Consider the following 115343-nt stretch of genomic DNA (forward strand, 5'->3'; position numbering starts at 1 on the left):
GCGTAACAGGCTCGCCTTGTATTAAAAGGCCTTGCTCTATAATGGTGAGTAGCACAATGATTGTGCAAAGGGTGAGCGGTTTAGAAATTGACTCTATAAATAAACTGTCAAAAATAAACTTAGTATGAGAGGTCCACTTTTTGAGCCAGTACATTATAAAAAAGCGGATACAAAACAAGGCTATAGTTAACGTAACTAAGCAAATAGCAATAACAACCCAAGGCTGCTCTGTTAGGTTGTAAAACGTATTAACAGACATTACAGATCCCTTTTTTAAAAACTTAAAGGGTAAAGCAGCAAGTTATGTACCTAAACTAATAGTTAGGTTAAGCAAGTAAAGAGGGGTTAATTAAATGGGTTTAAACTGGCAAGTTTATACCTGCCAGTTTTAATGAAGGATAAAGAGTTAAATTTATACTTTTTTAGCTATCCACATACCGCCAAGTACGGCTGCAAAAAATAACCAAAACTCCATTTTAAGAGAGGTAAGCTGTACAAGGCCCGGGCCCGGGCATATGCCGCTTAATCCCCAACCTAAACCAAACAATACCGAGCCAATTATTAGCCGAGGAGTAATGTTTTTAACATCGCTTAAAGTAAATGTTTCACCAAGTAGCGGTTTCTCTTTTTTGGCAACCCAAAACCACGTAAGCATCATTATTCCCATAGCTACAGCCATTACAATAATTAAACTGCCATCCCATTGGTTTTGAAAATTTAAAAAGTTAAGTACTTTGTCAGGGTTTGTCATACCACTAATGATAAGCCCTAAGCCAAATATAAATCCTAAAATAACATGAATTACTGCTGTCATTTTTTTACCCTACTAGGTTTGCTGTAATTATAGCCACGCCCATAAATGTACATGTTGAAACCCACGAACGGGTAGAAAAGCGCGACATCCCACATACGCCATGGCCGCTTGTGCAGCCGTTAGCTAAAGAGGTACCCATACCAACAAGTAGCCCAGCTATAACAATAAGCACAGGGGATAAGCTCAGCTCACCTTCTAATAACGACGGCGCAAATATACGCACTGAAATACCGGCCAATAATAGCCCTACAATAAAGTATAATTTCCAACGCGACTCAGACGTTTGCTTATTAAAAACAGATTTAACAATGCCAGATATACCGGCAATTTTACCGTATAAAACAAGTAATAGTGCGCACGCTATACCTATTAAAGCACCACCTACAGCTGCAGCTATTGGCGTAAACTCTGTAACCATTTTAAATTCTCCAAACAACAGACATACCTAAGCCTGACTGCTCCATTTCAATTGATATTTGTTGATTTGGCGCTAAGTAGTTAGCACCCGATACTTTTTTAGCTGGCGAATAAAAAGCCATTGCATTTAATTGTACCGCTTTACTAAAAGAATGGCTAAAACCTGCAGTGAAATGCCATTCTTGCACACCAGGGGCTAAAATATTTAGTAAAACGTTTGATGAAGGAATAGGTTGCTCTGTATATGAAACCCCAAAACGAATTTTTTGCTTTGCTGTACGCTGCCATTGATAACCCAGTTTATAAATGGTCATATCGTCCCAGCCAAAGCCTGCACCCGCATCGGCACCCAGTGGAGCTGACATTAAATTATCAATTGGGTTAGCAATGCTTTTTACTTCACTGTAATTTATTTTTTGCCAATCAAATACAAGCTGGTTATTTGGTGTAATTTTATAAGCCGCGCCAATTTGAAGTGAACTCGGTAAATCAAACCCTCCTTGCTCTGCAAACAACCCTTTATAGCTATCAAACTCTTGCATAGACACTGATGAGCGGTAACTTACTCCCCAGCTTAATGACGAGTTTATATTTTGGCTAATACCTAGTTGAATACCCAAACCTGTGCTGGTATCGGTACCATTATTAGTAAGCGCTTGTGGCGATTGCGAAAAAGGCGCAAAGTTTCCAAGTCCTGTAGCTTTAAATTGCTGCACTGCATAAATAGGTGATACACCAAGGCGTATTTGTTCGTTAAGTTTGTAGCTTATTGTTGGGCTAATAAATAATTGCTTTAAATCTACGCCAGTCGTGCCAGCATAAAATGTGCCTTCAGGCTCTGAGTTGGCGCTGTAGTCGGTGTTCATACCGCCATTACCGTAGACTAATAAACCAATATTTACTTTGTCGTTGAGCTGGTGGCCAATAGCAAATTCAGGAATAGCAAAAAAAGTGTTATCACTTTTTTGGGTTTTAGCTTGCAGGTAAAATGCGTCAGGGTAAAAGGTATCTACATCGGATGCTGAGTATTTTCGATCAGGCGAAAAAAGCTCTAAGCCCACAGATAATTGTGTGCCATTCGCTAAAAAGGTAGCAGGGTTATTAGCGCCAGACATTAACTCTTCAGATAGCGCAACACCCGCACCCGCCATGCCTTTGTGGGTCATGCCATAACCATGAGTAAAATACCCATTGGTAGCAAATGCGTTAAACGAACCTAGAGCAAAGGTAAGGGCCAAACCAGATACTAACTTATTTTTCATTTTGATAGACAAACGTAGTGGGAAAAGGCGGACAATAGCTAATTTTCTACACTCAAAAAAGGAATTTAAATCGATTACTTATAGTCAAAAGGAATATTAAGGGTGAGTAGTGAATCCAATATTTAGCGCAGTAACTTCTTAAGCCTTTTATACAACTGTTGAATCAATCATTTAGCTAAAAAACACAAAGCGGTGAGAGGGTTCACCGCTTTTTATTAGGCTAATTACATAGACTCAAGTGTTTTACCACGGGTTTCTGTAATGTATTTAGCCACAAAAAATATGCTAATAAGTGCCGATAAAGCATAAAAGCCGTACGCACCCGCAAGGCCAATGTTAGCCAACATAATAGGGAAGGTCATAGTAATGGCAAAGTTAGCAATCCACTGTGCGCTTGCAGCAACAGCAAGCGCTGCACCGCGAATTCGGTTATTAAACATTTCGCCTAATAACACCCACACAACAGGGCCCCAACTTAAACCAAAAAACACTACAAATAAGTTAGCCATTATAAGCGCAAACGTACCCATGTTATCGCTAAGTGCAAGCTTGCCTGCTTCATCTAGGCCTGCGCTGCCAAATATATAAGTAAGCGCACTTAAGCTAATAAACATACCCACACTGCCCACAAGCAATAATGGTTTACGGCCAATTTTGTCAACAAGGGCAATAGCAATAAAGGTCGATACAATATTAGTAGTACCCGCTAATACATTTATAAATAGCGATTGCGACTCGTCAAACCCAGCTGCTTGCCAAAGCTCAGAGCCGTAATAAAACACCACATTAATACCTACAAATTGTTGAAACACACTCAGCGCAACACCCGCCCATACAATCGGGTGTACTTTTTTACTGCCATCAATAAATAAATCACGAATACTCGGCTTTTTATCGCTATGCAAAGAGCTTTTAACATCGCTTATTTGCGCATCAACGTTGTCGTTCGAAATTTTACTAAATACCGTTTTTGCATCGGCTACTTTACCTTGCGCCACTAAATAACGAGGCGACTCAGGAATAAACAAAACACCCACTAAAAACAGTATTGCAGGCACCAGCTCAGCCCAAAACATCCAGCGCCAAGCGGCTATATCAAGCATTAAAATATTTTGCGCGCTACCAGCAGCATCAGCAATTAAATAGTTACTTAAAAAAGCAGCAAATAAACCTAATACAATAGCAAGCTGTTGTAATGTAGCTAAACGACCACGAAGGGCAGGTGGCGCAACCTCTGCAATATAAGCTGGCGCCAATACCGATGCTGCACCAATGCCTAAACCACCAAATAAGCGGTAAAAAATAAATTCAGCTGAGCTTTCGCTAATGCCTGAGCCAAACGCGCTAATAGCAAAAATAATCGCGGTGATGATCATAATTGCACGGCGGCCAAACTGATCAGCCAGCGGCCCCGCTGCAAGTGCCCCCACGGCGCAGCCTAATAATACCGAGGCTACATTAAACCCCGTAGCTACACTGCTTGAATTAAAAGCATTACCGAGTGCCGACACCGTGCCGTTAATAACGCCCGAGTCAAAACCAAATAAAAAGCCACCAATAGCAGCCACGGCAGAGATAAAAATTACGTAAAAAAGAGAGCATGTGCCCAATGTGTGCGCCGAGCTATTACTGCTCGGCGAAAGAGGTGATGTCATAATTGTGTGTCCTGATTTTTATTATTGTGTACTTTACTATATTGAGGCGTGTGGTGCTGCGTATTTTAAACGAATTTTATCGGGGCTAACTCTTTCATAATCAATATTAAAGTTGTTATTTAAAACTTCTAACAATCCTTTAATGTCACCTGTTTTAAACATGCCCGCCACTTGCACTTTTTTTAGGCGCTCATCTTCTGAAAGTTCAAAGTCTATATCTGTATAACGGCTAATTTCAGCCATAGCTTCAGCTAGTGACTCACCTCTAAAAATTAAACTACCTTTGCGCCACGATAAACTTGCAGCTACCTCTACTGGGTCTACTTTTACAGCGGCTTTAGCAATTTTACCTTTAAAGCTTAAATCAAGTTTTTCTCCCTTTGATACTGAAGTTGAGCTATTTGATAAATAGTGACCTTGTTTATTGGTTCCACTTTGGGAGAGGTTTGGTAACTGCTTAGTACGTTGCTCTGCAACAAGTACTTTGCCGTCGGTTACAATGAGCTCTATTTGTTTTTTCCCAACTTCTACATTAAATGCAGTACCAACAGCTTGAATAACTTTATCACCGGCGATCACACTTAAAGGGCGCGTTTTATCGTGAGCTACATCTATATGAATTTCGCCGCGAAGTAAATTTATTACCCGTGAGTGCTGCGTATACCTTACTTGAACAAAGCTATTAGTATTAAGGGTGATTTTACTTTGATCAGGAAGCAGTATGTCTTTACTTTCACCTATGTCGGTTTGAAAGTTAAGCTGTTTAGCAACCACTGCAGATTGATTAACAGGGTAAAAAAATGAAAAGTTAAATGCTTCTTGAAAAAAGCTAAGTGCAACAGCTAATAAAATAGAAGCAGCTGTTGCACCTAACCACACAGGGAGACGCTTTTGTTTTACCGGTGTTTGTGGAAACAGATCTGACAAGCGACTAAGGTCGTCCATTTTGTCCCACAGCTGTGCTACTTCTAGTAACACCTCTACATTTTTATAAGATTGCGCCAACCATTGCTGCAGCGCATGCTCCTCGGGCTTAGTCAATCCACGGTCAAGTTTAGCTAGCCACTCGCTTGCCTTATCAAGGCGCGCATCGTCGCTCGTGTTTCGCTCGTTTATATGATGAACATTACTCATGTCTACCTCCTGCATTTAACTGCGAAGAAGTACTTGTTTGCCCATAAACACTATTTGTAGATTGACGCATAAATTGCGTACAACGTTTCATGCCTGTTGCTATATGTTTTTCCACGGTACTTTCACTAAGGTTTAATTGAGCAGCAATCTCTCGCTGCGAATAACCATACACTTTTTTTAATACAAACACTTTACGGCACTGCACAGGTAAAAGCCGTATGGCTTCACAAAAATTTGAAAACTCACTATCGGTTAGTGCTTTTTCATACATTTCGTCTTGCTGGTGTTCCGCTAAGAGTTGCTCTAACGCTTCCATGTTGTCGATGCCATCGACTAGGCGTATATTGGCTTGCTTTTGGTAATCGAGCGCTAAATTTCGCGCCGTCTTATAAATAAAAGATTTTGGTGAAGTTATATTTTCAGTGTTTTTAATCTGACAAATTCGCACATAGGTTTCTTGCACTATATCTTCAATTTCATGTGGCGGCACTATACGTGCAACTACATTTGAGAGACTTTTGCGCGAGGCCAAATAGACCTTATAAAAAAGTGTGTTTTTCGTCATTTAGTGTGTGTCTCGTGTGTGTGTGTTTACGGCAATTATTGTTATTGTTTTGCCAATACAAACTAAGACGAATGGTAAGAAAAAATCCGCTATTAAATTTAAAAAATAAATCAGCTTTTTATTTTTTAAATTTAATGTTCACTAACCGCACAGGGTATAAAGCTTGTAATGTAAAGGCGAAGTGTACTACAGTTTTTGCCATTATAAATACCCTGCTTGATACTTAGTATTTACGTTTGAAACTTTAACCTTTTAATTAATAAGTAAAAAAATACAATGTGGGCTGTATATTTTTTGTAATAAAAATACAGTTAAAAGCGCAGAAAATAAAAACAATAAAGGCATAAAAAAATTTAGCATGGCTAGTCAAAAAAGTAATTTATTTAAAAAAAATAAAAAATATTTATGGAGGAAAATAAAAAGTCACTCGTCTTTGTTCTGTGTATGGCCAAAAACTATACGCAAGGAATATTTACATTTGCCTTTTTGTTTACCGCTTTATGTGCTGGTTTTTAGCTTGTTCACCACCGAGGTAAAAGCGAGCGCTGTAAACGATAAAGCAGTGTTTAATATTCCGAGACAAAGGGCCGATTTATCGCTAATAAATTTTGCCGAGCAAGCCGATATTACTTTGCTTTTTCCGCTGGATAAAATTCAGCAGTTACAAACAAATACTATTGCTGGCGAGTATTCAATAATAAACGCGTTACAGATTTTACTCGATGGCACAGGGTTGCAACCGCATGTTAGCGAAGATGGGCAAATATCTATTTTAATAGACCCAAGTTTCGAGAGAACTGACAACATGGCTAACTATAAAAAAAATGGCGTGTCGAGTGCTGTACTAGCTGTACTAAGCACAGTGGCAACGCTTCCTGCAGTAGCAGAGACAGCAGCACAAGAACCAGAAATAATTGAAGTACGCGGAATTAGAGGCTCGCTTGGCCGAGCTATGGATGCCAAAAGAGAAGCGGGTGGCGTGGTCGACTCCATTTCAGCAGAAGACATTGGTAAATTTCCTGACACAAATTTAGCTGAGTCTTTACAGCGTATTACCGGGGTTTCAATAGACCGTTCAGGCGGTGAAGGGCAGCTCATTACGGTACGTGGTTTTGGCCCGCAGTTTAATACAGTCTTGGTAAACGGACGCCAAATGGCATCTGAAAATCAAAGCCGTGCGTTTAGCTTTGATACCATCGCATCCGAGCTGGTTAAAAGCTTAGATGTATTTAAAACCTCAACGGCCACTATGCAATCTGGTGGTATTGGTTCAACAGTAAATGTAAATACAGCGCGACCATTTGCAATTAGCGGTTTTAAAGTTGCGGGCAGTGTTAAAGGTATTTACGATGAAAATAGTGAAGAAACGACCCCCGAGATTTCTGGCTTAATTAGCAATACGTTTAATGATGACACACTGGGTGTGTTGTTTGCTGTTTCTCGCCAGGAGCGCGAAACACGCTTAAACCAGGCTCAGGTAGACGGTTGGTTAGAAAACGTGGGCGTCCCAAACCCGCAAACTCAAAGCGGGCAAACATATACCGGTAATATTTTTTCTCCGCGTAACTACGATCATAAAGTCACGACAGAAACACGTACACGCACTAATGCAAATTTAGTTATACAGTACGCACCTTCAGATGATTTAGTAATAACAGCTGATGGGCTTTATTCTGATTTTGATGTTGAAGCAGACACCACGTCTTATGGGCATTGGTTTACGGCGCCAAACTTAGAAGGCTTTGGTGGCGCTGCAGGTCCAACTGTAGACGAAAATGGCACAGTGGTTGATTTATATCAAGAGGTAGGTCTTGCTACCGATATGCACGCTAAAAAGTTTGATCGCTTAACAAGCTCTAGCGCACTAGGCTTAAACTTTGATTGGCATGTAAATGATAACTTAAATATGAAGTTTGATTTGAGCCACTCAAAAGCCGAGCGTGAGGCTAATAACGGCGGTGGCGATCAGTTATCGTTGATAGGCTATGCTAACCGAGTTCGATTTGAAGTGGATGGCGGTATACTGCCTTACGCAAGTGAATTTGCCTCTGCTAATCCTAATATTTATAGCGGTCAGCAAGAACTTGACGGTGTTGCTTATAATCCTTCGGTTGCACCTGATGGCGTATCAAATCATTTAGATACCGCCAATAGTCGAGCACACGTAATGCTACGTCGTGGTTGGGCTGTAGAAGATACTGTGGATCAGTTTCGTTGGGATAGCATTTGGCATAATGATGGCAGCTCAGGCCTAGTTTCGGTCAAGTTTGGTGCTATGTATTCAACTGAAACTAAAAACCTTGATCGTTGGGATAACGAAGGTGTTGGTATTCACTGTACTTTTTGTGGTTACCCAGATGACCCAAGCATGGATGGCTTAGCACAATTTGTATTTGATGCAGGGGATGACTTTTTAGGCGATGTAAGCGGCAGCGGTCGTATGCCAACGTCATGGCTTGCACATGATGGCGAGGCAAACTTTGCGTATCTTGAGCAAATAGCTGCGGCGAACGGCCAGCCTATTAGTTTTGATGCAGTTAAACGTAATAAGTCGTTTGAGATAACTGAAGATACTTTCTCGTTTTATACTGAGTTTGATTTTGAAGCTGAGCTTGCAGGCATGCCTTTATACGCAACAGCGGGCTTTAGATACGAAAGCACTGATGTAAAAGTAAAGGGCACAGATGAGCCGGTGAGCGCGTTAACCATTTTAGATAAAACAGAAATGCTTGCTAACTTTGGCGCTGTAGAAAATATTTCAGCAAGTTCAGATTATGAAGCGATTTTACCTAACTTTAGTGTAAAGCTTGAAATAAGTGATGAGCTAATAGCACGTGCCGCTGTATCGCAAACAATTACACGGCCAACACTCGATAGTATGTCGCCTGTAACAGTAATTGAAACAACTCGCCAAGGCGGTAATTTAACATCAAGCTCTGGTAACCCTGCGCTTGAGCCATTTACCTCTGATAACTTAGATTTATCATTAGAGTGGTATTACGCTGATGCTAGTTATTTATCTGCGGGTTACTTTAGAAAAAATGTTGCTAACTTCATTATTAATACGACCGAAGACTTAACCTTTGAGTTGTCTGGCGGCGGATTGTTAACTGACCCTTCTACAGGTAACGATGTAGATAACCCTGACGCTGCCGACTCAACGGCTGTATTTACTAATACATTACCAAATAATAGCGAATCAGCGATTGTTGATGGCTGGGAAATAGCCTTACAACACAGTTTTGATAGTGGTTTTGGTTTTATGGTTAATGCAACATTTGTAGACAGCGATGCAGAGCTAGACCCAGCAGATATAACTCAAGTATTTGCATTAACAGGCTTAAGCGACTCTTATAACGTGGTTGGCTTTTATGAAAATGGCCCATTTCAAGCGCGTTTAGCCTATAACTGGCGCGATAGTTTTGTACAGTCACTAACGCAGCTAAATGGCGATGGCGTGACAATTGTGGAAGATTACGCACAACTTGATGCTAGTGGCAGCTATGACATTACCGAAAATGTATCGGTATTTTTTGAAGGTGTTAACTTAACCGAAGAATACGTACACAAGCGTGGTCGTTTTTCTAACCAATTACTATTGGTTGAAGATAGCGGGCGACGTTTTGCGTTAGGTGTTCGCGGTAGTTTTTAACTTTAATTAATAAAGTGGCTTTTACATTTAGTAATGGCCACTTTTTAATTATGCCTTTTAGGTAACAAGTATGAACCAGCAAGATAAAAAAATAAAAACAGTGGTTGTCGTTGGTGGAGGTATAGCGGGCTGGCTAACAGCCGGCCGATTAGCGGCGCACCATAAAAGTAATACCCCGGATGGTCTTAATGTTGTACTCGTTGAATCTCCTAATGTACCAATTATAGGTGTTGGCGAAGGCACTTGGCCTACCATGCGCAGTACTTTAATAGCGCTTGGCATTAGCGAAACCGACTTTATACGTGAGTGCGAAGCAAGCTTTAAGCAGGGGGCAAAATTCGCCAAGTGGGTGGATGGCAGCAATGATGATTTTTATTATCACCCATTAGTTTTGCCACAGGGCTTTTCAAAAACAGATATGGCAGGCCATTGGTTAAATAACACCGCTGAGTCAGCATCTTTTTCAAATGCAGTGTGTTACCAAGAAGCTATTTGTGAGCAAGGGCTTGCTCCTAAAACAATTCGCACCCCAGAATACGCAGCTATAGCCAATTATGCCTACCATTTAGACTCTGCAAAATTTGCCGTTTTTTTACAAAAGCATTGTACGCAACAGCTTGGCGTTAAACATATTTTAGCCGATGTGACGCAAGTTAATAGTGCTAAAAGTGGCGATATTTCAAGCGTTACCACAAAACAACAAGGTGAAATTAGCGGTGATTTATTTGTTGATTGCACCGGCTTTTCTTCATTGTTATTAGGCGAGCATTATAAGGTTCCTTTTAAACCGTGTGATGACGTGCTATTTATTGATACCGCCTTAGCAGTGCAAGTCCCTTATGATAATGAAGATGAGAGTATTGCATCTCACACAATTTCAACAGCGCAAGAAGCCGGTTGGATATGGGATATAGGGTTACAGCACCGCCGTGGTGTAGGTTACGTGTATTCGAGTAAATATAGTAGCGAGGCTCAAGCAAGAGAAAAGCTTAAAGCGTATGTAGGCGATAAAATAGAGTCGTTAACAGTTAGAAAAATCCCTATTAAAAGTGGCCATCGCTCACATTTTTGGCAAAATAACTGCGTTGCAGTTGGGCTTTCGGCTGGTTTTTTAGAGCCACTTGAAGCTTCTGCATTGGTATTAGTAGAAATGTCAGCACAGATGATCAGCGAACAGCTCCCCCATACCCGAGATATTATGGATATTACCGCCAAACGCTTTAACGAGACGTTTACCTATAGGTGGGAAAAAATAATCGACTTTTTAAAACTGCATTATATTTTATCAAACCGTGACGATAACGCATTTTGGCGCGACAACAGAGACCCAAAAACGATTCCTCAAAGCTTACAAGATCTAATGAAGTTATGGCAATACCGCGCTCCTGCTGATCACGACTTTACAAGTAATAATGAGGTGTTTCCAGCGGCGAGTTATCAATATGTTTTATACGGTATGGGCTTTAAAAGTGATTACAGCACAACTGCTTATATGCTTAAAGACACTGTTTTCGCTAAAAGTCAGTTTGATAAAAATAAGAGCATGATAAACCAAGCAGTCACAAACTTACCCAGTAACCGAGAGCTGCTTAATAAAATTAAGCACCATGGTTTTAGTGCTATTTAGCTTAAAAATTTACACATAAAAACAATAAAGAGACACGCATGGAAAATTTAGTCGCATTAGAGCAAAGTGCTCATCAGCATATAAAAATAGACACACAAAAAGCACAATCACACGCTAAAAATCTTAATATGATCCCCGTTGTTATGGCGGAGCTTAGCCAAATTGCCGTTCAGCAGCCTATAGTTTTTGCAAAAAACTCAGAAACAGGCGAGTTTACACTCAATGCTTTATTAGGCTTTGAGCAACATGAAAACTTGTTTTATCAGCAATCGCAGTGGCAGGGCGTATATTTGCCGCTTCAGTTACAGCGTCAGCCATTTTTTGTGGGTGATACTCATGCGCAGCAAACGCAATACCCTGTGTGTATTAATTTGAATAGCCCTGCAGTAGTTGATAACTCTGCGCAAAGCGAAAATAATTTAGAACCAATTTATACCCAAAGCGCTGAAGAAAGTGGCTACTTTAAACAAATAAAGCAGTGTTTAGGGCATTTATTACAAGGCGAAATAGACAATAAAAAGCTAATTGATACCTTGTTAAAGTATGAACTACTACAGCCATTATCGCTTGAAGTAACGTTTGAAAATAACCAAAAAACAAAGTTAAACGGCCTATACACTATTAATCCGGACAAACTCGCACAACTTAATAGTGAGCAAATTACGCTTTTACATCAAAGTGCTTTATTACCTGCCATTTATACAGTAATAACCTCACTCGCCCAGATATACCCATTAATAGAGCGTAAAAATACGATGCTTAATTTAGCTGATGATTGATTTTACACTTAACAAAAATAAGGCATTACAGGTACACACTGTAGGGGAGGAAAAAACCCCAATTATTGTTATTGATGATTTTGTAAATAATGTAGATGCACTTATTAATTTTGCTGTGTTTTCTCAAAATGCGAGGGAAACATTTTGCACACAAGAAAGTGACTTTTACCCAGGAGTAAGAAAAGCAGCACCGCTTAGTTATATAGAGCAGTTAAAAGCACTGGCTCCAATTATTAATTCACACTTTGATATGGCAGATAAAAACGAGTTTGATGTAATACTTTCTGCCTTTTCAATTGCATGTACTGAGCCTGATGAACTCAGGCCAATACAGATGCTTCCCCATTTTGACACACCCAATATGAACCAACTCGCTATGGTGCATTTTTTATGTGATGAAACACATGGGGGTACTTCATTTTATAAACATAAAACCCTAGGGTATGAACGCATAACAAAAGAGCGACTCATGCCTTATAGGCAAGCTATAAAGCAACAAGCCATGGCGCAAAAGCTTCATAAAAACCCACATTACATAAATGGCAGCACAGTTTTGTTTGAGCAAGTTTACAGTGTAGAGGCAAAGCTAAATCGGGTTGTTATATATCCAAGCAACTTATTGCATTCAGGTAATATAAATGCGGCTAACGGTTATGCCTGCGATCCAATTAATGGGCGTTTAACTATAAGTAGTTTTGCTGTTTTACGTTAGTTTTTTTACCCGCTAAAGTTATTAGCACGCGCAATTTATAGCGCAGTTTAGCTTATTTAATTAAAGTGGTTACTTAGATTTTTGAGTATTAATTCTTTTTGGAGGCTAGGTGAATGCTAGAGATTGTTGCTACTGAAGACTTAAAGGCTGCCGCACAATTTACGTTTAACAATATGAAGCCCTATTACGAAATATATGCGGTAGATTGGGATGTAGAAGACATACATCAAGCAACCAAAGACCTCAAAAACTTTGATATTTTGTGTAAGGGTGAACACATAGGGGTAGTGCGTTTATCTTTCGAAGAAGGGCGTTGCCAACTTCGCGACATTCAGATTGCAGCTGCTTATCAAAATAAAGGTTATGGTGCTCACGTTATTGCTAAAGTAGTTGATATAGCTCGTCAACAAAGTATCAAATTCATAGACCTCAAAGTATTTCAGCGTAGCCCTGCATTTAAGTTATATAGCCGTATTGGATTTGCAGTCGATAGAAAAGATGTTCGCTTTTACTACATGAGCTTGCAAGTCTAATAGCTGTAGTATTAAAAGGCGCAAAGCATTTGGCTTTTGCGGTTCTTTAGTTAACTTTAGTAAGTACGACTGTATTGGCTTATGCGGGCATTAGTTTTTAGGAGAGTTAAGTGTACTTAATTAATAGTAAGTATTGGGTACTTACTGATTGCGGTGGGTTTAGGGTTTGCAATAATAGGGTCAGTAAAGCATCGACAGTTTGCTGTTTGGTCTGCTCAAAAATTTAAAAGTACATTTAGGCCTGCAGGTTTTGGCTCATTCTTATTTGGTGGCTTTTTGATTTACATAATAACGATTAGTTACCGTTAATAAGTAGGTAAGCTTTTCAAAGGTAACTAATAATTAGTGTTAACATATTCCCCAGTTTCCCTCACACTTCAAAGTTATTAAAGTATTCTTTTTGCAATTCTATAGTTAGCACTTTAGGGCGAATGCCTTGTACTAGGCTGTATACCTCTTCTTTTGTGTAACCTGCCGAATTTAAAATAAGCGCAGCCACCAACCCTGTGCGGCCAGTGCCGCCTTTGCAATGTATGGCAATGGTTTGTTTGTGTTGTATGGCTTGTAATATGTCGGTTTTGTGGGTGTTCCAGCTTGATGTAAAAGGCTGTTTGGGTGCTTCGTCGTCATTTATTGGTAAATGAAACCAAGTTATATCGTGCTTATTGCACTCATTATTAATTGTTTGTACGTTGTTTTTTTCAAGCTCCTTTTGCGGCATAAGCGATAACAGCATGTGAGTGCCAGCGGCTTTTAATGTAGCGATTGAATCCGCTAGGTTTTGCGTTTTTGTACCAGGGCAAGGCGTAAAAATAATATTTGCGCCGTTATTAAGTGATAAAACATCGTATGGGTGCGCGCTCATGGTAAGTCCTTTATTTTTAATCAATTTGCTTTTATACACTCACTATAGCGTGTTTTAGTTACAAGTTTAAGATTGAATAATAAGCATAAATACTAGATACTGTTTTTATATACAGTTGTGGCGATGTTATGAAAAAAGAATTACCAGCAAAATACTATTTAGCGCATTTTAGAGAACTTATTGAGTTTGTAACAAGTAAATGTATGCATTTACTTGAGCCCAAGCACAGCCAATTTATTAGTAAAATTAACCAGCTAGATGAGCAAAGCCAATGCATGTTGGCACGCGTGTATTCGCGCAAGCCTTATTTAGTACAGGCGCAATCGCTCAATTATGAAGAAATAACCTCGCCGCATCAGGCTATTTATACCCTAAAAACAGCGGGTATTTTATATGAGCCAAACGCGCAGCATTACAAGCTACTTATAGCGCATTTAACCAAGCCCATGCTGGTGGAGCTACTAAGTAATTATAGCGAGCAACTAAGCTTTAAAAAAAGCGCAGCTAAAGGGGCGTTGGTCACTATTGCGTGCCAATTTTTTAGTGAGCGCGCAGATGATCTTGCCCCTTTATATAGCCAGTATGTTATTAATAACCGTGAAGATTATTACGAGTATTTTGAGTTTTTATTTGCAGGGCGCTTAAGTAATGGCGATGTAAATCATCAAAACCGATTTGTTATGCGCGATTTAGGGTTAACCGCTACCCGCGAAGGGCACAGCGAGAGCTTGTCGCGCTTTAATACATTGGCTGAGGCGCAATCTAATTATGTTTTAAACCGTTACCGTTTAGCGTTTAAAAACATTGGCAAAACAGCCGGTACTGCAAAAGCTGAAACCGTGGATGATAAAACACCTTACACCGAGCTTGCGCATTTAGTTTTAGCGCAACCGGCGCACGGTGCACAAGCGCACGATATTAAAAACAAACTGCTGGTTAGGCTGTATAAACAACTTAAAAATACCGATAGCGAACTTGCCTTTAGCTTACTTGAAGGGTGCACCGATTACGCCGAAGCCCAAGAAATTCAAATAAGAGAGCAATACCGCTTAGGTAATAAAGAATGGGTAAAAGCGCAGCTAGAACAAATAATAGAAAACCCGCTCACCGATGACTTACTTTACTTTGCTGATGACTTTTTAATGCGTAAGTTTAATAAACAAACGCGTTCGCGCTTAAGCACTATGCTAGCCGACACCCAATGTGTACTTGAAATTGACGAAATTTACCGAGGCGATGTAGAGCAAGGCGTAAATGAGCATTACACCGCAAAAGGGTTAATGGTTTTTAATACCGAAAACACCTTATGGCAAAGCTTATTTGGTTTAGTATTTTGGCACGAGTTGTTTATAGAGTCGCCGTACCCGCCGTGTAATGAATTTGATATTTACCCGCAAGTTTTACAGCTTGGTAATTTTTATGAAGCACAAAGCACGCAAATTGACGCACGTTTAAAAAGCTGTAGTACTAATCAGGCGTTGCTTAATTTGGTATGTAAACATGCCGCGCAGTATTTTGAGCAGCCTAATGGGTTATTTAGATGGCGCAGCAATTTATTAGAGCCACTAGAGGCGCTTATTTTAAACAGCCCGCTTGAAGCGTTAATTGCGCATTTAACGGCCATGAGTAAACACTATTTACAGCTAAAAGACGGCTACCCCGATTTAATGGTTATCAATAATGGGCAAGTACATTTTGAAGAGGTAAAAGCCCCGGGCGATAAGCTTAGGCGCAACCAACTTACCACTATTGATAATTTAAAAAATGTAGGCTTTACGGTACATATTGCCGCAGTTAAATGGTTTGTAGACCCTAACCGTGTTTACAGCATCGTTGATATAGAAACCACGGGCGGCTTAAAGGGTGGTAACCGCATTACCGAAGTTGGCATAGTTAAACTGCAGCACGGTAAAGTAATAGATACTTGGACGACTCTTATTAATCCGCAGCGCCATATACCCGGCTTTATTACTAAGCTAACCGGCATAAGCGATAGCATGGTTTACAACGCGCCTGTATTTGCCGAGATAGCACAGCCACTATTAGATAAACTCGCAGGCAGTATTTTTGTAGCCCATAACGTAAACTTTGATTACGGTTTTATAAAAAAAGAGTGCGAGGTTGCAGGGCACTTTTTTAAAATGCCAAAAATGTGCACCGTGGTTGAATCGCGCAGAGCGTTTAAAGGCTTAAAGTCGTATTCGCTTGGTAACCTTAGTGCGCATTTTAATTTAAATTTAACCAGTCATCACCGCGCATTGGCCGATGCAACTGCCACTGCTGAGCTATTATTGCTGATACAAAATAGTGAAACGCTAACGCAGTAACGTATTATCTTGTTTTTAAGTGTATGAAAATTAAATAATAAATAGTTTAATTATAAGTTTTTAATTTATTTTGGAATAAAGTGTTTTTGTAAATCGTCTTCTTTATGTCAATCCGACAAACTAGAGGACAAAACAATGACTAAATTAAATAAAATTGTAAGCGTAATGATGTTAAGCGGTGTGTGTACTTTTACAGGTGCTGTGCACGCCGCTGATATTGAAATATCTCAGTCAACGTCGGCGCAGCAACAAACATCTACATCTATTGCGCTTTCACAAAACGGTTTAACAGCCAGTGGTAGCAATAACACAAACGTATCTAACGATACACAAGTAACGGCTGATGACTCGCAAGCTACAGATTCAACGGCGAATAATACGCAAACTCCAACGCAAGAAAGCAGCGAGGCCGCAGAGCCTGCAAATTCATTAGTTGCATCTGCCAGCTCATCTTTAAATAACTCATTGAGCGCATCGGTCTCGTCTTTAAATGCTGCAAGTAATACCACAGTCAATACAGCGCTTGATGCAACAACGCAGTTAACCTCATCGGCAGGTAATTTAACGACTGCTGTGAGTCAGTCGTCATTACTTTCTCTTACCTCTGAACAAGCAGACACTACCGATACACCATCAGATGCCTCTTTACTTTCAAATGTGAGTAGCGCTAGCGATTCAGTAACACAAGCTGATGCAACAAATGCGGGTGAGCTTACAAACCAATTAGCAATTACTAATACGGCTACAAACTCAGTGAGTTCTGCACTGCAAGTGGGTGATGCAATTAATACCAGTAATGAAGTAGTAAGCAGTGTTCAGCAATCTTTAATTGCCAGTGTGCAAGATAGTACGGTTAGTAGTTTACAAAGCACGGTACAGCAAAGTGTTAGTGGGCAGGTGAGTGCAGCGGTCACAGATCAAATTAGTAACGATGTAGCACTTAGCACCGCAAGTGAAGTAGTAACCAACATTACTAACGATTTAGACCTAGGCCTTTAATACGGCCTAAGTGTGTTTGCACAAATGCCGAATGGGGAAACCTATTCGGCCTGTTGGAGAATAAATATGAAAGCAGTTATAACCGCCACATTGTGTGTTTTTAGTGCCCAAGCGGTGCTTGCACAAACTAACCACGTTAAAACACCTGAGCAAACTAAACCCTTTAAAAGTAGCTTTGAGCTAAATGCAGGTGCAGAAGTTGGGGTATTAAGTAACTCGGCGCTCTCTGTTCAGGAGCTTGACGATATTTCGTCGCAAAGCGACAGCGGCATAAAAACCGCAGCAGGTGTTAATGCAAAATGGCAATTAACCAAAAGCGCCAAATTAACCTCAAGCTATAAGTTTGAACAACAAGACTACGATGAGTTTGATCAATACGATTTAGACCTTCATCAATATGGTTTAGATGGCAGCTATAGCTTTAATAGTCATGAGGTAGGGGTTCGTTACGATGGTGCAAAAGCAAATGTAGATGGCGATACATTTTTACATTTTAATCAAGTCAGTGCTTATTATGGCCATTTTTTAAACCCGCATACGTATTTGCGTATGAGCATAAAAACCAAAGCTAAACGTTTTGCTACTGCAAAAGCACGTAATGCCGACGGCGTAGGTGCCGATGTAGCGCTTTATCATTTTATAAATAGTGGCCAAACCATGCTAATGGCATCGCTAAGTGCCGATAAAGAAAACGCCGACGACAACCAATACGACTTTAACGGCTATGGTTTTACTACTAAAGTTACGCACAAATTTACGGCCTTTAATGTAGCGAATAAAGTGGGCGCAGGCTGGCGTTATCAAAATAAAGATTACGATGAGCAAACAACGGATGATTTTTTTGAGCAAATACCGTCGCGAGATGAGCACAGAAATGTAGTTAATGCGTTTTATAACGTAGCTGTATTTGAGCACGTAACACTAATAGCCGAGGCTGAATATGGCGATTACCAATCAAAGCTTAGTAGCAATACCTATACGCAATCGGTTTTATCGGCGTCAGTTAAAGTGCACTTTTAGGTGGGTAAATGGCACCATAACCAAAGGTGGTGTCTTTGCCTTGCTCACCTAAATCTTTGGCAAGCGATGTAAGCTCGTTAAGTGCTTTGGTTCTATTATTACCATGCTTTAACAATAAACAACTTAATGCCGCGCTTACATGCGGCGCCGCCATTGACGTACCCGACTCCCTTCCAAATTTTCCATTGCCTTGGCTTGTAACAACATTTACACCAAAGGCTGTAAAGTCTATGTAATCACCTTTATTTGACCATCTATAAATTTGGCTTTTTGAATCAATAGCACTTACCGCTATCACGCTTTTATACGCACCTGGGTATAACGGCTGCGACGCTGGCCCTTGGTTACCCGCAGCAGCTACAATTAATACGTTTTGTTTTATTGCAGCAGTAATACTTGCTTCTAAAACTGTGTTATTTGGCCCTGTTAGGCTCATATTTATTACGGGTATTTTATTACTAACTAACCAGTTAAGCGCCTCTACTATGGCAAATAAAGTAGCCCCTTGGGCATATTCAGATTGCCTATAAAACACCTCTGCACTGTAAAGCTTGGCACTGCTTAAAAGTGGGCTGAGTTTTGCTCCTTTACCCGTAATTAATCCCGCTATGGCGGTGCCGTGTAAATTTGGCGAGCTTAACCCTTGTGGTAAAAAGCTTTGTGTGATGATACTTGCGCCTTTAAAAGCACTGTGTTTGGTATTAATGGCGCTGTCGATCATGCCGATTTTTACGCTTTGTGTGCAGTAGGGCGCAATAGGCTTATTTTGCGCTACTTTAATGGTAGGCTCGCCTGTTTGCGCTTGGTAAATGTGGTTTCGGTCAAGTATTGCAGACTCATCTAAGTTAAGCGCTTTTAATAACTCACTTTTAGAATTAACACCTTGCGGGGCGTTAAAGCGCACTAAGCTCATATTAAGTGCGTTGTAATTTTTTACCGATACAATCGTTATATTTTGCTGTTTTAGGGTATTAATTTGTTGGCTATTTGCCATTAATAACCATTGGCGCTCTATTGCTCTAAAGCCGTTTTCTAGCTCTACTTCAACAAATGCGGTGTTTTGGCTATTTATATTAATGTTAAGCACATTAGGTAAGTTGCTAATTGGCTCACTTATTTGCGCTTTTAGTTCGTCAATCGATATTTGTGGAACAGGCACCGGAAGCGGCAGGCGCTGTGCACGCTCTATAGTTTGTTCAATACGTTGCTCTATTGGGTTTAGCTGCCCAAGCACCTGATCGACTCTTATTATATTGGCTGAGCTCGTTGCGCTAAATATGCAAAGCGAGGCGGCTATTATGTGTTTAACGCGGACTTTTTTCATGTTCATAGTGGGTTACTTCTATTAAATTTACCATGCTGGTTAGTTAACGTTTAACACATAGAAATATTTCATTATTCAAATTATTTTGATTATTTGGGAATAAATGTTTTTTTGAATCGTCTTCTTTATAAAAGGGGTAAAAATCAATGAACGAAACATTAAAAACCTTATTGCCCATGCTTAGGCGTTTTGCCTATTCGCTAACGGGTAGTAAAGCAGATGCAGACGATGTAGTGCAAATAACAATTGAAAAACTATTAGTAAAAGGCATTCCAGATGACGTTGAACCTGCTAAATGGGCATTTAAAATTTGCCGCAATGTGTGGATAGACGAATACCGCTCACGCAAGGTAAGGCAAAATACGGCTCAGGCCGATATATTACCAGAGCCAATTACAAGTAATGAGCACCAAACACTCGAAAATAAACAAATGCTTAAAAATGTAAATACAGCACTTGGGCAATTACCCGAAGAGCAACGCGCCATAGTATCGCTGGTGGCAGTGCAGGGCATGGCCTATAAAGAAGTCGCACATACGCTAGATATACCTATAGGCAGTGTAATGAGTAAATTATCGCGAGCACGCAGTACACTTTATAACTTAATAAAACCCGACTTTAAAAAGGAGCAGGTATGAACATTAACGACGAAACACTTAGCGCCTTTTTAGACTCAGAACTCAGCGAGCACGAAATGGAGCAAGTGCGTAAAGCCCTTGAGACCAATGATGAACTAGTAATGCGACTTGCAGAGCTAAGCGAAGTAGACATGCTAGTAAAAGAGCACGCTACAAGTATTGATGACGCACCCCTTAGTGACTCATTAGCTAAAACGGTTGCAAAGCTTGACACAGCAACGACTAAAAACACGTTAAATAGCAATGTAGTGACGTTAACGCCTTGGCAAAAGGCTAAGCAATCGGCTAATAAAAGCTTAGCAATAGCTGCAAGCGTTGCCGTGGTATTTGGTATAGCAATGACTAGCTATTTACAGCCAAATAATGCGCAAAGTTTAGTGGCTAGTAATACAGCTTCAGCGCTTAACACACAACTAAGCAGTGGTGTGTTTGAGCAAAGTGATGGTTCACTATTTAGCGCGCAGCTTAGTTTTAAAAATCAGCAAGGTGAGCTTTGTAGGCAGTATGCACTAAGCTCAAACAATACAACGCAAACAAGCATTGCTTGTAAAACACAAAGCGGTTGGCAAATTAAAGCGCAAACAGCCGCGCAGCAAAGTAATAATGGCGCGCAATATCAAACGGCGTCTAATAACAGTGAGTTAGATGCTGTTATAGATAGCATGATCAGCGGCGCACCACTAGATAGAGCGCAAGAGCAGCAAGCAATTAGCGCAAAGTGGCAGTTAAACAAATAATAATGTGTATAAAACGAGGTGAATTATGAAAACATCTATTTTAATTATCAGTATTTTACTTATGGCGGGTTGTGCATCTAAACCTGATTACCGAGCCGCGAATAATGGCTCACAAGGTTACAGCGAGCAAAAAATTAGCGATGATCAATACCGAGTAGAGTTTAAAAGTGTGTCAAACAATGTAGCCGATGCCGGTGATTATGCATTATTACGCGCAGCTGAGCTTACCCAAGCGCAAGGCTACGACTGGTTTGTTGTAACTAACAAAGAAACCTTTGTTGAGTCTAAATCGCAAGCCCCCACGTCATCTATTAGTGCATCACAAAGCCAGCAATATGAGCGAAGCTGCGGTTTATTAACTTGCGAAACACGCACACGCCCAACAAGCAGCGTAGGCGTACAGGTAAGCAATAATGATAAACGCAAAGAAGTGCACACCCTGATTGATATTAAAATGGGCAAAGGTATAAAACCAAGCGAGAACAGCTTTAGCGCCCAAGACTTAATTGAAAACTTAAGCAAAAAAGCACAAAAGTAAGCGCTTTGTAAAAGCACTTAGCTTGTTTTAGCTAAGTGCTTTTTCGTGGTAAAAATCCAGTAACCAGCATAGTGCCCACAATAACAAATAATGCGCCTAATAACGTATTTGGCCCAATTTGCTCATCTAAAATTAAATGTCCCCAAAAAATGCCAAATAGTGGAATTAAAAACGTGACCGTTAAAGCAGAGGTTGGGCCTATATCTTCAATAAGCTTAAAAAATAAAATATAAGCAAGCGCTGTACACACTACGCCAAGGGCTAAAACGCCGAGCATAACGTTGGTGGTTGGCATTTCACGCATTGGCATAAATAAAATAAGGGGCAATACCATAAAACTCGCTGCCCACATTGAGCCGTGTGCGTTATCGAACGGTGCAAGCTTTGGCGCATTTTTTGTGTAATGGGATGCAATGGCATAGCAAAGCGAAGCGCTCAATGCCGCTACTATGGCTATTATTGATTGACTATTTAATACAAAATGATTTTGCCCAACTAAAATTGCCACGCCTATTAAACCCAACAGCAAGCCTAAAACCATACTCTTAGTAGGCTTGGTTTTACTCCAAATAATACCCACAACAGCGCCCCAAATAGGGGTTGTTGAATTTAAAATAGATAACGTAGATGCGCTAATAGTTTGTGCGGCATAAGCAAAAAGTAAAAAAGGTAGGGCAGAGTTAAGTGCGCCAATGATAAAAAAGTGCTTTTTGTGTTGGGTAAACGCTAATCGGCGCTTTAAATACAGCGCAACTATAAATAGTGTGAGTGCCGCAAAGCCGACTCTAAATTCTATTAACACCGCAGGCCCTAAACTATTAGCGGCCATTCGCATAAATAAAAATGAGGCGCCCCAAATTGCAGCCAGAAAAAATAACCTAAGTAAACTTGCTAAGCTCATGATAGTATTTTAATTATACAAATAGGGTTACAGAATAACAGGCTTTGTAAAGAGTGTAAGCCAGATTCGGTACTCGCATATAAAAATAATAAAAGGACTAGGGCGTGTTGACCTTTGCGGATTGAAATTTGTTCAATCTAGGGGCGATTAAATCGCGGCGCGAGGTTTGTAACCTAGTGGGCTAAGTAAAAACCGAGTAACAAAGAGTTTATCGCCCCTAGGAAGAACCCGAAGGGCAGCGCATGTTTGGCATTTATGCTGCGTTATCGCCTATTTATGGGGAATAACCACACTTCATAGGCTCCGCCTTGCCTAAAAACCAAACACACTGCTGCAAATTCAACCATCAAAGAGCAACACGCCCTATTTATGTCTAGGTGTTTAATGGTTACAGCAATTTTGGTTGTGGGTTTATTAAGTGGGTGTGGGTCAACCCCAGTTAACCTATACAGTGACAATACAATGAAGAAAAAAGAATACAATGGCATTAAAGCGTATAAAAAAGGGGCTGTACGAGCAAGCTTTTGATGATTTAAAAGAGCCTGCAGCACTTGGGTATAAAAGTGCTCAATATACGTTGGCGTTTATGTTTTTAAAAGGCCAATACTTGGAGCAGTCTATTAAGCTTGGAATGGGCTGGTTAGGCGTTGCAAAAGAAGCGGGGGTTGAAAATTGGTCTGCGCAATACGATGCATTTTACAGTGCAGCGACTGCGCAGCAAAAACAACAAATAGACGAAACAGTGTCATTGTACATAACCCAATTTGGCGTTAAAGCACAAAATATGACTTGTCGTCGTTCAACTACACCTAGGCGTACATTTGGCGAAGTTAAAATTGATTGCACTAAGCACGACGGTAGCGTTACCCAGCACGACATACAAACAATAGAATAACGTTATGGCTTTTCTAGCTTGTTTTCAAAGTCGCTTTTTACAATATCGAGTGCTTTTAAAACATCTTCTGGGGCAAGGTCGTGTTGCTCCAAAAGCATAATTAAATCTACAGCAAGTTTTACGTGTATTGGGGCTTGATCAAGTGGGTTGGTCATTTAGATCTTTCTTTTTTGAAATTTGAGTAATGGCTACATCTATTGCTGTTTGTACACGTTCTTCCATATGGATTCGCTCGCTTTGCGGCAAATAAAAGGCCATATCTACATCGTAGCGAATATAACGGGGAGGAAGCTGATTGAGCACAGTACAACAAAAATCGGCCATAACATCTTCGTTGTAAATTTTATCTAGCTTACGCTTAATAATTTCTTCAACCACTATTTTTTCGTAAAAGTTGTGTATGTCATCGTGTAATCGCATCTTGCTAGCGCCTTTTAAGTAGTCCGTTTATTTGAGTGTATACTAAGCACTAAAATAAATCGATAGCCGCTTTAAATAGTTGTTTATGCACATTTATTAACGACTCTACGTTGCGTTGATAACCGCCACCAAGCGCGCACATAATTGGTAAATTATTAGTTTTACAAAAATTGAGTATGAAATGGTCGCGCTTATAAACTCCCTCAAGGGATACATTAAATAGGCCAAGCTCGTCTTTTTGGTAAATGTCTGCCCCTGCGTTGTATAAAATAATATCGGGGCTGTGAATGCGTACACAAAATTCGAGCGCTTGTTTAAGGGTCGTTAAGTAGTTGGCATCTGTTGTGTTGGCAGGTAGTGCAAAGTCGTAATCGGATTGCTGCTTTAAGCGCGGAAAGTTTTGCTCACAATGTATAGAGCAAGTGATTACATTACTTTGGGTTTGCGTTATTTGTGCGGTGCCGTCGCCTTGATGTACATCGCAATCAAAAATTAAAACCGTGTCGGTTTGCTCTTTATTTATTAAATGCGCTGCTGCAATAGCAAGGTCGTTAAAAATACAAAAGCCGCTGCCGTAATCACTGTAGGCATGATGATAGCCTCCACTTAAATTAGCGCTAAAACCATGCTTTAGCGCGTGTTCGCTGCCTTGAATACTCGCACCAACCGACAGTAACGTGCGCTCTACCAATTGATTTGAATACGGAAAGCCCATTTTTTTAATGGCTTTATTACTAAGTGACCCGTTTAAAAAGTCATTAATATAAGCTTGAGTATGGCAAAGCGAAAGCTGAGCAGGCGTTGCTTTTATAGGCGAAGTAAAATGATTAGCCGTTAAGCCTAGGCCTTCAATTTCTGCTTTGAGCAGTTGGTATTTTTGTATTGGAAAGCGATGGCGCTCAGGAAGCGTTAAAGCAGAATAAAGCGGGTGATAAAAAAGCTGCATTAGCGTAATTGTTGTTTTTCGACTTGTTGAATTTTATCTTCGGTGGCCGAAATTGCTTTACGACACCGACCTAATCGAGCATGTGTTGTTAATATTTCCATATTAAGCTTTTGCGCTTGCGCTGGTGTGGCTTTTTCCATTTGTAGCTTCCGCTCTTCAATCATTAATACTAGGCGGCGCTCAAACTCGTGGTTTTGCTTAAGCTCATCGTATAGCTCGTGCGACGATTGCATTATTTTTTGCACGGCTTGTTTATAAACTTTATTTTTTGGACGTGGCTTATAGTGGCTCTTGTTTTCTTTTGTCCAAATAGGCGTTGATTTAATAACACTAAACACGGCTTGCACTTGATTACCTATGCGCTCAAGAGCGTAAGTATATGCATGGCGATGCTCACTTGGTGGTAGGCTTGCTATTTCATCTTCTATTTCTGTTACGTAGTCGGCTAGGTTCATGCTTTTAGTGCTAAATACGCCGCGATCAAACAAGCTTGGCTGCGCTTGCATGTAACGGTTTTTAGAGAACAATTTAGCTTTATCAAATTGCTCGGCTTGTTGCTTAAGAGTAGCAACTTGTTGGCGTAATTTATCTAACGCGTTTGCTAGCATTTTATAGGTAAGCCTCGTAAATAAGTTTTAATGCTAAAAGTATAACCATAGTATTAAATACCGGGCGAATAAACTTACCACCAAAGCGAATAGCTGAATGCGCGCCTATCCATGCTCCCAGCATAATAAATAAACCCATGGTGAGGCCCAGTAAAAAGTTTACGTGCCCAAGCGCTACAAACGTAATAAGCGATATAAAATTTGAGACAAAGTTCATTGAGCGCGCTAAGCCACAATTAAGTAACAGGCTCATTTTATATAGTAAGCTATTTGAGGCAGTCCAAAACGTGCCAGCCCCAGGGCCTGCTACGCCATCAAAAAAACCTAAAGCTAACCCTTGAAGCCACTGCTTAACTTTTAAAGCGGGGTTTTTTGAAGGTAATTCGTCGCCTTGCGTGGTACTTAAGCTGCCAAATAAGCTATAGCACGCCACCATAATTATTATGATAGGTAAAAGCTTGTTTAAAAAGTCGATGCTTAAATGGTCAACAATTAGTGTACCAATAACAGCGCCTATTGCAGTGGCAAGGATGGAGCTTGCCCAAAACTTAGGGCTAAATAGGTTTTTTTTATAATAAGTATAGCTGGCCGTTAATGAGCCAAAGCTTGCGGCTAGTTTATTGGTACCAAGCGTTACATGCGGTGGTAAGCCTGCGGTTAATAGTGCAGGTACGGTAAGTAGCCCACCGCCACCGGCTATTGCATCAATAAAGCCTGCAGCCAAAGCGGCAGCACATAAAATGGCCAGTGTGGTTGGATCTAAAGCAAGTTCAAACATTAATAATCTATTTGTCTTTTAAAAGGTGGTAAGGTGTCGAGCATGGCTTTGCCGTAGCGCTTAGTAATTAAACGCCTATCGAGAATGGTTATACAACCTTCGTCGCTCTCTTTTCGCAGCAGTCTACCACAGCTTTGTACCAATTTCTTTGCGGCATCGGGCACCGTAATCGACAAAAACGGATTCCCACCTTTGCTTTGTACAAATTCTGCTTGGGCTTCTTCGATGGGAGATGTTGGCACGGCAAACGGAATTTTTGTAATAATTAAATTTTCTAAATATTTTCCAGGTAAATCAAGCCCTTCTGAAAGGCTTTGTGTACCAAATAAAATACTGCCTTTGCCTGCATCAATATTTTGAGTGTGCTTTTTAAGTAAGGCCTCTCGCGACATCTCACCTTGTACTAATAAGTTAAAACCTTTTGTTCTAAGAAACTTAGCCACATGGTCCATTTGCCAGTACGAGGCAAACAACACTAGGTTAGCTTTATTGGTGTTTAAATACTCTGGTAATGTTTGCGCTATATGATCGCTAAAAGCTTTATCGGTTGGCTCAATCATACTTACGGGTATGCGCAGTGTTGCTTGCTTGGGGTAATCAAAAGGTGAGGGGACCTTAATAAATTTAACGCCTTCTTCTTTTGCTAATCCACTTTCATAGGCAAAGTGGTCAAACGAACCGAGGGCACTTAAAGTAGCAGAGCATAAAACTGCACCGGCACATTCATTCCACAATTTATCTTTAAGGTAGTAGCCTACTTCAATTGGGCAGTCGCTTAATAAATGATCGTGATGGCTTTTATACTCTAAGCGCTTTATCCACCTAGCGTGTGGTGTGCCTTCTCCTTTATTTGCATAGCTATACCAAAGTTTATTTAACTGCTCTAAGCGGTTTATGTATTGTCCGCTTTCGGCTAAAACAGGGTCAGCAACGTAGGGCTTTATATCACCATCGCTTACATCTTGGGTTAGCGTGTCGTGCATTTTATTTAAGCAACGTAATGCATCTAGTGTGGCATCGCTTATATCTTTAGCTTTGCTATGCAATGATTTAGGGATTTCGCCGTGCTCAAACCTGTATGTATCGTCTTTTGAGTATTCAAAGTCGGCGTTATCGAGAATATCACGCACTACTTTTAAATCTTTATTGGCGTCGTTAATGCTGTCGCACAGTTTGAAGTTTTGACCAATGGCTTTTTGACCAACTAATACCTTAGACATTTTGCCGCTAAATTTGGTGAGCTTATCTAGCCAGTCTATGGTGCCTTTAATAGTGGCTGCCGCTGATGAAAAGTCGCGGGTAATATGCGCAAGGTGATGCGCTTCGTCTATTACATAAATAGTATTGTCGGGCTCGGGTAATATTTTACCGCCACCTAAATCTAAATCAGCTAGTAATAACGAATGATTAATTACCAATACATCCATTTGCATAAGCTGATTACGAGCAAGCTGAAACGGACAAGTTTGGTGGGCTTTCATTTGGCGCTGACAGGCATGTTTATCGCATGCAATTAAATTCCAAACTCTGTCGGGGATGGTGTCGGCCCAGCTGTCTCTATCGCCTTGCCATTTTTTGTTAACGTATGCATCGTATAAACCTTTGAGGCACTTTGTTTCCATGTCGCTTAATGGCGAGGTAAGTGTAGGCATAAACTCCATTTGCGTTTGTCTATCGCCATTAACAGCGTTATGTAGTTTATGGGCACATATATAGCGCTGCCTGCCTTTTACTAGGTCAAACTTAAAGTCGAGCCCAGAATGCTTTTTAAAAAAAGGCAGCTCTTTAGCAATTAATTGCTCTTGCAATGCCACGGTAGCCGTAGAAATTACCAGCTTCTTTTTTTGTGCAAGGGCAAGCGGTAAAGCACCTAAACAATAAGCAAGTGATTTACCTGTACCTGTGCCTGCTTCAATTACACATATGCGCTGCTTTTTATGGTATTCACCAGCTAGCGTTTTTGCTATTTCGGCGACGAGGTAGTTTTGGCTACTACGCGGACGATAATCAGTTAGGTTATTAGCCACATGCTGGTGTACTTGCCTAATTGTTTTTTTTAGTTGGTCAGAAAGCATGGGGAGATAAACCTAAAATATGTATATAATTACAGTGTATGGATTTTAGAGTTATAACAGTGTAACTACAAGCAAGGATCAAGCTAATTTAGCAATAAATTGCCATGCTTTTATAAATTTTATTATTTATGCGCGGTAAGAGTTACAAAGCAAAAATATAAATAAGGTTCATTAATAGTGTTTTTAAAATCAGGTTTTGTACTTTCTGCACAAGCACACGATACATCGCACGGCCTCCAGTACGAAATTTGGTTTGCTTCTGATAGTGGGCCAATCAAAACAATTTCTGATAACGAAACTGCGCTGTTTTTTATAAAAAGTGCTGATGCAAAAAAAGCGCATGATATTTTAACTGCCGAGTCACATAGTTTTTTAATTAAACCCCTTACGCTTAAAAATTTTCAACAGCACACAATGTGTGGGTGCTATTTTAAGTCGCTTAAACATTTTTATTCCGCCAGCAAAGTTTTAAAAAGCCATGGCATCATTTTATTTGAAGATGATATTAGGCCCATTGAGCGTTATTTAATGGAGCGATTTATAAAAGGTGGCGCTTGGTTGACGGGTAAACTTGTTGAACATGAAAACTATAATGTACTTTTAAACGCCAAATTAAAAGCTAATGCAGACTATACACCTACACTTTCTAAGTTATCAGTTGATATAGAGTGTAATGAAAGTGGGGTGTTATTTTCTGTTGGCTTAGTAGGCTGTGGTTTAGACTGCGTGATTATGATTGGCGAGCCTCAGCACCATGAGCCAGCGCTTGATTATACTATTATATGGTGCGAAGACGAAGTCGCGCTTTTAAAGCAACTTGTTGCACTTATAAATCAATGTGACCCTGACATAATAATTGGCTGGAATGTTATAGAGTTTGATTTTTCCGTCATTTACGAGCGCTCCGAAGCGCTTGGGGTAAAGTTATTACTAGGACGGGGAAACCTACCGTTATATGTACGCAAAGGCCATTTTACTCGGGTTTCTATTCCTGGGCGCTGTGTAATAGATGGTATTGATACTTTAAAAAATGCCACTTATAGCTTTGAGAGCTTTTCGCTTGCTAATGTGTCTCAGGAAGTTTTAGGTGAATCTAAATTAATAGAATCTGGCAATAGTTTACAAGAAATAATCCGCCAATTTAATGAAGATAAACGCTCGCTTGCTAACTACAATCGCCAAGACTGCATACTTGTTAATAAAATCTTTGAAAAACTAAAGCTACTTGATTTTGCCGTCATTCGGACTCAATTAACAGGCCTTGAGCTTGAAAAGCGAGGCGGTTCTGTTGCGGCCTTTGTAAATATGTACCTGCCTTTATTACATCGAAGCGGTTATGTAGCACCTAATATGGGCGATCACGGGCTTACTTTTGAAAGCCCAGGTGGATATGTGATGGAATCTGTTCCAGGCCTTTATAAAAATGTAATCGTGCTAGATTTTAAAAGCCTGTATCCCAGTATTATGCAAACCTTCTATATTGACCCGCTAGGTTTGATAGAAGGAATTGAACATCCTGAAAATAGTATTGAAGGCTTTAATAACGCTCAGTTCTCTCGAGAGCAGCATCATTTACCTAAGCTTATAAAAAACTTGGCACTACAGCGTCAGCGAGCAAAAGATAATCATGATTTAATGCTATCCCAAGCGATTAAAATAATAATGAATAGCTTATATGGCGTATTAGGTTCTAAAGGGTGCCGTTTTTACGATCCTCGGCTCTCAAGCTCTATTACTTTGCGTGGGCACGAAATTATGTTGCAAACAAAAAAGTGGATTGAACAAGAGGGTTATAGTGTTATTTACGGAGATACAGACTCTACGTTTGTAAAGTTAGCCGATGAATTAGCGCCGGATGATTGTAACTCAATTGGTAAACGTTTAGCTCAGCATATTAATGATTTATGGACACAAGAAATAAAAACTAAGCACAACTTAGCTAGCCATTTAGAAATAGAATATGAATCTCTCTATAGCCCGTTTTTTTTACCAACGATAAGAGGTAAAACTGTGGGCTCTAAAAAGCGCTATGTAGGCCAGTTAATAAAGCCAGACCAATCAAAGTTAGTTTTTAAAGGGCTAGAAACTGTAAGAAGCGACTGGACAAAGTTAGCTCAGCAATTTCAATTTGATTTATTTACCCTCCTTTTTGAGCAACCTGAAAAAATTAATGCTCTCGCAAATGACTATATAAGTAAACTTTTAAATGGAGAGTTTGATCATTTACTGGTCTTTAAAAAGCGTTTAGGTCAAAACTTAATCGACTATCAGAAGAATATTCCCCCTCATGTACAGGCTATAAAGAAGTTTCAGAAAAAAAATAGTGAATTTTCTATGAATAGAGGCGACTTTGTTACATTTGTTTACACAACTAACGGAGTCGAGTTATATCAAGGGCTACACAGCTATGACTACCCAATTTACATAGAAAAGCAAATTGTACCTTTATTGGAAATGGTTTCGCAAATTATTAACGTAAACGTAAACAATGATGAGCGAAAACAGATTGAATTATTCTAGATTGTTTCTTTATTGGTAACAATTGATTGCGCGACCCATATTTTTGCTTTTTTTTTGTACAAGTGCTCGGTTTTCAATGTAAAAACCAATAAAAAACCTCCTTTTAATTAATATTTGATTAACAATGGTTGGCTTTTAGATGTTTTTTTGTTTAGTATTTGCTCTAGTCGCTGTTAACAAGCTGTGACAATGAAAAATAATTAAATAATAGTCGCTTCTAACAAGTGGTGACACCAGGGAGAATCAAATGTTAAATAATCAAGTAGCAAAAGCGGTGCGTGTTGCACTAGCTTTTGGAGCAGCCTCAACAGCTGCATTTTCTGTTAATACAATAGCAGCCGAACTAAATAGTGATGAGCAGGTAGAGAGAATAGAAGTAACTGGATCTGCAATAAAAAGAACAGATATGGAGGGAGCTCTTCCAGTACAAGTTATAAGTCGTGCTGATATAGAAAAAACTGGCGTAACTAATGTCCCTGATCTAATCCAACAAATACCAGCAATGCAAGGTTTCACTACAGCATCAGATTCAGTAGGCGGTGGTGGTGGTGGTATTTCATCTGCTTCAATTCACGATATTGGCGCACAATACACCCTTGTTTTACTTAACGGTAGAAGGTTAGCCCCCGCAGACTCGGCGGGTACCATTGATTTAAATTCAATTCCTTTTTCTGCTATTGAGCGCATCGAAATTTTGACTGATGGTGCATCAGCTCTATATGGTTCAGATGCGATTGCTGGGGTATTAAACTTTATTCTAAAAAGCAGTGTAGATGAAACTCACATTTCTGCTCGTTACGACAAGCCACAAGAAGATGGAGGTAATAATTGGAGTGTAAGCCTTACTACTGGCTTTGGTGATTTAGATAGAGATGGCTTTAGCTTTGTATTTTCTGCTAGTCACGAAGAGCAAGAGCAATTAGCGGCTTTAGATCGTGATTTCGCTAAAACAGGTATTTTATCTTTTGAGAACCAAGGCCGTGATTTGTATTTCTTCAATGGTTCTGGAAATGCGATTCCTGGTAATGCTCGCATTCGTTATACTGATGATGATAGTGGAGAACAGGTTCGCGCTTCTTTTAACCCATATACTAATAAAACGGGAAGCTGTGCTGAATTCACTTCAGCGATAAATGATGAGTGTTGGTTTGACTATACATCTACAATTGAAATAGTTCCTGAAAATGAACGAACTAATTTTATGGTTAATGGTGAAGTTTCACTTTCTGATGATATAACTGGATTCGTAACTGCTGCATATACTAATAATAAGATGACCGCACGTATTGCACCTTATCCTACTGGATACTTTAACTTACCTTCTGATTCATCACTCGTTTCTGATGAAATTCTACCTTATTTACCAGACGATTTATCCGCAACCGAAATAGCATCGATTGATCAATACCAGGCTCGTTGGCGTGCATTGCCAGCTGGTAACAGAACCACTGAGTACGATACTGATTCTACACATTTAGTCGTTGGTGCTCGTGGCTTTAATGCAAATATTGATTGGGAAGGAGCGCTAACTTATTCTAAAAATGAACGAAATGAAAACTATCCTACAGGCTGGTTAATTGCAGAACCTTTTATAAATGCTGTATCAAATGGTGATATTAATGTATTTGTTCCATCATCAGAACTGGATGATGCAAGCAAGCAAGCCCTATCTGAAGCCGTATATAGCGGTAACTGGGCTAAAACTGAAGTAACAATGACCGGTGCAGATCTTAAAGGCTCAATGCCTGTATTTGAACTCCCAGATGGCTCTGCTTACCTTGCAGTTGGTGCAGACTACAGAATATATGAGTATAACAACGCGATAGCAGAAGCAAATGCTAATGAGGAAATCTTATTTTTATCACCTGGGACGGAATACGATTTAGAGCGAAGCCAATATGGTATGTTTGCTGAGTTAGTAATGCCTGTTTTGGAGAACGTTGAGCTTAATGCATCAATTCGTTACGATGATATAGATGCTGTTGAAGATAAAATTGCGGGAGCCGATGTTGATACTGGTGACAGTGACACAACATATAAGCTTAGTGCGCGATGGCAAGCTACGGAAGATTTATTACTACGCGGATCTGTAGGTACTGGCTTTAAAGCACCATCTTTATTAACAATAGCTCGCCCTAGAGTACCATTTGGTGTAACTGGGGGGAATTATGAATGTCCATTCCCGGATGGGGATGAGTTAGCTGCGTTCTGTTTAGATGGTCGCTCTCAATATGGTGTGTTTGTTCAAGGTAACCCGAATGTTAACTTTGAAACATCAGATCAGTATACAATTGGATTTGTATATGCTCCTACAAATGAATTTAGTATCCAAATGGACTATTGGAAAGTTGAATTGGAAGATTTGATTACAAGCCTCACCGAAGCGCAAATATTCGAAGGAGCTTCTCAGTACAGAGACTTGTTTACGACTCGTACTAATCTAGCTACAGGTGATGAAGAGCTAGCAATTATACAATCATCTGTAAATGTGGGTAAGTCTGTAACATCAGGTATTGATTGGCATGTAGGCCTTACTAATGATTTTTCATTTGGTACTCTTCGTACAAACTGGACAGGGACTTATCTCATTGAAAGTGAGTACACTAGACCAGGTACAAATGATGATTGGATAACGAGCTTGAGCCAGTTTGGTGACAATGATGCTGTGTCATTCCGTATAAAATCACAGATTAGCTCAACATTATCTCACGGTGACTTTGCGCACACACTCCGAGCAAGCTATCAGTCAGGTTATCAGGACCAATTACAAACTGCAGCAACTTGTTCTGTGACTGAGGTTGATGCATTTGGTGATTGTGTTCAAATTCAATTACGTGTGCCATCACATACATTGATAGATTACCAAACAAAGTATGACTTTATGGAAGGAGCGAGTGTTACTTTTGGTATTAATAACTTGTTTGATAAAGCTCCACCACTGTCTTTACGTACAGGCGGTGCAGGGCATCAAGTAGGTTTTGATCCGCGTTATTTCGATGCGTATGGCCGTACTTTCTACTTACAAGCTGATTATAGTTTTTAATATTAGTATTCAGGTTCCTGCTCTCACATAAATAGTGAGATAGAATTAAGGCCAGCAGCTCACGCTTCTGGCCTTTTTATTGAGTTATTCATAACGCTTCTCTGGGAATTTATAGTGGGTTTAATTAACCAGCACCTACAGTCAAGTATCTCTTAAAGCCCTGTTTTCTACTCATTATCATCCACTAACACCTACTTTTTCAATACAGAAGTATGTCATAACAATAACATAAGACCTGAATAAACTTCTGTATCAGAGAGCTATTGTAAAAGGTATTATCAGATAAAAACTGCAGTTTATTGCATATTTTGCAATAGATGATTAATTTGTAATTTGCAATTATCTAGACGGTCGCAATGCAACATTTTGTAAATCAAAGTATTTATTTGGTTATCAAAGTGTTGACCTTTTGGTTGCATTAAGATTAATATCTACGTTGAAAAAGGTACTGTAGATAATTACAGAGCGTTTTTAAAAACAAAATAACTAAAATAGTATTCCAGGGAGAATCACATGCTAAACAATAAAGTTTCAAAAGCAGTGCGCTTAGCGATTGCTTTTAGTGCAGCTTCTACAGCTGTATATTCGACAAGCTCATTTTCAGCGGAAGCTGGTGCTGAGCAAGTGGAGCGCATTCAAGTAACAGGCTCTAGGATTAAACGTGTTGATATGGAAGGTCCTAGCCCCGTTCAAGTTTTTAACAAAGTTACCATAGAGGCATCAGGCACTGAGACAATCGCAGACTTTTTAATAAAGTCAAACATTGCAGGTCCTGGTATTGATACAGCGGACGACACATTAGCTCAAGGCGGTGGTGAGGCTAGTTTCGCTACTAAAGGGTTAGGTGCTGATTACACTATTTTCTTGGTTAATGGTAATCGCTTACCAGGAACACCTACCGGTGGAAGCGCTAGTCCGGATATAAACCAAATTCCTATCGCCGCAGTTGAGCGTATAGAATATTTATCAGATGGAGCTTCGGCAATATATGGTGCTGATGCTGTAGCCGGTGTTATCAATATAATAACGAAGAAAGATTTTGAAGGTCTTAACATTTCTGCTCAGTATGGCCAATCTGCAGAAGGTGATGCAGGAACAACATCTTTGCAGATGGTAACTGGTATCTCTTCTGAACGTGGTAATGTTATGTTTTCGGCTGATTTTTACAAGCGTGAGTCTGTAAAAGCTACTGATAGACCGTTAATTGGAAGCGCGATTTCACCTACTGGTACTGACGGTAGAAGTCCAACTGGCTTTCCTGGTACATGGATAGAAACAGATTTCTCAGAATCATTCCCAGTATCTGGTTGTCCTGAAGAAAGTGTACGCCCAACTACTATTGTTGATAGTGGAACAGAGTGTTCTTATGATTTTGCGACACTTTATCAAGCATTCCCATACATAGAAAAGTTTAATATCTTTACTCGTGGTGAGTATAATGTTTCGGATGATCTAAGTATTTGGGCTGAAGGGCGTACAAGTAGAACTCAAACAGAAGTTAGAAACGGTGCGGCACCAGCGCCATTTACATTAGTTGGTGCTGATAACGAGGAAAACCCTTACGGTAGAGACATGTACATGATTCGCCGTACTGTTGAAGCAGGACCTAGAGCCCGTGATCAGGTAAATTCGACAACTGGGTTTGCTACCGGACTAGATTACTCACTAACGGATGATATATACCTTGATGCCAAGTACCAAAAAAGTTGGGCACGCCAATCAAGCGTAGGTGTTGGTGGACAAATATCTAAACAAGCGTTAACTGATGCAATTGCATCTGGTGACATTAAACTAACCAGTGCTAACACATTTGAAGATTTTGAAGCTGTTTCAGTTGCTACACACCGTCAGGGTGAGTTTGAAGAGCAGATAATGAACATTGGCCTTTCTGGCATGTTGCCTATAGAGCTTGGCGATGAAGCAATAGGCTTTGCTCTTGGTGCTGAAATTCGTGAAGAACAATACTTCGACGTAACAGACATTGCACAGCAATCACAAGATATAGCTGGTGGTGCGGCATCTAATGGTCGAGGAAGTAAAGATACTGATTCATTTTATTTAGAGCTTAACGCTCGTCCTATTGAAATGGTTGAAATTTCTGCAGCTGTTCGTAATGACTCTATTGAAACTACTCTTTCCGATTTAGGTTCTGAAACAACTTACAAACTAGCTATTGCTGTAAGACCAACAGACACGCTTTTAATCCGTACTTCATACGGTACTGGTTTTAAAGCGCCTACATTAGGTGATTTATACTTAGATGAAAGTTTTGGTGTTGTTAAGGCAATAGATACCCAAGCTTGTGATGCTGATCCTACTCAGTGTTCAACTCGCGAAATTCGCTCATTGAGTGGAGGCAACCCTGAACTCAAACCTGAAACTTCTAAAAGCTATGGCTTAGGTTTTGCTTGGGATGTAGATTTTGTAGAAGGTTTGTCTGTAACAGCAGATTATTGGAATTTTGAAGTTTCAGATAAAATCGGATCTTTAGGCGTTCAAGAAATCCTAAATAACGAAAGTGATTACCCTGATCTAGTAAATAGAATTGGTGGTCGAGTTGCTCACCCTGATGCTTATGTAAAGTCAAATTTACAAAATCTGGCAGAGCAGAGTGGGTCAGGCATTGATTACAATGTTAATTACACTTTTGATACATCGTTAGGTGTGGTTGTTTCAGGTGTAAGAGCTTCACAACTTTTAAGTTCTGAAGAGCAAACATCAGCAATTCAACCTTTATGTGAAGAAAAAGGCACTACCTCTGAAGCTGAATGGTCTTCTAGTTTCTACGCTAGCGTCACTAACGATAACTGGGGTGCTAATTTAAACGTTCGCTATGTAGGTGAAACAGTCGATCATGAAGGTGGTTTAACGTCAGGGACTTGTGATTTTGCGAAACCAGAAACCCGTCTTGAGGTAGATAGCTATACTCAGGTGGATTTATCTGGCCATTACTACGTAACTGAATCAGTAAAATTCTCTGCAGGTGTCAGGAATTTATTTGATGAAGAGCCTCCATTCTCAACAGTTGCATCAGGTGGTTGGCCTTGGTACGACCAATCATTATATGACAACATGGGGCGTTTCTACTATACAAAAATTGAGCTAACTTTTTAAATTTAATTAGTGCAATCTCAATTAAGATATGTTAATAATAGGCCAGTTTTCTGGCCTATTCATATTTATCATTAACACTTCTAATTACTACTTCTCTACTTTGCATACCAAGCTTTATATAGTCTTTCTACGGATGCAGCACCAAAATAAATTTAAAAAAAATACTCTTGTTTAATAGCGTAGATTCAAATGTAAGTGGGTAACTAGTTATGTCTAGATTAAGTGGTCAATTGTTCTTAAGCTAACAGCTTTTTCTCCGACAAGAAATTTTACATTGAGGCATTACAAACAACTGCAGATGCTCAAAGACACCAGAAGGCTATTCTAAAGAAAAGCGGTTTTACGCAATAAAGTATTACTGTGCTAGCTAAAATATCGCAACCTTCGACTTCAATAGAACTTTCTAGAAATACAGTTAAGCGAGTTTATAGACACAAATATGTTCATGCTCGGGCTTTTTTTCGTCGAAGAAGTGCAAGAAAGCCTCGTAAAATAACAGTATGATTTCGCAAAAAAGTGAACGGCCTGTCAGCCATGAATACACTTATCTGTATATTTGAAGATAAATAGTAGATGGTAAACTATACCTATATCTGCGCCGACACGATAATAAATATAGCAAGCGCAGTCACGGCAAAGCTAACCGAGGGCAGATAAAAAGTAGAGTTAGCATTGAAGGGGGCCCACAAATAGTTGATGAGAAAGGCCGTATCGGAGATTGGGAAATAGATACCGTCATAGGTAAAGGTCATCAGGCGGCCTTGTCACCATTATAGGGCGAGTCACTCAATTCACTATGTATCAAGTTAGGTGGCAGGAAAAACAGCACATGCTTTCACTACGGCGACAATAGAAAAAATTCGCTTATCACGAGCAAATCACAAAGGCATTAAGTGATCTTGTCTATTTTTCTTACTATTATAACTTATGGGAGCGCAGATTGAATGAAAACACGAATGGACTACTAGAGCAGTATTGGCCGAAGTGCACGGATTTAAAGGTGATAACACCAGCACTGGTTATACCAGTACTTGAGCAACTTAATAAGCGTTCGAGAAAGTACTTGGATTTGAAACGCCTGTAAAATTGAGGCAGGATCACTTGGCAGCTAAAGCAGCCTAAACGTTATGTACTTCAAATTTTAATCCACGTAGTTATAATTGTAGAGTTTAAAATAAGGTCCATAAAATAGTATATAGTACTTATACTTTTAATTTTCTTTATAAAAGTATTCTGCTGACCTATAGTTATCTATTTAAAAGCCCTTTATACTAAAAAGGAATTTAAATCTAACCTTATAATTTAGCGAGATATAAATGAAAGAAGTTCGATCTTTTATTAAAACAGCATCTTTACCAGAGCTAGAAAAAGCACAACAATTAATTGGTGATGCAATTGCAAAATATACTGAGCAGCTACAAGCTAAACAGGAAGTTTTGGATCTTTTAAAAGAAAAAGGACTTACGTTAGAAGATTTACAAGACGGCACATCAGATAAACGTACTAAAGTAAAAGCTAAGTATCGAATTGAAATTGATGGCGAGGTTATTGAATGGACTGGCCGCGGTCGTCGCCCTAAAGCGTTTGAAGGTGTTGATTTACAAAAGCACTTAGCCTAATAAATAAAAGAGAAGCCTTTGCTTCTCTTTTTTAATGCCTGCAATAAATTACCCGTATTAAGCTGGTATTTGTTAAACTTCCCATCTGGTTATTCTATTTAGTCAATTCATGAGTTATAAATTAAGGCCTTATCAGCAAGAGGCTGTAGAGCGTACTGTTTTACATTTTAGAAAAACAAATGATCCTGCGGTAATTGTATTACCCACTGGTGCAGGTAAAAGCCTTGTTATTGCAGAGCTTGCGCGAATAGCTAAACAAAAAATACTGGTACTTGCTCACGTTAAAGAGCTTGTAGAGCAAAACTCACAAAAATATAAAAGCTTTGGTTTAGAAGCGAGTATATTTTCAGCAGGCCTAAAAGAAAAATCACTCACCCATCAAGTAACCTTTGCCAGTGTGCAGTCTTTATCGCGTAATTTAAATAAATTAAACGAGCATTATTCTTTACTCATAATTGATGAATGCCACAGAGTAAATGGTGATAAAAAAAGCCAATACGGTAAGGTTATAAATGCTTTAAAAGAGTATAACCCCCAGTTAAAAGTATTGGGTTTAACGGCTACACCTTATAGATTAGGAATGGGGTGGATATACCATCACCATTATCATGGCTTTGTTAAAGGCAATAAAGAAAGCCCATTTAAAAACTGTATATTTGAATTACCGCTCAGATATATGATCAAACATAATTACTTAACGCCGCCAAACGAAGTTGATGCAGCAATAAGCCATTATGATTTTTCGTCGCTTGCGAGTAATGCGTTTGGGCAATACAGCAACGACGATATGAACGCGCTGTTGAAAAACTCAAAACGTGCAACACAAGCAATATTACAACAAGTGATTCAATACAGTGAAACTCGCCAAGGTGTTATGGTATTTGCCGCAACGGTAATGCATGCGCAAGAAATTTTAACTTATTTACCCGCAGAGCAAAGCGCGCTAATAACCGGCGATACCCCAAATGCAGAGCGCGATAAGTTAATAAATCAATTTAAAGCAAAAAAAATAAAGTATTTAGTTAATATTTCAGTTTTAACTACCGGATTTGACGCGCCGCATGTGGATTTTATTGCCATTTTGCGCCCTACAGAATCGGTTAGTTTATATCAACAAATTGTTGGCCGTGGCCTTCGCTTAAGTGAAGGAAAAAAAGATTGTTTGGTCATTGACTACGCTGGCAACGGATTTGATTTATTTCATCCAGAAGTGGGCGATAAAAAAGGCGATAGCGATAACGAGCCAGTACAAGTACTTTGCCCTGGCTGTGGCTTTGCTAATATATTTTGGGGCAAAACAGATTCAGCCGGTAAAGTCACTGAGCACTTTGGAAGACGTTGCCAAGGCCTACTAGAAGATGATGAAGGCCATAAAGAGCAATGCGATTATCGCTTTAGGTTTAAAGAGTGTGATCAGTGCGGTGCACAAAACGATATTGCAGCTCGTAAATGCCATGACTGCGGCGCCGTTATGGCTGACCCTGACGACAAGCTTCGTAATGCACTTAATTTAAAAGATGCGTTAGTGCTACGATGCAGTGGCTTGACTGTTACAGCGCTTAAAAACCAACTAATTAAAGTGACCTACTTTGATGAGGAAGGTGCAAGTTGCGATGAAATTTATAACTTAGAAAGTGCTGGTGGGCGGTTTGTTTTTAATAAACAATTTGCAAAGCGGGTAGGTAATGGGCAAACACCTACAGAGTTTAAAAATGCTGAGCAAGTGATTGCTGCGCAGTATGAGTTAACAGCGCCTGATTTTGTTATAGCACGTAAAAGCAAAAAGTATGGTTGGAAGGTATCTGATAAATTATTTGATTATAATGGCAGCTTTAGAAAAGCGAATCAGTTAAGCCGTTAAGCTTAACTGATTTAAATGGTGATTAAGCGGCGTCTTCGTCCATTAATCCCCATCCATCACCATAGCCGTTAAAACTATTCGCAATGCTTTCTAAGTATTGCTCAGCTTGGCCAAGTAATGTGTGTTCTGGCACCATTTGTACATGAGTAATGACTTCCCACACGCCAGTGTCTTTGCATTTTTCCACGTCGGCCGTTTGCACTAACGCATCAGAGACTATTTCTTTTGCAAATTTTTCAGCGTCAGCTTGTTGCTCAAATAAAATGAAAAAATCGATTTGGTGCATTTTACTTAAATCAACGCCAGCAGCGGCTATTTCGGCTAAAAGTTGGCCGTTATCATCATCAGGGAATTGCATTAAAAACTCATTTAAAATTAATTTTGTATTCGTAGGCACTATTGTAACCAAAATATTGTCTTAAAGCGTATTAATTTTAACTTTATACGCACATATGCAGCGTGCAATTTAGCCCCTAAATCACTATTAAGTTAATGTGTTGCTCATTATGGCTATGGTAGTATGCGCTTAATTGGTCGTTTATTTTTAAAGAATAAAAAAGTAAGGATATTTACTTGTTCAAACAGTTATTACGTTTTGTATTTTTTTTAGCTTTTTTTATAAGTACTCAAGCAAGCGCTGAGCAAAGAGTAATCGAAGATTATGAAATAAAGGGCATTAGCGGCGAGCTAGAAAGCAACGTTGAACTTTATTTAAAGCAATTAGTAGGCGATAAACCAACGCGTACTTTACAACGCTACGCTAAAAAACAAGTGCAAAGCAGTATAAAAGCACTTGGCTATTATAACCCCACCGTTGATATAGAATTTGATAAAGACGACAAAGAACTCATTGTTAAAGTAGAGCGGGGGCCTGCAACCCGTATTGAGGCTATTAATATTAGCTTAAGCGGTGAAGGTAAAGCCGATGCACTACTGCAAAATGTAATTAAAAACTTAAATTTAACGCAAGGCGAAGTGCTCAATCATGGCAAGTACGACTCTGCCCATAAAAAAATAGAGTCGGTATTACTTGAGCTAGGTTACTTTGACGCTAAATGGCCTGTACGAAAGTTAGCTGTGTCTGTGCAAAAAAACAGTGCAGTTATTACCTTTAATATAGAGACCGGTGTGCGCTATCAGTACGGCGATATCATTATTGCAAGCGAAACCCCCGCTGAGAAATACATACGTTCACTTGCGCCTTTTACTCAAGGGCAGCCTTATAAAGCGACACAAATAGCTGACTACAACCTTGAACTGTCGAGCACGCCATACTTTGCCAGCGTTCGTATTTACGCCGATATTGCAGCGAGGAAAAACGGCCAAGTACCCATTAATATTGATGTGCTTCCCAAACCGGCTAATAGCTACGAAATAGGCGGTGGGTTTAATACAGAGCTAGGCCCTAAGGTGCGTTTTAAGTGGAGCAAGCCGTGGATCACCGAAGACGGGCACTACCTAGAAAGTAACCTAAACGTTGCCGAAAAACAGCAAGATATTTCTATGGCATACACCATACCGGTTGACGACCCTAATGACGATTTATGGCGTTTCTCTGTCGGTTATAAATTAGAAGATGAACTGGCTGATGACATTTACAGTGAAATACTCACGGGGCAATTACAGCGCCAATGGTTAACTGAGAACAACTGGGTGCGTACAGCATTTTTACGCCGTGACCAAGAAACCTACCGCATAGGTGACGAACCAGAAGAAAGCACAGAAATGCTGATGCCCGGCATTAGTTATGCCCGTAAAAAATCCAAAGGGGGCACAACGCCTTACTGGGGCGAGCAATGGCTAGTTTCTGCTGAGTTTGGCTTAGATGACGTGCTCTCTACCACTAATTTAGTAAGAGTACAGCTGCAACACGCGTGGCTAAGAACCTACCTTGATAAACATTTAGTATTTTTAAAAGCCAATGCAGGGGCTATGTTGGTTGATGATATTAACAACGTGCCATATTCACTGCGTTTTTATGCAGGTGGCGATCAAAGTGTACGTGGTTTTGCTTATCAATCTATCTCTCCTGAAGACGAAGACGGCGACTTAATTGGTGGTAAATACTTACTAACAAGCACAATAGAGTATAACTATCAGTTTGCGCAAAATTGGCGTGCAGCCTTATTTGTAGATGGTGGTACTGCCACAAACGATTTTTCAGAGGAGTTTGAAATAGGCGCGGGTTTTGGTTTTCGTTACTTAACGCCAATAGGGCCAGTTAAAGTTGATCACGCATGGGGACTTACTAAAGAAAGTAAAAGTACACGTTTAAGCATTACTATAGGGCCAGAAATTTAATGTCAGTATTTAAAAAAATAACCGCTGCAATTATCGGCGTTTTAATCACGCTTGCCGTTATTATATTTTGCTTATTATTTACAGCACCCGGTAATCAATTTATTGCCTACAGTGCAAACAAAATGGTCGACGGTTTAAACATCGAAATTAAGCAAGGGCGATTTTTATATAACAACCCGTTTAATGTAAGCTTCAAAAACCAAACTACAGACTTTAAAGCACAGCAGCTTAAAATAGATTTGTTTTGGTGGCAGTGCGATGGAGTATGTATTGATAATTTAAGTGCGCGCTCAATAAAGCTAGTACTTGCAAATACAACTAACAATGAAGAAGAAACACCTTCTGAGCCACTAGCTAAAATTACCTTACCATTTAATGTAGCCATTAAAAATGTAGCTGTTAACGAATTTGTATTAAATCATGCAAGTGCTGACGTAACCGTAAATAACTTTACGTTAGCCGCAAAAGCACAAGACTCAACACTTGCAGTTAAAAGCTTAAACATAAGTAATGTGTTGGTAAAACTTAAAGAGCAAGCTGCTAAAAGTTCAGTAAAACAACCTGCAAGCAGCACATTAACCGCACTACCTGCGTTACCTAAGATAGAGTTTTCTTCGCCACTAAACCTGAGCGTTGAGCAGTTTGATGTAAAGAAAGTAGATATTGAACAAGGTGAGCAAACTCACACTATTGAAAATATAGCGCTTGTATTAAACGTAGAAAATGAAAAAGTTAATTTACAAACTTTGTCAGCTCACTACGACCAATGGCAGCTAAAGACACAACTAACCGGTGAGCTTGCGGGCAACTTACCGCTCAATGGAGAAATTGCCTTAAATAGCGATTTGCACCAAGCTAACTTAAAGCTAAGTGGTGATTTATCAGATTTAAACATAAACCTGCAAACAACGGGTCAGTATCCATTAAATTTAACCGCAACAGCTAATTTAAAGCAAAAAAATTACCCGTTTGAACTCACCGGTAAAATTAACCAATGGCTAATTGATGCACAAACGAATGAGCTGAAAATCAGCAATGTAGACTTATCAGCCAAAGGCAATGCTGATGATTACACCTTAAATCTTGATGCGCATAGCCAGTTAGGGGCATACCCAGCCGTTACGCTCACTACAAAATTAAGTGGCTCACTTACTCAAGCACAGTTAAATACGTTAAGTCTTAACGCTAACGACAGCAGCGCCTTAATAAAAGGCAATGTAAATTGGCAGCAGGGCATTAAAGCTGATTTTTCAGGGTCGTTAAATAGTTTAAAAGCACAATACTTAACAGATACGGTTACCAGTGATATTTCGGGGCAGTTTGAAGGGCGCTTTAATAGCGAAGGTGAAAACTGGCAGCTACAAATGGATAACACCCAACTGGCAGGTACGCTTAATAAAACCCCCCTTGAATTTGCCTCAAATTTTACGCTTAACAAGTCACTTAAAGCGAACATCGATAGCCTTTATTTGAGTAGTGGCAGTAATAAACTGACCTTAAGTGGCGAGGTAGACGATACCTGGCAAGTAGATGGGAAAATTACACTTAGCAGTAATGAGCAAGCCAATATGCCATTTATTGCCAATGGTAATGCCGATTTAAAAGTAAGGGGTAAACGCTTAACCCCTGCGGTTGATTTATCGTTACTACTAGATAACTTTATTTATAACGATATAAGTATTAATAACGTTGCGATGAAAGCGCAGTTAGACACCGCCGCAGACTGGCAAACAGACCTAAGCGTAAAAGTTGGCACATCTACAGTGGCTGAGCAGGTTATTAATAACGTAGAAATAACCGCCAGCGGTGATAAAACCGATCATCAAATTATTGCATCTGTCGATGCTGAGCAAGGTTTGGCTGAACTTGAAGTAAACGGTAAGCTTAAAAACGAAGTTTGGAACGCAGTGCTGAGTAATATTACGCTAAGCGATAAAAAGCTGAGCTTTAATAACAGTAAAAAAATTGCGGTAATGTTTAATACCAAAACTGCAGATTTTGATGTGAGTGCGCACTGTTGGCGTTCAAACAAAAGCGAACTGTGTATAAATACGCTCGCGCAAAATAAAAATTTAGGGCAATTTAATGCAACGCTCTCTAACTTAGCGCTTGAGGAGTTAAAACACTTTTTGCCTAATAACATTCGAACGCGGGGTGATATAAATGGCGACTTTGCAGCAAACTGGAATGATGGCGCATTAAAAACATTACGTGCTAATTTAAACTCAAATGATTTAGTTGCTGTACTTACCTCAGAAGAAGACCGCTTTAGATTGCCAATAGAAACCTTTAAAGTAAGTGCCTATTCTGATTCGCAAACTGGCCAGCTTGAGGCTAATTTAGACTCCAGCGTACTGGGTAAAATTGCCACTAAAATTAATATAGACGACATACAAAACCAGCAAACCTTAACGGGTAATATTGGTATTGATAAAATACTACTTTCCGATCTGCAGCCATTTTTAGAAACCCTAGAGCAATTAAAGGGCGATATAAGCGGCAATGTAGCACTTGCTGGTACATTGCAAAACCCACTATTAAATGGTGAGCTTAATGTAACCGATATAAACCTAGAGGGTGAGCAATTACCTGTCGTGCTACAAAAATCGAATATAAACATTTTGTTCGATAAAACCACAGCCACTATTAAAGGTAATTTAAACGACACTCAAGGCGGAAAAATAAACCTAACCGGTGATGTTGATTGGCAAGGCGCACAACCTGCGGTTAATGTGGATATTAACGGTGAGCAATTTTTTGTGCGTGCACAGCAAGGGGTTACTTTTAAAGTATCACCTGATTTAAAAATTGGCTTAGCAAATAATGCATTAAAACTCTCTGGTGAAGTAGTTGTACCGTATGGCCGAGTGATGATTGAAGAGCTGCCAGAGGGCGCAGTGCAAGTTAGCGATGATGAGGTCATTGTTGATCAGCAAACAGAGGCCTCAGAAGACGTACCTTTTGATTACGATGTAAATTTAAAAGTTATTGTTAAAAACGACGTAAAAATTGAATCCTTTGGGTTGGAGTCAAAAATAGCGGGGGATTTGGCCATAAAAATGAGCCAAGGCGCGCCTATTATAGCCACCGGTGAGCTTAACTTAATAGACGGTACCTACCTTGCTTTTGGCCAAGATCTAATTATTAGTACTGGGCAAATAGGCTTTAGTGGCTCTATTGAACAACCTTTTTTAAATATTAAAGCTATTCGTAATCCCGATACCACAGCAAACGATGTAGTTGCAGGGGTTACACTTACTGGCAATGTAGAGCAACCAACGCTTAAAGTGTTTTCTGAGCCTGCAATGGATCAAGCCCAAGCACTTGCTTATTTGCTTAACGGGCAGCCGCTTGGCGAGGGCGATAGCTCTAGCGATGCAATGCTGACTCAGTTGTTACTCTCACAAGGGGTGAGTCGCAGTGAAGGGGTTGTTTCAAAAGTGGGTGAAACCATTGGCTTATCTGATGTAAGTTTAAGTTCAACTGGCTCTGGCGATAGCACCAAGCTCGAAATATCGGGTTATGTAGCCCCAAGCTTGCAAGTAAAATACAGTGTAGGTGTATTCGACTCGCTCAGTGAAGTGGCAATACGCTATCAGTTGTTGTCTCAGTTTTATGTAGAGATCACCAGTGGCTTAAATCAAAATGTTGACTTACTTTACAAGTTTGATTGGGATTAAACGTAAAAGTATAAGGAATATATGAAAACGTTATACATCGCTGCCGCAATGGCTGCACTTACAGGCTGTGCTCAACAAAGTGAGCACAGTACACGCACCAAAAAGCAGTTGCCAGTACTTAGCGCTAGCGAAGTCATTAAACAGGCTCCAAATGATCACTGGCAGCGGGTTAATGCAGACAATATTTTAAAAATCACACTCCCCACAGGCGCTGCGTATATAGCGCTTAATCCGCAACTTGCACCTAAACATACCGCACATATAAAGCAGCTTGCTCGTGAGGGGTTTTATAAAGGCACTAATGTTTATCGTTTTGTTGAAGGTTTTGTTGCGCAAGGTGGTGATAGCTCGGGAACAAAACAAATAAAAACGGCTAATAAAACGGTGCCTGCAGAGTTCTACCATACCACTATACAGCCACTCAATATTACAGCGCTTGAAGGTGATGGATACGCGCCAATAACAGGGTTTTTAAATGGCTTTGCTGTTGCGCAAAATAGCGCACGTACACACACGTGGCAAGTTCATTGTACTGGCGTGTTTGCCATGGCGCGCGGCAACGATATTAACAGCGCAAGCACAGAGTTTTTTGTCACTATTGGGCAAGGGCCGCGTTATTTAGATAAAAATATAACGGTGTTTGGCAGAGTGCTTGAAGGTATGGAACATTTTAACCGGTTACAGCGCACTCCAATAGCTAACCAAGCTTTTAACCCTATAAGCAATATTCAGGTATTAGCCGATATTAAAAGCGATAAAAGTGCATTTAAAGTAATGCAAACAAATTCAGTATCGTTTAAACAGCTTATTGAGGCGCGCAAAAATCGCACTGAGCCATGGTTTGTGCACTCGTACAATTACGTTGATGTGTGTGCTATGCCTATTCCTACAAAGCGGGTTAACTAATACCAATTTGTGATAATACTTAATCATTTTGCTAGGCGTATGTATCGCTATCAGCGGAAAAACTCCCATTAAGAACAACTAAATAGTAAATTTTTTGCCTAGCTATAAACACATTTTCCATTCTCAAAATAGATTGCTCAATTAAGCAAACTGGTATAAAAGCTGTTAAAAAAGGAGCATATGCTCCTTTTTTAATACTCATTAGTTTTATTGGCGATTAATTTTAACCGCAAAGGGCGTATCGTTATAGTGCGTTGAGCGGTATGGGTTTATATCAAGCCCACCACGGCGTGTATATCGGGCATACACTTCAAGCTCTTTTATATTAAGTTGTGTGGTTAAATCACTATAAATGCGCTCTACACATTGCTCATGAAATTCGTTATGGGTTCTAAACGAAATTAAATAACGCAGCAGCGACTCACGGCATATTTTTTCACCGGTGTAACGAATAATAATACTTGCCCAGTCAGGCTGTGAGGTAATTAAACAGTTTGATTTAAGTAAGTGGCTGTAAAGCGTTTCGCTAACCACGCTCTCACTTTGTGATTTAAGCGAGTAGGCATCAATATCGTAGTTATCTATCTCAATATCTAAATCATCAATACATTCACCAGGAAGCGCAGTGCAAGGCAAGCAGTTATAGTCATCTGGCGCATATAAAGTGACGTTTACATCGCCATTAACAGCCTTAGATAAATCTTCAATTAAATGCTGTTTTACTACCTCGACGCTTTCAAAGCGGGTTTGATTAAAGCTATTTAAATACAATTTAAACGATTTTGACTCAATAATATGGCTACTTTGGCATGCAAACGTAAAGAGTGCCACGGCAACTTGTGGCTTACCCTTAGCGTTAAGCCACGATAACTCATAACCGGTCCAAATATCTTGGCCTTTAAATGGCAGCTCGGCTTCATCTATATTTAAAGCATCACGATTTAGCTTGCGGGCAATAGGAAAAAGCAAGCTAGGTGAATAAACATCTACATACTCAGTAGATTGACCTAACACACTACCTTTAAGGTCTGGAGAATTGCTGTAATCTGTCATGTTTGCTCTTAAATAGTTACAATAGGGGGATTATATCTAATTTAAATGAGTTTCGCAGTATGTCTGTTGCAATGCAAATAGCCCAACTTCACACGCAATTTTGTGAAAAAACCGTTAAAAACACCGCTAAATATCCGCTTATGGCACAAGACGATCAGTGGCCAAGCCCGTGTGAATTTGGTGATGTAGACACACAAGGTAATATTCAGTGGAAGGGTGTGCAGCAAAGTCCGGCAGGCTCGTTTGCCGATTTAGCTAATGCCCTTGAGCTTAGCTTTCCTGACGGGTTTAATGAGTTTTACGGCTATATGTACGGTGGCAGTATTTTGGCAAGTATTGATGGTCACCACGTTGAGCTATTGCAAGCATGGAATAAAGACGATTTTGAAATGCTACAACAAAATATGACAGGCCATGTGCTTATGAAGCGCAAACTAAAACAGCCAGAAACACTTTTTATAGGGTTAACAGCGCAAGATGATTTACTCGTAACAGTGCAGGTTAACACCGGTGAGGTATGTTTAGAGTACGTTGGTAAAAAACCGCATCATGTACTTGCGCCAAACATAGCGTCTTTTTTAAAAGCGCTTGAGGTTTAAAATTTGACGTTATTTGGGTTAAATTTTCATTTAAAATAAATAAAAATCAGCTGAGTGCTATGTACTAAGCTGATTTTTTTGTGCTGGTTAGTTTTACATTTTTAATGCGTTGGCTATTTCGTCACTGAAAATCCCACGACACATTAGAGACCAGCCCACACGGCTCGCATCTAAAATCAAACAGCCCAAACCAAGGCTCATCCAATTTCCACTCGCTGTTACAGCTTGGACATTTTCGCTCAAGTTCAGAGGCTTTATCTACACCGCCAACACGATATAAATAATAGTACACAGGCTTTTTAGTTAAAAAGCTAATGCGCTTTGTAATGTCTTTGCCGCGGCGGTATAAATCGCTTTTGGTGCTTGATATTTCTTCAAGCGCCGGAAATTCACACCGTGTTGCCCCATTAATTTGTATTTGATCGCAAGCTTGCCAATCTTCTTGCCATTTTATCAGGGTTTTGTAATCCCCATTGGCAATAGCCGGAATATTAAATAATGGTACGGGTAAAAAGTCATCGCCACAATACAACGGGCTACATGTATGCACATAGGTGGTGTATAAAATATAGCTTGAAGGCTCTTTACAAGAATCAGCGCCATTAGAGTGAATATCTTGACCAATAATTTTTACTTTAGGGGCAAGTAAACCCGCACTGTGCAGTTGCTCAATACTGTGTTTTACAAATGGGCTGTTATTTAACGGGTGCATGGCCTCTTCTGTTGGGCACATTACACGGGTAATAAAGTAGCCGTCTTTTAATACGGTGGGAAATTCTTCGCCCATAATTTGGCCATTAAAACGCAATGCATTAACTAATCGGTTAATAGCTTGCTCGGCTTGCTCTAGGGTGGTGTCTTGGTAGCAATCAAATGTTAAATCAACAACAAACATTTACAGTCTCAAATTATTTTTGCTCTAACAGGGCTAGTAGCCTATCGAGTTTTTTCTCAATGCGATCAAGCTGAGACGTTTTAGGCTCAACAGTGCTCTGTTCAGGGTTTTTCATTAAGTTATGAATTGAATCAGGGTTATTTTTGTATTGGCTTACGGCTGCAATAATAACTGGCATAGGCACAGGTTGCGCTAGGCGGCTTTTAGTTAGGGCAACAGTAGGGGTTTTGCCTTCATCAAGAAGGACTTTAATTGCATCAAATACAACTGCATTCATTAGATTTGTAACTCTTTAATAAATAAGCGCAGCAAGTGTTTGCTGCGCGGGTGCTATAGTAGCAATAATACGAAGGCGCTTAAAGCCTTGGTATGAGGAGAGGGGGGATTACTTACCTTCTTGGCGAAGCCTTACATCTAGCTCGTCAATTACTTCGCTCCATGCGCCATCCTCGGCTAGCGATTCGGCTAAAAAGTGTTGTTGTGCTTCGTCCCAAAATGGAGCCTCTTGTAAAAGCGTCGTATCTTCTAGCGAATGAGATGCAATAAACTCATTTATTTGTTGCTCAGAGTTAGGTAAACCAAGCTGTGCAAACAACGTTTTAATGTCGTGTTTTGTTGTATCCATAGTGTTACTCCATGTAGGTAAATTAAACCAAGCTTAGGCTGTGACTATAAGCTTTGCTAGTTAAACTCTCGCTGAATTGACGATTTTTTTGCTTTGGGTATATAGTTAACAAGCGCAGTTGATAAAAATAGTTTACTAACTACGTAATGAGATTTTATCTTCGATAAGGCCATTGCTTGTGAGTTTTTAAACATAATAATAAGGAATCACAATGACAGTCACCTCAGACGAACACACACTCAGCGTTCAATACTTAGCGCCAGAAGATATAAGTACAGCTGCAAGCTTAATTTATCAGGCGTACCACGATGACCCATTACTGCAAGACTTATTAGGTTATGAGCAAGCTAATAAAACTGCATACGAAAAAAAACTACGCTCATTAATTCGCGAAGAGCTTAGTGCTTTTTGGCAAGAAAAACTGCCTTTAATTGGCTTGTACCGCGATGAAAAACTAAAAGCGGTGGCGTGCGTGTTTGAATCCTCTAGTCAATTGCAGCCTGAGCGTTACTGGCATTGGCGCTTAAAACTGATGTTAAGTGCAGGTTACCTGCAAACGAATCAGCTAATAGAAAAAGAACAAACCATACGTAACTCATTAAACGAGTTGGGTGATTACTATTATTTAGCGTTTATAGCTGTTGACCCTCATGTACAAGGTGAAGGACTAGGCCGTTACCTATTGCGAGGGTTAAACGATTTAGCAACGGGTACTAGCAACGCCAAGGGGTTGGCTGTTTTTGTGACTCGTGAGCAACACAGCCGCTTTTTTAAATCGGAAGGTTTTGATGCATTTAAGCAATTAACCTTTAATAAAGTATCTGGCGAGCTGCTTTTTAAACCTTACTCTTAAAAGGCATGTAGGAGATAAGCGCTTTTACGGACATTTGCCCGTGCGATATATCCTACATTGGCGTGCGCATTGTCAGTTAAGACTGACTATTAATGCACCTTACTTTACTTAACTTAATGTATTTAATGAATATTTTAGTTTTTTCATATTTGTTACGATAAATTAATTTTATTTACCTAGTAGGAAGAAACTCAAACTCGCGTAATATTTAACTTGTCAAGACGACATAGCTTAATGACTAAGCTACTGCCAAGGATACGGAATAGGCAACATAGCAGACGCTAGCAGGAAGCACAAAGGACAGGTTAAAACGGACACAAGGATGACCTAGGAAGTGCAAGAAGCACTTAGTAGTTGGAACTACTTAAGGATATTCACGGATGAGGCTACAGGAAGTAGCAGGAGCGTTAGTTTACGCAGGACAGCCAAGACGGCAAATGGATGATGCAGGATGCATTAAAGGTGGCAGGAGCTACTTTAAAGGATTACTAAGGATGATGCTGCAGTGTGTAGCCAAGCGTTAGAATACGTGGGTTAGCTAGGATGGTAATGGACTTTGCAGGATGCAATGTTGAGGGTAAATAGGGTTGTTTACTCGTTCAGGGGATGATAATACGGATTTTGGGTCAAGGACAACAAGCAGGATGCTGTAAGAATGGGGCGTAACTTTTGTTACGCCTTAGTTTTTTGTAGCGCTGTTTATACCGGTTTCACTTCTAAAAATACTTTAAAAGCCATTTCTAAACTCTCACAAAAAGCCATTCACTAAATTCTCAGCTGTATGTTTAAAAGCCTGCAATGTAGTAATACCAATCCGCAATAATACTTAATCATTTTTAGGGGCTATATTAGGGACTATACGTGTCGCTATCTGCGTTAAAAAATTCTCATTTACGACTGCATGGATACAGAAGGTAGGGTAATGCAGGAGCAATTGCCGAGAACAACTAAATAGCGAATTTTTTGCCTTGTTATCAACACGTTTTTCATCCTCAAAATAGATCACTTAATTATACGGATTGGAATAACTAAATTTTGTGTGGCGGAACAACGACACTTTTAAGTAATTCGTTTTCCATAATTAAAATACCTTGGTAGGCATTTTCGCCGTCACTTGAAAACTCAAACATAAACTCGCTTTTGATCCCAGGCTTACCATTTTTTAAAATGCCAAATCGGCGTTTTGTGCACGCTACACTCATTAACTGCACTTGTAATTGAGCAGTTTGGCGTTTGGCATGTTCATTGGCAGCTTCTGCCACTTTTCTATTAAGCCAAAATAAGTATATAACTGCGCCAATTGCTATAAACGTCCACAAACTAGCCATTAAGAGAATAACCTTCCAATTGCACGCGCGAGGGTTTCGCTGCGATTTTCTTTACGTAATAAACCTAATAAATGCGGGCGAATTGTAGGTATTGCAACTAAGTCTGCAAAAATACTCGGAAAAAGCTCTGTAATTTGCTGATGGTGCGCACAATTATCCATAAAAATGTGTAAGCGCTCTGGCTCTTCTAATTGTACAAAACAGCGCCCGGCAATGGTTAACAGTACGTCTGAGTCTTGGCCAAGCGATGAGCTTAATGCGGCATCAACAAGCTGCGTGCATAGCCCTTGAGCTTGCCCTTTAGACATTGAGCGCAGAGCTGCAGTGAGTGCTATGGTATCGTTATTTTCAATGGCTGATTGGCCATAGGCTAGTAAAAGCTCGCTGAGTGATGGCGGTATTTCAACATGCTCAAGCATTGCGCTAAGTGGCTGTAATACCTCAAGCGGTAAATGTGCCCACGCTTTTTGCAGGTTTGCTAAATTAGTATCGCTATCTAGGCGCAGTGCAAAATCGGCAATACCCTGTAGTGCAACACTTTGCCAATCGTCAAAGCCTAACGTACCCGTAAAATACAATTGAGTGTGCTCATAATATTTAGAAGCAGGTTGCTTTAACAGCACTTTAAGCTGTGCATTAAAGGCTGCTAATTTATTTGCATTCGGTGTAAATACATAGGGGTTATTATCTAGCTTGCCATCGGCTTGCTCGCCTGTAATTTCAGTGCCAAGGGCTTCAATAACCATATTGGCAAAATGATCGCGACTGGCACTTACTAATTTACTTTGCTCATCAAGCGGGAACTTTAAAAACCATACGTACGGTTCTTTGCTTGCTTTACTATCCCAAAATTGAATAGCAAGCCAAGCATGCCCAGCAAGTGGATAAGGATAAGGAACTTGCGCTTGCTCAATAGCTAAAAATTGCTTTTTATCAAGCTTAGTTATGTGCCTGCCAATATCAAAAGCACGCCATTGTGTCCCTGCGCCATCTAAAAGTTGACCAAGTGTCGCTATGTGTTCGCTCATCGTTATCTCAATTGTTTTTACTGCAAAATTGCGCTAATTATACGCCATAGCAGGCATTGAGGGAACAGGGTATAATTGCCATATAACTTAAAAAGAAGAGTGGTTATGTATCAGCAAACTCAAGCGTATTTAAATCAATTAAGCGCACTTTTAAAAAAACATGAAATGTGGCAAAGCACGCCAATAGAGGCGCATAAATTACAGTCTCAAGTTCCTTTTTGTCACGATACCATGGCGTTTGATCAGTGGTTACAATTTGTATTTATTGAAACAATACAGCAGTTAATTACTCTTGAGCAACCATTACCGCGTAACTTTGCCATTGCGCCTATGGCCGAAATGTTTCTGGTAGGTAAAGCGGGCGCTGAACATGTTATAGCGCTACTGAGTGAGCTTGATGCATTTTTAGGTGAAGCAAATGACTGAGCCCTCTGAGACTGTAGAGTACGCTCAGCTGAACATTATTTATCAAGATGATGACTTTGTGGCGATAGATAAACCTTCTGGCTTATTAGTGCATCGCTCATTTTTAGATAAGCACGAAACTCAGTTTGCAATGCAAATGCTGCGCGACCAATTAGGTCAGCATGTATTTCCGGTTCATCGCCTCGATAGGCCAACATCTGGTGTGCTGTTGTTTGCACTAAGCTCAGAAGCGGCCCGCGATATGAATCAGCTTTTTATTAATGGCACCATCACTAAGCGTTATTTAGCGTTAGTACGTGGTTTTGCGCCTGAGTCGGTATTTTTAGACAAACCTTTAAAAGAAGAGCTTGATAAAATTGCCGATAAATTTGCAGATCAAAATAAAGCACCGCAAGAGGCGCAAACGCAATTTAATTGTTTGCACCAAACTGCATTGCCTATCCCTATCGGTAAATACCCAACAGTGCGTTACTCGTTAGTAGAATGTTTTCCTAAAACGGGTCGAAAGCATCAAATTAGGCGTCATCTTAATCATTTATCTTTGCCAATTATTGGCGATGTAAATCATGGCGATAACCAGCATAATCAATTTTTTAGGGAGCACTTTGAGCTTAGACGTTTAATGTTATTTGCAACGCAGCTTAGTTTTGTGCACCCTTATACGCATACACCCATCATAATTAAAGCGCCACTAGGTGAAGACATGCTTAAAATATGTAAGCAGCTAGGTTGGCCAGATCAAGAAAAGGATTATTAATGGCACATATTAGTATTTTTGTAGGCAGTGTTAATGGTGGCGCTGAGCGCTTAAGCCATGACGTAGCGAAAACAATTGAGCAAGCGGGACACACCGCATCTACAATTACAGACGCATCCCTTGATGATATTAAAAATGCATCACATATTTTAGTGGTTACCTCAACCACAGGCCAAGGCGATATACCTAGCAACTTGGCAGGGTTGTATTTTGCCATGAATAGCACATTTCCTATGCTTACCGATAAACCGTTTGGGATTATTGCTATGGGCGATAGATGCTACGGCGATACCTTTTGTGGCGCAGGGCGCAGCTTTGATGAGCTACTTCGTGAATTACAAGCAAAGCCTGTGGGTAACCGCTTAGAAATAGATGCCTGTGAAGATTTTGAACCATGGCCAGTTGCAGAGCCGTGGTTAAAAGCATGGCTTGAAAAATTACCAGCTTAGTAATACCAATCCGCAATAATACCTAATTATTTTGCGGGGCTAAACGTGTCGCTACCTGCGTTAAAAAATTCTCATTTACGACTGCATGGATGCAGAAGGTAGGGTAATGCAGGAGCAATTGCCGAGAATAACTGAATAGCGAATTTATTGCCTAACTATCAACACGTTTTTCCAGCCTCAAAACATATCAATTAATTAAGCGAATTGGTATAAACTGCTTTATATGTACAAAAAAAGGAGCGCATGCGCTCCTTTTTTAATTATTAAACTTTGGGTTAACTGCTTCTTACATCAACTTTGAGCTTTAACTTTTGACCTGGCTGCAAATACTTTTGACCAGCTAAGTTATTCCACTTAATAATTTCGTTAACCGTTAAATTAAACTTAGAAGCAATACGTGCAAGTGAGTCACCGCGTCGTACTTTGTAAGTAATAGTGCGATTTGTACTTGCAGTTGCCTGTGGTTTACTCGCTGATTTATACACAGTGAGCTTTTGATTTAAGCGCAGTACTGCGTTTTTCTTCAGTTTATTCCACGAGGCTAACTCATCCATTGTTACATCGTATTCGCGGCTTATATCCCATAAAGTATCGCCACTTTTTACCGTATGCGACAGCTTAGTGCGCGTTGCTTTATTTGCCGCTAAGCGCATTTGCTTAGGTAAGTGTTCGCTGTTAATGGCACCGTCGGTAAGCGGCACTAACAATTGTTGGCCAACACGTATGGTGTTTGACTTTAACTTGTTCAATGAACGAATTGCACTCGTGCTAGTGGTAAACTTTTTAGCTATAACTGAGAGGCTATCGCCGCGCGCTACCGTGTATTGTTGCCAGCGTAAGCGGTCTTTAACATCGGTTTGAGCTAATTTTTGACTAAACTGCTCGGCTTTATCGGTGGGTAATAATAAAAAGTGCGGCCCGTTAGGGTCCGTCGCCCAGCGATTAAATCCAGGGTTTAATCTGTAAAGCTCAGTGAGTGTCATATCAGCCATATCGGCTGCCAGTGCTAAATCAATTTGTGTGCCTACATCAACCACTTCAACTACTTGCGCATTGATCACTGGCTTCCACTTTACGTTAAACTCATCAGCACGTTTAAGTAAATCAGCAAGTGCTAATAGCTTTGGTACATACGCTGTGGTTTCGCTAGGTAAATCTAAAGACCAAAAATCGGTAGGTAAATGCTTTTTGCGATTCTTTTTAATCGCGCGCATTAAGCGTCCTTCGCCCGAATTATAAGCCGCAATGGCGTTTAGCCAATCACCCTCAAGGGTTTTGTGTAAATACGATAAGTAGTCAAGTGCAGCACGGGTCGATTGAACAATGTCGCGGCGCCCGTCGTACCACCAGTTTTGTTTTAAATCAAAACGCTCACCGGTTGCTGGCATAAACTGCCAAATACCAGAGGCACTTCTATTTGAATAACCAAATGGGTCAAAAGCGCTTTCTACAATAGGCAGTAAGGCTATTTCTATTGGCATTTCGCGCTTTTCTACTTCTTCAACAATAAAGTGTAAGTACGGCTCTGCACGTTTTGAAATACGATCTAAATAAGCTTGATGACGCGCGTAATAGTTTCGCTCAGTAACAACAGGGCGGTTTTGCGGTACATCTATAGAAAGTTGGTATCGTATACGCTCCCATACATCGTCAAAAACCGGCGCTTCTTCGCTTTCGGTAATTGTTTGATATTGTGCGTTTACCATCAATGCATTGTTAATATCGTTAGGGCTTGCGCCTTCTAAGCGCTTATTTGCTTGGGTAGCTGCTTGAGCGTCTGAGTCTACGGTTGTTAATGTTTGACAACCACTTAGCGCAAGCGCCAAGGCAATTAAAAGAGGAGATTTATTCATAAATACCAATACATCAGGTAAAAAACTCGGCAAATACTACCCGTTATGAGCCAGTATTGCCACTTTACTACCAACTTTAACTTTATGATAAAACCATCAGCCAATTTTAAGCTGATGATTTTAAATTAATAATTATTACTTATGTGTTAAAAGTTGTCTTTGAACTGTCTCAGACTAGCAAAGTTTTCCCATGGTTCATTGTTTTTTGTAACCACAAGGCATTCTTTTGGCACTAACTCTGTAATAGTGGGTAGGTCACTGCGCATAAAAGGATTAATTTTTAGCTCTTGGCCAATAGTACTTGGTAGGGTAATTTTGTTGTTGCTGCGAAGTTCATCTACCTTTTTGCTGTATTCGAGTAGCTCAGGATTACGAGGCTCTACAGCTTTAGCAAAGGCCAAATTGGCTTGCGTGTATTCATGGGCGCAATACACTTTACAGCCTGTTGGTAGTTCACGAAGCTTATTAAACGAGTGCCACATTTGCTCACTTGTGCCTTCAAATAAACGCCCGCAACCGCCACTAAATAGCGTATCGCCAGGGAAAATTAACATATCATGGGTATAGCAAATATGATCAAGGGTATGCCCTGGAGTGGTAATTACGTTAAACGTGGTATTGAGTACTTTGATGTTATCGCCATCAACAAGTTTATGGGTAATACCACCAAACGGGCTGTTACTAGGCCCGTAAACTGTAATCTCTGGAAATTGCTTTAAAAGCTCTGCTACGCCACCTGTGTGATCGCTGTGATGATGGGTAATTAAAATGCCACCCAGTTGTAAATTATGCTCAGCTAAATGCGCCTTCACGGGCTGAGCGTCGCCTGGGTCTACTACCCATGCTTGGTTGCTATTATGGGTAGTTAAACACCAAATGTAATTATCAGAAAATGCTTTAATTGCTTTAACTTGCACCATAGTAATTTGCTCTATAAAGTGACGGATACCACATAGTATAACGAGCTCATAAAATGAAACCAGCCCTTAGTTTTCAAGAAGGACCCAAACCGCTTTCGTGGCAGCAGTTCCCTCATGGGGATTATTTACGTGCTGACATAGAGCAAAAAATGGATCAATGGCTGCCACGTATGTTTGGCTACCATATGCTGAAGTTAGGTAATTTAAGTGGCGAACTTAACACCAGTGTGAGCACCATCAAGCATCAGGTATGCGTAGCAGAAGAGGGCCCTTGCACGGGCGTAATAGCAGATATAGACGAGTTACCTTTTTATGAGCACAGTGTTGATGCGTGTATTTTAAGCCATTGTTTAGAGTATCACTCAGACCCCCATCATATTTTGCGAGAGGCACACCGTACGCTAATACCCGGCGGCTATATTGTTATTACGGGGTTTAACCCCTTTAGCTTATGTGGACTTGCGCAAATGCTGCCGTTTAGCGGCCAAAAGCTCCCGTGGACAGGGCGCTTTTTTACTCCTGCTCGGGTAAAAGATTGGCTTAACTTACTTGGCTTTGAAATTATAAGTGATGAGCGATTTATTTATTCGTCTTTAGCACGTGGTAATAGGTTATCGCGTTTTGAATTTTGGCGCAGTTTTGCCAAACAATATTTAAAACCTATGGGGAGTGTGTATATGCTGGTGGCGCGAAAACGAGTAGCCCCGCTGACACCTATCAAACCAAAGTGGCATGCAAGGCCACAGTTTTCACCTGTAAAAGGGGCAGGGCTTAGGCAAACCTCAAAGCAGCACTTTAAGCGCTGCGATGAAAAAAATAATAATTAAGGTTGGTAACCTACATCATCTAATAAATCTTTACTGCCTGCAGCATCGCGGGCCAAATCATCCACTATTTCATTATATTTATGGCCGCTGTGGCCTTTAACCCATTTCCAGGTCACAGTGTGTTCGCTGCAAGCACTATCAAGTCGCTTCCACAAATCAACATTTTTAACTGGTTTTTTGGCCGAAGTTTGCCAACCGCGTTTTTTCCAATTTGCAATCCACGATTCAATACCTTGTTTAACATATTGGCTATCGGTGGTGAGGTTAACGGTGCATGGACGAGTTAACGATTCAAGGGCAACAATAGCAGCAAGCATTTCCATACGGTTGTTAGTTGTAAGCTTGTAGCCTTGGCTTAATTTTTTTTCGTGACCGTTATAAATCATAAAAATACCATAACCACCGGGGCCCGGATTACCTAAACATGAGCCATCGGTGTAAATCTCTACGGTTTTTTGCACTGTTTTACCTTGATATTATGTACAATAAAGTGATTATAGAAAGATACCAGAGTCAGGCTAAATTCGATATGGCACGCAGACAAATAGTTTTAGATACAGAAACCACCGGCATCGACCCTAAACAAGGGCACCGCATTATAGAAATAGGGTGTGTAGAATTAGTAAACCGGCGTTTAACCGGCAATAACTTTCATGTTTACATAAACCCACAACGCAGCATTGAAGAAGAAGCGATAGACGTTCACGGTATTACCAACGAATTTTTACGCGACAAACCGCTTTACCGCGATATAGCCCAAGAGTTTTTTGACTATATAAAAGGGGCTGAGCTGGTTATTCATAACGCACCGTTCGATGTGGGCCATATGGATAATGAATTTGCGCTACTTAATCAGGGCTATCCTAATACCCACGATTACTGCCAAGTTCTCGACACCCTTAAAATGGCGCGTGACTTGCATCCAGGTCAAAAGAATAACCTAGATGCTTTGTGTCGGCGCTACGATATAGACAACGCAAAACGTACCCTACATGGCGCATTACTGGATTCTGAAATTTTAGCCGATGTTTACCTTGCCATGACTGGTGGGCAAACCAAGCTAAACTTAAATCAAAATAAAGATGATGGTAGCGATCAACAAAAGGGCGGTATAAGACGTTTAAGCGCAGAACGTGCCCCATTAGTTGTTTTACGTGCAAACGACGCTGAGCAAAGCGCACACGAAGCACGATTAGATCTTGTAAATAAAGAAGGCGGCCAATGTTTATGGCGCGCTGAATAAGGCCCAGTATGAAAACGATGTATTTTGTAAGTGCACTTTGTGCTGCTACGCTTTTGAGCACCAGCGCTAATGCGGTTAAGCAGGTAGAAATGCTTAAGCGTGATGGCCATCAAAATGAAATTCCACTACTTGATAACCGTTTTCGTATAGACAGCCAATTAGATGAAATAACGCTATTATTTTTTAGAAAGCCTGGCACCCCTGCCGTTATTTTAGTAAGGCCCGATGGCAGCAAGTACTTTGCTACAGAAGCGGTAAAAAACCCTAATTTAGATTGGTTTGACGAAATAAGTTACGACCTTATCACCATTAAAAACCCAATGGCGGGGCCTTGGCAAGTTATTGGCAGCATTTTACCTAAAAGCAGAATAGTTGTGCTTGGCGAGGTGTCTTTAAAGGCTCAGACATTACCGCCTATGCTTTTTAGGGGCGAGACTATCAAAATAACCGGTGAAATTTTAAATGATGGCGAGCCCATTAACGCCGACCTATTTAGAGATGTAGTAAGCCTTAATGTAGACTTTGTAAGTACTAACGACGAAAGTTATGCAAACTTTGGAGCAGGTACGCAAGAAGTTGCCGAATTTAAAGATGATGGCCGCGGTTTTGATGAAAGGCCAAAAGATGGTGTATTTACTGGCGAATTTAAATTAGATTTTCCGGCCGGGCAGTGGACACCCGAGCTTTACGTAGCCACACCGCTTTTACAACGTCGTATAGTACAAGATAGCATCATCGTTCACGAGCCACCCTTTAAGAGCGATATAACCCTAGCAGAGCTTGATACCGATGAGCACCAACTAACTATTAGTATAGATAGCAGCATTGTTAAACCAGAAACGGTTATTGTGCAGGGTAAAATTTACTACCCTAATAATGAAGAGCAGATGTTTACCATTGATGCACAAGCCAGTGACACACGCCAGCTTGCAATCAAAAACTATGATTGGGGAAGATACAGCGTTGAACTGTCTGTTTTTGGTACTAATATAAATGGCCGTGAGTTCATGGCAACAATCCCCACCTACAAATTTGAAATAGAAAGACCAATTGAAGCAGTGCCTGAAATTGATCCCGCAACGCTTATTGATCAAAACCAAGCGATTGAAAGCGAACCTGTTGAAGAAAAAATGGCCACTTCTACATTAGTTAGCTTAATAGTGGGCTGTAATTTATTTATTTTATTGGTAGGGTGGTTAGCAATTCGCATTTTTGTACAGAAAAAGCCGATCAAATTTAAAGTTCCGCTGCCTTTTTTAAAGAAAAAGAAAGCAGCTGATGACGAAGTTGCCAACACAGATAAAAATCAAGTCGGCCAAAATGGCTCAAAAAGTGATAAATCAGGTGAAATTTTAAACCTTTCGATGTCAGATGACTAAAAAACCTGTAAAAAAACAAAAAAGCCCTTGACGAAGTAGGGGCTGATTCGTATTATTCACGCCGCTGCAAAGGGAGACCTAAGCAGAAACGAAAATGCGGAGTGGTAGTTCAGTTGGTTAGAATACCGGCCTGTCACGCCGGGGGTCGCGGGTTCGAGTCCCGTCCACTCCGCCAATTTTCGAAAATTTGTAAGTATAAGCTGGAGTGGTAGTTCAGTTGGTTAGAATACCGGCCTGTCACGCCGGGGGTCGCGGGTTCGAGTCCCGTCCACTCCGCCAACGCTTACACAACATATGGTTGTAAAACATATTCTTATTATGGAGTGGTAGTTCAGTTGGTTAGAATACCGGCCTGTCACGCCGGGGGTCGCGGGTTCGAGTCCCGTCCACTCCGCCAATAAGAAAAATAACAGTTTAAATATGCGCTGGAGTGGTAGTTCAGTTGGTTAGAATACCGGCCTGTCACGCCGGGGGTCGCGGGTTCGAGTCCCGTCCACTCCGCCACTATTTAAACACTGTTATGTTACAAAATTTGTATGCTGGAGTGGTAGTTCAGTTGGTTAGAATACCGGCCTGTCACGCCGGGGGTCGCGGGTTCGAGTCCCGTCCACTCCGCCAACAAATTTAGTAATGACAAGTAATATGATATCTCTGCGGAGTGGTAGTTCAGTTGGTTAGAATACCGGCCTGTCACGCCGGGGGTCGCGGGTTCGAGTCCCGTCCACTCCGCCATTTGATATCGTAACAAAATTAGTAAGTGCATTACCCCATGCACATACCACTGCGGAGTGGTAGTTCAGTTGGTTAGAATACCGGCCTGTCACGCCGGGGGTCGCGGGTTCGAGTCCCGTCCACTCCGCCACTTGTTATTTCCTCAATAACAAGCTTATAAAATCCTTGTATAAAATTTTGAATAAAACATGCTTTGGCTATCAGCTATCAGCTATCAGCTATCAGCTATCAGCTATCAGCTATCAGCTATCAAAAAAAAGCCTGCACTCTTAAATTTAAGCACAGGCCATTTATTCATAAACTAATTTAATTTAGTTAAACAGGTAACTACTTTAAGTAAGTGTCTAAAAAGTTTAAATAGGCATTGGATGCACTAATGCGATTTTCTTTTTTAGTAAAACCGTGGCCTTCATCTTCAAATAAAACATACTCTACTGGAACGCCATTGGCTTTGACTGCGGCTACGAGTTCATCGCTTTCAACTTGTAAAACGCGCGGATCATTAGCGCCTTGTATTACCATTAAAGGCTTTGTAATGTTTTTAGCGTGAAATAGTGGCGATATAGCACGATGACGTTCGCCATCTGTTGCAGGGTCGCCCATTTCATCGTATAAGGCCTTTTTAAAAGTCTCCCACCATGGTGGAATTGAGTTAAGCGTTCTTACCCAGTTAGTAACCCCAAAAATATTAATACCGACTTTGAATTCTTCCGGCTCAAAAGCAAGGGCTGCAGCGGTCATAAATCCGCCGTAGCTGCCGCCTATGATGCCGATTTTATCTACATCAACCCAATCTAAACTCTGCAGGTGCTTTTTTCCGTAAACAATATCTTGTAAGTCGTCAGTGCCGTGCTTTTTATCATCCAAATGAAAAAATGTTTTGCCATACCCTGAGCTACCCCGGTTATTAACGGCAAAAACAGCATAACCATGATTAACTAAATGTTGTAGCATTGCCCTGTAACCAGTACGGCTTTGTCCACCAGGGCCACCATGCACCCACACCAGCGCAGGTACTTTATTGGTGCTGCTAGCTTGTTTAGGTTTATACAACACGCCTGGAACTTCTAAGCCATCAAAGCTTTTAAAGCGAACGATAGTGCTCTCTACTAAGTCGCTTTGCTCTATATCTTTACTTAGTGTGTTGGTTAGCTGCTTAGCGTTATTAGTACCCACTTGCCAAACAAATAAATTGCTTGGTGAAGTATCAGAGTTTAAATAAAACGCCATCGTTTTTTCATCACTAGAGAAGTTTACACTGCGCAAATTACCTGCAGGTAGCTTTGGCATGGTAATGTTTTTACCTGTTTTAGTGTCTTGCACAGTGACTTTTGTACTCGCGTCTGCATTGACACCACTTACTTGGTAGCGGCCAGATTTAGAAAAATAGATAAAGGTTACGTCCCACTCATCTTCTAAAGCCGGTGTATGTTTGTCTGTGGCTAATTCATAGCGCCACACTTGAGAAAACTGACCTTTTGCGTCTGTAGAGTAGTATAAATATTTACCATCAGCAGAGAAGGTGTCAGGCGTATATTGTGCAGGGGTGTCGTGCTTAGATATTAGTTGCGGTTTAAGTGTTTTTTTATAAGTATCGAGAATGTATGTATCACTGTCTTTGTTTGTATTATTTTTAGATAAGGCAATAAAGCGTCCATCAGGGCTTATAGCACCTACATCCAATCCCTGTTCATTTTTATAAACAGGCGAAACTTCATAGGTTTTACTATCTACGCGATATAAATCCATAAATTTGGCATCACGCTGATTGCTGGTGATAAAAAATTGGCTACCATCTTTTGTAAAACCTGCAAATCCAGCACGGGTTTCATCGCCAGGGGTTAAATCTTTGATTGAACCGTCAACTTCACGCACGTAAACATGGTAGCGCTCATTACCGCCTGAATCTTTGGTAAATAATACGCGCTCGTCATTAGGAAAATAGCGAACTGGGTAGGTACTGTCTTCAAAATTGGTTAAGCGCGTTTTACTGCCGGTTTTCACATCGACTTCGTATAAACTGTAAATACCGCTTTCATCGCTACTGACTAAAACTTTATCACCACTTGGTGAAAAACTACTGCCCATTATGGATGTAGTATCAAAAAAAGTTTTGGCACTGTAGGTTTTTATAGTTTGTGCTGGTGAGTTTTGCTCAGCAATAACATGTGTTGTATTGCTCGATTGGCTACAGCCAGCGAGTGTAAGTGTAATTGCACATGCTAGTGCGCCAAACTTAAGTTTTTTGTTCATTAATACAGTCCTTGAATTGTTGTTAGCGTATGCGAGTGTTGCTCGAACGTTTTTTAAACGCAAGCACTGGAGCTTATTCAAGGCTTAATAAAGTGTTACAAAGCGTGTATTAGATAAGTAATTGGTAAGCTTTTAAAGTTTTGGTAGGTTTTATAATTTAAAAATACTGAATGAGCTAAAAGCGATTGCGCTAGGTACGTTAAATTGAGTACAAAAAAGCCAGCGCTAGGGCGCTGGCTTTTACTATTCACATGCTTAGCTTGGTTAATTAAGCTGCATCTGCTTTTGTTTCTTCGCTTTTACGTGCGGCTTTGCCTGCCAGTAAATCAGCTGGGTCAAAGTCATCTACGTTAATCACATCTAAACGAGCTTTTTCTACAGCAGCTAACTTGTCAGCTTCTGCTTGGCTTAATATGCCAGCTTCAAGGCCCATTTGCGCTACTTTATCAAGTTGGAAGAATGGCAGTTTAACGCCTTTTTCTTTACATACTCTTTCAAATAACGGCTCTACAGCCAGTACATCTTTAAGTGTTTGCTCTTGACGGCCTACAAGGTTAAGTGGCTCGTCTTTTAAGTAAACATAGCTTGCTAAACGATTACGCGTTTCGCTTGGTACTTGTAGTAGTTGTGCTAGTTTATGCTCAAGTTTGTCGGTAGGTTTACGAACCGGACGACCAAATGGGAATAACAAAACTTTTAATACGCCACGTAGTGGAGCAGATGGCATGTTATTAATTAAATCAGCAAGGGCGCGTTGGCAGTGGTAAAGGTGATCCTGACAGCTCCATTTTACTAGGGCTAAATCTTCTTGTTTACGGCCTTCGTCGTTATAACGTTTAAGCGTTGCAGACACTAAGTATAAGTAGCTTAGTAAGTCACCTAAACGTGCTGAAATACGCTCTTTACGTTTAAGAGAACCACCAAATACTGCCATGCTAATGTCAGACATAAGCGCAAGTGATGCACTAAAGCGTGACGCTATACGGTAAAACTCTGCTGTGTCGTCTTTGTAAGGTACGCTAGTAAAACGTGCACCTGTAAGGGCAAGCCACTTAGTACGTACAAGGTTCGACATAGTAAAGCCAATGTGGCCCATTAGCGCTTTATCAAATACGTTAAGCGCTTCTTCGCGGTCTTCAATTTCACAGGCACCAAGCTCTGTAAGTACAAATGGATGACAACGAATTGCACCTTGACCATAAATAATCATATTACGGGTCAAGATGTTGGCACCTTCTACTGTAATAGCAATAGGGGCACCTTGATAGCCACGGCCTAAATAGTTATTTGGCCCAAGCATAATCCCTTTACCGCCAAGTACGTCCATTGCATGAATGGTCGACTCGCGCATTTGCTCGGTTAGGTGGTATTTAATAATAGCTGATACAACCGAAGGCTTTTCACCTAAATCTACCGCGCCGGTAGACATGCTAACCGCTGCATCAGAGCTGTAAGCGTAACCAGCAAGTTTTGCTAATGACTCTTCAACACCTTCCATTTTACCAATTGGTAAGCGGAACTGACGACGAATACGGCTGTATGCACCTGTTGCTACTGCAATGGTTTTAATGCCACCGGCAGAATTTGACGGCAATGTGATTGCACGACCAACCGATAAACATTCAACCAGCATGCGCCAGCCTTGACCGGCCATTTCTGGTCCGCCAATAATGTAATCAAGTGGTACAAATATATCTTTACCGCGAGTAGGGCCATTTTGAAATGGTACGTTAAGCGGAAAGTGACGACGACCAATCTCAACACCTGGTGTGTTAGTTGGAATAAGTGCACAGGTAATGCCCGGCTCTTTAACATCGCTTAATAAACCGTCTGGATCTTGCAGTTTAAATGCAAGGCCAAGTACAGTGGCCACAGGCGCAAGGGTAATGTAACGCTTGTTCCATGTAAGGCTAATACCAACCACTTCTTCGCCGTTCCATTGTCCTTTACACACAACACCGTAATCAGGAATTGAGCTTGCATCAGACCCAGCCTCTGGCGAAGTTAATGCAAAACAAGGAATTTCTTGGCCTTGAGCCAAACGTGGTAAGTAATGATTTTTCTGATCTTCAGTACCGTAGTGTTGTAGTAATTCACCCGGGCCTAACGAGTTTGGTACACCTACAATCGAAGAAAGCAGTGTTGATTTACTGGTTAGCTTTTGTAGTACACAAGATTGTGCAAACGCAGAAAACTCTAAACCGCCATATTCTTTTTTGATGATCATGGCAAAGAATTTATTATCTTTTAGATATTGCCATACATCTTGCGGTAAATCGGTAAGCTCGTGTGTTGCTTCCCAATCATCTAGCATGCTACATACTACTTCTACAGGCCCATCAATAAAGGCTTGCTCTTCAATAGTAAGTTTAGGCACAGGGTACTGGTGTAGTTTTTTCCAATCTGGGTTACCACAAAATAAATCAGCTTCCCACCACGTAGTACCAGCATCGATTGCTGACTTTTCAGTGTCAGACATGCTTGGCGTTACTTTTTTAAAGGTAGTAAAAATAGGCTTGATTATATATTGCTGACGAATGCCAGTAACAGAAAGAGGTACCGCGATGATCAAAAAGATCAACCAGCTAATTAAACCAAAAGCACCCGCAAAGGTACCAATTAATAAAGTTGCGGCAGAAACACCAAGTGCTGTGTTCCAACTCGCTCTGTGGTAAATCGCGATGCTTAGCAGTGCGATTAAACCGAGTGTAAATATGAGTGTCATTGCTTATTCCTTAATAGAGGTCAGACCACCTCAGTTAGAGTAGCGTTAGTAAGCGTAAGTTTCAAGTACATTACAGTGTAAAATTATAGTCAAAATAGCAGTTATTAATTTATATGTTACCTTTATAAGGAACGAGCATGCATTGCCGCTGGGTTTAATTCAATAATTAGTTATATTTAAGCGCTAAAAATCAGTAAATCAGCTAGCCAAAAAAGTTTTTTTAAGTAAGTATGTCAGATGTAGTGCACAGCACAGTTTGGCACTATTTATACGTATTTTTTAAGGGTTAGTTTATTAATGTGTGAATTACTTGGCATGTCAGCCAACGTACCTACCGATATTTGTTTTAGTTTTTCAGGGCTTTTAGAGCGCGGCGGTAATACCGGCCCGCATAAAGATGGTTGGGGCATTACCTTTTATGAAGGTAAAGGCTGTAGAACCTTTAAAGATCCTGAGCCAAGTTACCAATCAGAAATTGCTAAATTAGTAAAAGCGTACCCAATTAAAAGCGTTTCGGTAATTAGCCATATACGTCAAGGTAATCGTGGTCGAGTGTGCCTTGAAAACACCCACCCGTTTACACGGGAACTTTGGGGCCGCGAAATCACCTATGCACACAACGGTCAGCTTTCTAACTATCACGACTTAAAACCAGAGTATTACCGCCCAGTGGGCAACACCGACAGCGAGCTGGCATTTTGTTGGTTGCTGGATAAAATTCGCGAAAAATACCCAAAACGCCCCTCAAATATGGCCTCTGTTTTTAGATACGCCGCTAAGCTTTCGCACACGCTGCGTGAAAAGGGTGTGTTTAATATGCTACTTACCGATGGCGTTTATGTTTTAGCGTATTGTACTAATAACTTACATTACATAACGCGTCGTGCGCCATTTGGTAAAGCAACATTAATTGATGCTGATATGGTGGTTGATTTTAACGAAGAAACTACCCCAAATGATGTAGTAACCGTAATCGCTACAAGGCCACTCACTAACGACGAGCGCTGGCAAAAAATGCAGCCGGGTGAATTTGCGTTATTTAAAATGGGTGAGCTAATTTAATACGCGCTTTTTAGGGCAAACAAAAAAACGCGATTATAAAATCGCGTTTTTTATGTTTAGTACCTAGTCACACTAATTAGTATTAACTAAATATTGGTAGAGAGAGGTTAGGGTGCTTCTGCACTCGCTTCGGTATTCTCTGTAGATGAAGCTGGCGTAGACACAGGTTGTGTCACGGTAAACGAGTTCATTTGTACTTCAAACTGCTCAACGCCCTTTTCACCTTTCCACATGCGTACTAACATGTAGTCCATTTCTGGGGCAAACCACGCAAGTGCTTGGCGTTTATCGTTATCGTATAAGCGTTTTACTTTAATAGCTTCAATATTACCAATTGGCAGCGATATCATTTCAGTGCCTGTCACTTCAAAGTTGTAATCGCGACGATTGCCTTTTTTATCTACCAGCGGAAATGAGAAAGTTGTTTCGCCTTTTCGTAAGCCTTCACGTACTTGTACTTGGTACGAAATAGCGTCTTGAAATTCATCAGTCCACTCACATTTAAGCGGGTATTTACTGGTGCTGCTTGTTACTACTTTATTTTGCGTATCAAAATCTATTTTGTAATCTTTATCTGGGCCTGTGCCTGTGCGCACCATGTTGTAATGGTGTGGCGTTACTTTGTCGTCTAAATAAGTAAACACAGATGTTTCTTCACGTTTATCTGAAAAAATCATCCATTCAATATTACTGTGATAAGTAAGTTGATAAGTTTGCTCGCCGACTTTTTTAAGTTCGCGTACGGCCTCACCATGATTTTTACCTTTGCGTAAAATATCATAGCTTGCTTGATACTGGGTTAGCTCGCCTGCAATTAGGCTAGTAGGAAGTAAAGCGCCCACACATAACAGCAGGGCACTTATTTTTTTATTGTGGGTAGTGCGCGCCGTGTGCAGGAAGTTGTTTTTCGTCAAGAACTGCATAATCTGCTTCCATAGTAAGTCGTTGTTCACTGAACCATTTGACCACCAAAGGATAAATTATATGCTCTTGCTCGTGCACGCGTTTTGCTAATGTCTCTGCTGTATCATCCTTGAGTACAGGTATTTGCGCCTGAAGAATAACCGGACCGCCGTCTAATTCTTCAGTTACAAAGTGAACACTTACGCCATGAACATCGTCTTTTGCATCAATTGCTCTTTGGTGGGTATTCAGCCCCTGATACTTAGGCAACAAAGATGGATGAATGTTCAACATTTTTCCAACATATTTTTGCACTAAGCTAGGAGTAAGAATACGCATAAACCCAGCTAATACAACTAGATTCGGCATAAAAGAGTCGATAACGTTCATTAATTGCGCATCATAGGCCTCGCGCGAGTCAAAATCTTTATGACTGAGCACTTTTGTAGCAATACCTGCCTGTTTTGCACGTTCAAGGCCGTAAGCGTCTGCTTTATTACTTATTACAGCCGCTATGTGTCCGTTTATTTCGCCGCGCTCGCAGGCATCAATAATGGCTTGTAAATTAGAACCACTACCCGATATTAATACCACTAAGCGAATGGGTGCCATTACTTAGCACCACCTACAATATCTACTTGCTCTTCGCCAGGCGCCGCGTCATGTATTTCACCTAGGTGCCATGCGTTTTCGCCTAAATCTTTTAATATTGATAAGCTTTGCTCAAGCGCATCGGCTGGTACTACTAATACCATGCCTACACCACAGTTAAATGTACGGTACATTTCGTGGGTAGTAATGTTGCCGTTTTCTTGTAACCAGTTAAAAACGGTAGGCCACTGCCAGCTATCACCTTTAACTACTGCTTTTGCAGAGTCTGGTAATACGCGAGGAATATTTTCCCAAAAGCCGCCGCCAGTAATGTGCGAAAGGGCATGCACGTCAACTTGCTTAAATAACTCAAGTAAAGGTTTAACGTAAATACGTGTAGGCTCTAATAAGTGCTCGCCTAATGTTTTACCGTCAATTACTTGGTTAGTATCGGCGTTTGATACTTCAAGTACTTTACGAATTAAAGAAAAGCCATTTGAATGAGGGCCGCTAGATGCAAGCGCAATAAGCTGATCGCCGGCTGCTACTTTGGTGCCATCAATAATTTTAGATTTTTCTACCACACCGGTACAAAAGCCTGCCATGTCGTAGTCTTCACCATCATACATACCTGGCATTTCTGCTGTTTCGCCACCAATTAGGGCACAGCCAGAAATCTCACAGCCTTTACCAATACCAGTTACTACATCGGCTGCTGTGTCTATGTCTAGTTTACCCGTTGCGTAGTAATCTAGAAAAAACAGGGGTTCAGCGCCTTGTACAATTAAATCGTTTACACACATTGCAACTAAATCAATACCTACAGTGTCGTGTTTTTTTAAGTCGATGGCTAAACGTAGTTTAGTACCTACACCATCAGTGCCTGCAACAAGTACTGGCTGTTTGTAACCTTCTGGAATCTCGCAAAGAGCGCCAAAACCACCAATTCCGCCCATAACTTCTGGACGACGCGTTTTTTTAACTACGCCTTTAATACGCTCAACAAGTGCATTACCAGCGTCGATATCTACGCCCGCGTCTTTGTAGCTTAATGACTGTTTTTGTTCGCTCACAGGTTTTCCTCAAATAATTGCTTGGGGTTGCTTTTCGATAGCTTAGAAACGCGCGTATTTTACAACAATTGCAACTGCGCGGCTAGCTCAAATATAGTTTTGAAATAATTAACAAGGACACTTGTCCGCTATTCGTTTATTTACTGCACAAAAAAAGCACCCGTGGGTGCTTTTTAGTTATTTATGCTTTAGCGGTTAATATTGCTCGAAGTGGAGCGGGATAACCTTCAATGGTTTTACTTGTATCGCTTGGGTCTAAAAAATCAACTAACGATTCGTTTTCCATCCAGTCGGTCCTGCGTTGTTCATCAAGCGTAGTAATTGCACAATCTTTTATTTGTACATCTTTAAAGCCAACGCGCTCCATCCAAAGTTTTAATGCAGCAGTACTTGGAATAAACCACACATTGCGCATTTTTGCGTAGCGGTCGGTAGGTACAAGTACTGTATTTTCGTCGCCTTCAATAACTAAGGTTTCTAGCACTAACTCGCCACCTGGGCGAAGCTGCGCTTTTAACTGCGCTAAAAAATCAATTGGCGAGCGACGATGATAAAGTACGCCCATCGAAAACACCGTATCAAAGGCTTTAAGCTCTGGTAGGGCTTCTACACCTAGCGGTAATAAATGTACGTTTTCATCTGGGTTGTAGTGTTTAATAGCCTGAAACTGACATAAAAATAAATCAGACGGGTCAATACCCACTACAAACTCAGCGCCTTCTCCGCGCATACGCCATAAATGATAGCCAGAGCCACAACCAATATCTAACACAGTGCGGCCTTTTAATGGCTCAATATGAGGAAGGAGCCTGTCCCATTTCCAATCACTGCGCCATTCGGTGTTTATTTCAATACCATGCACACTAAACGGCCCTTTTCGCCAAGGCATCATGCGCTTTAGTAAATGCGTTGCTTGTTTTTGCTCGCCTTCGCTCATTTCTCCAGGCGCGCCAATTTCTACTTTAGTGGCAATATCAACGTGGGTTGTTTTTACTTCTGGCAGATTTTTAAGTACTTTTTGCCATTTTGGTAAATCACCATGGCTTGCCTCTAACTGCCAATGTTTTAATTGAGCAGGGAGGGTTTCTAGCCAGTGGCTTAGTGGGCTTTGTGCAATTGCAGCGTAAAATTGGTTAAACCATTGAGACATAAATTACTCTTTTTATTTAATTGCTACCATTGAGCAAAAATTAAAACATTGATACCACACCTGCGTTTGGCTAAAGCCAATATCGCTTAAACGATTAAAGTGCGTGCTGAGCGTATCGGGGCGCATTACGTTTTCAATAGCAGTGCGCTTTTGGCTTATTTCAAGCTCTGAGTAGCCATTGTGACGTTTAAAGTCGTGGTGCAAATCAATTAATAGGTTATCGCATTGCTCGTTTTCGGCTTTAATTTTTTCGCTAAGTAACAGTACGCCACCGGGCTTTAAATTAGCGTATATTTTTTCAAGTACAGCTTGGCGCTGAGCATGGGGTATAAATTGCAGCGTAAAGTTCATTGCCACAACCGATGCATTTTGAATTTCCAATTCGTTAATATCACCAAGGGTAACTGTTACCGGTACGTCCGATTTAAAACCTTGTAAATGCACCTTACAACGCTCAACCATGGCTTGCGAGTTATCTACTGCAATAATGTGGCAGTTATCGGTGCGAATATTACGGCGCATACTTAATGTTACTGCACCTAGCGAGCACCCTAAGTCGTACAGGTTTGAATTACTTTGTGCGTATTCGCCAGCTAGTTTACCCATGGTACTTACAATAGTTGCATAACCTGGGACCGAGCGTTGTATCATATCCGGAAAAACCTCAACCACGTTTTGGTCAAAGCTAAAATCTTTTACTTGTTGCTCAGAGGCGTAAATACTGTCTTTTATGGTCACGAAGGCAGTCTCTTTAAAAATAATGGCACTATTTTAACATTTTATGCTGGATAGTCAGTGATAAATTCAGTAGCTTGGCTAGAATTATGAATAATAAGTATAAAAGAGAACGTTAAATGAGCAAAAGTAAGGTAATTAGCACAGACGATATATTAGCAACGCTTTGTCATTCAGTGACGGGTGTCCTTTCATCAGCCAGTGGTAACGAAATAAGCTACTCCGCCATGGTGCAAAAAATAACCCGCACCTGTATGCGACCGGATATTGGTTGTTTTGTATTATTTGATGGTGGCTTTACAGGGCTGGTTGTAACCAACTTTACTGCGCAAGCCGCAATGGAGATTTATGGCGACTACATGCGTAACATGGGCATGCCAGAAGAAGAAATAGCGCACAGCCATTTATCAGACGACGTTTCAAATGTAATGGGCGAACTGATGAACCAAATTGTAGGCGACTTCACCTCTAAAGTGCGCGAGCAATTACATACCTCTATTACACAAAACCAGCCAAAAATGATGGCAATCAACAAACAAGTGCAAATATCGGTAGATACCACAATGGATCGCCCACAAGCACGCCGCGTAACCTTTACTACGCGTAACCAAAACATCTTTTATCTAGAGTTGGCAATGGATAAAACGGAGTTTATTAAACTACACGACTTCGACATTGTAGAAGCCATAGACCCAGACGATATTATCGAAAACGAAGCTAAGCAAAAAGCACAAAAAGAAAAGGCAAGCGAGACAAAGCAAGACGATGCCGATGACGACTTTATGGCTGAACTAGGGCTGTAACCGCAGGTTGGGTAGAGCGAAGCGAAACCCAACGTGCTTTTAGCTATCAGCGATCAGTAGAAAACTTACCTAAAACGCGATTTGATATCGCGTTTTTATTTTTTAGGGTTTTCTTTACAAGTTAGGTTGTATTTATATTTTGCAGATTGCTTAACTATACGGATTCTCTCCCATCGCTATCACCACACAAAAAATTCGCAAGTCCAATTCTAATTGGTGGTAACTCGGCTCCATGTGGCAGCACAGTTTATAAAAACCTTTGTTATGATCTTTTTCTTTAAAATGCGCGAGCTCGTGTACTACTAATGCTTTTAATAAAGGCTCGGGAGCGCGCAATAAATCGCTGTTTATGGCTAAATCGTGCTTACGGGTTTTACCTTGCATGCGGTAGGTGTGAGTACCCAATGCATTGGTGACCATATCACCTTGTTTTTTAAATGCAGCGCGGCCAAACGGTGGGGCGTTTTTTAAATACTGTTTTTTTAAATCAGTGGCGTAGCTATAAAGTAGTTTATCAGTGGTTATAGTATGCGGTTGCGGGTACTTTTTAAGTAAGTAGTCACATACCTTATTGTTATTTATTAGGCTTAATACTTGCTCAACAATATTGGCTGGGTAGCCGGTAAAGTAACGTGCGTATTCACTCATTTTTATTCTCTATTTAAAAAAGCGTAGGCTGGTGGGCTTCTTTTTCGCCGCTGAATGGATTTAATACTGGGTGATTATACCCTAGGTCTTTGCAAAATTGCCTAGCAAGTAATGGCGATTCTCGGTTATCGGCGGTATGAAAAAACACATACGGTGTTTTACCCTCATCAAGCCATTGTTTTACTTTACTAAGCCACGGCTTATAAAAGGTTTGGTAGTCGTTATGTAAATCGGCTATTACAAAACGCGCCATAGGCTGTGAGCCGGTCGCTATTGCATGTACAGGTAAGTGCGGCTTTTTTTTTTGTGCGTCTATTAACGCCTCGGTGGTTGGTTTGACTGCAAAAAGCGCCCGCGTATCCATAGCAATACGGTTTATATTATTTGCTATTAGTAGTTGATTAAGTGCTACTTCGGCCTCACCTTTTTTAAAAAACTCAGTATGGCGTACTTCCACCCCGTAATTTAGCTCCTTGGGGAGTAAGCTAATAAACTGGGCGAGCTTAGGTAAGTCGTTTGGGCCAAATGCTTTAGGTAATTGCAGCATTATTTGCCCTGTTTTTTCAAGTAATGGAGCAAATAACGTAAGCCAATCGGTAAGCTCTGTTTGTACATTACTAAGGGCAAGCTCGTGGCTAAAACGACGATGAAACTTAAACGTAAATTTAAAATCGTCAGGTACGCTTTGTGCCCAGCGCAGTATTGTGCTTGGCGACGGGTCGGCGTAAAAGCTGGTGTTGCCCTCAACCGAATTAAAATGCTGCGCGTATTGGCTTAGCATGTCGGCATTTTTACATTGGCTTGAAAATAAATTGCCTTTCCAGGCGTTACTCGACCACTGAGGGCATCCAATATATAACATAAAAATAACGGGTAAATGACTTTGTGGCGCCAGTGTAGCAAATAACAAAACGGGCTGCTGTAAATTCAGGGGTAAAAGCCGTACACGCCCTAGCATCTTAATACTACTTGGGTATAATGCAGGGCTTAATTTGAATATTTTTAGATTGCTAGCGGCGTTATTTACAATGTGGTGGCTGAATTTTTTTACCCACGCGCTTTAAAACAAATAAATGTAACCGTTAAGCCTTTTATCTGACAGGAAAACTATGCGCTCTATATACTGCGGACAGCTAAATAAAACTCACGTAGATCAAGAAGTTGAACTATGTGGCTGGATCAACAAACGACGTGACCTTGGTGGACTTATCTTTGTCGATTTACGCGATAGAGAAGGTTTAGTACAAGTTGTATTCGATCCAGAAGTTGAAGGACTGATGGATACAGCTAACAAACTTCGCCAAGAATTTTGTGTTCAGTTAAAAGGGGTTGTACGTGCGCGTCCAGATAGCCAAGTAAATAAAGACATGGCAACAGGCGAAGTAGAAATTTTAGGTACTGAACTTACTATTATTAACCGCTCTGAACCGCTGCCACTTGATTTTAACCAAACAAACTCTGAAGAACGTCGTTTAAAGTACCGTTACTTAGACCTTCGCCGCCTTGAAATGAGCGACCGTATTAAACTACGTGCTAAAGCAAGCAGCTTTGTTCGTCGCTTTTTAGATGAAAATGGCTTTTTAGACATTGAAACACCTGTACTTACAAAAGCAACACCAGAAGGCGCGCGCGATTACTTAGTGCCAAGCCGTGTTCATAAAGGTAGCTTTTACGCTTTACCGCAGTCGCCACAGTTGTTTAAGCAATTGTTGATGATGTCGGGTTTTGACCGTTACTACCAAATCGTTAAATGTTTCCGTGATGAAGATTTACGTGCCGATCGCCAACCTGAATTTACGCAAATAGATTTAGAAACCTCGTTCATGAGCTCTGATCAAGTACGTGCTATGACCGAAAAAATGATTACGGATATGTGGCAATCGCTACTAAACGTTGATTTAGGCGAATTCCCAATTATGCCATACAGCGAGGCAATGAGCCTGTACGGTTCTGATAAGCCAGACTTACGTAACCCAATGAAATTAGTTGATGTTGCAGATTTAGTAAAAGATGTAGAGTTTAACGTTTTTTCAGGTCCAGCTAACGACGAAAAAGGCCGTGTTGCTGTATTAACAGTACCAGGTGGCGCTAAGCTTTCGCGTAAACAACTTGACGATTACACTAAGTTTATTGGTATTTACGGCGCTAAAGGCATGGCGTGGATGAAAGTAAACGACCGTGATGCAGGTGCCGAAGGCGTTCAATCTCCAGTGGCTAAGTTTTTAAACGAAGAAGTAATTACCCAGTTACTTGAGCGTACTAACGCACAAACGGGCGATATTATTTTATTCGGTGCTGATAAACGCAACGTTGTAAACGAAGCTATGGGCGCACTTCGCTTGAAGATTGGTGTTGATTTAGAAATCACTAACCTTGATAGCTGGGCGCCACTTTGGGTTGTTGACTTCCCAATGTTTGAAGAAGATGACGAAGGCACGTTACATGCTGTGCATCACCCATTCACCGCACCAAAAGATATCAGCGCTGAAGAGCTTGAAGCAAACCCAGCGGCGGCTATTTCAGATGCCTACGACATGGTATTAAACGGTTACGAAGTAGGTGGTGGTTCGGTACGTATTCACAATGCAGATATGCAAGAAGCCGCATTTAGAATTTTAGGTATTGATGCGCAAGAGCAACAAGACAAGTTTGGCTTTTTACTCGATGCCCTTAAATACGGCACACCGCCACATGCTGGTTTAGCATTTGGCCTTGACCGCCTAGTAATGCTTTTATGTGGTACAGATAACATTCGTGACGTTATTGCTTTCCCTAAAACAACTCAAGCGTCATGTTTATTAACTAACGCGCCAAGCAAAGCTAACAGCGACTCGCTTACTGAGCTTGCTATTAACGTAGTAGAAAAAGCAATTCCTAGCGAAGAGTAATTTGCTTAGCTTATTTGCTTTTAGCTAAATTTAAAAACCCCTAAGTTATTGCTTAAGGGTTTTTTTATAGTTAAATTATAGTTAGTTTACTATTTGTACTAATTAACCTTGATATTTAATTAAGCGAATTGGTATTTAGCACTTTGAAAAGGAATTCTTATGTCGTTTACTTTAACGTTGCTTGGTGAGTTTTTAGCTTTTTTTGTTATGTTGTGCATTCCTATTTTTGCGTTCGTTAGTTACAAAATAGGAAAACGAAAAAGCACCATGCCGGGTACTTTAGCTTTTGTAGGTGGTTGTTTGGCATTGTTTCCGCTATTTGGTTTAATTTATATAGCGTTGCTTGCCCTTAAACAAGATTTACCTAAAGCCAACCCTTGTGCTCTCTAAGCCATTTAAATTACAGGCAAGTAGTCACCGTGCCCATTTCCAATCATAACCATTATTACGACCAACAATTTAGTACTTTGCAGCTAGCAGGGCAAGTAATTAAAAACACAGAATTTGAAGAGTGCACGTTTATAGAATGTGACTTATCTCAGGCTCATTTTAAAACATGTCGATTTATACAGTGCAACTTTAAAAATTGTAACTTGTCGTCAATTAAGTGGGGTTACAGCTCGCTTGAAAATGTAAGCTTTAGCCATTGTAAACTAAACAGCGTGCAATGGGGCGATGCAGATTGGGGAGCGCTAAGTATAAATGCGACAGTAAGCTTTAATAGTTGTGAGCTCAGTAACAGCTCATTTTTTGAGTTAACTTTAAAATCACTTAAATTAATTCACTGCTTTGCAAAAAACGTTGATTTTAGGCATGCCGATTTAAAGCAAAGTAAATTTACTGGGACAGACTTTCGCGATAGCGAGTTTTTTCAAACCAATTTAACTAAGTGTGATTTTGTAGGCGCAACTGAGTTTAATATTGATTTAAATAATAATGTATTAGCAGGCGCTAAGTTTGAGCGCTTTGAAGCACTTAACTTGCTTACAAGCCTTAATATAGAACTGTGTGACTAATTTAAGTTATTTAGAAGCTGCAAATTAAGAGCTTCTAAATAATTTAGTGACCAGTAGCTCTTTAATTAACAGCTAGGGCCATTTTTGTTACGTGCGCTTGCAAGTGTGCGGGCAATTTCAAGCAGTGCAGGGGTGATGTCATCAGCGCCGTCTTTAATTAGCTTAGTTACATCACCTGATGAATATAAGCTATCGCGCGGCGACTTAATACCTAACTCACGAACAAAGTCTTTTGTTTTACCTGTGCTGCCCGTTTCAATAAATTTAAAAATAATACGCTCGTTATTACTTTTAGGCTCGGCCTGTAACACGGCGATTTCTTCTTTGTAGGTTTCTATTCGACTTTGCAAAATGTCGATACGTTGTTCAATGGTGCTGTATGATTTCATGGGGGTACTTTTCTAAATTAACTAAGAATAATACGCGTATTATCGCATACATTAGCAATGGCGCGCGCTAACCTTTATAGTAAAAGTTATTTTTATTTAAAAACAATAATTTATATAATTTTAAACATGCATAAAACAATAAAAAAGTTACTAACATTAAGCGTACTTAGCCTAAGTGCGGGTTTAATTTCACCATTTAGCTTTGCACAAGACGGTGTAATAGTAGATCAAAGCCGCAATCGAACCATACCTATCAATATCACACTTCCAAATAACAGTGATAAATGCAGCGAGCAGGTAAAGTGCCCTGTAGCATTTGTAAATGCGGGCTACGGTATTAGCCACAATGAATACACGTTTGCGAGTAAGCTGTTTAACGCACACGGTTATTTAAGCATTGCAGTAGCACATGAACTTAAAACCGATCCTGCACTTAATCGTATGCAGCCATACTTAACCACCCGCATGGAAAACTGGCACCGCGGTGTAGTAACACTTAAGTTTTTAGTTAATCAGCTAAGTACGCAATACCCCGAGTATGATTTTACTAAACTCACTTTGTTTGGGCACTCTAACGGCGGTGATATATCAGCTTTATACGCTTCAATTTATTCAGCAGAAGTAAACCAAGTAATTACACTTGATCACCGTCGTATGTTGATCCCACGTAATAAAAACATACGCGTGCTTACACTTCGCGGTAGTGATTACCCAGCCGACGCTAACGTGTTATTAAACGATACAGAGCTTAAAGTGTTTCCGGTTAGCCAAGTAATGATTGAAAAATCGCGCCATAACGATATGTACGACTCCGGGCCAACGTGGCTGGTGGAGAGAATGAGTAATGAGATGACGGCTTTTTTAAATTAACCAAAATTTGCAGAGCTTTATTTCAGGGCCTGTTGACCTTTCAGGGTTATAATTTGTTCAATCTAGGGGCCATTTAATCACGGCGCGAGGTTTGTAACCTAGTGGGCTAAGTAAAAACCGAGTAACAAAGAGTAAATGGCCCCTAGGCGGAACCCTTTGGCAGCGCCTGTTTGGCATTTATACGTCGTTATCGCCTATTTATGGGGAACAACCACACTACATAGGCTCTGCCTTGCCTAAATACCAAACAGACTGCTGCAAATTCAACCTCGAAAGGTAAACAGGCCCTAGTAAATAGCGCAGCCATGGCTGCGCTATTTTGTTTTAGTTACTCAACTAATTCACTTACTACAAGTGGGCTGTTATGCAGGGTTTTATGCACGGGGCATTTATCGGCTATTTCTAGCAGGCGTTTACGCTGTGCTTCGGTTAAATCGCCGCGTAGGGTAATTTTACGAGTTATTGCCTCAATATTTTGAGTGCATTCACCATTGTCGCAATCTTGATAGTAGTCACGCGTGTGTTCAAGCTCTACTTTTATATGATCAAGTGGCAGCTTTTTTAAACTTGCGTACATACGCAGTGTCATTGAGGTACAGGCGCCAAGGCCTGCCAGTATGTGATCGTACGGATCGGGGCCTAAGTTATTACCACCCACTTTTAAAGGCTCATCGGCAAGCCAAGTATGATCTTTTGTACTTACGTGCTGAGTAAAAATATGGTCTTTTTCTTCAACTAATACTTTCCCGTTTTCTAATTTTGCACTGTACGCTGTTTTGTCGTAATTAACATAGCGGGTAGCCCAGTTTGCAATCATGGTAGCGGCGTAATCAGCATCGTTTTTATTGCTAAGTAGGTGATCGGCGTTATCTAGGCTAATAAAGCTTTTAGGGTGCTTAGCACTGCTGTAAATTTTTTCGGCTTCAGAAATATTTACTGTGGCGTCAATTGGCGAGTGCATAACTAACAGGGCGCGTTTTAGTTTACTAATATGGCTTTTATCGTATTTTGCTATGTCGTCTATAAATTGCTTTTTAATAGTAAATTCACGACCGGCTAAGCTCACTTTAGCCTCGCCTGCGGCGTTAATTTCATCTAAATGTGCCTCAAAATTGTGAGCGACGTGCTGCGCATCTGATGGCGCACCAATAGTTGTAATCGCTGATATTTCAGGAATATGCTCTGCTGCAGCTAATACCGCTGCGCCGCCAAGGCTGTGGCCAATTAATAATTGTGGAGCTTCAAAATTGTCACGCAGGTGATCAGCTGCGGCAATTAAATCTTGAATGTTGGATGAAAAGTTACTGTTAGCAAAGTCGCCGTCGCTGTTACCAAGGCCGGTAAAGTCAAAACGCAGCACTGCAATACCCTGTTGCGTAAGGGCACGGCTTATACGTGTTGCGGCCGCAATATCTTTACCACAGGTAAAGCAGTGGGCAAATAAAGCAAAAAATTTCACATCGCCGGCAGGGCGTTCGAGTTGGCCGGCCAGTTCTAAATTGCCGCTTTTAAAAGATACTTTTTGTCGCATGGTGGCGCCTTATGTCACAATTACAATCGTTACAATGATAGACCAGATATAAGCACTAATTAGTGCAATTTCAATGTTTTTTATGATTTGATCTCGATCAAGTAAGTTGTTCACTAATTCATCTTGCGGACATTTGTCCTTATGTTTTTTAGGTGGTTTGTCTATCCTCGCACAGCGCTATAATTAAGGCTTTGCTACTCTATCTTGGCATATTAGCTATATTTAAAGCAGCCCTGTTCTTACAACCTATTCACTGGAACGTACAATGCAATTACCTACTGTTGATTATAAAGCTCCCGATGCGGCTGCTCACTTTGTTGAATCGTTAAGAAACACAGGTTTTGGTGTGTTAAAAAACCACCCAATCCCGCAATCTTTAGTTGAGTCTATTTATAAAAATTGGCAAGACTTTTTTAACTCAGAGCAAAAGCACAACTTTTTATTTTCTAAAGAAACACAAGACGGTTATTTTCCGCCTTCAGTGTCTGAAGTAGCGAAAGGCTTTACAATAAAAGACATTAAAGAGTACTTTCATGTTTACCCTAAAGGCCGTGTACCTGCAGAGCTTGAAGCTGATGTACGTGAGTACTACCGCTTAGCTAACGAATTTGCAGCAACGCTTTTAAGCTGGGTTCAAGCAGAAGCTCCTGCTGATGTACGTGCTAAGTTTTCTATTGATTTAAAAGATATGATTGCTGATTCTGAGCAAACATTGCTACGTATTTTGCATTACCCACCAATGACGGGTGACGAAGAGCCAGGTGCTATTCGCGCGGCTGCACACGGTGACATTAACTTATTAACTGTATTACCGGCGTCAAACGAGCCTGGTTTACAAGTTCAAAAAACAGATGGCGGTTGGTTAGACGTACCTTGTGATTTTGGCAGTTTAATTATTAATATTGGTGACATGCTACAAGAAGCGTCGGGTGGTTATTTTCCATCGACTATTCACCGTGTAATTAACCCAACGGGTAAAGCGTCGACTAAATCGCGTATTTCGTTGCCACTATTTTTACACCCGCGTCCTGATGTTGTGCTTTCTGAGCGTTACACTGCAGATAGCTACCTACAAGAGCGCTTACGCGAGCTAGGTGTTAAATAACGTTATATTTATTAAGTTAAATATAAACCAAAAGCGGCTTTTAGCCGCTTTTGTTGTTATAACCTTGCTTAAAACAATTCGCAATAATACTTAATTATTCTGCGGAGCTAAGCGTGTCGCTATCTGCGTTTAAAATTCTCATTTATGACTGCATGAATGCAGAGTAATTGTCGAGAACAACTAAATAGCCAATTTTTTGCTAAGCTTTCAATACGTTTTTCCAGCCTCAAAATTAATCACTTAATTAAGCAGGCCAGTATTAATTTTTGGGGTAAGTTTGCTTCATTATTAAAACCGACTCAGTAATTATTTGCTCAAGTATAGCTAAATCGATATTTTCCAATTTTGTCACGTACAAACAGCTTTTACCTAGGCTATGTTTACCAAGCTGATTTAATAATGCCGCTATTTTGGGGTGCTCAAAGCCTGGCATAATATAAATAGAAAGCTTAGTTTTGCGCGGTGAGAACCCCGTGATTGGCCACTCGCCTGTGCGGCCTGAGTCGTACTTATAGCTGTATTGGTCAAACCCTATAATGTCTTTACCCCATACAACAGGCTTAGCCCCTGTGACTTTTTCAAACAGGGTTAGTAAGGTTTGTGTATCTTCAATACGCTTTGAATCTATACTCTTTAGGCATTGAGCAAGTGTTAGCAGGTTAGCTTTAGTTTTTAATGTCATAGCGTTGATTTGTATTGTTATTAGCTATTTTTAAGGTTAGCACGGAATTAGCTAAGTGAATATTTCCATGCATTTCTAAGTTAGTTGCGTATAATGCGGCCTTGGCCGGTTTGGCCTCTATTTTATTGAGAGATTTTATGAGTTTTGATGGTTTAGGTTTATCACAGTCTTTAGTTAATGCGGTTTTAGAAAAGGGCTATGAAACGCCAACGCCTATTCAGGCTCAAGCAATTCCTGCAATTATTGAACGTCGCGATGTAATGGCGGCTGCGCAAACAGGTACTGGTAAAACCGCAGGTTTTACGTTACCGCTTATTGAGCTTTTATCTAAAGGCAGTAAAGCAAAAAGTAATCATGTACGCGCGCTTATTTTAGCGCCAACTCGTGAGCTTGCACTGCAAGTAAGCGAAAACGTTGAAGAGTACGCTAAGCATTCAAATGTTAGCTCGTTTGTAGTGTATGGCGGCATTAAAATTAACCCACAAATGCAGCGCCTACGTAAAGGGGTTGATATTTTAGTGGCAACCCCTGGGCGTTTAATTGATTTACATAATCAAAACGCAGTTAAGTTTGATAACGTTGAAGTACTCGTACTTGATGAAGCTGACCGCATGCTCGATATGGGCTTTATTCACGACATTAAACGCCTAATTGCAAAAATGCCGCCTAAGCGTCAAAACCTGATGTTTTCGGCAACATTTTCAGATGATATTCGTGCTTTAGCAAAAGGGTTGATAAACGACCCTGTGGAAATATCAGTAGCGGCAAAAAACACCACAGCTAAAAGCGTTACGCAAAGTGTGTATGCGGTTGATAAATCGAGAAAAACAGCATTATTAAGCCACTTGATTCGCAGTAACGATTGGCAACAAGTTTTAGTTTTTAGCCGCACTAAACACGGTGCTAACCGTTTAGTTAAACAACTTGAGCGCGACGACATAGTAGGCGCAGCTATCCATGGTAATAAATCACAAGGCGCTCGTGTTAAAGCATTAGATGGCTTTAAAAGTGGTGAAGTACGCGTGCTAGTAGCGACTGATATTGTGGCACGTGGCCTTGATATTGTTGAGCTTCCGCACGTTGTTAACTACGATTTACCAAATGTATATGAAGATTACGTACACCGTATTGGCCGTACAGGCCGTGCTGGTGCATCGGGACATGCTATTTCGTTTGTAACAGTCGATGATGCCGCCGACTTATACGGCATTGAGCGCTTTATTGGTGAGCTTATTCCACGTGCTGAGGAAGAGGGTTTTGAACCAAATAGCCCAGTACCAGAGCGTGCATTAGATGCTCGCCCAATTAAACCTAAAAAGCCTAAAAAGGCAAAGCAGCCGTTTAATAAGCCAAAGTCTGATAAGCCTAATAGCAAAAAGCCTAACAATGGTGGTAATGGTACAGGTCCTCGTCGTGGTGGGTCTAAAAAGCCAGCAGCTAAAACAGACGATAATGCACAAAACCCGTGGGCAAAACGCCAATCGGTTGGTGGTAATGGCCAGCGCCGTCCAAATAATAACGATTAATTAGCAATATCAATTTGCAATAATATGTAATTGAGCTTTTTTGTATTAAAAAAACGCGCTGACTTCATTTTAGTTAATAGAAGTAGCGCGTTTTTTATTACCTATAATTTACACTTATCTAATTAAATAATTAACGGCTAAACCTACAAATAAAGTAACGCTTACACTTAATAAGGTGCCTAGCATTACGTATTCAGTGAGCTTTTTATCTTTACTGGCACTTAAATCACCAAACCTAAATACCGACTTTGCAGCGAGCAAAAAGCCAACCCCAGCAAACTGATCTAGCAAAATAAAGCTCAGCATTAATACACGCTCTAACATACCAATGCTTTGCCCAGCCAATGGTAAGCTGCCCTCGCTTGAAAAGTTAGCGGTGAGCCTCTCTAGCATCATTCTTATAAATACCGCAGTGGGGCTTAATATAGTTAAATAACCACACACAACCCAAAGTACTTTAGGGTTTGTGGCAAGTGCGCTTACATGTGCCATTAAACTTTGGTTATCGGTTATATAAATGCACAGCGTTATTATTACGGCTATATGCGCTATTTGGTCGAGTAAAAACGGCACAACCCCTTTATTAGAATACGACTTAGCAATATCAATAAAGTAATGGCTAAGCATAATTACAGCTGTGGCAAATAACACAGTACTTAGTTGCTGCCAACCAAATGTATATTCCCAAGCGGTAAGAATTATAGCGCTCGTAATGCCATGAACAAGCACATGCAAGTAGAGCTTTTTAGCTTTAAAGTGGCGGGTGTTTCTATCGTTTACCCAGCTCATAGGTTGCCAGTAAAAGTCAGCGAGAAGATGGCCAATAATAAGCGCCACGAGCAATAACGAAAATGCCATTATATAACTCCTTTTATTATCGTTTTTATAACCTGCTCGCTGTGAACTATAAAGCGCTCTATTAGCTGGTAATTGGCTAAGTTAAGCAGCTTAGTGACGTTTTCGCGGCTCGTATTTAGCTCTTTAGCAAGAGCTGCGTGGCTGTTATCTGTGTGTGTTAAATACACATACAAAGCGTTGGCCTGCTTTTGCGTTATTTTGCTTAGCAAGGTATCAGCAAAAGCGAGGTTAAGGCTAAAGCTTTCATCTACTGTTTGCTGTGCAATAGTAAAAACAAAGCGCTGGTTAGTTATTTTATCTAGGCCTTGCCCTGAAAGTACAAACGCAGACCCCGTTGCGGTTTTAATGTCACTGCGTGGGTTATCAATGCTGCCAAGTGCCATGCTTTGCCTAAGCTCATATCCGGCTAACTTTAATTGCAGGTAAATCAAAATCGCGGTTTTAATTATTTCTTCACTTTGGTTTATTTGCAGCTGAAATGCATCACCCCGGTAAATATTCCAAAGTGTTGTTTTGCTGCAAACTGCACGCAAACTTTGCTCTAGCTGATAAAGCATGGCATCGTACTGCTGCTTAGGTATTTTTTGCGATTTAATGATATCGCCGCTGATCACACCAATCATAAAAATCCAATAAGTAACCAATTTAGGTTACATAGGCTTAAGTAACCAAATTTGGTTACATTTAATTAGGTAACCAATTTAGGTTACTTAAAGCATAATTGCAAGGAACACTCATTTATGGCGCCAACGTTAATTGGGCCATTTGCCTTTATCCACTTAGGAAAATAAATGACTTCACATAACGAGCCGCAAAACAATAAACCCCGTGTTGGTATTTTTGTTGATGTACAAAATATTTATTACACGTGCCGTGAGAGCTACCGCAAAAATTTTGATTACAATGCCTTTTGGGCGCAAATGAAACAGCAATACACAATTGATTGTGCTTTTGCGTATGCAATTCATCGTGGTGATGAAAAACAAAACCAGTTTCAAAACATTTTGCGCGCCATTGGTTTTGAAGTAAAACTAAAGCCTTTTATTCAGCGCCGTGATGGCAGTGCGAAAGGCGATTGGGACGTAGGCATAACGATAGATATGCTAGAGCAAGGTAAAAACCTCGATAAAGTTATTTTACTCTCTGGCGATGGTGACTTTGCTTTATTATTGGGGCATTTAAAACACCAATATAATGTACCATGCGATGTTTACGGCGCCGATAAGTTAACCGCCGAAGTGCTTAAACAAAGTGCTGAGCAGTTTCATTTAATTGATGATAGTTTACTACTGTAAAGCGTAAAAAAGAGAGGCTAAGTGCCTGCAACTTGAGAGTTTTTAATACAGAGCCTATATCGTTAATATAGGCTTTATTTATTGCTGTAATAAATTGGGTTTACTAAGTGGTTATGGTAATTTTAAGCCATACCGTGTTATTGAGGACTCACATGCTTTATTACAGCGACATGCCACTAGATAGAGGCTCTAATTTTCGTAAAGACGCTGCGTGGTTAAGCGCAAAAATGTCGGCGCAAAGTAAGTGGCTTTTGGTTAATAATAACCATACATTGTTTTATAAAAATTCCCCACAGGTGTGCTACCTAACACACCAACAAATTGCTCATTTAGATTTATCAGATGCGCTATTTTTAGGCTCAAATGACGAACAACACGGTGTATTTGCACTTGATGTGTCGGCCATACACGATGACGAGCTAGCCCCAATTATTGGCGATGCGCAATTTTTTGATATTCGCCAATATGGCCCACAAGTGGCTATGCAAGATGGCTCAATTGCGGCACTAGCGCGTGGTTTATGCTACTGGCATGCAACACATAGCTTTTGCGGACGTTGCGGCAGTAAAAACAAGTTAGTTGAAGCAGGGCACTCACGCTTATGTGAAAACGAGCACTGTAGACACCCTACGTTCCCGCGTACTGATCCGGCGGTAATTATGGTGGTTACAAAAGTATTTGCCGATGGCGTAGAGCGCTGTTTACTTGGCCGCCAAGCAATATGGCAGCAAGGTATGTATTCATCGCTTGCTGGGTTTGTTGACCCCGGTGAAACACTTGAACAAGCGGTTGCCCGTGAAGTAAAAGAAGAGGCGGGCGTTGATGTTGAAAATGTACGCTATATTGCCTCTCAGCCTTGGCCGTTTCCTTCATCTATTATGCTTGGCTTTATTGCAGAGGCTAAAACGGAGCAAATTAACGTAGATAAAAACGAATTAGACGATGCTAAATGGTTTACCCGCGAAGAGGTAGCCGAATTTGGCAATATGGGCGACGAGGGCGAGCATTATAAGCTCCCACGTGTTGACTCTATTTCACGCTTTTTAATTGAGCAATGGCTTTCAAATAAGGTTTAAGGATTGATAATGTCGAGCAAAAATAAAAACACTCAATTAGTGTCATCAGGGCGTAAAAAAGCTTATACCCATGGCGTAGTAAACCCGGTAGTGCAACGCGCTTCTACTATTGTATTTGATAGCGTGGCCGATTTAAAAGAAGCCGCTAAAACGCGCGGCGACAAAACTTTATTTTATGGTCGCCGTGGCACAAGTACGCATTTTGCCCTGCAAGAAGCCATCACTGAGCTTGAGGGCGGCGAAGGCTGCGCTTTGTACCCATGCGGTGCAGCCGCTATTAGCCAAGCGTTGCTGTCGTTTGTAAAAGCGGGCGATCATATTTTAATGGTTGATAACGTGTATGAGCCAACGCGCGATTTTTGCGATAAAATTTTAGCAGGCCTTGGGGTAACAACCACTTACTACCCACCAACTATTGGCGCGGGTATTAAAGAGTATATACAGCCAAATACTAAGGTATTGTTTTTAGAATCTCCGGGCTCTATAACCATGGAAATACAAGATGTACCTGCCATGGTAAAAGTAGCCAATGAGCATAATATTATGACTATGCTTGATAACACCTACGGTAATGGATTGCACTACCGCCCATTAGAGCATGGGGTAGATATTAGTATTCAAGCGGCAACAAAATATATTGTAGGCCACTCAGATGTAATGATGGGTGTGGCGGTTGCCAATAAAAAATACTGGCCAACCCTTCGTGAACACTCGTACCTATTAGGTCAGTGCACCAGCGCAGATGATGCGTATTTAGCCCTTAGAGGCTTGCGCACAATGGGCGTGCGTTTAAATCAACATGAAAAAGCTGCCATAGAGGTTGCCAAGTGGTTAGAGCAACATGAGCTTGTTGATCACATTCGCCACCCTGCATTTGAAACCTGCCCAGGGCATGCGTTTTTTAAACGCGATTTTGACGGCAGCAACGGCTTATTTTCATTTGTAATGAAAACCGGCAATCAAAAAGCAATTGATGCATTTTTAGATAACCTTGAGCATATTAAGATGGGTTTTTCGTGGGGCGGCTTTGAAAGTTTAGTGACGGCTAATTTAACCATGAAAGGGCTGCGCTCAAAAACCGGCTGGGATTTAGGCCCGGTTATTCGCTTGCACATTGGCCTTGAAGACGTTGATGATTTAATTAGCGACTTAAGCCAAGCGTTTGAGGTATATAAACAGCATTTATAGAGTTTGGCCAAAATAAACGATGTTTGGCCTGTTACATTTAAATGGTTTGTTACAAAGCTCACTTTAGGTGGGTTTTTTTTTGCTGGTAATTCAAGGTGTTTACACTTAGTGTTGATCATTACTTTGAAAATAAAACGTCATTAAGGATAGTCAATGGCAACATCATCAATAATAAACATAGGGCGGTTAACGCAAATTGCGGGCTTTGAGCTTGTTCGTATGTTTTTAACTAAGCGCGGCTTAATTGCTATGGCGGCTTTTGCGCTGGTTTGGTTATTAATATTGCGCTACCCAATAGGACAGGCAGTTAGCATTATTAGTGCGCCTAATTTTGAACAAATGGTGCGTGATATTTCAGGCACAATTGGCTTAAGTAAGTTACTTGATTGGCCAGAGTCTGAATTTGCCATGTACTGGCTAGTGGCGCTGTATAGCTTTCCGCTATTTGCTCTTTTTATTTCTAGTGACCAAACCGTTGGCGACAGAGAGCGAGGAACGCTAAGATTTATATCGCTGCGCGCTACGCGCTTTGAAATTTTGTTTGGCCGCTTTTTAGGGCAACTTGGTGTACTGGCGTGTTTATTAGCTATAACCCTTGTTGCCACACTAGGTGTACTTGGCTACAGAGATCCCAGCTTATTAATGGGCGGCTTTACGCGCGCACTTTCTATTTTTATTGTTATGGTAATAGTGCTTAGCCCATTTGTCGCACTAATGTGTTTAATAAATACCTTTGCGCGTTCATCACGTTTGGCCATTGTATTGGCTATTTTATATTTTGCTGGTGGCGGCATTGTTGTAGGAATACTGGCATGGCAGGTACCGGCTTTAAATGCACTTGATTATATATTCCCAGGTGTTAACTCTGAGCTATTAGCAGGACAAAACTTACCTTTATTAAGCGCATTAGGTGTACCACTTATACAAAGCGCGGTGTTTATTGTTATTGCGCATAAAATATTTACAAGGAGTTCGCTATGAGCGTATTAATAAAAGCCAGCGGCTTGAGTAAATCGTATGGCGCAAAGCAAGCACTTAATAATGTGAACTTTGAAATTAATAAAGGTGCGCCAGTTGCGTTAGTTGGCCCCAATGGCGCCGGTAAAACCACACTATTTAGTTTGCTATGCGGGTATATAAACCCAAGCCATGGTGAGCTCAGTATTTTGGGGCATAAGCCAGGTAGTGCAGCGCTGTTCAACCAAGTGAGTGCATTACCGCAAGATGCCCAACTAGACCCGCGTTTTAATATAGATAAGCAACTGGCTTTTTACGCCAAGTTGCAAGGCATGAATACTAAGCAAAGCCATACCGAGGCACTGCGTGTGCTTGATTTAGTAGGCTTAAAGGAAGTAGCAAAACAGCGAGCAGGCGATTTATCTCATGGTATGCGAAAGCGCGTAACCATAGCACAAGCGCTTATTGGCTCACCGCAAATTGTAATGCTAGATGAAGCCACCGCAGGGCTTGACCCTATTCATGCCAGAGAAGTGCGAGAGCTGGTATCTAGCTTGAGTAGTGAGGCTACCTTTATTTTAAGCTCTCACGATTTAACCGAGCTTGAGCGTTTATGCTCGCAAGTGCTGCATTTAGATAAAGGCATACTGAGCGAACATCAAACAAAAGAAAATAATACCAATACACACTTTTATACACTCATGCTTAACGAGGCTTATCAAAATGTAGAGCAGCAACTACATTCGTTAGCCGGCGTGAGCCGTGTTTATATGAGCCAACATAAAGAGTATGTTATTGAATACCAGCCAAGTACTGAGCCGCTTGATATTGCTTTATTAAATTTTTGCCATCAGCAAAATTGGCAATATAGGCAGTTAGTAAATGGCCACACATTAGAAAATCAAATATTTAAACAGGAGAAAGTATAATGGGATTACTGAGCGGTTTAATGGGTAATGCAAGCGAAGTAGACGATTCAGATCTTGAAAAAGTACTTGCCAATACACTCATAGAAGGCGAACAAGTAGAAAAAGCATATAAAGTGATTCGCGATATGTTTATTTTTACAAACAAGCGATTAATTTTAATTGATAAGCAAGGTATGACCGGCTCTAAAATGGAAATGGTGAGTATTGCTTACTCTAAAATTACTAAGTTTAGCAAAGAAAGTGCAGGGCACTTTGACCTAGACGCTGAGCTTAAAATATGGATTGGATCAGATCCAACGCCTATAAGTAAAGAATTTAAGTCGGGCGATAATATTAACGAAGTGTACCGAGTAATTAGCCAGCATGCGCTTTAAATAATGCACATGTTTTAAGTAGTTGTTGACTAGATGTTGCAACTACTTTAAATTTACAGTTTCTTACACCTCCTTACAATTAACTTAATAAATACAACTAGTTAATTAAGTTTTCATTCAGTTTCCCAGCGTTAGCATGTGCACACTTTAGTCAATGAGCTAAAGCATAAAAAGCAATGTACAAAGGGAAGTCTTACAATGAAAAAATTAGCAGTTATTATTTCAAGCATTTTATTATCTAGCACTGCGGCTGCTGCAGACAGCTATAACTCAATCAGTAACTTAAGCTACAAAGATAGCGATAACAACGATACCGTTGCTGTAGACTCTATTTATTACTTATCTCCTAAAAAAACATTAGGCCCGTACGATCAGTTTGAGTACATCAATAAGCAAACTAACGTATACGGCAGCTACGCTGATAACGACTTTGCAGATGTAACTAACGTCGGCGGCGAATACTTTATTAATGAATTTTTAGTGGGTGCTTCATACGAAAACCTTGACCCAGACACGGGCTCTAACGGTGAACTTTACAAACTAACCGGCGGTTACTTTTTTAACCCAGACTTACTAGCAAAAGTAACGCTTGTAGAAAACAAAGACGGCGATGACTTTGCCTTATTTGATTTAGCATACAACCACATGCTAAACAGCACAGACTACGTAGGTGTAACACTTACATCAGATGACGATTTTGATTACCGCGCCGTTGCAGCTAAATACTTCATTGATTTACAGCAAGGTAACTTCTTAACGTTTGAAGGTAAATACGAAAGCATTGATGATGCAGAGAACCAGTGGGTAGCTGAAACTAACTACTACTTCTCAAAAGCAACGTCTGTATTTGCTAACTACAACAAGCAAGATACATACAGCTTTGGTGCTCAGCACTTTATTAATAAAAACATTGGTCTTAAAGTAGGTTACGAGAACAATGCAGATGACTCTGATAACGATGCTTACTTTGCTAACATGCGTTTTCAGTTTTAATTAAGTTTCTAACTTTGTTAAAACAAGAGTATTAAAAAGCCCGCTTAATTAGCGGGCTTTGTTGTTTTTAAACGTTTGAGTTTTTAACTGTAAATTATTACCAGCCGCAGTTACGACCTTTGTTCTGCTCATCTAAATAGCGTTGCAGCGGTGCAAAATAATCAAGCATGGCTGTAGCGTCCATTTGCGGTTTGCCTGTAATGCTTTCAAGGGCTTCTTGCCATGGGCGAGACGAACCTATTTCTAGCATTGCGTTTAGCTTATCCCCTGCCTCTTTTGAGTTATAAATAGAGCAGCGATGAATCGCTTTATCGTTACCGGCTATTTCACATAAACTACGGTGGAACTCAAACTGTAAAATATGCGCTAAAAAGTAACGAGTATAAGGTGTATTACCCGGGACGTGGTACTTAGCACCAGGATCAAAGTCGTCTTCGCTACGAGCAATAGGCGCTTGCACACCTTGGTATTTTTCGCGAAGTTCCCACCATGCTTTATTATAATCTTGCGGCTTTACTTGCCCTGAAAATACCTGCCAACGCCATTGATCAACCATTAAGCTAAAGGGTACAAAAGCCACTTTATCAAGGGCCATTTTCATTAATAGGCCGATGTCTTTAGATTCATCAGGTACTTGCTCTAATAAGCCAATTTCTTTTAAGTAGCCTGGTGTAACCGAAAGGGCAATAGTGTCGCCAATGGCTTCATGAAAACCATCGTTTGCACTTTCTTGATAAAATAAAGGCTGTTTATTGTAAGCACGCTGATAAAAATTGTGGCCTAGCTCATGGTGAATAACAGAGAACTCTTCGCCCGTGCGTTGAATACACATTTTAATGCGTAAATCGTCTTTGCTATCTATATTCCATGCAGATGCATGACATTGCACATCTCTGTCTTTTGGTTTTACAAACAGTGAGCGCTCGTAAAAGGTCTCTGGCAGTGGCTCAAATCCCATTGAGGTAAAAAAGGTCTCAGCTCCTTTTACCATTTTAAGCTCGTCGTAATTATTTTTAGCTAATAGCTCGGTCACATCGTAACCCGGATCGGCATTTTCTGGCGCGACTACATCGTAAATGTTACCCCACGCTTGCGCCCACATGTTCCCTAGTAAATGTGCAGGGATTGGCTCATCTTGGGCTACTTTGTCGGTGCCGTATTTTTCACCTAACTTAGCACGAACATGACAGTGAAGAGCGTTATATAACGGTTTTACTTGCCCCCAAATGCGGTCAAGCTCTTTGGTAAAGTCATCAGCTGGCATATCGTATTTACTGCGCCACATTGCACCTGTATCAGTATAACCAAGCTCTTTAGCACCTTCGTTGGTAAGTGTAACTTGCTGCTCGTAAAGTGGGCGCATTGGTTTTGATATTTGTCGCCAGCCTTGCCATAAATCAAGTAGTTCGTTGTAATCTCGGCTGGTGGCCATTTTTGACGTCATGTCGCCAAGGCTTAAGCAGCTGCCATCGTCTTTACAGTATTTACCTTTACCGTATAAACCACCAAGCTCTGCCACAATAGTTGAAAGTTGTGCTGTTTTATCTTCATCTTGCGGGGCGGGTAAAGTAAGCGCTAGTTTAAGCTTATTAAGTTTGCGGCGCGCATCGTAATCAAGTTCGAGTTCATCAAACTGCGCAGCTTGATTAGCTAAACGCACAACGGTTTCGGTCATTTTACGATTAACTTCAGCAGAAAGTGCTGAGGTATCATGGGTAATAAAATTTGCGTATATCCACTCTGCCCGGCTCGATTCTAAATAAAGCGCACTTAACTCTTTTTCTGTTTTTGCTATAAATGCGTTTGCATCTTTTGCGGTTATTGTTTTTGTAGCTTGTGCTGAATCGGTGGTGTCTATGGCTATTTCTGCTTCGCAGGCGCTCAGCGCTAAAGTACTTGCGACTATTAGGGCGCTCATACTTAATTTAAAGCGTGGTGTGTTCATGCTATTCCTTTGGTTTATTGTTATTAAGAGGCTGATAATAGCAGTGATGTTTAAAACAATAAAATTAATACGTTAAGGCTTTTAGAGCATCGCGCAATGATTGTATTTAAACTAAGATGGTTCATAATTAAGTTACTATTTTCATTCAATGTAAAAGGAATGTGCTCATGTCAGTATTTATAATATTGCTGGTCGTGGTGGTGGTTATTTTTGCCGTAAAAGATATACGCCTTAACCTGATCAGCCGTCCTACGTTTAAAATGTTTAAAAAGGTGTTACCACCGCTTTCGCAAACAGAGCGCGAAGCAATGGAAGCGGGTGATGTTTGGTGGGATGGTGAGCTTTTTAGTGGTAATCCTGACTGGCAAAAGCTACATAATTTTCCAAGGCCTGAGCTTAGCGATAAAGAAAATGACTTTATGGATAATCAGGTTAACACGCTGTTGGCAATGCTTGATGATTACCAAATTGTGCAAAAAGATAAAGACCTACCAAAAGAAGTATGGGATTACTTAAAAACAGAAGGCTTTTTTGCGCTGATCATTCCTGAAAAATTTGGCGGACGAGAGTTCTCAGCTATTGCAAACTCTACCATAGTGTCAAAAATTGCGACCAAAAGCTTAACTGCGGCGGTAACAGTTATGGTACCTAATAGCTTAGGCCCGGGTGAACTATTACTGCATTACGGTACAAAAGAGCAGCAAGACCGTTGGTTACCAACGCTTGCAAGTGGTGAAGACGTCCCCTGTTTTGCCCTTACCGGCCCAGAAGCGGGCTCTGATGCGGGCAGCATTCCTGACTCTGGTGTAGTGTGTAAAGGCCAGCATAACGGTGAAGAAGTTATAGGCCTGCGATTAAATTGGTCTAAGCGCTATATTACCCTTGCGCCAGTGGCAACAGTCCTTGGCCTTGCATTTAAAATGTATGACCCTGATGGATTACTTGGTGATGAAAAAGAGCTCGGTATTACGTGTGCGCTTATTCCTACCGATCACGAAGGGGTAGAAACCGGCGAGCGCCATTACCCATTAAATATGGCATTTATGAACGGCACTACTTACGGTAAAGACGTATTTATTCCACTAGATTGGATTATTGGTGGTCAGCAAGGCGCAGGGCGAGGCTGGCGTATGCTGGTTGAGTGTTTAAGTGCAGGGCGCGGTATTTCACTGCCAGCACTGAGTACAGCAACAGGGCATTTAGCGTCAAAAATGACCTCAGCTTACGCAATGGTGCGCCAGCAGTTTGGTGTATCTATTGGTCAATTTGAAGGCGTACAAGAAGCACTAGCCCGTATTGGCGGATTAACATATACACTTGAGTCGGCACGATTAATGACTGCCGGTGCCATTGATTTAAAATTAAGCCCCTCGGTAGTGACCGCCATCGCAAAATACCATATGACCGAAATGGGTCGTACTGTGATGAACGACGCAATGGATATTCATTCGGGCAAAGGTATTCAAGTGGGCCCTAATAACTATTTAGCTCATGGCTATATGGGTATTCCGGTATCAATTACGGTTGAAGGCGCTAATATTTTAACGCGTAACTTGATGATATTTGGCCAAGGAGCTACGCGCTGTCATCCGTTTGTGTTAAAAGAAATGGAAGCGGCGGCAATGGACGATGACGACGCTGCACTTGATCAATTTGACAGCTTATTAATGAAGCACATACTTTTTGCTGCAAGTAATGCAGGTATGGCTTTTGTGCATGGTCTTACGCGAAGCTGTTTGGCAAAAGCGCCTGTGTGTGGTGCAACCGCTGTTTACTACAAACAATTAAGCCGAATGAGCCGTGGCCTTGCTTTTACAACTGATGTAGCCATGCTGGTACTGGGTGGCGAGCTTAAACGAAAAGAAATGATTTCGGCCCGCTTAGGTGATGTACTAAGTCATTTGTATTTAGCGTCTACAGTGTTAAAACGCTTCGAAGACGAAGGTCGTCAACAAGCAGACTTACCATTTGTTAAATACGCAATTGAAAACTCACTGTATGAAATTGGCCAAGCGTTTGATGGCTTTTTCAAAAACTTTTCAAACCCTGTGGTTAACTTTTTACTTAAACGTATAGTATTCCCGCTTGGTAATCACTATCACAAGCCAAGTGATGAAACAGCACAAAGTATTTGTGAGCACATGACCCAGCCAGGTGTATTTAGAAACCGCTTAACCCATTTATGTTATGTGGATGAAAATGCCGGTACCGGTGTAATGGAGAATGCGTTTTTAGCTATGCATGATATGCAAGCGCAGTTTAAAGACATAAAACAATGGCAACGAAAAGGAAAGGTACCTGCCACGCTTGATATAGAAGGCGCAATTAATTATTCGTTGGAGCAAGGCTTTTTAGAGCAAGCAGATGCCGATGCTATGCACCATACTAACAAGCTTAGAAAACAAGCCATTGCGGTTGATAACTTTCAGCCAGGTGAGCTTTAATCAGGCTTATGTTTAGTTAAAATGCAAAAGGCCTCGTAACTGAGGCCTTTTTTGTAATTGAGTATTTGCAGCTTGCGTTTATCGTGCGTAAGGGTCGGCCACTATTTTGTCTATATACCATTTCCCTTTTTTGCGTAGCATTTTTACGCTGCGCATATCGTCAATTTTATCGCCATTAAAATAACCGGTAAAAATAAGGTTTATTTTAGCGTTATCACCGTATTGTTCGCGTACGCTCATGTTGGTCATATCTACTTCAATAACAACTTCATCGTATTGTAGGTTTACTAAGTTGCGAGCAAATTGCTTAGCTGTACCATAAGATTTCATTATGCGGCTTAAATTAGGGGTGGCCATAGTGCTGGCTTTTTGCAGATCTTTTTGATTGTACAGCGCATCAAAATAAGCGGTGGCTGTGTCGCCCGGTGAGTCGCCAAGGGTTTGTACGTCATCACCACAGGCGGTTAAAAATATACAAAAAATAAAACTTACATAGGCTGCTATTTTTTTCATGTTGATCGTTTTTTAATTAATTTTTTTAAAGTGTGTGGTTAATTAATCAAGATGTAAAGCAGTGGTAAGGAATAAATAGAAAATTGAATAATAAATAATAAAAAAGGATGCCATAAGCATCCTTTTTAGTATCTCAAGGAGAGAAAATTACTGTACTAGTTCTTGCTCGCTAAATTCTTCAGCAAACATTGGGCTAGATAGGTAACGCTCTGTAGCGCTTGGTAAAATTACCACAATATTTTTATCAGCGTTTTCTGGTTTTTCAGCTAGGCGTTTAGCTGCAACAACGGCTGCACCTGAAGAAATACCAACTAAAATACCTTCTTTTTTCATAAGCTCATGAGCCATTGCAATGGCATCTTCGTTAGATACTTGCTCCGCACCATCGATAACACTTAAATCAAGGTTGCCTGGAATAAAGCCAGCACCAATACCTTGAATTTTATGTGGGCCTGGCTTAACTTCTTCGCCAGCAAGCGTTTGGCTAATTACAGGCGAATTAGTTGGCTCAACAGCAATTGACTTAACGTCTAGCCCTTTTTCGTTTTTAAGGTAGCGGCTAACACCGGTAATTGTGCCACCAGTACCAACACCAGCTACAAAAAAGTCAACTTTACCGTCAAGCGCATCAAAAATTTCTGGGCCTGTTGTTTCAAAGTGAATTTTAGGGTTTGCTGGGTTTTCGAATTGTTGTAATAAAATATATTTTTCTGGGTCTGTTGCTTGGATTTCTTTTGCTTTTTCGATTGCACCGTTCATACCTTTAGCGCCATCGGTAAGTACTAAGTTTGCGCCAAGTGCTTTTAACAGCTTGCGGCGTTCTAAGCTCATAGTGTTAGGCATTGTTAGCGTTAGTTTATAGCCACGAGCAGCAGCAACAAAAGCAAGCGCAATACCAGTATTGCCTGATGTAGGTTCAATTAGCTCTTTGCCTTCAACAAGCTGACCAGACTTTTCAGCTTCCCAAATCATTGATGCACCAATACGACATTTAATACTAAAGCTAGGGTTACGAGATTCAACTTTAGCGTATACATTGCCACCCGTTACACGATTAAGTTTTACCAGTGGTGTATTACCAATGCTTAGTGAGTTATCTTCAAAAATAGTAGACATAATGTTCCTTTGGATACAATCTGATCAATGTGCTAATAGCCTTTGCTATTAACTATATAAATACACTTTACTGTGAGTTTAAAAAAACTAAAGTAAAGTTTGGCTATAACATATATCTATTGGGCTTATAACCAGCCGAAATAAAAATTAGTTATTAACGCTGCTTTAGTTATTAAAGGTGCGGGCTTAATTTAAAATTTAAAGAGTAAAAAGGCTGTTTAGTTAAAAAATGCACAAGCTTGGCGAAAGACGAGAATGATTTTGTGTGTTATTTGCGCACATGAATATAACTTGAATAGTTTTATCACACAATGTGCTTAAAACATGTTAAAAACACACTATCTATTTTCAACTAAGCAATCACAATGAAGTTAATCTTAAAATTAATTGCCGGTATTGTGGCCGGTATTTTGGTCGGGCTTTATGTACCTTTGGTGGGTGTTGAGCTTTTATTTACAATAAAAGAGCTTATTGGCCAACTTATTTCCTTTACTATTCCTCTTATTATTTTATTTTTTATTGCCTCGGGTATTGCTGGTTTGCCTAAAGGCTCGGGCCATTTATTAGGTAAAACCGTTGGTTTTGCATATAGCTCTACTGTGATTGCTGGCACGCTTGCATTTTTATTAGTCAGTGCAGTAATTCCTCTTTTAAGTGGCGGTATTACATTTGAAGCCGAAGTAGCCACAGAGATTGGCAGCTTTATTGATTTAGAAATTCCACCGCTAATGGGTGTAATGACCGCACTTGTTACCGCTTTTGTATTTGGTATTGGCATGAGCCAACTAGAACTAGACACCCTTAAAAAAGTATCTGATCAAGGCCGTGACGTTATTGATGCCTTACTTTCTAAGGTAATTATTCCGGCTTTACCATTTTATATAGCGGGTGTATTTGCTGAGATGACGGTAGCAGGTACCGTAGTTGACACATTGCAAACATTTGGTGTTGTACTTATTGCCGCACTTGTTATGCACTGGTTGTGGTTAAGCGTATTGTATATCTCTACGGGTGTATTGCTTAAACGTAACCCGTTAGAGCTTGTTAAAAATATGCTGCCTGCTTATTTTACAGCGCTGGGTACTATGTCGAGTGCGGCAACAATTCCGGTGTCGTTACAGTCAAGTAAAGCAAATAATGTAAAAGAAGATGTAGCAAACTTTACAGTGCCTCTGTGTGCAACTATTCATTTATCGGGTTCTACAATCACTATTGTAACCTGTGCTATGGCAGTGATGTTTTTGTCGCCGAGCATGGAAGTGCCTTCTTTAATAGGCATGTTGCCATTTATTATGATGTTAGGTGTAGTCATGATTGCAGCGCCTGGCGCACCAGGTGGTGCAGTAATGTCGGCGCTAGGTTTATTAACGAGCATGCTTGGTTTTAACGAAGGGGCAGTGGCGTTAATGATTGCACTTTACTTAGCACAAGATAGCTTTGGTACAGCGTGTAACGTTACTGGCGATGGTATTATAGCCTTGTGGGTAGACAGATTTAGCGACAAGGCTGCATCTTAAAAGTATTAACTGTGCACGCTTTTGTGTTGAAAATTCAATGCTAAAAGATGAGTACATTCAAAGCGAAGCAATAATATTAGTTATTGTTTCGCTTTAACTGTGGTAATGTGGCAAATTGAATTGTTTAGTCGCGTATTGTTAGGTTAATGAGGGTATTACATTGATTAATGTGCTTTTAGTTGATGACCATGAGCTGGTACGAACTGGTATAAAACGTATACTAGATGACGTACGTGGTTTTAAAGTGGTAGGCGAAGCTAAAGATGGTGAGGCTGCGGTACAATTTTGTCGCCAGCACGCACCTAATATTGTATTAATGGATATGAACATGCCTGGCATGGGCGGATTAGAGGCAACTAAAAAGATTTGTCGCTATTGCCCTGATGTAAAAATTATTGTGCTTACCGTTAACTGCGAAGACCCATTTCCTTCTAAAGTAATGCAAATTGGTGCTCATGGCTTTTTAACAAAAGGCGCGGGCTCTGATGAAATGGTAAGAGCTATTCGCTCGGTTCATGCCGGTCAACGTTACATTGCACCTGAAATAGCACAACAAATAGCGCTTGCGCAGGTAACAGGGCGCACTGACGAAAACCCTTTTCAAAGTTTATCTGAACGCGAACTGCAAATTATGCTTATGATCACCAAAGGTGAAAAAGCACAAGATATTGCCGAGCGTTTAAATTTAAGCTCAAAAACAGTAAATAGCTACCGCTACCGTATGTTTGAAAAACTAAATGTAGGTGGTGATGTTGAGCTAACTCATTTGGCTATTCGCCATAAAATGATTGATATAGACGTATCTCATTAATTTTTTAATTTATGTCTGAATTCGATCACGCCCAATTTTTAAAAACGCTATCAAGTGAACCGGGTGTATACCGCATGCTTGATAGCGAGCAGCAAGTTATTTACGTAGGCAAAGCCAAAAACTTAAAAAAACGTGTAAGTAGCTACTTCAGATCAAACCTTACAGATAGCAAAACGCGAGTTTTAGTTAGCAATATTTGCGATATTGAGGTAACCCTCACAAATACTGAAACCGAAGCGCTACTGCTTGAAAACAACCTTATAAAAAAATATCAGCCGCGCTATAACATATTATTGCGTGACGATAAGTCGTACCCTTATATTTTGCTTACCAGCCACAAACATCCGCGTTTAGCGTTTCATCGTGGCAGTCGTAAAGTAAAAGGCGAGTACTTTGGGCCATTTCCAAGTGCTGGTGCGGTCTCTGAAAGCCTGCGTTTGATGCAAAAAATATTTCCGGTACGCCAATGTGAAGACGCTTACTATAGGGCAAGAAGCCGCCCGTGTTTACAATATCAACTAAAGCGTTGTTCAGCGCCGTGTGTAAACAAAGTGACTGAGCAAGAGTATGACGAACAAGTTGATTACGTACGTAAGTTTTTAACGGGTAAGTCGCACGAAGTTATTGCTGACTTAATAAAAAAAATGGAAGCAGCAAGTAAAGACCTTAACTTTGAGCTTGCAGCAAAAGTACGAGACCAAATTATGCTACTGCGAAAAATGCAGGAGCAGCAGTCTATTTCAGGTAACTTTGCAGAGATGGACGTAGTGGGCTTTGCACATTTAAATGGCTTGAATGGCATTCATTTATTAATGATCCGCGATCATAAAGTGCTCGGCAGTAAAACCTATTTCCCTAAAGTCCCAAAAGACTCTGGGCAAGAAGAAATACTCACTTCGTTCCTTGGTCAATACTATTTAGCACCGGGCGCAACTGGGCGAATAGCTAAAGAAATTATTTTACCGTTCGAAATTGAAGAAAGCACTGCACTAGGCGAAGCGCTAACTCAAATAAGTGAGCGCAAAGTAACGCTTAAAGTGGTTACACGCGGCGAGCGAGCGCAATACCTTCAATTAGCAAACAAAAATGCGTTAAATAGCATTACTGTTAAGCAAAGTACGCAAGACTCTATAAACAAACGTTATGCGCAGTTAAAAGCAACACTGCGCCTTGATGATATTAACAGAATGGAATGTTTTGATATTAGCCACACTATGGGTGAAAATACCGTAGCAAGTTGTGTCGTATTCGATTCTCAAGGGCCTAACAATAAAGAATATAGGCGCTATAACGTTACAGGCATTACCGGCGGTGATGATTACGCAGCAATGGAGTTTGCCCTTAACAAGCGTTATAACAAAGTGGTTGATGAAGATAAAATACCTGATGTTATATTTATTGACGGTGGTAAAGGGCAGCTAGGCCGTGCAGAGCAATACTTTGCTACCTGGCCCCATGCAAAAATGCCATTATTAGTGGGTGTTGCAAAAGGGACCAGTAGGAAACCCGGCTTAGAAACTTTATTAATAGATGGCGGGCGTAAAACAATTCCTATGGATTCGGATGCGCCAGCACTTCATTTAATTCAACATATTCGCGATGAATCTCACCGATTTGCTATTGCAGGGCACCGTAATAAGCGCCAAAAACAGCGTACACAATCATTATTAGAAGAAATAAATGGAGTAGGTTCTAAACGTCGCCAAACATTATTAAAATATTTAGGGGGCATGCAAGGAGTAAAAGCTGCTAATATAGAACAGTTAAAGAAAGTTCCTGGGATCAGTCCTGACATGGCTGAGAAGATATTTAACCATTTGCATGACAAGGGCTAGCCCTTCGTGCGAATATAGCAAAAAAGACATATCCAAGTAGTTATGTGGAATATTCCAAACACACTCACAACCTTTAGACTTTTTCTTATCCCCATTTTTTTGGTGATATTTTACTTGCCTTATAGCTGGGCGTTTTTTGCTGCCGCTTTTATTTTTTGGCTTGCATCAATTACCGACATTCTTGATGGCTATTTAGCAAGAAAGCTTGAGCAATCAACCCCTTTTGGTGCCTTTTTAGATCCGGTTGCCGATAAGGTAATGGTATGTGCTGCACTTGTTGCGCTCTCAGATCATTATCAATCTATGTATATGACGATTCCGGCGCTTATTATTATTAGCCGCGAAATAGTTATATCTGCATTACGTGAGTGGATGGCCGAGCAAGGCAAGCGCGGCAATGTGGCAGTATCAAATATGGGGAAAATTAAAACGGCAGCACAAATGTTAGCTATTATTGGCTTAATTTGGCAGTACGATACATGGATGACCTATTTAAGTTTTGCACTATTATATATAGCAACCTACTTAACACTTAGTTCTATGGTGCAATATTTAATGGCTGCATGGAGTGAATTGACCAAAAATTGATTGTAAACGTCTAATAACGCACCGTTTTAGATAAAAAATAATCAAACAGTTCAAAAGTGGCATTTTTTGTGTTGACGCGTTTAATAATCTCTGTAGAATGCGTCCGTGTTGAGAGGGGATAGCCCCTAAGATAAAGAAAACCAAAGTTACTTAATTAACTACGTAAATATCGCAAGATGTTGATAAACGCAGAAAATTAAATAATAATGCGGCACTAGCTCAGTTGGTAGAGCGCGACCTTGCCAAGGTCGAGGTCACGAGTTCGAGCCTCGTGTGCCGCTCCAAGTTTTTATTTAGGTTGTCCAACGGTTTGGCGGAATGGCAGAGTGGCCATGCAGCGGATTGCAAATCCGTCCACCTCGGTTCGACTCCGGGTTCCGCCTCCATTCAACACTCCACATGCTTTAAATAGCAAACTCGATGCCCGAGTGGTGGAATTGGTAGACACAAGGGATTTAAAATCCCTCGACTAACAAGTCGTGCCGGTTCAAGTCCGGCCTCGGGCACCACTTTGTGGTTTAATTGCATTACCAAGTGCAGTTTATAAAAAAAGTTAATATTAGAATTAATATGATGCGGCACTAGCTCAGTTGGTAGAGCGCGACCTTGCCAAGGTCGAGGTCACGAGTTCGAGCCTCGTGTGCCGCTCCATATTAGTTTTATCCACTTGCTTTAAATAGCAAACTCGATGCCCGAGTGGTGGAATTGGTAGACACAAGGGATTTAAAATCCCTCGACTAACAAGTCGTGCCGGTTCAAGTCCGGCCTCGGGCACCACTTTTAATTATTTACCAAGATAATTGAAAGTTAGATAAAATATTAATGAAAAATTGAATGAGGCACTATCTCAGTTGCCAGAACGTTTTACCGCGACACGGTCGCGCAACAACGGACAAATTACTGATAATGTTTTATGCGGCACTAGCTCAGTTGGTAGAGCGCGACCTTGCCAAGGTCGAGGTCACGAGTTCGAGCCTCGTGTGCCGCTCCAAATTATTTGGTAGCGTTAAGGCGGAATGGCAGAGTGGCCATGCAGCGGATTGCAAATCCGTCCACCTCGGTTCGACTCCGGGTTCCGCCTCCATTTAATTACTCCACATGCTTTAAATAGCAAACTCGATGCCCGAGTGGTGGAATTGGTAGACACAAGGGATTTAAAATCCCTCGACTAACAAGTCGTGCCGGTTCAAGTCCGGCCTCGGGCACCACTTTTACTAAAGTCCTTTAGTAAATAAATACTCCCTATATTTCCAGTTAGTTTTCTATTAAATTTATCTTATATTATCTTAAAGTCACTCTTAGCCTTAGCACTTAGTCTATCCATATAGATTTTTGCAGCTCACACCAATTCATAAATTAGATGAGCTATTTAGTTTATTATTGATCACGGCATCAATGCACTCATTCCATGTAGTTATAATAAAAAGGCTTTAAGGCAACCTGAGATAGGCGTAACAGCTTAGATGATTTATAAGTCCTAATATAGTTTGGCATTAATTGTGAAAAAGAAATTAACTATTAATACCAATCGGCAATAATACTTAATCATTTTGCGGGACCAAACGTGTCACTACCTGCGTGAAAAAATTCTTATTTAGAACAACTAATTAGCGAGCTTTTTGCCTAGCTATCAACACGTTTTTCCATCCTCAAAATTGACCACTTAATTAAGCGGATTGGTATAAAAATAAAGCGGCCTAGGCCGCTTTATTTCGTATGTTATTTCAATTTATAACTTTGTTTGTGCTTTATAAATAGGGTATTCACTCATCAAACCTTGAATAAGTGCAACACACATTAATATTAGCACCACTGAAAACGGCAACGCCGTAGTTACTACACCTGATTGCAAGGCCTGTAGGGCTTGGGAACCTCCCACCCAAAGTAATACGGCAGCAATGGCCCCCTCAATAGAAGCCCAAAATATACGTTGTGGAACGGGTGCGTCAATTTTACCGCCGGCTGTTATGCCGTCGATTACAAGTGACCCCGAATCAGAAGACGTAATAAAAAATACCAACACAAGCACAATAGAAATTATAGAAATAAAGCTGCTTAACGGTAGCTGTTCATATACTTGAAATAACGTAACCGATATGTCGGTTAGTCCATTTTGCCCAAGCGGGCCCACTTGGTCGATTATTTGTGAAATGGCTAAGTTACCAAATACGCCCATCCAAACTAGGCTCAGTATGGTTGGTAAACCAATGACCACTAATAAAAACTCACGAACCGTTCTGCCTTTAGACACGCGGGCAATAAACATACCTACAAAAGGAGACCAAGAGATCCACCAAGCCCAATAAAATACAGTCCAAGCATGCATCCAATCTTCATCTTCACGGCCAAACGGATTACTAAGCGGGACCATATGCTCTACATAAGCACCAAAGGTAAACCATATAGCAGTGATTGAGTCACTAAAAGTAAGCGATATTATGGCTACAAGTAAAATAAATGCACATATAAGGTTGATGTTACTAAGGACTTTTACACCGCCTTCAATACCTTTAATAACAGAAACAATAGCAATACAGGTTACCAGCGCAATCACTGTAATTTGAAAAGCCGTGCCATAGTCGGTACCCATTAAGTAATTAATACCGCTTGTTGCCTGTTGAGCACCTAAACCAAGCGACGTCGCTAAGCCAAAAAGAGTAGATAACACAGCCAAAATATCAATTACGTGGCCTAGCCAACCCCACGCTCGGTCGCCAAACAATGGATAAAATACAGATCGTATAGATAAGGGAAGCCCTTTATTGTAAGCAAAAAAAGCTAAGCTAAGCGCAACAATTGCATAAATAGCCCAGCCATGCAGGCCCCAGTGATACATAGTAGCGCCCATTGCTAAAGAGTGTGCTTCTGGGGTGTTTGGCTCGGCGTTCATTGGCATTAAATACCAATCAGTAAAATAGGCCGCAGGTTCTGCAACGCCCCAAAATAACAGGCCTATACCCATTCCAGCAGCAAACAACATAGCTAGCCAAGATAAATAACCGTGCTCTGGTTTTGCATCTACACCACCTAAACGAATTTTACCAAGTGGGGATATCGCAAGTGCAAAACAAAATAAAACGAAACCATTAGCAATCAACATGAAATAACTATCAAATTTATTGATAATGGCATCTTTAGTTGAGGTTAGTGCCTCTCTGACTACTTCAGGGTCGAGAAATAAGGTGAGCGAGACAAACAATATAACCAAAATAGCGCTTATACCAAATACAGGGTTATGAACATCAAACCCCCATTTTTGTACGTTATCTTGTCCTACCTGATAGTCGGTAGTATCAATACTATACTTATTTAATTGGTCATCCATCATGACTCCTTTATTTTGTAGATAACAATTTTCATTTTGTTGTACGTATGTAACTCAAAAAGCGCCTTTTAATACACTTTAATTATGGTATATATCTCTGAAATACATTAATAAATATTAATATACTTTTCAAAGGTAAAAAAAAGCGAGCCTAGGCTTAATGCCGATCAGTTAAGAAATATTTAATGATCCATTGACCGATCTTCTGGCTAGTATATAAAGACTCCTGAATTTATTCAGGAGTCTTTTCTTTTGCAACTCACTACCGCACTTTCTCTTGCCAATGGCTATGCCCCTAACTCAGAAGGCTTAGGTCAACTGAGTGATTTTTTATGCTCTGATTTTATCAAACAATGTGCTGAAACAGCCGGTGTCGCGACTATAAGACGAAGAAGGCTGCCTGTTGAAATGGCTGTTTGGACTGTAATTTGTATGTCACTTTATCGTGAAGACCCACTCTGGAGCATTGTCAGTAAATTGGGTTTAGCATTACCCGGTAAAAAAGAGCTTGTTGCGCCTAGTGCTGTCGTACAAGCAAGACAACGCCTTGGCGCTGGTGCAGTGAAAGAAGTCTTTGAACAAAGTCAAAAAATGTGGAATAAGGATGCTAACCATCCCACATGGTGCGGGTTATCTCTCTTAGGCGTTGATGGCGTTATTTGGCGCACACCTGATACCCAGGAAAATCATCAAGAATTTTCTGCTTGGAAAAACCAGCACGGTGATACGGCCTTTCCTCAAGTTCGTATGGTATGCCTAATGGAGCTGACTAGCCATTTATTATTGGGGAGTGCCTTTGATAGCTGCCGCTCAAGCGAAATGGTACTTGCAGAAGACTTAATCGAAGTAACACCCGATAATTCACTCACGTTATTTGACAGAGGCTTTTATTCTTTGGGCTTACTAAATCGCTGGCATCATGCAGGAAAAAACCGCCATTGGCTCCAACCCATGAGAAAAGGAACCCAGTACGAAGTCGTTCGCTCTTTAGGACGTCAAGACAAACTCATCAAACTAAAAACAACAGCGCAAGCGAGAAAAAAGTTTGCAGACTTACCTATGGACATTGAAGTAAGGCTGGTAACGAAAACAATTAAAGGGAAAGAAGTAAATATTCTGACGTCATTGAGCGACCCAATGCGTTTTCCCAAGGCTGAAATCGTTGACTTATACAGCGACCGATGGGAAATAGAACTTGGCTATCGAGAAATGAAACAAACCTTATTAAATAGTCACTTCACGTTACGCAGTAAAAAGCCAGATATGATAGCGCAAGAGCTATGGGGCATAATGCTTAGCTATAACTTACTCAGGTATCAGATGGTAAAAATGGCGCAGAAAAAGCCGGGACTTTATGCCAAGCACCTGAGTTTTACGACGTGCGCAATCAGTATTATTAACTTAATTCACACGATGTTTATAGAGAATGCGGGACGTATCCCAAAATCTATTGAGCAACTACAAGCACAAGTTGAACATCATATTTTACCGATAAAACGAGAGAGAGCGTATCCAAGGTGTGTGAAACCAAAGCCCAGTAAGTATTCCAATAAAAAACGCCAGTCAGTTGTTAACTGACTGGCATTAAGCCTAGGCTCGCTTTAAATACTGATAATTAGTTTAAGTTACCAAGCTTTAGGATCAACCTCTTTAGCAAGTTTTGGGTGTTTGCTTTTATCAAAAGTTGGCAATACGCCTTGCTTATTTTGTGCGTTGTAGTCTTTAGAAAGCCAAACCACAACACCAGAGAGCATAAATAACGCGACTACGTTAACTATAGCCATTAGGCCCATAGAAATATCAGCAAGCGTCCAAATAATACCAAGCTCTCCAATGGCGCCAAACATAACCATAGCTAATACCAATAACCTAAATATAAACATACCTTTATTAGAGTTATGTTCTAAAAACATTAAATTAGTTTCTGCGTAAGAGTAATTGGCAACAATTGAAGTAAACGCAAAGAACAAAATGGCAATTGCTATAAAGTAAGTGCCCCAATCCCCTACATGCTCTTGTAAAGCGGCTTGTGTAAGCTCAATGCCTAATACACCAGATTCAGGTACTAATTGATTTGAAAGTAAAATTAATGATGCTGTTGCTGTACATATAACAATAGTATCTATAAATACACCAAGCATTTGTACGTAACCTTGTGAAGCAGGGTGTGGTGGATAAGGTGTTGCGGTTGCTGCGGCATTCGCTGCGCTACCCATACCCGCTTCGTTTGAAAACAAACCACGTTTAATACCTTGGATCATTGCTTGGGTTACACCATAGCCAATAGCACCTGCGCCAGCTTGCTCTAAACCAAAAGCACTTTTAATAATCAGAACCAACACATCAGGCAATGCAGTAAAATTAACGGCACATATATATACTGCAACTAATAAATAGGCGAGCGCCATAAATGGCACAACCATTTCAGCAAAGCGTGAAATAGTTTTTAAACCACCAAAAATGATAATGCCCGAGCCAATAACTAGCGCAATACCTACTATATACTTAGGTACATCAAACGCTACTTCGAAAGCGGCAGCAATAGAGTTTGACTGTACAGCATTAAATACCAGGCCAAAGGCTAAAATCAAACATAATGAAAACAAAACGCCCATCCAACGTTTTCCTAAGCCACGTTCCATATAATAAGCAGGGCCACCTCTAAAGTTACCATCGGCATCTTTAGTTTTGTATGCTTGTGCTAAAGTGCTTTCAGCAAAACTGGTCGCCATACCTATTAATGCAATTAACCACATCCAAAATATAGCGCCTGCACCACCTAAATAAAGCGCAACGGCAACACCTGCCATATTACCTGTACCAACACGAGCAGCCAAAGATGTACAAAAAGCTTGAAATGATGATATTTCATCATTACCGCATTTTCGTGAGCCAAACATAACTTTAAACATGTGAGGGAATTGTACGAACTGAATAAAGCCTAAGCGAATGGTAAAAAAGAGGCCTGCTGCTATTAATAAGTAGACGAGAACTTGCCCCCAAAGTAGGGCACTTATACTATTTATTATGTCTGTCATGAATACTACCTAAATACACGAGTTAAAAAAGTGCTGGCAACTTACCACAACAAACAAAAAGAGTTTAGTTTTTAAAGCAAAAAAACAGGCTTATCCACAGGGTTTTGTGGGTAACTTGTGGTTTGGTTGTGTGCTTCATCTGGGTATAAATTAAATGCAATTTTATTAAATAAAACGCTTGCGTAAAAATCGTATCTCCCTATAATGCGACCCCACTGAGACGGGGAACGCCAACGCATAGCGAGGCACGAGCTGCTCACAGAGTTAAGTAAAACTTCGGTTTTAATCTTCTAAAAAGAAAGTTTAAAATTAAGTGTTGACAAAAAAATAGGAAAGCGTAATATGCGCAGCCCTAGCGAGATAAAGTTTAACGCTTTAATCGCAACGTTCTTTAACAATATAAAGCAATCATCTGTGTGGGCACTCGTACAGATTGAGTTCTAACAGCCAAGCTACTTAGGTAGTGAGGCAAACAAATTTAGAGTCTCAATTGAACTGAGTGACCAACAGAATAATTACTTAGGTAGTTATTCAGCACAGTCAATTCAATATCGAAAGATATTAAATAAATTCAGAATTCATTGAGCTGTTCTTCGGAACATAAAAACTTTTTAATTGAAGAGTTTGATCATGGCTCAGATTGAACGCTGGCGGCAGGCCTAACACATGCAAGTCGAGCGGTAACAGAAAGTAGCTTGCTACTTTGCTGACGAGCGGCGGACGGGTGAGTAATGCTTGGGAACATGCCTTGAGGTGGGGGACAACAGTTGGAAACGACTGCTAATACCGCATAATGTCTACGGACCAAAGGGGGCTTCGGCTCTCGCCTTTAGATTGGCCCAAGTGGGATTAGCTAGTTGGTGAGGTAATGGCTCACCAAGGCAACGATCTCTAGCTGGTTTGAGAGGATGATCAGCCACACTGGGACTGAGACACGGCCCAGACTCCTACGGGAGGCAGCAGTGGGGAATATTGCACAATGGGCGCAAGCCTGATGCAGCCATGCCGCGTGTGTGAAGAAGGCCTTCGGGTTGTAAAGCACTTTCAGTCAGGAGGAAAGGTTAGTAGTTAATACCTGCTAGCTGTGACGTTACTGACAGAAGAAGCACCGGCTAACTCCGTGCCAGCAGCCGCGGTAATACGGAGGGTGCGAGCGTTAATCGGAATTACTGGGCGTAAAGCGTACGCAGGCGGTTTGTTAAGCGAGATGTGAAAGCCCCGGGCTCAACCTGGGAACTGCATTTCGAACTGGCAAACTAGAGTGTGATAGAGGGTGGTAGAATTTCAGGTGTAGCGGTGAAATGCGTAGAGATCTGAAGGAATACCGATGGCGAAGGCAGCCACCTGGGTCAACACTGACGCTCATGTACGAAAGCGTGGGGAGCAAACAGGATTAGATACCCTGGTAGTCCACGCCGTAAACGATGTCTACTAGAAGCTCGGAGCCTCGGCTCTGTTTTTCAAAGCTAACGCATTAAGTAGACCGCCTGGGGAGTACGGCCGCAAGGTTAAAACTCAAATGAATTGACGGGGGCCCGCACAAGCGGTGGAGCATGTGGTTTAATTCGATGCAACGCGAAGAACCTTACCTACACTTGACATACAGAGAACTTACCAGAGATGGTTTGGTGCCTTCGGGAACTCTGATACAGGTGCTGCATGGCTGTCGTCAGCTCGTGTTGTGAGATGTTGGGTTAAGTCCCGCAACGAGCGCAACCCCTATCCTTAGTTGCTAGCAGGTAATGCTGAGAACTCTAAGGAGACTGCCGGTGATAAACCGGAGGAAGGTGGGGACGACGTCAAGTCATCATGGCCCTTACGTGTAGGGCTACACACGTGCTACAATGGCGCATACAGAGTGCTGCGAACTCGCGAGAGTAAGCGAATCACTTAAAGTGCGTCGTAGTCCGGATTGGAGTCTGCAACTCGACTCCATGAAGTCGGAATCGCTAGTAATCGCGTATCAGAATGACGCGGTGAATACGTTCCCGGGCCTTGTACACACCGCCCGTCACACCATGGGAGTGGGTTGCTCCAGAAGTAGATAGTCTAACCCTCGGGAGGACGTTTACCACGGAGTGATTCATGACTGGGGTGAAGTCGTAACAAGGTAGCCCTAGGGGAACCTGGGGCTGGATCACCTCCTTATACGATTTAGAACTTATTTGTTCGTAGTGTCCACACAGATGATTGTTAGTTAGTAATGCTCTTTGAGTTTACTAATTAATATGCTCTTTAAAAATTTGGAAAAGCTGATAATAAAATTCTGATAAATATTTATATTTATCAAGAGTTTTCAAAAGTAAAAAAGAATGATAGCAGTATCATTCAGTGCCATTTAATCACTCTTATGAGTTGATTGATTGGTATCTACTTTAGTATTCAATATTAACTTCTGGCGAAGTTAAACTGTCACATAACAAAGACCCGTTTGGGTTGTATGGTTAAGTGACTAAGCGTACACGGTGGATGCCTTGGCAGTTGGAGGCGATGAAGGACGTATTAACTTGCGATAAGCCTAGTCAAGCTAGTAAAAAGCGCTTGAGACTAGGATTTCCGAATGGGGAAACCCACCTGCTTGCAGGTATCGTTAACTGAATACATAGGTTAACGAGGCGAACGCGGAGAACTGAAACATCTAAGTACCCGTAGGAAAAGAAATCAACCGAGATTCCGATAGTAGCGGCGAGCGAAATCGGAACAGCCCTTAAGCTTGTTATGTGTTAATGGAAGGCTCTGGAAAGTGCCACGATACAGGGTGATAGTCCCGTACATGAAAAGACATTTTAAGTGAAATCGAGTAGGTCGGAGCACGTGAAACTTTGACTGAATATAGGTGGACCATCATCTAAGGCTAAATACTCCCAACTGACCGATAGTGAACCAGTACCGTGAGGGAAAGGCGAAAAGAACCCCTGTGAGGGGAGTGAAATAGAACCTGAAACCGTGTACGTACAAGCAGTAGGAGCCTACTTGTTAGGTGACTGCGTACCTTTTGTATAATGGGTCAGCGACTTATATTTTGTAGCGAGGTTAACCGTTTAGGGTAGCCGTAGGGAAACCGAGTCTTAACTGGGCGAATAGTTGCAAGGTATAGACCCGAAACCCGGTGATCTAGCCATGGGCAGGTTGAAGGTTGAGTAACATCAACTGGAGGACCGAACCCACTAACGTTGAAAAGTTAGGGGATGACCTGTGGCTAGGAGTGAAAGGCTAATCAAACCGGGAGATAGCTGGTTCTCCCCGAAATCTATTTAGGTAGAGCCTCGGACGAATACTTACGGGGGTAGAGCACTGTTAAGGCTAGGGGGTCATCCCGACTTACCAACCCTTTGCAAACTCCGAATACCGTAAAGTAATATCCGGGAGACACACGGCGGGTGCTAACGTCCGTCGTGAAGAGGGAAACAACCCAGACCGCCAGCTAAGGTCCCAAAGTCATAGTTAAGTGGGAAACGATGTGGAAAGGCCCAGACAGCCAGGAGGTTGGCTTAGAAGCAGCCATCCTTTAAAGAAAGCGTAATAGCTCACTGGTCGAGTCGGTCTGCGCGGAAGATGTAACGGGGCTAAACTATGCACCGAAGCTGCGGATTCATCTTAGGATGAGTGGTAGGGGAGCGTTCTGTAAGCGGTTGAAGGTGTACCGGGAGGTATGCTGGACGTATCAGAAGTGCGAATGCTGACATGAGTAACGATAATGCGGGTGAAAAACCCGCACGCCGGAAGACCAAGGGTTCCTATCCCATGTTAATCAGGGTAGGGTAAGTCGACCCCTAAGGCGAGGCCGAAAGGCGTAGTCGATGGGAAACGGATTAATATTTCCGTACTTGGTATAATTGCGATGGGGGGACGGAGAAGGCTAAGCAAGCATGGCGATGGTTGTCCATGTGAAAGTGAGTAGGCTAGCGACTTAGGTAAATCCGGGTTGCTGTTAGGCTGAGACACGAGACGAGCACCCAAGGGTGTGAAGTTGCTGATGCCATACTTCCAGGAAAAGCCTCTAAGCTTCAGATTATACCGAATCGTACCCCAAACCGACACAGTGGTCAGGTAGAGAATACTAAGGCGCTTGAGAGAACTCGGGTGAAGGAACTAGGCAAAATCGTACCGTAACTTCGGGAGAAGGTACGCTCCTATCTGTGATGAGACTTGCTCTCTAAGCGGACGGGAGCCGCAGTGACCAGGTGGCTGGGACTGTTTATTAAAAACACAGCACTGTGCAAAATCGCAAGATGACGTATACGGTGTGACACCTGCCCGGTGCCGGAAGGTTAATTGATGGGGTTATCCTTAGGGAGAAGCTCTTGATCGAAGCCCCGGTAAACGGCGGCCGTAACTATAACGGTCCTAAGGTAGCGAAATTCCTTGTCGGGTAAGTTCCGACCTGCACGAATGGTGTAACCATGGCCACGCTGTCTCCACCCGAGACTCAGTGAAATTGAAATCGCAGTGAAGATGCTGTGTACCCGCGGCTAGACGGAAAGACCCCGTGAACCTTTACTACAGCTTGGCACTGAACATTGAACCTACATGTGTAGGATAGGTGGGAGACTTTGAAGCAGCGACGCTAGTTGTTGTGGAGTCGTCCTTGAAATACCACCCTTGTAGTTTTGATGTTCTAACGTTGGCCCCTGAATCGGGGTTACGGACAGTGCCTGGTGGGTAGTTTGACTGGGGCGGTCTCCTCCCAAAGAGTAACGGAGGAGCACGAAGGTTGGCTAAGTACGGTCGGACATCGTACGGTTAGTGTAATGGTAGAAGCCAGCTTAACTGCGAGACAGACACGTCGAGCAGGTACGAAAGTAGGTCATAGTGATCCGGTGGTTCTGAATGGAAGGGCCATCGCTCAACGGATAAAAGGTACTCCGGGGATAACAGGCTGATACCGCCCAAGAGTTCATATCGACGGCGGTGTTTGGCACCTCGATGTCGGCTCATCACATCCTGGGGCTGAAGTCGGTCCCAAGGGTATGGCTGTTCGCCATTTAAAGTGGTACGCGAGCTGGGTTTAGAACGTCGTGAGACAGTTCGGTCCCTATCTGCCGTGGGCGTTTGAGAATTGAGAGGGGTTGCTCCTAGTACGAGAGGACCGGAGTGAACGAACCGCTGGTGTTCGGGTTGTCATGCCAATGGCATTGCCCGGTAGCTACGTTCGGAACTGATAAGCGCTGAAAGCATCTAAGCGCGAAGCAGGCCTCGAGATGATTTCTCACTAGACTTTTAAAGTCTCTGAAGGGCCGTTGAAGACTACAACGTTGATAGGCAAGATGTGGAAGTGGTGTGAGCCATTAAGCTAACTTGTACTAATTACCCGTGAGGCTTAACCATACAACGCCAAACGCGTTTTGTGACAGAAACAAGCGACAGAAGTTAATAGCTAAAGTAGATAGTTACTTGAGACTTAAAAATATTATCAGATATTTTCCAGATTTAGTTGGTACGTGAAAACGGACTGACGACCAAATTTGCTTGGTAACCATAGCGTTTTGGACCCACCTGACCCCATGCCGAACTCAGTAGTGAAACGAAACAGCGCCGATGATAGTGTAGCATTTGCTATGTGAAAGTAGGACATTGCCAGGCTCCAAATAAGAGAAAGCCGCTTCAGAAATGAAGCGGCTTTTTTGCGTCTGAAGAAAAGTGAAATTCAGCATTTTCTTCTCTAAAGCGCAGCGTCTCCTAAGTGAAGCGCCTCTTTGTGAACAGTGTTTTGGCTATCCAATGCTTTGGCCGATGACAGTGTAGCATTTGCTTTGTGACTATCCACTGCTTTAGTCACTACGAAATTTACTGTGTAGTGCACCGACCCCAATAGTAGAAGGCCGCTTCAGAGATGAAGCGGATTTTTTTGCTGAAGAATACTAAAAATGCATAATAAATACTATTCACACATTAAATCATCATCTCCGTGGTGTGTGTTGAGTATCACTAATCCCGCGGATAAAGCGCTCTACATAATCACTATATTCATTTTTATAATGGATTAAAGGTTTTGGGTTTATATGCCTCGTCAATTAAAATTCATTTTGTCTATTACTAATTAGCAGTTTTTTTTCTATTTCAGTATTAAGGCAAACAACATTTATTCAACATAGTTAGATTACAAATATAATTTTGCTTTGTTAGTGGCTTTGATTTAGGATCAAAACAGTTTAAAACCAAGAACTAATAGCCCGTGTATAGATTATTAATTAGTGCCCTATCATTTATATTTTGTTTTTCTGTATCGGCAGTTGAAGTAACTGATCTTTATCAAGATATATTAAAAGTAGACGATAAAACTCGTGATACGCGTTTGGCTGCAAGCCGAAAAGCATTACTAAATGTTTTAGTTAAAGTCAGTGGTGATGAATCCGCTG

The 115343-nt window shown here is 40.8% G+C and carries 94 protein-coding genes, 15 tRNA genes, 3 rRNA genes and 1 pseudogene (2 of these 113 cut by a window edge); 68 read left to right on the forward strand and 45 right to left on the reverse strand.

Annotated elements, in window-relative coordinates:
* The 7 genes from PESP_RS05935 to PESP_RS05965 all read right to left on the reverse strand — a co-directional run.
* Window positions 1-259: the 5' portion of a mechanosensitive ion channel family protein gene (locus tag PESP_RS05935; protein ID WP_089347210.1), read on the reverse strand. Its footprint begins 821 nt before the window's first position; the window shows 259 of its 1080 coding nt (coding positions 1-259); the start codon lies at window positions 257-259; its stop codon lies beyond the left edge, outside the window.
* A gap of 153 nt (window positions 260-412) precedes the next feature.
* Window positions 413-814, reverse strand: a complete 402-nt coding sequence (locus PESP_RS05940) for a DUF6691 family protein (protein ID WP_089347211.1) — start codon at window positions 812-814, stop codon at window positions 413-415.
* A 4-nt stretch (window positions 815-818) separates the two neighbouring features.
* Window positions 819-1232 carry a YeeE/YedE family protein gene (locus PESP_RS05945; RefSeq protein ID WP_089349112.1) on the reverse strand — a complete coding sequence of 138 codons (414 nt, stop codon included), beginning with the start codon at window positions 1230-1232 and terminating at the stop codon, window positions 819-821.
* Window position 1233: 1 nt separating this feature from the next.
* Entirely contained in the window at window positions 1234-2493 is a 1260-nt protein-coding gene (locus PESP_RS05950) for an OmpP1/FadL family transporter (RefSeq protein ID WP_089347212.1), read from the reverse strand.
* A gap of 224 nt (window positions 2494-2717) precedes the next feature.
* Window positions 2718-4148 carry a sugar porter family MFS transporter gene (locus PESP_RS05955; RefSeq protein ID WP_089347213.1) on the reverse strand — a complete coding sequence of 477 codons (1431 nt, stop codon included), beginning with the start codon at window positions 4146-4148 and terminating at the stop codon, window positions 2718-2720.
* Window positions 4149-4184: 36 nt separating this feature from the next.
* On the reverse strand, window positions 4185-5282 hold the full coding sequence (locus PESP_RS05960; RefSeq protein ID WP_089347214.1) for a FecR family protein: 1098 nt from the start codon (window positions 5280-5282) through the stop codon (window positions 4185-4187).
* Window positions 5275-5847, reverse strand: coding sequence for an RNA polymerase sigma factor (locus tag PESP_RS05965; RefSeq protein WP_174694379.1), 573 nt, complete (start codon window positions 5845-5847; stop codon window positions 5275-5277). Before PESP_RS05965 ends, PESP_RS05960 begins: the two co-directional genes overlap by 8 nt.
* Window positions 5848-6205: 358 nt before the next feature.
* Here PESP_RS05965 and PESP_RS05970 point away from each other — a divergent pair, with 358 nt between their 5' ends.
* The 5 genes from PESP_RS05970 (at window position 6206) to PESP_RS05990 (ending at window position 13150) form a co-directional block, all read left to right on the forward strand.
* Complete coding sequence (locus tag PESP_RS05970; RefSeq protein ID WP_089347216.1) at window positions 6206-9499, forward strand: TonB-dependent receptor; 3294 nt, start codon at window positions 6206-6208, stop codon at window positions 9497-9499.
* 70 nt (window positions 9500-9569) lie between these two features.
* Window positions 9570-11126 carry a tryptophan halogenase family protein gene (locus PESP_RS05975; RefSeq protein WP_089347217.1) on the forward strand — a complete coding sequence of 519 codons (1557 nt, stop codon included), beginning with the start codon at window positions 9570-9572 and terminating at the stop codon, window positions 11124-11126.
* Between the two features lie 38 nt (window positions 11127-11164).
* Complete coding sequence (locus PESP_RS05980) at window positions 11165-11905, forward strand: SapC family protein (protein WP_089347218.1); 741 nt, start codon at window positions 11165-11167, stop codon at window positions 11903-11905.
* Window positions 11898-12617 (forward strand): DUF6445 family protein, encoded by a 720-nt coding sequence (locus tag PESP_RS05985; RefSeq protein ID WP_089347219.1) that lies wholly within the window; start codon window positions 11898-11900, stop codon window positions 12615-12617. The genes PESP_RS05980 and PESP_RS05985 overlap by 8 nt, the downstream gene beginning before the upstream one ends.
* A 113-nt stretch (window positions 12618-12730) precedes the next feature.
* Entirely contained in the window at window positions 12731-13150 is a 420-nt protein-coding gene (locus tag PESP_RS05990) for a GNAT family N-acetyltransferase (protein ID WP_089347220.1), read from the forward strand.
* A 370-nt stretch (window positions 13151-13520) separates the two neighbouring features.
* Here the strand turns inward: PESP_RS05990 and PESP_RS05995 are convergent, their stop codons facing one another.
* Window positions 13521-14015: a phosphatase domain-containing protein gene (locus PESP_RS05995; RefSeq protein ID WP_089347221.1), complete on the reverse strand. Its 495-nt coding sequence runs from the start codon at window positions 14013-14015 to the stop codon at window positions 13521-13523.
* Between the two features lie 128 nt (window positions 14016-14143).
* Here PESP_RS05995 and PESP_RS06000 point away from each other — a divergent pair, with 128 nt between their 5' ends.
* The 3 genes from PESP_RS06000 (at window position 14144) to PESP_RS06010 (ending at window position 18361) form a co-directional block, all read left to right on the forward strand.
* On the forward strand, window positions 14144-16342 hold the full coding sequence (locus PESP_RS06000) for an exonuclease domain-containing protein (protein WP_245852151.1): 2199 nt from the start codon (window positions 14144-14146) through the stop codon (window positions 16340-16342).
* 135 nt (window positions 16343-16477) lie between these two features.
* On the forward strand, window positions 16478-17341 hold the full coding sequence (locus PESP_RS06005) for a RodZ family helix-turn-helix domain-containing protein (RefSeq protein ID WP_089347223.1): 864 nt from the start codon (window positions 16478-16480) through the stop codon (window positions 17339-17341).
* Between the two features lie 66 nt (window positions 17342-17407).
* On the forward strand, window positions 17408-18361 hold the full coding sequence (locus PESP_RS06010) for a surface lipoprotein assembly modifier (protein ID WP_089347224.1): 954 nt from the start codon (window positions 17408-17410) through the stop codon (window positions 18359-18361).
* On the opposite strand, the gene PESP_RS06015 is transcribed toward PESP_RS06010, so the two are convergent.
* Window positions 18345-19691: a S8 family serine peptidase gene (locus PESP_RS06015; protein WP_089347225.1), complete on the reverse strand. Its 1347-nt coding sequence runs from the start codon at window positions 19689-19691 to the stop codon at window positions 18345-18347. The genes PESP_RS06010 and PESP_RS06015 overlap by 17 nt on opposite strands.
* A gap of 140 nt (window positions 19692-19831) precedes the next feature.
* Here PESP_RS06015 and PESP_RS06020 point away from each other — a divergent pair, with 140 nt between their 5' ends.
* Genes PESP_RS06020 through PESP_RS06030 form a run of 3 tightly spaced genes read left to right on the forward strand, consistent with a single transcriptional unit; the run spans window position 19832 to window position 21598 of the window.
* Window positions 19832-20323 (forward strand): RNA polymerase sigma factor, encoded by a 492-nt coding sequence (locus PESP_RS06020; protein ID WP_006793586.1) that lies wholly within the window; start codon window positions 19832-19834, stop codon window positions 20321-20323.
* Window positions 20320-21060: an anti-sigma factor gene (locus PESP_RS06025; RefSeq protein ID WP_089347226.1), complete on the forward strand. Its 741-nt coding sequence runs from the start codon at window positions 20320-20322 to the stop codon at window positions 21058-21060. The genes PESP_RS06020 and PESP_RS06025 overlap by 4 nt, the downstream gene beginning before the upstream one ends.
* Before the next feature lie 25 nt (window positions 21061-21085).
* Complete coding sequence (locus tag PESP_RS06030; RefSeq protein WP_089347227.1) at window positions 21086-21598, forward strand: CC0125/CC1285 family lipoprotein; 513 nt, start codon at window positions 21086-21088, stop codon at window positions 21596-21598.
* A gap of 31 nt (window positions 21599-21629) precedes the next feature.
* Here the strand turns inward: PESP_RS06030 and PESP_RS06035 are convergent, their stop codons facing one another.
* Window positions 21630-22499, reverse strand: coding sequence for a DMT family transporter (locus tag PESP_RS06035; RefSeq protein WP_089347228.1), 870 nt, complete (start codon window positions 22497-22499; stop codon window positions 21630-21632).
* 369 nt (window positions 22500-22868) lie between these two features.
* On the opposite strand from PESP_RS06035, the pseudogene PESP_RS06040 reads away from it, so the two are divergent.
* Window positions 22869-23394: pseudogene (locus PESP_RS06040) on the forward strand (SEL1-like repeat protein).
* A 2-nt stretch (window positions 23395-23396) separates the two neighbouring features.
* On the opposite strand, the gene PESP_RS06045 reads toward PESP_RS06040, so the two are convergent.
* Genes PESP_RS06045 through dinG form a run of 6 tightly spaced genes read right to left on the reverse strand, consistent with a single transcriptional unit; the run spans window position 23397 to window position 28221 of the window.
* Window positions 23397-23549 carry a DUF2496 domain-containing protein gene (locus PESP_RS06045; protein ID WP_089347229.1) on the reverse strand — a complete coding sequence of 51 codons (153 nt, stop codon included), beginning with the start codon at window positions 23547-23549 and terminating at the stop codon, window positions 23397-23399.
* Window positions 23533-23814, reverse strand: a complete 282-nt coding sequence (locus PESP_RS06050) for a late competence development ComFB family protein (protein WP_089347230.1) — start codon at window positions 23812-23814, stop codon at window positions 23533-23535. Before PESP_RS06050 ends, PESP_RS06045 begins: the two co-directional genes overlap by 17 nt.
* 49 nt (window positions 23815-23863) lie before the next feature.
* Window positions 23864-24760: a histone deacetylase family protein gene (locus PESP_RS06055; RefSeq protein WP_089347231.1), complete on the reverse strand. Its 897-nt coding sequence runs from the start codon at window positions 24758-24760 to the stop codon at window positions 23864-23866.
* Window positions 24760-25368, reverse strand: coding sequence for a primosomal replication protein (locus PESP_RS06060; RefSeq protein ID WP_089347232.1), 609 nt, complete (start codon window positions 25366-25368; stop codon window positions 24760-24762). Before PESP_RS06060 ends, PESP_RS06055 begins: the two co-directional genes overlap by 1 nt.
* Window position 25369: 1 nt before the next feature.
* Window positions 25370-26146 (reverse strand): TSUP family transporter, encoded by a 777-nt coding sequence (locus tag PESP_RS06065; RefSeq protein ID WP_089347233.1) that lies wholly within the window; start codon window positions 26144-26146, stop codon window positions 25370-25372.
* Window positions 26146-28221 (reverse strand): ATP-dependent DNA helicase DinG, encoded by a 2076-nt coding sequence (gene dinG, locus PESP_RS06070; protein WP_089347234.1) that lies wholly within the window; start codon window positions 28219-28221, stop codon window positions 26146-26148. The genes PESP_RS06065 and dinG overlap by 1 nt, the downstream gene beginning before the upstream one ends.
* Before the next feature lie 177 nt (window positions 28222-28398).
* Here dinG and PESP_RS06075 point away from each other — a divergent pair, with 177 nt between their 5' ends.
* The 5 genes from PESP_RS06075 (at window position 28399) to radD (ending at window position 40378) form a co-directional block, all read left to right on the forward strand.
* Complete coding sequence (locus PESP_RS06075) at window positions 28399-30741, forward strand: DNA polymerase II (RefSeq protein ID WP_089347235.1); 2343 nt, start codon at window positions 28399-28401, stop codon at window positions 30739-30741.
* A gap of 247 nt (window positions 30742-30988) precedes the next feature.
* The gene (locus PESP_RS06080; RefSeq protein ID WP_089347236.1) at window positions 30989-33784 is read left to right on the forward strand and encodes a TonB-dependent receptor; all 2796 of its coding nucleotides are present in this window, start codon (window positions 30989-30991) and stop codon (window positions 33782-33784) included.
* 513 nt (window positions 33785-34297) lie between these two features.
* The gene (locus PESP_RS06085) at window positions 34298-36898 is read left to right on the forward strand and encodes a TonB-dependent receptor domain-containing protein (RefSeq protein ID WP_089347237.1); all 2601 of its coding nucleotides are present in this window, start codon (window positions 34298-34300) and stop codon (window positions 36896-36898) included.
* 1316 nt (window positions 36899-38214) lie between these two features.
* Window positions 38215-38517: an H-NS family nucleoid-associated regulatory protein gene (locus PESP_RS06095; RefSeq protein ID WP_089347238.1), complete on the forward strand. Its 303-nt coding sequence runs from the start codon at window positions 38215-38217 to the stop codon at window positions 38515-38517.
* Between the two features lie 109 nt (window positions 38518-38626).
* Window positions 38627-40378, forward strand: a complete 1752-nt coding sequence (gene radD / locus PESP_RS06100; protein ID WP_089347239.1) for a DNA repair helicase RadD — start codon at window positions 38627-38629, stop codon at window positions 40376-40378.
* 22 nt (window positions 40379-40400) lie between these two features.
* Here radD and PESP_RS06105 read toward each other — a convergent pair whose 3' ends face one another.
* A complete protein-coding gene (locus PESP_RS06105; RefSeq protein WP_089349113.1) occupies window positions 40401-40736 on the reverse strand; it encodes a ribonuclease E inhibitor RraB in 336 nt (111 codons plus the stop codon).
* A 260-nt stretch (window positions 40737-40996) separates the two neighbouring features.
* On the opposite strand from PESP_RS06105, the gene PESP_RS06110 reads away from it, so the two are divergent.
* Genes PESP_RS06110 through PESP_RS06120 form a run of 3 tightly spaced genes read left to right on the forward strand, consistent with a single transcriptional unit; the run spans window position 40997 to window position 47265 of the window.
* Window positions 40997-42679, forward strand: a complete 1683-nt coding sequence (locus PESP_RS06110) for an autotransporter assembly complex protein TamA (RefSeq protein WP_371862736.1) — start codon at window positions 40997-40999, stop codon at window positions 42677-42679.
* Complete coding sequence (gene tamB, locus PESP_RS06115; protein ID WP_089347241.1) at window positions 42679-46359, forward strand: autotransporter assembly complex protein TamB; 3681 nt, start codon at window positions 42679-42681, stop codon at window positions 46357-46359. The genes PESP_RS06110 and tamB overlap by 1 nt, the downstream gene beginning before the upstream one ends.
* 21 nt (window positions 46360-46380) lie before the next feature.
* Window positions 46381-47265: a peptidylprolyl isomerase gene (locus PESP_RS06120; protein WP_089347242.1), complete on the forward strand. Its 885-nt coding sequence runs from the start codon at window positions 46381-46383 to the stop codon at window positions 47263-47265.
* A gap of 207 nt (window positions 47266-47472) precedes the next feature.
* Here PESP_RS06120 and queF read toward each other — a convergent pair whose 3' ends face one another.
* A complete protein-coding gene (queF, locus tag PESP_RS06125; protein WP_089347243.1) occupies window positions 47473-48318 on the reverse strand; it encodes an NADPH-dependent 7-cyano-7-deazaguanine reductase QueF in 846 nt (281 codons plus the stop codon).
* A gap of 59 nt (window positions 48319-48377) precedes the next feature.
* Here queF and syd point away from each other — a divergent pair, with 59 nt between their 5' ends.
* Entirely contained in the window at window positions 48378-48917 is a 540-nt protein-coding gene (gene syd, locus PESP_RS06130) for a SecY-interacting protein (RefSeq protein ID WP_089347244.1), read from the forward strand.
* Window positions 48918-49038: 121 nt separating this feature from the next.
* Here syd and PESP_RS06135 read toward each other — a convergent pair whose 3' ends face one another.
* From PESP_RS06135 to PESP_RS06145, 3 genes are all read right to left on the reverse strand, one after another.
* Complete coding sequence (locus PESP_RS06135; protein WP_089347245.1) at window positions 49039-49812, reverse strand: Zn-ribbon-containing protein; 774 nt, start codon at window positions 49810-49812, stop codon at window positions 49039-49041.
* 13 nt (window positions 49813-49825) lie between these two features.
* On the reverse strand, window positions 49826-50089 hold the full coding sequence (locus PESP_RS06140) for a hypothetical protein (RefSeq protein WP_089347246.1): 264 nt from the start codon (window positions 50087-50089) through the stop codon (window positions 49826-49828).
* 108 nt (window positions 50090-50197) lie between these two features.
* Complete coding sequence (locus tag PESP_RS06145) at window positions 50198-50437, reverse strand: DUF2789 domain-containing protein (RefSeq protein WP_089347247.1); 240 nt, start codon at window positions 50435-50437, stop codon at window positions 50198-50200.
* Window positions 50438-50648: 211 nt separating this feature from the next.
* Here PESP_RS06145 and PESP_RS06150 point away from each other — a divergent pair, with 211 nt between their 5' ends.
* A complete protein-coding gene (locus tag PESP_RS06150) occupies window positions 50649-51290 on the forward strand; it encodes a GNAT family N-acetyltransferase (RefSeq protein ID WP_089347248.1) in 642 nt (213 codons plus the stop codon).
* A 1028-nt stretch (window positions 51291-52318) separates the two neighbouring features.
* On the opposite strand, the gene PESP_RS06155 is transcribed toward PESP_RS06150, so the two are convergent.
* Window positions 52319-52618 carry a DUF3301 domain-containing protein gene (locus PESP_RS06155; protein ID WP_089347249.1) on the reverse strand — a complete coding sequence of 100 codons (300 nt, stop codon included), beginning with the start codon at window positions 52616-52618 and terminating at the stop codon, window positions 52319-52321.
* Entirely contained in the window at window positions 52618-53646 is a 1029-nt protein-coding gene (locus PESP_RS06160) for a DUF3549 family protein (RefSeq protein ID WP_089347250.1), read from the reverse strand. The genes PESP_RS06155 and PESP_RS06160 overlap by 1 nt, the downstream gene beginning before the upstream one ends.
* A gap of 105 nt (window positions 53647-53751) precedes the next feature.
* Between PESP_RS06160 and PESP_RS06165 the strand changes: the two genes are divergently transcribed.
* The 3 genes from PESP_RS06165 to PESP_RS06175 are packed head-to-tail and all read left to right on the forward strand — an operon-like array spanning window position 53752 to window position 55278.
* Window positions 53752-54072: a YqcC family protein gene (locus PESP_RS06165; protein ID WP_089347251.1), complete on the forward strand. Its 321-nt coding sequence runs from the start codon at window positions 53752-53754 to the stop codon at window positions 54070-54072.
* Window positions 54065-54829 (forward strand): tRNA pseudouridine(65) synthase TruC, encoded by a 765-nt coding sequence (truC, locus tag PESP_RS06170; protein WP_089347252.1) that lies wholly within the window; start codon window positions 54065-54067, stop codon window positions 54827-54829. Before PESP_RS06165 ends, truC begins: the two co-directional genes overlap by 8 nt.
* Entirely contained in the window at window positions 54829-55278 is a 450-nt protein-coding gene (locus PESP_RS06175; RefSeq protein ID WP_089347253.1) for a flavodoxin, read from the forward strand. The genes truC and PESP_RS06175 overlap by 1 nt, the downstream gene beginning before the upstream one ends.
* Window positions 55279-55553: 275 nt before the next feature.
* On the opposite strand, the gene PESP_RS06180 is transcribed toward PESP_RS06175, so the two are convergent.
* Both PESP_RS06180 and gloB read right to left on the reverse strand, forming a co-directional pair.
* Window positions 55554-57131, reverse strand: coding sequence for a lytic transglycosylase (locus PESP_RS06180; RefSeq protein ID WP_089349114.1), 1578 nt, complete (start codon window positions 57129-57131; stop codon window positions 55554-55556).
* A gap of 146 nt (window positions 57132-57277) precedes the next feature.
* Complete coding sequence (gene gloB, locus PESP_RS06185; RefSeq protein WP_089347254.1) at window positions 57278-58051, reverse strand: hydroxyacylglutathione hydrolase; 774 nt, start codon at window positions 58049-58051, stop codon at window positions 57278-57280.
* 53 nt (window positions 58052-58104) lie between these two features.
* Here gloB and PESP_RS06190 point away from each other — a divergent pair, with 53 nt between their 5' ends.
* The gene (locus PESP_RS06190; RefSeq protein ID WP_089347255.1) at window positions 58105-58878 is read left to right on the forward strand and encodes a class I SAM-dependent methyltransferase; all 774 of its coding nucleotides are present in this window, start codon (window positions 58105-58107) and stop codon (window positions 58876-58878) included.
* Here the strand turns inward: PESP_RS06190 and rnhA are convergent.
* Window positions 58875-59339, reverse strand: coding sequence for a ribonuclease HI (gene rnhA / locus PESP_RS06195; RefSeq protein ID WP_089347256.1), 465 nt, complete (start codon window positions 59337-59339; stop codon window positions 58875-58877). The two genes, PESP_RS06190 and rnhA, sit on opposite strands and share 4 nt — an antisense overlap.
* A 68-nt stretch (window positions 59340-59407) precedes the next feature.
* Here rnhA and dnaQ point away from each other — a divergent pair, with 68 nt between their 5' ends.
* From dnaQ to PESP_RS06240, 9 genes are all read left to right on the forward strand, one after another.
* Entirely contained in the window at window positions 59408-60121 is a 714-nt protein-coding gene (gene dnaQ, locus PESP_RS06200; RefSeq protein ID WP_089347257.1) for a DNA polymerase III subunit epsilon, read from the forward strand.
* Between the two features lie 8 nt (window positions 60122-60129).
* The gene (locus PESP_RS06205) at window positions 60130-61500 is read left to right on the forward strand and encodes a TIGR03503 family protein (protein WP_089347258.1); all 1371 of its coding nucleotides are present in this window, start codon (window positions 60130-60132) and stop codon (window positions 61498-61500) included.
* A 98-nt stretch (window positions 61501-61598) separates the two neighbouring features.
* Window positions 61599-61675, forward strand: a tRNA-Asp gene (locus PESP_RS06210).
* 27 nt (window positions 61676-61702) lie between these two features.
* A tRNA-Asp gene (locus PESP_RS06215) sits at window positions 61703-61779 on the forward strand.
* Between the two features lie 41 nt (window positions 61780-61820).
* Window positions 61821-61897: transfer RNA gene (locus tag PESP_RS06220), tRNA-Asp, on the forward strand.
* Between the two features lie 30 nt (window positions 61898-61927).
* Window positions 61928-62004: transfer RNA gene (locus tag PESP_RS06225), tRNA-Asp, on the forward strand.
* Window positions 62005-62041: 37 nt separating this feature from the next.
* Window positions 62042-62118 (forward strand) — tRNA-Asp (locus tag PESP_RS06230).
* Window positions 62119-62155: 37 nt separating this feature from the next.
* Window positions 62156-62232: transfer RNA gene (locus PESP_RS06235), tRNA-Asp, on the forward strand.
* Between the two features lie 53 nt (window positions 62233-62285).
* Window positions 62286-62362, forward strand: a tRNA-Asp gene (locus PESP_RS06240).
* Window positions 62363-62559: 197 nt separating this feature from the next.
* Here the strand turns inward: PESP_RS06240 and PESP_RS06245 are convergent.
* Together PESP_RS06245 and fadE are read right to left on the reverse strand one after the other, a co-directional pair.
* On the reverse strand, window positions 62560-64485 hold the full coding sequence (locus PESP_RS06245) for a S9 family peptidase (protein WP_089347259.1): 1926 nt from the start codon (window positions 64483-64485) through the stop codon (window positions 62560-62562).
* A 268-nt stretch (window positions 64486-64753) separates the two neighbouring features.
* Window positions 64754-67210, reverse strand: coding sequence for an acyl-CoA dehydrogenase FadE (fadE, locus tag PESP_RS06250; protein ID WP_089347260.1), 2457 nt, complete (start codon window positions 67208-67210; stop codon window positions 64754-64756).
* A 297-nt stretch (window positions 67211-67507) separates the two neighbouring features.
* Here fadE and PESP_RS06255 point away from each other — a divergent pair, with 297 nt between their 5' ends.
* A complete protein-coding gene (locus PESP_RS06255; protein WP_089347261.1) occupies window positions 67508-68272 on the forward strand; it encodes a class II glutamine amidotransferase in 765 nt (254 codons plus the stop codon).
* 107 nt (window positions 68273-68379) lie between these two features.
* Here PESP_RS06255 and PESP_RS06260 read toward each other — a convergent pair whose 3' ends face one another.
* The 5 genes from PESP_RS06260 to cmoA all read right to left on the reverse strand — a co-directional run bounded on the left by PESP_RS06260 (window position 68380) and on the right by cmoA (window position 72727).
* Window positions 68380-69123, reverse strand: a complete 744-nt coding sequence (locus tag PESP_RS06260) for a DUF3108 domain-containing protein (RefSeq protein ID WP_089349115.1) — start codon at window positions 69121-69123, stop codon at window positions 68380-68382.
* A 16-nt stretch (window positions 69124-69139) separates the two neighbouring features.
* The gene (purN, locus tag PESP_RS06265) at window positions 69140-69787 is read right to left on the reverse strand and encodes a phosphoribosylglycinamide formyltransferase (protein ID WP_089347262.1); all 648 of its coding nucleotides are present in this window, start codon (window positions 69785-69787) and stop codon (window positions 69140-69142) included.
* A complete protein-coding gene (gene purM, locus PESP_RS06270; RefSeq protein WP_089347263.1) occupies window positions 69787-70839 on the reverse strand; it encodes a phosphoribosylformylglycinamidine cyclo-ligase in 1053 nt (350 codons plus the stop codon). Before purM ends, purN begins: the two co-directional genes overlap by 1 nt.
* 181 nt (window positions 70840-71020) lie before the next feature.
* Window positions 71021-71989 carry a tRNA 5-methoxyuridine(34)/uridine 5-oxyacetic acid(34) synthase CmoB gene (gene cmoB, locus PESP_RS06275; RefSeq protein WP_089347264.1) on the reverse strand — a complete coding sequence of 323 codons (969 nt, stop codon included), beginning with the start codon at window positions 71987-71989 and terminating at the stop codon, window positions 71021-71023.
* 12 nt (window positions 71990-72001) lie between these two features.
* Window positions 72002-72727 carry a carboxy-S-adenosyl-L-methionine synthase CmoA gene (cmoA, locus tag PESP_RS06280; protein WP_089347265.1) on the reverse strand — a complete coding sequence of 242 codons (726 nt, stop codon included), beginning with the start codon at window positions 72725-72727 and terminating at the stop codon, window positions 72002-72004.
* Window positions 72728-72843: 116 nt separating this feature from the next.
* Here cmoA and PESP_RS06285 point away from each other — a divergent pair, with 116 nt between their 5' ends.
* Entirely contained in the window at window positions 72844-73527 is a 684-nt protein-coding gene (locus PESP_RS06285) for a DUF3334 family protein (RefSeq protein WP_089347266.1), read from the forward strand.
* Between the two features lie 150 nt (window positions 73528-73677).
* Here the strand turns inward: PESP_RS06285 and PESP_RS06290 are convergent, their stop codons facing one another.
* Window positions 73678-74175 (reverse strand): M48 metallopeptidase family protein, encoded by a 498-nt coding sequence (locus tag PESP_RS06290; RefSeq protein ID WP_089347267.1) that lies wholly within the window; start codon window positions 74173-74175, stop codon window positions 73678-73680.
* Window positions 74176-74188: 13 nt separating this feature from the next.
* Window positions 74189-75037, reverse strand: a complete 849-nt coding sequence (locus PESP_RS06295; protein WP_089349116.1) for a DUF72 domain-containing protein — start codon at window positions 75035-75037, stop codon at window positions 74189-74191.
* Between the two features lie 247 nt (window positions 75038-75284).
* Between PESP_RS06295 and aspS the strand changes: the two genes are divergently transcribed.
* The 3 genes from aspS (at window position 75285) to PESP_RS06310 (ending at window position 78079) form a co-directional block, all read left to right on the forward strand.
* Entirely contained in the window at window positions 75285-77063 is a 1779-nt protein-coding gene (gene aspS / locus PESP_RS06300; RefSeq protein WP_089347268.1) for an aspartate--tRNA ligase, read from the forward strand.
* 159 nt (window positions 77064-77222) lie between these two features.
* Window positions 77223-77453 (forward strand): hypothetical protein, encoded by a 231-nt coding sequence (locus PESP_RS06305; RefSeq protein WP_089347269.1) that lies wholly within the window; start codon window positions 77223-77225, stop codon window positions 77451-77453.
* Window positions 77454-77482: 29 nt separating this feature from the next.
* Window positions 77483-78079, forward strand: a complete 597-nt coding sequence (locus tag PESP_RS06310; RefSeq protein ID WP_089347270.1) for a pentapeptide repeat-containing protein — start codon at window positions 77483-77485, stop codon at window positions 78077-78079.
* Between the two features lie 65 nt (window positions 78080-78144).
* Here the strand turns inward: PESP_RS06310 and PESP_RS06315 are convergent, their stop codons facing one another.
* Window positions 78145-78468, reverse strand: a complete 324-nt coding sequence (locus PESP_RS06315) for a hypothetical protein (RefSeq protein WP_089347271.1) — start codon at window positions 78466-78468, stop codon at window positions 78145-78147.
* 126 nt (window positions 78469-78594) lie between these two features.
* Here PESP_RS06315 and PESP_RS06320 point away from each other — a divergent pair, with 126 nt between their 5' ends.
* Window positions 78595-79338, forward strand: a complete 744-nt coding sequence (locus PESP_RS06320; RefSeq protein ID WP_089349117.1) for an alpha/beta hydrolase — start codon at window positions 78595-78597, stop codon at window positions 79336-79338.
* Window positions 79339-79666: 328 nt separating this feature from the next.
* On the opposite strand, the gene PESP_RS06325 is transcribed toward PESP_RS06320, so the two are convergent.
* The gene (locus PESP_RS06325) at window positions 79667-80869 is read right to left on the reverse strand and encodes a bifunctional alpha/beta hydrolase/OsmC family protein (protein ID WP_089347272.1); all 1203 of its coding nucleotides are present in this window, start codon (window positions 80867-80869) and stop codon (window positions 79667-79669) included.
* A gap of 265 nt (window positions 80870-81134) precedes the next feature.
* On the opposite strand from PESP_RS06325, the gene PESP_RS06330 reads away from it, so the two are divergent.
* On the forward strand, window positions 81135-81974 hold the full coding sequence (locus PESP_RS06330; protein WP_089347273.1) for an isopenicillin N synthase family dioxygenase: 840 nt from the start codon (window positions 81135-81137) through the stop codon (window positions 81972-81974).
* 259 nt (window positions 81975-82233) lie between these two features.
* On the opposite strand, the gene PESP_RS06335 is transcribed toward PESP_RS06330, so the two are convergent.
* Window positions 82234-82656, reverse strand: coding sequence for a DUF1801 domain-containing protein (locus PESP_RS06335; protein ID WP_089347274.1), 423 nt, complete (start codon window positions 82654-82656; stop codon window positions 82234-82236).
* A gap of 137 nt (window positions 82657-82793) precedes the next feature.
* Between PESP_RS06335 and PESP_RS06340 the strand changes: the two genes are divergently transcribed.
* Window positions 82794-84182 (forward strand): DEAD/DEAH box helicase, encoded by a 1389-nt coding sequence (locus tag PESP_RS06340; protein WP_089347275.1) that lies wholly within the window; start codon window positions 82794-82796, stop codon window positions 84180-84182.
* Window positions 84183-84296: 114 nt separating this feature from the next.
* Here PESP_RS06340 and PESP_RS06345 read toward each other — a convergent pair whose 3' ends face one another.
* Both PESP_RS06345 and PESP_RS06350 read right to left on the reverse strand, forming a co-directional pair.
* Entirely contained in the window at window positions 84297-85040 is a 744-nt protein-coding gene (locus tag PESP_RS06345; RefSeq protein WP_089347276.1) for a DUF3307 domain-containing protein, read from the reverse strand.
* Window positions 85040-85663 carry a hypothetical protein gene (locus tag PESP_RS06350; RefSeq protein ID WP_089347277.1) on the reverse strand — a complete coding sequence of 208 codons (624 nt, stop codon included), beginning with the start codon at window positions 85661-85663 and terminating at the stop codon, window positions 85040-85042. The genes PESP_RS06345 and PESP_RS06350 overlap by 1 nt, the downstream gene beginning before the upstream one ends.
* Window positions 85664-85831: 168 nt before the next feature.
* On the opposite strand from PESP_RS06350, the gene PESP_RS06355 reads away from it, so the two are divergent.
* From PESP_RS06355 to PESP_RS06385, 7 genes are all read left to right on the forward strand, one after another.
* Window positions 85832-86335, forward strand: coding sequence for a LabA-like NYN domain-containing protein (locus tag PESP_RS06355; RefSeq protein ID WP_089347278.1), 504 nt, complete (start codon window positions 85832-85834; stop codon window positions 86333-86335).
* Window positions 86336-86487: 152 nt separating this feature from the next.
* Window positions 86488-87411 carry an NAD(+) diphosphatase gene (gene nudC, locus PESP_RS06360; RefSeq protein WP_089347279.1) on the forward strand — a complete coding sequence of 308 codons (924 nt, stop codon included), beginning with the start codon at window positions 86488-86490 and terminating at the stop codon, window positions 87409-87411.
* Window positions 87412-87420: 9 nt separating this feature from the next.
* Window positions 87421-88599, forward strand: a complete 1179-nt coding sequence (locus PESP_RS06365; RefSeq protein ID WP_089347280.1) for a cystathionine beta-lyase — start codon at window positions 87421-87423, stop codon at window positions 88597-88599.
* A gap of 153 nt (window positions 88600-88752) precedes the next feature.
* Window positions 88753-89580: an ABC transporter permease gene (locus PESP_RS06370; RefSeq protein WP_089347281.1), complete on the forward strand. Its 828-nt coding sequence runs from the start codon at window positions 88753-88755 to the stop codon at window positions 89578-89580.
* Entirely contained in the window at window positions 89577-90485 is a 909-nt protein-coding gene (locus tag PESP_RS06375; RefSeq protein ID WP_089347282.1) for an ABC transporter ATP-binding protein, read from the forward strand. Before PESP_RS06370 ends, PESP_RS06375 begins: the two co-directional genes overlap by 4 nt.
* On the forward strand, window positions 90485-90859 hold the full coding sequence (locus PESP_RS06380; RefSeq protein WP_089347283.1) for a PH domain-containing protein: 375 nt from the start codon (window positions 90485-90487) through the stop codon (window positions 90857-90859). Before PESP_RS06375 ends, PESP_RS06380 begins: the two co-directional genes overlap by 1 nt.
* A gap of 198 nt (window positions 90860-91057) precedes the next feature.
* Complete coding sequence (locus tag PESP_RS06385; protein WP_089347284.1) at window positions 91058-91852, forward strand: putative porin; 795 nt, start codon at window positions 91058-91060, stop codon at window positions 91850-91852.
* 97 nt (window positions 91853-91949) lie between these two features.
* On the opposite strand, the gene PESP_RS06390 is transcribed toward PESP_RS06385, so the two are convergent.
* Window positions 91950-93797 (reverse strand): M2 family metallopeptidase, encoded by a 1848-nt coding sequence (locus PESP_RS06390; protein ID WP_089347285.1) that lies wholly within the window; start codon window positions 93795-93797, stop codon window positions 91950-91952.
* A 167-nt stretch (window positions 93798-93964) separates the two neighbouring features.
* On the opposite strand from PESP_RS06390, the gene PESP_RS06395 reads away from it, so the two are divergent.
* Window positions 93965-96241 (forward strand): acyl-CoA dehydrogenase, encoded by a 2277-nt coding sequence (locus PESP_RS06395; protein ID WP_089347286.1) that lies wholly within the window; start codon window positions 93965-93967, stop codon window positions 96239-96241.
* Between the two features lie 78 nt (window positions 96242-96319).
* On the opposite strand, the gene PESP_RS06400 is transcribed toward PESP_RS06395, so the two are convergent.
* Both PESP_RS06400 and cysK read right to left on the reverse strand, forming a co-directional pair.
* Window positions 96320-96754, reverse strand: coding sequence for a hypothetical protein (locus PESP_RS06400; protein ID WP_089347287.1), 435 nt, complete (start codon window positions 96752-96754; stop codon window positions 96320-96322).
* A gap of 147 nt (window positions 96755-96901) precedes the next feature.
* Window positions 96902-97870, reverse strand: coding sequence for a cysteine synthase A (gene cysK / locus PESP_RS06405; protein WP_089347288.1), 969 nt, complete (start codon window positions 97868-97870; stop codon window positions 96902-96904).
* 365 nt (window positions 97871-98235) lie between these two features.
* Here cysK and PESP_RS06410 point away from each other — a divergent pair, with 365 nt between their 5' ends.
* The 12 genes from PESP_RS06410 (at window position 98236) to PESP_RS06465 (ending at window position 103829) form a co-directional block, all read left to right on the forward strand.
* A complete protein-coding gene (locus PESP_RS06410; protein ID WP_089347289.1) occupies window positions 98236-99387 on the forward strand; it encodes a dicarboxylate/amino acid:cation symporter in 1152 nt (383 codons plus the stop codon).
* A gap of 160 nt (window positions 99388-99547) precedes the next feature.
* Window positions 99548-100198 carry a UvrY/SirA/GacA family response regulator transcription factor gene (gene uvrY, locus PESP_RS06415; protein ID WP_004589511.1) on the forward strand — a complete coding sequence of 217 codons (651 nt, stop codon included), beginning with the start codon at window positions 99548-99550 and terminating at the stop codon, window positions 100196-100198.
* Between the two features lie 11 nt (window positions 100199-100209).
* The gene (gene uvrC, locus PESP_RS06420; RefSeq protein WP_089347290.1) at window positions 100210-102033 is read left to right on the forward strand and encodes an excinuclease ABC subunit UvrC; all 1824 of its coding nucleotides are present in this window, start codon (window positions 100210-100212) and stop codon (window positions 102031-102033) included.
* A 42-nt stretch (window positions 102034-102075) separates the two neighbouring features.
* Complete coding sequence (gene pgsA / locus PESP_RS06425) at window positions 102076-102621, forward strand: CDP-diacylglycerol--glycerol-3-phosphate 3-phosphatidyltransferase (protein ID WP_089347291.1); 546 nt, start codon at window positions 102076-102078, stop codon at window positions 102619-102621.
* A gap of 208 nt (window positions 102622-102829) precedes the next feature.
* Window positions 102830-102905 (forward strand) — tRNA-Gly (locus PESP_RS06430).
* Between the two features lie 28 nt (window positions 102906-102933).
* Window positions 102934-103007, forward strand: a tRNA-Cys gene (locus tag PESP_RS06435).
* A 36-nt stretch (window positions 103008-103043) separates the two neighbouring features.
* A tRNA-Leu gene (locus PESP_RS06440) sits at window positions 103044-103130 on the forward strand.
* Between the two features lie 66 nt (window positions 103131-103196).
* Window positions 103197-103272 (forward strand) — tRNA-Gly (locus tag PESP_RS06445).
* A gap of 39 nt (window positions 103273-103311) precedes the next feature.
* Window positions 103312-103398: transfer RNA gene (locus PESP_RS06450), tRNA-Leu, on the forward strand.
* Window positions 103399-103536: 138 nt separating this feature from the next.
* Window positions 103537-103612 (forward strand) — tRNA-Gly (locus tag PESP_RS06455).
* A 19-nt stretch (window positions 103613-103631) separates the two neighbouring features.
* Window positions 103632-103705, forward strand: a tRNA-Cys gene (locus PESP_RS06460).
* Between the two features lie 37 nt (window positions 103706-103742).
* Window positions 103743-103829, forward strand: a tRNA-Leu gene (locus PESP_RS06465).
* 521 nt (window positions 103830-104350) lie between these two features.
* Here the strand turns inward: PESP_RS06465 and PESP_RS06470 are convergent.
* The gene (locus PESP_RS06470) at window positions 104351-105946 is read right to left on the reverse strand and encodes a BCCT family transporter (protein ID WP_089347292.1); all 1596 of its coding nucleotides are present in this window, start codon (window positions 105944-105946) and stop codon (window positions 104351-104353) included.
* A gap of 252 nt (window positions 105947-106198) precedes the next feature.
* Here PESP_RS06470 and PESP_RS06475 point away from each other — a divergent pair, with 252 nt between their 5' ends.
* Window positions 106199-107524, forward strand: coding sequence for an IS4 family transposase (locus tag PESP_RS06475; protein WP_089346385.1), 1326 nt, complete (start codon window positions 106199-106201; stop codon window positions 107522-107524).
* Between the two features lie 47 nt (window positions 107525-107571).
* Here PESP_RS06475 and PESP_RS06480 read toward each other — a convergent pair whose 3' ends face one another.
* Entirely contained in the window at window positions 107572-108984 is a 1413-nt protein-coding gene (locus PESP_RS06480; protein ID WP_089347293.1) for an alanine/glycine:cation symporter family protein, read from the reverse strand.
* Window positions 108985-109596: 612 nt separating this feature from the next.
* On the opposite strand from PESP_RS06480, the gene PESP_RS06485 reads away from it, so the two are divergent.
* The 4 genes from PESP_RS06485 to PESP_RS06500 all read left to right on the forward strand — a co-directional run.
* Window positions 109597-111132, forward strand: a 16S ribosomal RNA gene (locus PESP_RS06485).
* A 294-nt stretch (window positions 111133-111426) separates the two neighbouring features.
* A 23S ribosomal RNA gene (locus PESP_RS06490) occupies window positions 111427-114312 on the forward strand.
* 140 nt (window positions 114313-114452) lie between these two features.
* Window positions 114453-114567: ribosomal RNA gene (gene rrf, locus PESP_RS06495) — 5S ribosomal RNA — on the forward strand.
* The 16S, 23S and 5S rRNA genes sit together here, the layout of an rRNA operon.
* 592 nt (window positions 114568-115159) lie before the next feature.
* Window positions 115160-115343: the beginning of a DUF2066 domain-containing protein gene (locus PESP_RS06500; protein WP_089347294.1), read on the forward strand. Its footprint extends 872 nt past the window's final position; 184 of the gene's 1056 nt are visible here — the first part of the coding sequence; the start codon lies at window positions 115160-115162; its stop codon lies beyond the right edge, outside the window.

Source organism: Pseudoalteromonas espejiana DSM 9414 (genome assembly GCF_002221525.1).
In the GTDB taxonomy this organism is placed as follows: domain Bacteria; phylum Pseudomonadota; class Gammaproteobacteria; order Enterobacterales; family Alteromonadaceae; genus Pseudoalteromonas; species Pseudoalteromonas espejiana.

Bases quoted from the DNA above. Each gene is read 5' to 3' on its own strand.
- PESP_RS05940 (WP_089347211.1), bottom strand. From the start codon at position 814: ATGACAGCAGTAATTCATGTTATTTTAGGATTTATATTTGGCTTAGGG.
- PESP_RS05945 (WP_089349112.1), bottom strand. From the start codon at position 1,232: ATGGTTACAGAGTTTACGCCAATAGCTGCAGCTGTAGGTGGTGCTTTA.
- PESP_RS05950 (WP_089347212.1), bottom strand. From the start codon at position 2,493: ATGAAAAATAAGTTAGTATCTGGTTTGGCCCTTACCTTTGCTCTAGGT.
- PESP_RS05955 (WP_089347213.1), bottom strand. From the start codon at position 4,148: ATGACATCACCTCTTTCGCCGAGCAGTAATAGCTCGGCGCACACATTG.
- PESP_RS05960 (WP_089347214.1), bottom strand. From the start codon at position 5,282: ATGAGTAATGTTCATCATATAAACGAGCGAAACACGAGCGACGATGCG.
- PESP_RS05965 (WP_174694379.1), bottom strand. From the start codon at position 5,847: ATGACGAAAAACACACTTTTTTATAAGGTCTATTTGGCCTCGCGCAAA.
- PESP_RS05970 (WP_089347216.1), top strand. From the start codon at position 6,206: ATGGCTAGTCAAAAAAGTAATTTATTTAAAAAAAATAAAAAATATTTA.
- PESP_RS05975 (WP_089347217.1), top strand. From the start codon at position 9,570: ATGAACCAGCAAGATAAAAAAATAAAAACAGTGGTTGTCGTTGGTGGA.
- PESP_RS05980 (WP_089347218.1), top strand. From the start codon at position 11,165: ATGGAAAATTTAGTCGCATTAGAGCAAAGTGCTCATCAGCATATAAAA.
- PESP_RS05985 (WP_089347219.1), top strand. From the start codon at position 11,898: ATGATTGATTTTACACTTAACAAAAATAAGGCATTACAGGTACACACT.
- PESP_RS05990 (WP_089347220.1), top strand. From the start codon at position 12,731: ATGCTAGAGATTGTTGCTACTGAAGACTTAAAGGCTGCCGCACAATTT.
- PESP_RS05995 (WP_089347221.1), bottom strand. From the start codon at position 14,015: ATGAGCGCGCACCCATACGATGTTTTATCACTTAATAACGGCGCAAAT.
- PESP_RS06000 (WP_245852151.1), top strand. From the start codon at position 14,144: ATGAAAAAAGAATTACCAGCAAAATACTATTTAGCGCATTTTAGAGAA.
- PESP_RS06005 (WP_089347223.1), top strand. From the start codon at position 16,478: ATGACTAAATTAAATAAAATTGTAAGCGTAATGATGTTAAGCGGTGTG.
- PESP_RS06010 (WP_089347224.1), top strand. From the start codon at position 17,408: ATGAAAGCAGTTATAACCGCCACATTGTGTGTTTTTAGTGCCCAAGCG.
- PESP_RS06015 (WP_089347225.1), bottom strand. From the start codon at position 19,691: ATGAACATGAAAAAAGTCCGCGTTAAACACATAATAGCCGCCTCGCTT.
- PESP_RS06020 (WP_006793586.1), top strand. From the start codon at position 19,832: ATGAACGAAACATTAAAAACCTTATTGCCCATGCTTAGGCGTTTTGCC.
- PESP_RS06025 (WP_089347226.1), top strand. From the start codon at position 20,320: ATGAACATTAACGACGAAACACTTAGCGCCTTTTTAGACTCAGAACTC.
- PESP_RS06030 (WP_089347227.1), top strand. From the start codon at position 21,086: ATGAAAACATCTATTTTAATTATCAGTATTTTACTTATGGCGGGTTGT.
- PESP_RS06035 (WP_089347228.1), bottom strand. From the start codon at position 22,499: ATGAGCTTAGCAAGTTTACTTAGGTTATTTTTTCTGGCTGCAATTTGG.
- PESP_RS06045 (WP_089347229.1), bottom strand. From the start codon at position 23,549: ATGACCAACCCACTTGATCAAGCCCCAATACACGTAAAACTTGCTGTA.
- PESP_RS06050 (WP_089347230.1), bottom strand. From the start codon at position 23,814: ATGCGATTACACGATGACATACACAACTTTTACGAAAAAATAGTGGTT.
- PESP_RS06055 (WP_089347231.1), bottom strand. From the start codon at position 24,760: ATGCAGCTTTTTTATCACCCGCTTTATTCTGCTTTAACGCTTCCTGAG.
- PESP_RS06060 (WP_089347232.1), bottom strand. From the start codon at position 25,368: ATGCTAGCAAACGCGTTAGATAAATTACGCCAACAAGTTGCTACTCTT.
- PESP_RS06065 (WP_089347233.1), bottom strand. From the start codon at position 26,146: ATGTTTGAACTTGCTTTAGATCCAACCACACTGGCCATTTTATGTGCT.
- dinG (WP_089347234.1), bottom strand. From the start codon at position 28,221: ATGCTTTCTGACCAACTAAAAAAAACAATTAGGCAAGTACACCAGCAT.
- PESP_RS06080 (WP_089347236.1), top strand. From the start codon at position 30,989: ATGTTAAATAATCAAGTAGCAAAAGCGGTGCGTGTTGCACTAGCTTTT.
- PESP_RS06085 (WP_089347237.1), top strand. From the start codon at position 34,298: ATGCTAAACAATAAAGTTTCAAAAGCAGTGCGCTTAGCGATTGCTTTT.
- PESP_RS06095 (WP_089347238.1), top strand. From the start codon at position 38,215: ATGAAAGAAGTTCGATCTTTTATTAAAACAGCATCTTTACCAGAGCTA.
- radD (WP_089347239.1), top strand. From the start codon at position 38,627: ATGAGTTATAAATTAAGGCCTTATCAGCAAGAGGCTGTAGAGCGTACT.
- PESP_RS06105 (WP_089349113.1), bottom strand. From the start codon at position 40,736: ATGCAATTCCCTGATGATGATAACGGCCAACTTTTAGCCGAAATAGCC.
- tamB (WP_089347241.1), top strand. From the start codon at position 42,679: ATGTCAGTATTTAAAAAAATAACCGCTGCAATTATCGGCGTTTTAATC.
- PESP_RS06120 (WP_089347242.1), top strand. From the start codon at position 46,381: ATGAAAACGTTATACATCGCTGCCGCAATGGCTGCACTTACAGGCTGT.
- queF (WP_089347243.1), bottom strand. From the start codon at position 48,318: ATGACAGATTACAGCAATTCTCCAGACCTTAAAGGTAGTGTGTTAGGT.
- syd (WP_089347244.1), top strand. From the start codon at position 48,378: ATGTCTGTTGCAATGCAAATAGCCCAACTTCACACGCAATTTTGTGAA.
- PESP_RS06135 (WP_089347245.1), bottom strand. From the start codon at position 49,812: ATGTTTGTTGTTGATTTAACATTTGATTGCTACCAAGACACCACCCTA.
- PESP_RS06140 (WP_089347246.1), bottom strand. From the start codon at position 50,089: ATGAATGCAGTTGTATTTGATGCAATTAAAGTCCTTCTTGATGAAGGC.
- PESP_RS06145 (WP_089347247.1), bottom strand. From the start codon at position 50,437: ATGGATACAACAAAACACGACATTAAAACGTTGTTTGCACAGCTTGGT.
- PESP_RS06150 (WP_089347248.1), top strand. From the start codon at position 50,649: ATGACAGTCACCTCAGACGAACACACACTCAGCGTTCAATACTTAGCG.
- PESP_RS06155 (WP_089347249.1), bottom strand. From the start codon at position 52,618: ATGGCTAGTTTGTGGACGTTTATAGCAATTGGCGCAGTTATATACTTA.
- PESP_RS06160 (WP_089347250.1), bottom strand. From the start codon at position 53,646: ATGAGCGAACACATAGCGACACTTGGTCAACTTTTAGATGGCGCAGGG.
- PESP_RS06165 (WP_089347251.1), top strand. From the start codon at position 53,752: ATGTATCAGCAAACTCAAGCGTATTTAAATCAATTAAGCGCACTTTTA.
- truC (WP_089347252.1), top strand. From the start codon at position 54,065: ATGACTGAGCCCTCTGAGACTGTAGAGTACGCTCAGCTGAACATTATT.
- PESP_RS06175 (WP_089347253.1), top strand. From the start codon at position 54,829: ATGGCACATATTAGTATTTTTGTAGGCAGTGTTAATGGTGGCGCTGAG.
- PESP_RS06180 (WP_089349114.1), bottom strand. From the start codon at position 57,131: ATGAATAAATCTCCTCTTTTAATTGCCTTGGCGCTTGCGCTAAGTGGT.
- gloB (WP_089347254.1), bottom strand. From the start codon at position 58,051: ATGGTGCAAGTTAAAGCAATTAAAGCATTTTCTGATAATTACATTTGG.
- PESP_RS06190 (WP_089347255.1), top strand. From the start codon at position 58,105: ATGAAACCAGCCCTTAGTTTTCAAGAAGGACCCAAACCGCTTTCGTGG.
- dnaQ (WP_089347257.1), top strand. From the start codon at position 59,408: ATGGCACGCAGACAAATAGTTTTAGATACAGAAACCACCGGCATCGAC.
- PESP_RS06205 (WP_089347258.1), top strand. From the start codon at position 60,130: ATGAAAACGATGTATTTTGTAAGTGCACTTTGTGCTGCTACGCTTTTG.
- PESP_RS06245 (WP_089347259.1), bottom strand. From the start codon at position 64,485: ATGAACAAAAAACTTAAGTTTGGCGCACTAGCATGTGCAATTACACTT.
- fadE (WP_089347260.1), bottom strand. From the start codon at position 67,210: ATGACACTCATATTTACACTCGGTTTAATCGCACTGCTAAGCATCGCG.
- PESP_RS06255 (WP_089347261.1), top strand. From the start codon at position 67,508: ATGTGTGAATTACTTGGCATGTCAGCCAACGTACCTACCGATATTTGT.
- purN (WP_089347262.1), bottom strand. From the start codon at position 69,787: ATGGCACCCATTCGCTTAGTGGTATTAATATCGGGTAGTGGTTCTAAT.
- cmoB (WP_089347264.1), bottom strand. From the start codon at position 71,989: ATGTCTCAATGGTTTAACCAATTTTACGCTGCAATTGCACAAAGCCCA.
- PESP_RS06285 (WP_089347266.1), top strand. From the start codon at position 72,844: ATGAGCAAAAGTAAGGTAATTAGCACAGACGATATATTAGCAACGCTT.
- PESP_RS06290 (WP_089347267.1), bottom strand. From the start codon at position 74,175: ATGAGTGAATACGCACGTTACTTTACCGGCTACCCAGCCAATATTGTT.
- PESP_RS06295 (WP_089349116.1), bottom strand. From the start codon at position 75,037: ATGTTATATATTGGATGCCCTCAGTGGTCGAGTAACGCCTGGAAAGGC.
- aspS (WP_089347268.1), top strand. From the start codon at position 75,285: ATGCGCTCTATATACTGCGGACAGCTAAATAAAACTCACGTAGATCAA.
- PESP_RS06305 (WP_089347269.1), top strand. From the start codon at position 77,223: ATGTCGTTTACTTTAACGTTGCTTGGTGAGTTTTTAGCTTTTTTTGTT.
- PESP_RS06315 (WP_089347271.1), bottom strand. From the start codon at position 78,468: ATGAAATCATACAGCACCATTGAACAACGTATCGACATTTTGCAAAGT.
- PESP_RS06320 (WP_089349117.1), top strand. From the start codon at position 78,595: ATGCATAAAACAATAAAAAAGTTACTAACATTAAGCGTACTTAGCCTA.
- PESP_RS06325 (WP_089347272.1), bottom strand. From the start codon at position 80,869: ATGCGACAAAAAGTATCTTTTAAAAGCGGCAATTTAGAACTGGCCGGC.
- PESP_RS06330 (WP_089347273.1), top strand. From the start codon at position 81,135: ATGCAATTACCTACTGTTGATTATAAAGCTCCCGATGCGGCTGCTCAC.
- PESP_RS06335 (WP_089347274.1), bottom strand. From the start codon at position 82,656: ATGACATTAAAAACTAAAGCTAACCTGCTAACACTTGCTCAATGCCTA.
- PESP_RS06340 (WP_089347275.1), top strand. From the start codon at position 82,794: ATGAGTTTTGATGGTTTAGGTTTATCACAGTCTTTAGTTAATGCGGTT.
- PESP_RS06345 (WP_089347276.1), bottom strand. From the start codon at position 85,040: ATGGCATTTTCGTTATTGCTCGTGGCGCTTATTATTGGCCATCTTCTC.
- PESP_RS06350 (WP_089347277.1), bottom strand. From the start codon at position 85,663: ATGATTGGTGTGATCAGCGGCGATATCATTAAATCGCAAAAAATACCT.
- PESP_RS06355 (WP_089347278.1), top strand. From the start codon at position 85,832: ATGACTTCACATAACGAGCCGCAAAACAATAAACCCCGTGTTGGTATT.
- nudC (WP_089347279.1), top strand. From the start codon at position 86,488: ATGCTTTATTACAGCGACATGCCACTAGATAGAGGCTCTAATTTTCGT.
- PESP_RS06365 (WP_089347280.1), top strand. From the start codon at position 87,421: ATGTCGAGCAAAAATAAAAACACTCAATTAGTGTCATCAGGGCGTAAA.
- PESP_RS06370 (WP_089347281.1), top strand. From the start codon at position 88,753: ATGGCAACATCATCAATAATAAACATAGGGCGGTTAACGCAAATTGCG.
- PESP_RS06375 (WP_089347282.1), top strand. From the start codon at position 89,577: ATGAGCGTATTAATAAAAGCCAGCGGCTTGAGTAAATCGTATGGCGCA.
- PESP_RS06380 (WP_089347283.1), top strand. From the start codon at position 90,485: ATGGGATTACTGAGCGGTTTAATGGGTAATGCAAGCGAAGTAGACGAT.
- PESP_RS06385 (WP_089347284.1), top strand. From the start codon at position 91,058: ATGAAAAAATTAGCAGTTATTATTTCAAGCATTTTATTATCTAGCACT.
- PESP_RS06390 (WP_089347285.1), bottom strand. From the start codon at position 93,797: ATGAACACACCACGCTTTAAATTAAGTATGAGCGCCCTAATAGTCGCA.
- PESP_RS06395 (WP_089347286.1), top strand. From the start codon at position 93,965: ATGTCAGTATTTATAATATTGCTGGTCGTGGTGGTGGTTATTTTTGCC.
- PESP_RS06400 (WP_089347287.1), bottom strand. From the start codon at position 96,754: ATGAAAAAAATAGCAGCCTATGTAAGTTTTATTTTTTGTATATTTTTA.
- cysK (WP_089347288.1), bottom strand. From the start codon at position 97,870: ATGTCTACTATTTTTGAAGATAACTCACTAAGCATTGGTAATACACCA.
- PESP_RS06410 (WP_089347289.1), top strand. From the start codon at position 98,236: ATGAAGTTAATCTTAAAATTAATTGCCGGTATTGTGGCCGGTATTTTG.
- uvrC (WP_089347290.1), top strand. From the start codon at position 100,210: ATGTCTGAATTCGATCACGCCCAATTTTTAAAAACGCTATCAAGTGAA.
- pgsA (WP_089347291.1), top strand. From the start codon at position 102,076: ATGTGGAATATTCCAAACACACTCACAACCTTTAGACTTTTTCTTATC.
- PESP_RS06470 (WP_089347292.1), bottom strand. From the start codon at position 105,946: ATGGATGACCAATTAAATAAGTATAGTATTGATACTACCGACTATCAG.
- PESP_RS06480 (WP_089347293.1), bottom strand. From the start codon at position 108,984: ATGACAGACATAATAAATAGTATAAGTGCCCTACTTTGGGGGCAAGTT.